Source organism: Akkermansia muciniphila, assembly GCF_018709685.1.
Taxonomy (GTDB): domain Bacteria; phylum Verrucomicrobiota; class Verrucomicrobiia; order Verrucomicrobiales; family Akkermansiaceae; genus Akkermansia; species Akkermansia muciniphila_E.
In genome coordinates this window covers 57,672-173,014 of sequence record NZ_JABDHQ010000004.1, presented here as the reverse complement: position 1 = coordinate 173,014, position 115,343 = coordinate 57,672, and the positions used below count along the sequence as shown (strand labels likewise).

The following is a 115,343-nucleotide window of genomic DNA, read 5'->3' as shown; positions in this document are numbered from 1 at the left end:
TGGAATTCTTGAGAAGACACGCTTTTTGCTTTCACTGGCCGCTGATTGCGGTCATCAATACAACCCACATAGCCAACCCAACCTATATATCTTATCATGGCAGACAGAACCAATACAGATCCCGTCCGAATGGAGAAAATCGTGAGCCTCTGCAAAAGGCGGGGCTTCATCTTCCAGGCAGCTGAAATCTATGGCGGGCTGAATGGTTGCTGGGACTACGGTCCCATGGGTGTGGAACTCAAGCGCAACCTCAAGGAATACTGGTGGCGCAAAAACGTGCAGGAACGCGACGACATGGTGGGCATGGACGGCTCCATTCTGACGCATAACTCCGTGCTGGTGGCCTCCGGCCACGTGGGCGGCTTCTCCGACCCGATGTGCGACTGCCTGCTGACCAAGGAACGCCTGCGCGCGGACCAGATTCCGGCACAGAGCGGCATGGGCTTCTTCTACACCGGAGCCACCAGGAAAGACGGCTCCTGGAGCGTGGAAAAGGAATACTCCGTCCTGGTGGACTCTGAAAAACAGGCGGACAAGGCACGAAAAACGGCAGCCCAGTACTATGCCCAGCTGGCCGGCAAGGACGTCTCCCACAAGGAAATGGAGCTTCAAGGCGAACGCATGGAACCCATCACGGACTCCACCATGTACAACCCCGCCAACGGTTCCCTGGTGACGGAAGCCCGTGAATTCAACCTCATGTTCAAGACGACCATTGGGGCCACCTCTGATGAAAACGATCCCAATGCCACCGGCTGGCTGCGTCCGGAAACGGCCCAGTCCATCTTCTGCCAGTACAAGAACATTCTGGACAGCTCCCGTGTGAAGCTCCCCTTCGGGATTGCCCAGATCGGCAAATCCTTCCGCAACGAAATCAATCCGCGCAACTTCACCTTCCGTTCCCGCGAATTCGAACAAATGGAAATCGAATACTTCTGCCGTCCGGAAGACGGCCTGCGCCTGGTGGATGAATGGCTGGAACACCGCCTCAGCTTCTATGATGAAGTGGGCGTGCCGCGCGAACACATTCATCTGCTGGATGTGCCGGATGGTGAACGCGCCTTCTACTCCAAGAAAACCTACGACCTGGAATATGAATTCCCGTTCGGCATTCAGGAACTGGAAGGCATTGCCTACCGCACGGACTATGACTTGAGCTGCCACCAGAAAGGCTCCGGCCGTCCGCTGGAATACTTTGACGAAGAAACGCGGGAGAAATTCATTCCCCACGTGGTGGAACCCTCCGCCGGGTGTGACCGCACCATTCTGGCCATCATCTGTGAAGCCTTTGATGAAGAAGAACTGGTGGATGACAAGGGCAAGAAAGACATACGTACCGTGCTCCGCTTTGTCCCCCGGATGGCTCCCATCAAGGCCGCCATCTTCCCGCTGCTCAAGAAAAACGAGGAACAGGTGCGCATCGCCCGGGAAATTGAAAAAACGCTCCAGCCGTGGATGCCCGTCTTCTATGATGAAACGGGAGCCGTCGGCCGCCGCTACCGACGCCAGGATGAAGTGGGTACCCCCTTCTGCATCACGGTGGACTTTGAAACCCTCGGAGAAAACGATGCCTCCCTCAAGGACACGGTGACCATCCGCCACCGCGACTCCATGGAGCAGGAACGCGTTGCCATCAAGGACCTGCTTCACTGGCTCATTGCCCGCGTGCGTTAATGGCGCCTTTGACGGCCGCTGATGCCGCAAAACACTTCAGGGCCGCTCCGTGTTGAATGGAGCGGCCTTTTGTTTTCGGAATGACTGTGATGGAAAAAAGTTGCTGGACGATAGGCCACGGACCATCTAGCATCAAAAACAGGTTGGTTAACCAGAGGTGAATCAGCGATTCCAACATGAATTGCTGAACCGATGATCTGCTTGCGCCAACCTCAAGCTCACAGGAATTTCCCGGTAGATCGGCGATTCCTGTAAGTCATTGAAACCAGTAGATTGACATTCCCTTCAATAAGATAGAAGGCGTAAGGATTATGTATCTTGAAAGAGGTTGGCGCAAAGAGCCGTTTGTACCACTAACTTTCAACGCATATTCCTTTCCGCCGTCGCACCCTCACAGGTGCGTGGATTGAAACTACGCAAGCACCTTATCCAGAGGGAGAGAGGGCAGTCGCACCCTCACAGGTGCGTGGATTGAAACTATTTTTAGGATGCCCCATAAGGGGCTATAGGATGTCGCACCCTCACAGGTGCGTGGATTGAAACATATGAGTTAATTCTAATTTTTAGATTTAGGGGGGTCGCACCCTCACAGGTGCGTGGATTGAAACTTTAACTAATTGGTTTTTGGAGACACGGACTCCGGTCGCACCCTCACAGGTGCGTGGATTGAAACTTCCACATTCGGGAAAGCGTCCGGCCATGGTGAAGTCGCACCCTCACAGGTGCGTGGATTGAAACCATGCAGCGGCGCAGGGTAATGGCCAGGTCTTCCGTCGCACCCTCACAGGTGCGTGGATTGAAACCGGCCTTGCGGGCGGTCGTGGCGCCGGAACGCAGTCGCACCCTCACAGGTGCGTGGATTGAAACCATCCTTCAAAATCCCATTTAATTTCAACGTGTTGTCGCACCCTCACAGGTGCGTGGATTGAAACTGGATCAACCTTGCCGCCCTTCTGTCCCTGCTCCTGTCGCACCCTCACAGGTGCGTGGATTGAAACGGAACGTCTCTTGATGGGCGTTGCCCGCCAGCGTGTCGCACCCTCACAGGTGCGTGGATTGAAACCATTTTCAGCCTGGCTTCATCCTGGCGCACCTTGTCGCACCCTCACAGGTGCGTGGATTGAAACTCAAGATCGTCAATGCAGGTCTTAATGTCATCCGGTCGCACCCTCACAGGTGCGTGGATTGAAACCGGAAACGTCCGCTGCTGGGTGTACGGCGAGCTGGTCGCACCCTCACAGGTGCGTGGATTGAAACGGTCACTGCGTAAGACGTGGTGAATTTCATCGAGTCGCACCCTCACAGGTGCGTGGATTGAAACGTCCCGAAAGGTATCATCCTGGCAAGCCTAGTCTAGTCGCACCCTCACAGGTGCGTGGATTGAAACTGGCTCCTGATCGTCATCCGCGTCAGGCAAGGATGGTCGCACCCTCACAGGTGCGTGGATTGAAACCCGTTACACGATGGGCAAGAAAGAATTCATCCAAAGTCGCACCCTCACAGGTGCGTGGATTGAAACAATGCAATCAAGGCAGAATACGTCTTGCGCCTGTGTCGCACCCTCACAGGTGCGTGGATTGAAACCCCCCTGGTGGAGCAATACGGAGGGACCATCCGGGTCGCACCCTCACAGGTGCGTGGATTGAAACCTTTTGCCGCCCTTTACAGCCGGGCAAACTGGAGGTCGCACCCTCACAGGTGCGTGGATTGAAACCTTTCTTCAAGAAAAAAAGAACACTTTGTGAACCGTCGCACCCTCACAGGTGCGTGGATTGAAACCAATGCGTTGGGTTTACAGTTGAAATAGGCGTCGTCGCACCCTCACAGGTGCGTGGATTGAAACAATCCATGTATTGTGTTTGGAATAATCTTCATCAGTCGCACCCTCACAGGTGCGTGGATTGAAACGCTTTTTCAATCGCCTCGGCCTGGTCGGGCGTGAGTCGCACCCTCACAGGTGCGTGGATTGAAACCCGTCGTGAAATTCCCTTGCCACCGTCGCCCTGGGTCGCACCCTCACAGGTGCGTGGATTGAAACGCCAGTGCGGGCATCCCTTTAATTTTTTGCGGGCGTCGCACCCTCACAGGTGCGTGGATTGAAACATCAGCCATTTGGCCTGTTCCGCCATGACGGCGTGTCGCACCCTCACAGGTGCGTGGATTGAAACCAATAGTGCGCCCAATCTTCCACCCCGTTTTGGGTCGCACCCTCACGGGTGCGTGGATTAAACACGATATGCGTCAAGGGGTATACGTTTTAGATGGTTGTCACACCTGTATGGAGATATAGGTGCGACCATCAAATACCAGCCCTCTTAAATGGCATAGCATTAAATAGGGGGTGCCAAGGTGAGAATGGTTTGGGGGCGACTTTCTTGAAGTAATAAAGAAAAATAATAGTCGGGCTTAAATATTTAAAAAGGTAATCTGTGACACAAATGAAACTTCTAGAACCAGGAAGAATTCGTTATAGGAACATGGCAACGGTATGTTAAGTTTCCGTTGTATTTTGCATCAAGAGGGATAGATGAGATGATTAGAAAGTGCTTGAAGTCGGAACAGGAAACGATTTATGAAATTATCAATGATTCAGCCGTGGCTTATAAAGACAGGATTCCTGCCGACAGATGGAAGGAACCTTACATGCCCATGGATGAATTAAAGGAACAGATCAGAGATGGTGTGGAGTTTTACTGTTATGAAGATAAGGGGCTCCTTCTTGGTGTCATGGGCATTCAGGACCGGGAAGATGTTAAACTGATACGTCACGCCTATGTCAGGACATGCGCCAGGCGGCGTGGAATTGGAGTTCAGCTTCTTAACTATTTACGAAAAGATCAGGAGAAACCTGTTTTAATAGGAACGTGGGCGGATGCGACCTGGGCGATCGACTTCTACCAGAAAAACGGGTTTCATTTGGTAGGGCCTGAAGAACGGAAGCTGCTGTTAAAGAAGTATTGGACGGTTCCGGAAAGACAGATTGAAACATCCGTGGTACTTGCAGATGGAAAATATTGCCGAGAATAAATAACGTGGCTCCACGGTGAGTGACTGCTAGCACTAAGAGGCACTTAAATTCTGGACGTTTCAGTTTTTTCTTTTGCTTACTATAAGAACAAATAAAGTCCAGGCCCATTTCCTTATGAAGATGGGCCTGGACAAGATGTTAAAAACCATCAATTTCTTCCGGAGTCAATCCTGGAAGATTTTCCATCTTATAGGTGCCGTCAGCATGAACAATAAGGCTTCGGTGTACCTTGGCGGAAGAATATTGGCCTGCGGGGCAGGAATGTTGCCACCAGATTACCTTCTTTACTTCCATGCTGCCTTCAGGACGGGCGGAAGAGGCATCCCCTTCAAACATGAACGGGAGGGCATTTTTTAAGATTTCTGCATCTTCGTCACTGAATCCTGTAAGGGAAGCAAGCTGAGGAGAAATGGCTCCATAGAAAACATAGACTCCATGATCCACTCGGTGTTTCATGCCCATGGTATCGGATGCTTTTTTTGTGCCATCGCCTTCTCCGCTGACACTTTTGGTAATTTGGGTACTGGTGATTTCAACAGGTTCTACGCTGAAAGCTGCCTGGACGGTGACAGGACCACGAATACCGATGGAAACGCCGTCATTCTTTTTTTCACCCGTACCTTTATATGCAAACAGTTGTCCAAAGGCACGCACATCAAACCACGTCCGGCAAGCCAGATTTGTTTGTTCCTCCCTGGATTTCTTCCCTTCCAGAAGAATGGAAGCCCTGTCTTTTAATGTCTTGCAGGTATCTATCTTGTGATCGTCCGATTGTACAAATATAGGAACCCCGGAATCAAGGAGCCTGTTACGGATTTTACGTTTCAAACAGACATCGGAAAGTTCCCCGTTGCCATCAAGAGTGGTTCGGGGGCGGTTGCCATTTAACGGATCTCCGTTAGGATTCGCATTTTTTACGGTGAAGATAACCGCAAAGTCTATCTTATGTTGTAATGACATGGTTTTTATTCTTTAGGTTGGGAATTTTCTTCTTCTTTTGAGGAAGATGTTTTATTGAACATGTCCGATTTTTGGCAGTAATATCCCAAGAGGAATTCTCCTGAAACCTTACTGTCATTGATGAAATCGGTTTGATCAAAGAGGTCATGAATACTTGCTAATTCTTTATCGTAGTAATTTTTCCATCCTGGTTTATTTTTTGTTAATATTTGAATATAAGGATCAAGTGCTTTGCGCAAAGTTTGCCACGTTGAATGTGGGTGGGAGCTGAAGCGCTGCATCAGTTTTTCCGCATTGGTGGGGCGTTCCGTATCGGAGGAGGCTTTCTGGGCGGCTTTTTCCAGCAATTCCGCTACAGCAAGCAGCCTTCCGTATAAATATCCCCGCTCTGTAATGGTTCTATCCAGACTCATGGTGTAATGGTGTTGTTTTTGGGTTGAGTTAAATTGGTATCTAAATAAGGCGCATGCAGTATTGACGGCAAGATTCCAATCCCGATTCTCTAGCCCGCTTCTGTTGCAGGCCTTGTGGATGCAGGCATCTACCAGATCAGGGGGAACAGGTCGTCTCTTAATAATGCAGGGAAGTAGACGAACCACTGTCTGCTTGCGCAATTTTTCGTCCACGGATTTTCCATAGGCCACTTCCGCAATGGTTCTGGGAGAAGGGGCACCGGCGTACCGCAATTTGTTTTTTTCACTCCACTGCCACCACACACATTTAGTATGCCAATGCTCAATGTTATTCCAATATTCAACGGAGTCCATCTCGTTGAAGAAGGTGATGGACAAACGACCGGGAGTGGCTGAATCCAGGCCCATGATGAAAACTTTGCTGATGTTGGCTACTTCTTCTTTATAACCTGAGATTTTAGTTCTAAGCTTTCGTCCCACTTCTTCGGCCGTGTATTGGATGGTTTCAGGTTCTTCGTCCGGATCCATCTCCAGCAATTCTCTGGTGTCAGACCATGGACCTGGCATGAAAAGGCTTCTGGATGACCAAGCTACGATTGCCTGGGAGTCATCTCTCCACCCCTGGTTGGAAATAAGCCATCTCAAGGCACTGTGGGCTTTCTGGGAGACTTCACGGCTTACCCCGCACACCTCCTTCGAGTCATCAAATTTTCCTCTGAACGTGAACCCGGAAGAATCATTGGAGGAGATGATTTTGGCGCCGTCTCCAGCATTTCTGATACGGGCCGGGTGCTGTGTTGCCAAATTAGTGGTCTCACCCGTCACATAGCACAAGCCTGTGTTTTGACCCCGTGATTCTTGAAATCGGATCCAGGAGTTCCACATTTCCTTGTTTTTCCATACGTCCGGAACAAGATTACCAGGAATTTCTACTCTCCATCTTACAAGGATAGCGTCTATGCCGACCACTCCGAGGGCTGCATAAATTGCCGGTGTATCATTCTTTTCGCCCGTCCATTTTTTCATTAAGAAGGAGTTTTCATTGACGGGCAGAATTTTTGATTCAACAAGATCTTCCAAAAGGGTACCTTTTAATACGTACGCAAAGATGGCAGAAAGCGTGGCATTGGAAGGATCAAAGTCTTTCCAGCACTCCAACTGGTTTAGATATTCTTTGTACCCGCTTTTGCTGTTGTTCGTCCATCTGGTAAAATCTCCCGCTACATATTGCAGTTTATCGCAAAGAGGGTGGGGACACAGGCCGCTGGTTCTTCCTCCGGATTTTTCAGTAACGGGAATGATTGTTTGCTGGCTCCCCGTGGGGACGATTTCTGCTCGTCTGAAATTGCCGTAACCATCCAGTACGACTGTTATCTGGGCATTTTGGCTACCATGATAAAGCGGGAATAGCGGTGTGATCGTCCGTTTTTTTAAATCTCTCTCTTCCGAAGAGTTCTTCCCCACCTGTTGCGCGTTGTCTTCGTACGTCCTATATAAAGCTTCCATCCAGTTCATTGTTTACCTCGCTTTCTATTCTTCCAAAGAGGAGTCTTTTGTTCCGCATGAGCGTGGAGGATTAGCCTTCATCTTGCGGACAGCCCTCGTTATATTACACTCTTCTGGACGGATGAATTTTACAATCCCATTCTTCATGACGGGTTTCCAGAAGCGCACCCCCAATTCGTCTCTTCCCGTCTCATCCGGATAATCAAATCCATGGAACATAACGCCGAAGGCGAGTTCCGGAGTGTCATCATAGGCTCCGGGTGTGTTTCCAAAGCGGCACGGTTCCACATAAGCCTGGCATTCACGTGCGCCCAGGCAGATGTCGCGTCTGCCTCCCTTTTCCAGAGTGCGGCGGATGATGGCGGCATGTTTTCCTTCAATGCGGTCCGCCATCATGTCCTTGCGAAGCAAATTCCATTCGAAATGAGCTCGTACCTGATAAGCAACATCTATCAAATAAGTGTATACTGACAGTTCAGCACCGCTTTCATGATACTTGATCAGTTTCATGTTTTTTGCGAACGTCCGAATGGGATTCATGATGCGCACTTCATCAATGACCCAATTAATGGTGGGCTTCCAATAAATAGATTTGGTTACTCCCTTTAAAGCTTCATAAGTAGGGATGTGGTAAGAGTATTTTTCACCGCCCATGCGGGTGAGGGGATCAGTGAATAGGGCCAATTTCCCTGATACCATGTATTCTATGTTATTTCCCATGATAAAATAAATTAAGAGATAAGAGCGCCTGGATTTTTAGCATAGGGTTCTTTTCCGGACCATGAAAATCCAGTTTTTTCATCATAATGAATTTCTGAAAGCATATAGACAGGATAATCCGTGGGTAGTAACACAAGTACTCCGTCTGCAAGCATGGAATGAACTTCCTGCTCGGAATAGTTTAATGAGAGCGTGTACTTCATGGCGTCCCTGAGCAATTTTCGGACGTCTCTCCATTCTTCTTGCGAATGAGGGTGCGCCAGCTCTATCAATTTTTCTATAATCTGAGCCCCCTCGCCCTTATTCACAATGACTGGAGTGGATAAGCCTTCGATGACTCTATAAGCTTCTGCCGCTTTTTGGAATGACTGATGCAGAAGCATGTCGGAGCTGTCAGACTGAATCCGCTGCGCCTCCATTTTTATGGCTTCATTCGTAGAAAGCAGGTCCATCATGGTGTAACTGTCGGCCTCCAACGGGTAAGCCAACTTGTTCCGTTGCTCAGAATAATAATGTCGGTAAAAAGAATCCAAGGCGTTTTCTTCCATCAGTAAATCGGCATTTCCGTGCACGTCGCTGAAAATTTGGTGTAAAAGTGATTTGCCAATGCTGATTTCTTCCAATTTGTCTGTATGCTCCAGTTTTTGGGAAGGAAAGACGACGAACATGTTTCCCTCGTCCAGCCGGGCATTTCTGTTGCAGCGGCCACCGGCCTGGACAAGAGAGTCCAGGCCTGCTGCACTACGAATGACTACATCAAAGTCCACATCCACCCCAGCTTCAATTAATTGCGTACTGAAGCACAAGATAGGTCTTCCAGTCTTTTTAGCTGTTTCAAGAGAGTGTTTGTCTATTTTATGTTGGATGATGCCTGAGCGATCCTCCGGGATCATGTTTGTGCTTAAATGGCAGGTTTGTACATCCTCCACATCGCCACAGGCCTCATACAGATTGCGGGCAAAGGATTTCGTATTAACTATCATTAAGGTATTGTTACCCATCCGCGCTTGTTTTAATGCAAAATCAGTAAACTCCTGAAGTTTCCATTGTTTGGATTCTTCAATCATATTCAGAGCAATCCGGCGGTTGGAATGAAACAGTTCAAAATATTTCTGATAGTCGGGAATGATATGAGGATCTGGATTCAGCCTTAAATTCCAAACCTTATCCTCCAATCGGCTCCATATGGGCTGCGTAGCCGTGCATAAAACAAGACTGCATCCCATGACTTCATCCATGAAATTTAATGCGGATGTCAACAAGTAGGTGGATTTTAAAGGGAGAGCCTGAACTTCGTCGAAAATAATTACTGAACGGGCCAAGCTGTTCATACGGCGCACGTAATGGCTCCCTTTGGAAAACAGCGTCTGCAAAAACTGTACCGCCGTTGTCAGAATAATGGGAGGATTCCAGGAGCATTCGGCTTGGTGGCGCTTTTCCTCCTCCTGATAGAGTTCGCTTCCGGATAATTCATTTTTGGGATCAACGAGGACATTGGAATGATGAACCAGGATGAGATCTCCAAATTCCTCCCCCAATGCGTCACGGATGATAGCCGCATTCTGGTCAATGATAGAGGTGTAGGGAATAACATAGATCAACCGGTCCAGATGATGCTTCTGTGCGTGGGCCAACGCAAACCGCAGACTGGCCAGAGTTTTCCCGGCTCCTGTGGGGAGAGTCATTAAAAACTTGCCTTGAGGGCGACCTGCTGCGTTGAAACTGCGTTGAGATATTTCTGTACGCAAATCATCAATCATTCCATGTGAGGTAAAGCCTGCCAGATAACTGTCCAGATTAGCCAGCATCTTGTCCCATGGAGGTGTGGGTACGGCTTCAACCGGCTCTCCGCCCGCACTGGAATGGTCGGCATCCACAAGGGAACTCAACAAAAACCGGCACAAGAGACCATATCGGTATTTTATTTCCTTGCCAGACAGTTTTTTCTCACCATTTCTGAGGAGGGCATCAAGGGAACGCCATTCTTCTCTTAAGGCCGGATCCGAAAGCATTGCCTGTATCCGGGCTTTTTCCTCTTCAGGCATGTTCTTCCAGGCTTCTTTATAGTGGGATTTCTCGACGTTTTTAGTAATGCGGGCTTTGAAGGAATTGGTACCGTCCGTTTTTAGATTATCAATCAGGCATCCTTCATGGTGGGAAAGACAGCAAAGGGCTATTATTTGAACCCAATATTTTTCAAATGCTTCCATTGGGTGGGGAGCATTCATGAAATAACGCCACAGATGTTGTGCTCCTGCCGTAGAGTGATCGACGGAGCCTCGAGGTCCAGGGTCTTTTCCGGAGACAATAGCCTCCATATATTCATAAAAGGCATCACTCCATTTCCCAAAGTCGTGAAGCGCCCCGATGAGCGCCGCCGTCCTGGCCAATCCTATTTTTGCCGCGTTAAGAGAGGCGCCTACAATACACTCATGCGTGTGCTGTTCAATTGTCTGTCCAGGCCGTGCTAACATGTTTTATTCTTCCTTCCCAGTTCCAGTACCGGAGAGCCAGAGTAGTCTTTTCCGTGGGATTTACAAGATATGAATTGATTAATTTAGTATTTTATTTAGGGTTCCATTCTGAACAGAATTTCCAAGATGTCTTCGACTCTCTTCTCCATACCCTTGGCGGCATTGCAGCATTACCTGTACTGTCCCAGGCAGTGCGCTCTGATTCATCTGGAATGCGCATGGGAGGAGAACCAGTTCACGGCAGAGGGAAATGTATTTCATGAACGGGCTGATTCCGGGATGACGGAAACCCGCGGATTGAAAAAAGTGCTGCGCTCCCTTCATGTTTCTTCCGCACAGTGGGGTATTCACGGGATTGCGGATGTGGTGGAAGCCGTTTATGCTGAAAAGGGCGGTGAGGCAGTGTTCATGACTCCCGTGGAATACAAGGTGGGGAAGCCCAAGCCGCATCGTGCAGATGAAGTGCAGGTGTGCGCCCAGGCACTATGCCTGGAAGAGATGTTCAAGGTGGAAATTCCTTCCGGCTTTTTATTTTACGGAAAGACCCAGAGAAGGCTTGAAGTGGTATTTGACCAGGAATTGCGTTCCCTGACAGCCCAGGTTATCTGTAGTGCCAGGGAAGTGCTGACGGGCATTGTTACGCCATTGCCCCATTATTCCAAGGGCTGCAAGTCCTGTTCCCTGGTCAATGATTGCCTGCCTTCCATGTGCCGGGAGCACAGGCAGGCCCTGAGGGCCCGGGTGGATGATGTGTTTGAGGACAGCCTTGGTGCAAGTGAAGCTGATGATTTATGAAGAAGCATTTAAATACCTTGTTTGTTACACTGGAGGGATGCTGGCTGTCCAAGGACGGCGATACCGTAAAAGTGAATTCTGAAGGGGCCTGCCTGCTCCGGGTTCCCCTTCATAATCTGGAGGGCATCGTAACGCTGGGGTGGGATATAGGAGTTTCCCCGCATTTGATGGGGGCCTGCGCTGAACGCGGCGTCACTCTTTCCTTCTGTAATCCTTACGGAAAGTTCCTGGCCGGCGTGCAAGGCTTCATGAAGGGAAATATCCTGCTGCGCCGGGAGCAGTACCGCTGGGCTGATGATGAGACAAGGTGGGTGGGCGTGGCACGGGAAATGATTGCGGCTAAGATTGCGAACTGCCGCAGCCTGCTTTTAAGGGCGCAGAGAACGTACGGGAAGGATTTGTCAGAGGCGGTAAACCGTCTGGCGGCCTTTTGCCGCATGGCTCGCGGCTGTGAATCCGGCGACATCCTGCGGGGGATTGAAGGCTCTGCGGCAGAAACATATTTTTCCTGCCTCTCCCATTGCCAGAGGACGGAAGATCCGGAACTGGTGTTTGAAGGCCGCAACAGGCGCCCTCCCAGGGATTGTTTTAATGCCCTGCTGTCTTTTCTGTACAGTTTGTTGTGCCATGATGCCCGGTCCGCTCTTGAAAGCTCCGGCATTGATGCCTCCGCCGGCTTTTTGCACCGTGACCGCCCGGGGCGTCCCGGTATGGCCCTCGACCTGATGGAGGAATTCCGGGCACCCCTGGCCGATCGACTGGCCCTTACGCTGATTAACCGCAGGCAGATCACCGCAGATGATTTTGACAAGGAAGAGTCCGGTGCCTTTTTCCTGAAGGAAGACTCCCGTAAGAAAGTGTTGAACGCCTGGCAGGAACGGAAGAAGACCGTTCTGGTGCATCCTTTCCTTCAAGAAAAGACCACACTGGGATTGCTGGTTCATATTCAAGCTCTTTTAATGGCGCGCCACCTGCGTGGTGATTTGGATTGTTATCCTCCCTTTATCAGTAAGTAACCATGTACATTCTCATTACTTATGATGTCTCCACGGAGGATAAGGCAGGGCAGCGCCGCTTGCGCCAGGTTGCCCGCGCCTGTGAAAATATCGGACAGAGGGTGCAGAATTCCGTATTTGAATGTGAACTGTCTCCGGCCCAATTGGTTGACATCAGGAGCAAGCTGCTTAAAATTATTGATCACGAAAGCGACAGCCTGAGGATTTATCACATGGGTTCCAATTGGCATCATAAGATAGAACAATTGGGAAAGGAAAAAAGCTATGACATTTCCGGCCCCCTGATTATTTAAAGACTGTTGAACACGGCCTTTGCGCCAACCCCAAGCTCACACAAATTCCCCGGGAGGTCGGCGATAGATGTAATGCATTGGGAATTGAAGATTGACAGATGATCACCCCGAGAGGAGGCCGTGCAATGACGGTCTTCTCCGGGAGGTTGGCGCAAAGTATCGTTTGCACTGTTGAATAACAGTGCATATGATCATACGCGGTCGCACTCCACACGGAGTGCGTGGATTGAAACTACGCAAGCACCTTATCCAGAGGGAGAGAGGGCAGTCGCACTCCACACGGAGTGCGTGGATTGAAACAACTATTGAGGCTATTTTTTAGCCAGTACGACATGTCGCACTCCACACGGAGTGCGTGGATTGAAACCGCCCAGTCGGCGCCGTCTTCGGACGATTCGACGGTCGCACTCCACACGGAGTGCGTGGATTGAAACGGATTGCAGGCTTCCGCCGCAGGGCTGGATGCCGGTCGCACTCCACACGGAGTGCGTGGATTGAAACTGACGGTAACGTCAGGCTCAACTATTAAAGAAGAGTCGCACTCCACACGGAGTGCGTGGATTGAAACAAGGGAGGCAGCGGCGTGGCGCACGTGCTGCGCAGTCGCACTCCACACGGAGTGCGTGGATTGAAACACGGGCCGTAAGCAACAACCCTATCCGCCTTATGGTCGCACTCCACACGGAGTGCGTGGATTGAAACCGGTGGAAACGACCGCCACGGGCGGGGTGACTTGTCGCACTCCACACGGAGTGCGTGGATTGAAACCTGGCGGCCAACTCGTCAAATACGCGGATGAACGTCGCACTCCACACGGAGTGCGTGGATTGAAACCTGGTTCCGTTGCTTGGTTTCAATCTCTTTGCGGGTCGCACTCCACACGGAGTGCGTGGATTGAAACAGGAAAGCCCCCTCAACTATCACAGCCGGGCAAAGTCGCACTCCACACGGAGTGCGTGGATTGAAACCGCTTCCGGGTCGGTTTCTTTTTCCCTTGCCGGGTCGCACTCCACACGGAGTGCGTGGATTGAAACCGCCTTGGCCAGCGTCCTGAATACTTCCATCTGGTCGCACTCCACACGGAGTGCGTGGATTGAAACTAGCTGTGTCATGCTATTGAGCTGGTTTGGGGCGGTCGCACTCCACACGGAGTGCGTGGATTGAAACCCGCTTCTTGCGGCTCATTATCCGTTTCCGGCGGGTCGCACTCCACACGGAGTGCGTGGATTGAAACTGGAAAGTAAGCCATACAGTGGCGGCCATAAAAAGTCGCACTCCACACGGAGTGCGTGGATTGAAACAAATCAGGGTCCCACGGCATGCCGCAAACACGGCGTCGCACTCCACACGGAGTGCGTGGATTGAAACAGCGTATGGGGCACACTGTTTGCGTGCACATTTAGTCGCACTCCACACGGAGTGCGTGGATTGAAACCACACGTCCAATGCTCCAAGATTCATGAAACTTTGGTCGCACTCCACACGGAGTGCGTGGATTGAAACCCGTGTCTGGTTTAAGGGCAACGCCCTGTATAGCGTCGCACTCCACACGGAGTGCGTGGATTGAAACCAACGCGTTATAACTTTTTTGAAAAAAATCTTGGTCGCACTCCACACGGAGTGCGTGGATTGAAACCCCCTGCCTGCCCTAGAGATTCTATACAAATACCGTCGCACTCCACACGGAGTGCGTGGATTGAAACCCGCAACCGCCTTCAGCCGTTTCTGAAGGCGAATGTCGCACTCCACACGGAGTGCGTGGATTGAAACCCGGTGGCAATATCCAGGCAGCCCAGCTGCAAGGGTCGCACTCCACACGGAGTGCGTGGATTGAAACCGCCGTGGAAACGGCACCTGTGGATATTGTGTGCGTCGCACTCCACACGGAGTGCGTGGATTGAAACCATCTTGGTATTGTCCTATATCGAGGGGAGACATAGGTCGCACTCCACACGGAGTGCGTGGATTGAAACGTTGCGGAAAATTCGGAAGGTAATAAATCCTTTTGTCGCACTCCACACGGAGTGCGTGGATTGAAACCGTAATGGCTTCAAGCTTGTACTTATTGCTTTGCGTCGCACTCCACACGGAGTGCGTGGATTGAAACTTTGTTGGTATTCAACCAGTTCTTCATGGTCATCGTCGCACTCCACACGGAGTGCGTGGATTGAAACCGCGGCGGCCTGCATCCAGAGTTCCCAGTCCGCGTCGCACTCCACACGGAGTGCGACTCTGCTGTCTGACAATGAAAAAGCTCTCCAGGCCTGTTTGGTCTGGAGAGCTTTTTTGTAGTGACGTATCATTAAAACTTCAGGAAGGAGTATGATTGTCCAGGTTGAGTTCTGCGGGCGGGATAGCCTGGAGCAGGGCCAGAATGGGGTCCTGCGTTCCGGCTCCCGTTTCCTGCCGGCGTTTGAATTCCTCTTCTTCCTGCTGGAGGGTGGCCAGCTTGGTGTCTTCCACCAGGGCCTTGAATTTGTCTGCCTGGGAGTATTCGCCGTCTTTATCCCGGAAGACCCGGGCGAGCCAGCGGCGTTTTTCTTCCGTACTGAGCAGGGAGTCTTTCATGTGCCGGGGAGGGTATTTTTGTCCAGCAGGTTTCCGGCCAGCTGCTTGCCTTCCTCCGTGGGGCGGTACACGTAAGGGCGGCAGTCTCCGAACCGGTTGACGTATCCCTGTGCGATGAGGTCCTGCAGGATGTTGGTGACGGTATTAGGGTGCAGGCGGGTGGCTTCCGTGATGGTGCTGTGGCGCCTGTATCCGGCAATAATGGCCAGAATGACCTGAGCGCTGCTGAGGCGGAAGTCCATCCTGCGGACGTTGGTGGCGAATATCTGTATGAAGTCCAGTGCTTTCATCAGCGTGTATTCACAAGTTATCGTTACGTTGTTCCCGTGTTATTCTCCTGTTATTCACATTCCTCCGGGCAGGTGGGAGATTTGATTTTCCTCAGCAGGTCCAGCAGGGGGTGGGAGTCGTTGGAAAAGGATTGCACGGCGTTGACGGTGGCTGCCTGCGGAAGAATGATTTTATGGAATTCCTGGTGAAGGTTCTGGCGCAGGCTCTGGTTTCCCGTCATGGGCATGGCCAGTTTCTCCGCCAGGCGCGTAGCCAGGGCGTCCATGAAGAGGGGATCAAATTGGTTTGCGTCTTCAATGTCCGCAATGTAGCTCATGGGCAGCGGAGCGCGTGAGGCATGGATGCGGCGCCCTTGCATTTTCCATTCCGTACATTCCACATCCAGGACGCGCAGGCAGTCCGCAGGCAGCGTGAACTGGTAGGGGGTCAGGGAGTTGGGAGCCTGGGCGGAGACGGAGTCCAGCATGGTTTGCGTGGTGGCGAAGGTCCAGCGCGCCATGCAGAGGGTTTCCCTCCGGGCCGGGTGGTAGTGAAGAACGCAGAGACGGGATGCCGTGGATTCATTGGCAATCAGCGCATCCAGCGGCGCTTCCCCGATCTTGGAGAGCGCGGCGTTGCAAATATCCAGCGCGGAGGGGGTATCCGGCTGAAGTAAGGATTCATGAGTCATAACGCCACATGTTTGCCGGATTTGGCCGGGTAATGCATCTTGTTTGGGAGCTCCCTCTTTTATGCCACCGGTGGCATGTATGCGGACGTTTTTTCCCCAGGTGCATTTTCCGGCAATTGGTCTATTTGATAGACGCATGCACCGGTCCGGGAGTTTCCGGGCAGGTGAAGAGCGTGCCCTTTTCCTTTACGGTGAGAAGGCGCCTGAACCGCATGGCTTATCCGTGCGGCAGGCGTCCGGACCTCCACGGAGCCATTTATTCCGGCAAACGGAACGGGCCATCAATAAAACCATGCATAGAAAGAAAAAAAGATTATGGGATTCATGAAACCATCCACACCGCCCACTCCCGCGCCGGAGCAGACCATTCCAGTGAAGGCGGAGAGTGTGGGGGAGGAAACAGGAGAGGATTACCAGGCACGGGAGCGCCAGAGGCAGGGGATGATTTCCACCATTCTGGCACGCCGCCATTCTTCCGCCGGGCAGGAGGAGGCCAATCCCCGCACCCTGCTTAGGAAAACCCTGGGATAGCCGCCGCCATGGAAGAGAGAGTTGCGGAGTTGAATTCCGTGTACAAGTCCCTGGCCGCCCAGCGCGCTCCCTGGGAGACGTGGTGGGACCGTTTGAGGGATTACGTGCTGCCGCGGCGCCTGAACCGGGAAGGGGATGTTTCCCTGCCCAGTAGGGACGCCATGGACCGCATGACGGATACCACTGCCGTGGAGGCTTGCCAGAAGCTGGCAAGCGGCCATATGTCCTACATCACGCCCAGCCATGACGTGTGGTTCAAGTGGTCCGCTCCGGATGACCGGGGCGGGGATGAAGCGGAGGCCTGGTATAACCAGTGCTCGGAGATTGCCTTGAAGGAGCTGTCCGTTTCCAATTTCTATACGGAGATCCATGAGTGTTTTCTGGACCGGGTGGCTTTGGGAACGGGAAGCCTGTTTACTGGGAATTCGTCAGACGGCAGGCTGCTGTTTACAAATATTCCGTGCGGGCAGTTCGCCTGCGCGGAGAATGCGGAAGGCCGGGTGGATACCTACGTGCGGGAGTTTACCTATACCGCCCACCAGGCACGTTCCATGTTCGGCCTGAAGGCGCTGGGCCCCCGTGCGCGGGAGGCGCTGGAACGCGGAGGCAATCCATACGCCACGTCCTTGAGGTTCCTGCATGTGGTTCGTCCGCGCGCCCGGCGCAGCCGCCGCAGGGAACAGGCCGCCCACATGCCGTTTGAGAGCGTGTACCTGTCCCTGGATGACCAGGTGATCGTGGAGGAAGGGGGATACATGGAGTTTCCGTACCTGGTGACCCGGTTTTTGAAGTGGGGCAGCGGGCCGTACGGCCTTGCGCCCGGCAGGCTGGTGTTTCCCGCCATCCAGCAGGTGCAGTTTCTGAACCGTATTCTGGACACCCTGGGTGAGGTTGCCGCCTTCCCCCGCATTCTGGAGCTGGCTAACCAGATCGGGGAGGTGGACCTGAGGGCCGGCGGCAGAACCGTCATCACGCCGGAGGCCGCTTCCCTCCACCTTCCGCGGGAGTGGGCCACGCAGGGCAGGTACGACGTAGGGATGGACCGCCTGGCGCAGAAGCAGGACGCCATCCGGCGCGCCTATTACCTGCCCATGCTGGAGCTCTGGAGCGGCCACCGCGGCAGCATGACCGCCACGGAGGTGATGGCCCGGGAGAACGAACGCGTTCTGATGTTTTCCCCGTCTTTCACGCTGTTTGTGAGTGACCTGTATTCCACCATGACGCGCATTTTCTCCCTGCTGTTCCGCATGGGCAAGTTCCCCAGGCCTCCCCGCGCCGTTCTGCGGGAGGGGAGGGACGGGGCCATTGCCGTCGGAGAACCCAGGGTGGTGTACCAGTCAAAGATTGCGCTGGTGCTCAGGCGCTTGCAGAGCGAGGGGATGGACCGCAGCCTTCAGCGCCTGAATATGATGATGCAGGCCGCGCCGGACCTGGCGGACCATGTGGACTGGGACCATTGTTTCCGCCTGTCCACCCGTGTGGACGGCGCCCCGGAGAGCATGCTGAGGCCATGGGCTGACGTCCAGGCCATGCGGAAGGAGCGTGCGGACCGCCAGCAGGAGGCCGCGCAAGCCCCGGCGGAAGAGGACCCGTACGCTTCCCTCAATCCTTTACTTGACCAGTTAACAGCAATTCAGGAATGAACCAGGATACGACATTGCAGCAGGAGGCTTCCCTCAGGGAGGCCCGTCTTAGAAGGCGCCAGCTTCTCCGGGTGTTTGACACCCCGGACGGGCGGGAGGCGCTGACCTTTCTGGAGGCTCGCTTCCAGACTGATTTGCCCGTTTTTCAAGGCAGTCCCGGGAGCTACGACCCCCTGGACGCCATGAGGCGGGATGCTTACAGGGAGATATTCCTGTACATTCGCCGCCAGCTTCAACTAGCCATTAAAGAATCCACAGCAGAAGAAAAAAATGATTGATTCCATTGATAACCATACGGCCGCCCCCTCCAGGGAGGCGGATTTTTCCGGGGGAGTTTCTCCGGAGGCGGAAATTTTAACCGGGGCTCCCGCGCCGTCCGAACCTCTTCCCGGCCTTCTGGGGGAGGACGGAGGTTTTGTTCCGGACTGGTACGCCCGTTTTGATGAGCTGAAGGGGATGGAGAAGTCCCTTTCCAAGTTTAAGACGCCGGAGGCCCTGGCCAAGAGTTACGCGGAGCTGGAGCGCATGCGGCATTATCCCGGTGTGGAGAATGAGGAGCAGATGGAGCGGTTCCGGCGGATGGCCGGGCTTCCGGAGTCAGAGGAGGAGTACCGCCTGGAGCGACCGGAATCCATGCCGGAAAGCGAGTGGAACGCCGGACTGGCGGAACGCATGGCCCGCACGGCCTACCGTTACGGCGTGCCTCCGGAAGCCATGAATGCCCTTCAGGAGACAATGTCCCAGGCGTATCAGGAAGCCAGGGAACAGATGGCGGATTCCCGGCTGGAGATGGAAACCCGGGCGGAAGAGTCCCTGCAGCAGGAATGGGGCGCCAATTATGAGCGCAACATGGGCCGGGCTACCGCCGCTCTCCAGCGGCTTGCGTCAGAGACGGGCGTGGATGCGGACGCCCTGCTTGATCATCCGGAGCTCGGTTCCAATCCGGACGTGATCCGGCTGCTGTTCCAAGCCTCCCGCCTGCTGGATGAAGCGCCCCTTCATCATTCGGGGAATGATACGCCTTCTCCTGCGGAGGAGGCCATGCGCATGGAGTCAGACCCTTCCCACCCGCTTTATGATGCGTATATGAACGTGAACCATCCCAACCACAGATATGCCAATGAATTGTATGACCGCCTGACGTCCCGGTAAACCGTGGATTATCTGGCGGCCCTGGCCAACAGCAAGCCCGGCGGAGGGATTTCCTCCGCCGGGCTCTTAATGGTCATTATTTCATCAGGGAAGGAGGGTCAAGGGCTGCGGCCTTCATCTGCCTTCACACTATTAGCGTCCTGAGGGTGGGGTTGTGTTCAAAAAAAGATGGGAAAAGATTTTTGCCTTTCCTGCCGCAGGCGCTGCAAATGCCATGTTTCCCGGCTTCTTTTTCTCTATCCGGGTGTGCGGAGCACCCTCCGCAAACAGGCTTTTTCTTCCAGGCCGTGCCGACGGAGATGCAGGAGAAAAGTTGGAAGTCCTGGGGTGCCGGAATAAAAAATCCCGTCCGGGAAGGGACGGGATTTTAAAAAAGTGGTACGCGGTATAGGATTTGAACCTACGACCTCCACCATGTCAAGGTGTTGCTCTACCACTGAGCTAACCGCGCGTTTGGAAGTGCGGGCGGATTATTACCCGATTGGGGTGGAAAGAGCAATACTTTTTTTAGGAGAGCGTCCATTTCGGGAGGAAATCCGTCCTCTCCCGTATGGGAAAGACGCTGATTTGTCTTCCTATGCTGCCATTTCCTGTTAATTTGCAGGGAACCATTCCCAAATCTAATGAACAGACATTCAATTTTTGCATTATGCGCCGTGCTCGGATTCAGCGTTTCCGGAGTTTCCATGGCCCAGGGCCTCTCGCCTGACAAGGAAGCCGCCGCAAAAGCGGCCAAGGCCGCCAAGGTGAAGTTCAAGTGGGGCAAGAGCATGAAAAGCGCCCAGAAGCAGTCGGAGGAGACGGGCCTTCCCATTGTTCTTCTTTTCACGGGAACGTCCTGGTGCGGTTACTGCATTAAGCTGGAGAAGGAAATTCTTTCCAAGAAGGAGTTCAAGCAAGGCATGGATGGCGTAGCCATCGGCGTCAAGTTTGAGTTCGGCAGTCCAGATTTCAGCAAATCCAAGGAAGCGAAGGAGTACGGCATTCGCGGCGTTCCCGCCATGGTGGTGGTAGACGCCCAAGGGAAGGAGCTGGGCCGCACGGGCTATGTTCCCGGCCGGTCTCCTGTCCAATACGTTGAGTTTTTCAAGAAGTACGCTCCCAAGCCGGCGGAGGCCAGGTAGGGTGCTTGCTCCCAACCGGGATTCTGGCAGGAGCTGTGGTGTTAAAGCCGCAGCTCCTGCCGTATTTTAGAGGAAAGGAGGGAAATTTTCATGAAACTTTTTTTCATCATGAAAGCTTAAAAAAATCCGTAGGAAAATTATGACAAAAGCATATTGAATGAAGAATTTGTTTATCCGGTCCTACTGGTATGCCTGAATTTACAAATGCATTTAGCGGACTGAAGGAAGACCGGATGCTCACCCATGACGAATTGGTGAGGGCCATCCGTTTCATGATCGCAGCGGAATATGAATCCATCCAGCTTTATACCCAGCTTGCCGCCTCCATTGACCATAAACTGGCCCAGGAAGTTCTTTGGGATATTTCCGATGAAGAGAAGGAACACGCGGGAGAATTCCTCCGTCTTCTCCAAGTTCTGGCCCCGGATGAACAGGGCTTCTACGACGAAGGAATGGGTGAAACCAATGAAAAAATTGACAAGCTGAAAGCGTCCTGCCCGGACGGCAAATGCGGCAATTCCCCTGCCCATTGACGGATTTCCCATCCGCCGCTGTCAAACGCCCGCTTTTTCCTTCAGGGAGAAGTCGGGCGTTTTCTCTTGCCGTATGGGGCGCCCCGTTTTGTCTCTCTCATTTCACATCCGTAGTGGAAGGCACGCCGGAGAGGGGGGCGGAAAATTGCTAGTTCCCCCGCCTCAAAACATGACGGGAAGCGGCATCGCCGCTATTAGACCATTTTCTATGGAAAAAGTTCAAAGAATGTCGCAAAAAATGTATGACAAAAACATTTTGAATACATTAGTGGTGATTTGAGTCATACCTGCATGCCTGAATTTACAAATGCATTTAGCGGACTGAAGGAAGACCGGATGCTCACCCATGACGAATTGGTGAGGGCCATCCGGTTTATGATCGCAGCGGAGTATGAGGCCATCCAGCTCTATACCCAGCTTGCCGAATCCATCGACAACAAACTGGCTCAGGAAGTTCTTTTGGATATTTCCAATGAAGAAAAGGAACACGCGGGAGAATTTCTCCGTCTCCTTCAGGTACTGGCCCCGGATGAACAGGGCTTTTACGACGAAGGAATGGGTGAAACCAATGAAAAAATTGACAAGCTGAAAGCGTCCTGCAAGGACGGTTCATGCAGTTCCCATTGACGGAACTTTCCGTCTGCTTGAAATGCCCGGTTTTCCTGCGTGGGGAGACCGGGCATTTCAATGCTGTGCCTTTGCTTCCAGAGCGGCCGCCTGCCGGGCGCAGAAGGCAATGCAGCGTTCGCAGGGGCGTGAGGCGTAATAGGCCGCGGTCCGTTCGCCGGGGCGCGCCGTTTCCGCAGCCAGCCGTTCCGGAGACAGGCCCAGCAGCTCCCGGCAGTAAAGCGTGCCGAATTCCTGTTTGAAGGAGGCCGCCAGGGATTGCACCAGGGAAAAGATTTTTTCCTTTTCTCCGGTTTCCGGAGAACTGTTTCCGTACAGGCTTCCCGCCAGCATGCTCAGTCCGCAAAAAGCTCCGCACACCTCCCGCATGCGGCCTATGCCAGCTCCAAGCGGGGAGGAAAGCTTCAGGGCCGTTTCTTCCGTCAGGCCGCAGACGTCCGCAAAGGCGGCAAAGACGGACTGGGAACAGTTGTACCCCTGGTGGAAATAGTCCAGCGCCCTGGCTGCCCGGTCTTCCTTGGAAGCGCTCATGGAAAAAACATGGGGGTTACTGCTCCTTTTCAGCAGCGGCTTCTGCGGCGGCATCCTGCGGCTTCTTGCGGTCCGTCAGCCGCAGCATGATGATGTAGCAGACGGCCAGCACCAGCACGGCCAGAATGAGGGGAAGGCTTTCGCTCTTGACGGTGAGGATCAGTTCATCCGGGGATTTGAGCAGTTCCGGATGCCGTTCTCCAATGCGGTGGCCGTACCAGGCGAGCACCGTGCACCAGGCAAACGCTCCCAGCACCGTGACCAGGGAGAAGACGCCGAATCCCATGCGGACAATCCCCGCGGGAATGGAGATCAGGTGGCGGATAACGGGCAGCAGGCGGGCGAAGAAAACGCCGGAGACCTCGTAACGCTGGAGAAAGACTTCCGCTTTTTCCACCTTTTGGGGGGGCATGAAAAAGAATTTGCCCCAGCGCATGATAACCGGGCGCCCCACGATGCGGGCAACCGCGTATGTAATGGCGGACCCCAGCCAGGAACCGAACGTCCCCGCAATCACCACCCCCCAGAAGCTCATGCCCGCCCCGTCCTGGGCGGAAAGGATGGCCGCGGGCGGAATGACTACCTCACTGGGGACGGGAAAGATGGAGCTTTCCATGGCCATCAGGACGATGACGCCCACGTAACCCCAGTCCTGCACCCAGGACATCCAAAGCGAGACCAATTCATGCATACGGCGCGTATCTTGCATTAAAATCCTTGAAAGGAAAGTCTTTTATTGCGCCGCTGAAACGGGGCTGGTAAGATAAAAAGGCATACGGCGCGCGCCGCAGCGGAGAGTGATGAAGCTTTATATTATAGCAGGAGAGAAGAGCGGGGATATTCACGGAGCCCTGCTGTTGAAGAATCTGCTGCGCCTGATGCCCGGAATGGACGTTCAGGGGCTGGGCGGCCGCGGCATGCATGCGCTGTGCCCCGGCGTGGAGGACTGGGCGGATGAAGCCGCCGTCATCGGCGTGGTGGAGGTACTCAAGAAGTACGGATGGTTCAGGAGGCGTTTTCTCTCCATTCTGGAGCGTATACGGCAGGACCAGCCGGACTGCCTCATCCTGATTGACTACCCGGGATTCAACCTGCGCCTGGCGGAAAAAGTCCGCAAGTGCTGCCCCCGTACCAAAATCGTTTATTTTATCTCCCCGCAGGTGTGGGCCTGGCACCGCGGGCGCATTCCCAAGATGGTGCGCATGCTGGACCTGATGATGTGCATTTTCCCCTTTGAGGCTCCCTTGTTCCAGGAAGCCGGGCTGAGAACGGAGTTCGTGGGGCATCCCCTGGTGGATGAGATTGCCTCCATCCGTAAGGAGGGCGTCCGGCAGCCGTCCCTGATCGGGCTCTTTCCAGGCAGCCGGAACAGGGAGATTGACAGGCATTTTCCGGTGTTCATAGAGGTAGTGCGCCGTCTTTCCCGGGAACGGCCGGAGCTGTCCTTTGAAACTGCCGCCTCCACGGAGGCGCTTGCAGAAAGAATGCACGGCATGGCGCAAAACGCCGGCATGCGGCCGGAACTCTTCCACATTACGGTGGGTGGCTATCATGAACTGATGGACCGCGCCGCCGTGGGCGTGGTGGCTTCCGGCACCGCCACGATGGAGGCCGCCTTGCACCGCCTCCCGTACATGCTGGTGTACAAGGTTCCGCTGCTCACGTACTGGATGGCCCGCATGCTCATTAAAATACGCTTTATCGGCATGGTGAACATTCTGGCGCAGAAGCCCGTGGTAAAGGAGCTGGTCCAGTTTGACTTTACGCCGGAGAAGGTGATTCAGGAAATAGAACGCCTGCTGGTTCCGGAAAACAGGGACGCCCTGCTGGCGGAAATGAAAGACGCCTCCGACAAGCTGGGGCAGGGGGGCGCTGCGGAACATGCGGCGCAGGCCGTGTGCCATCTGTTGGAGGAGTAAGCGGCAAGGCTTTTTCCCCGGATATTGGTTCCGGGAGAACCGGGAGTGCCTGTTTGATTGGGCGCGGTTTCTGTGCTTCTGCCTTGGCCGTGGCGTTTCCTTGAGAATCAAGGCCTCCGGAAGAATGAAAAAGCGCCGGGCGAACCCGGCGCTTCATGGTGTGTTTTACGTTGAAAGCAGGCAGGCTCAGACCACTCCCTGGTCGATCATGGAATCCGCCACCTTCACGAAGCCGGCAATGTTGGCGCCGGTGACGTAGTTGGTGAAGGATTTGTCGGAGGAGTACTCCCTGGCATGGGCCAGGGCGTTCGCGTGGATGTTGGCCATGATGCTCTTCAGCTTGTGGTCCACTTCCTCGCGCGTCCAGGAGAGGCGCTGGCTGTTCTGGGACATTTCCAGGCCGGAGGTAGCCACGCCGCCGGCATTGGCGGCCTTGGCGGGACCGTACAGGATCTTGGCGGCCAGGTAGGTTTCAATGCCTTCCAGGTCCGTGGGCATGTTGGCGCCTTCCGCCACCAGCGTACAGCCGTTCTTGATCAGGGTGCGGGCGTCTTCTCCGTTGATTTCATTCTGCGTGGCGGAGGGGAAGGCGCAGTCGCACGGGACGCTCCAGGGACGCTGGCCTTCAAAGTACTGCGCCTTCGGGAACTCCTTAACGTATTCCGCAATGCGGCCGCGGCGCTTGTTCTTGAGTTCCATGACCCAGGCCAGTTTTTCCGGGGAAATGCCGTCCGGATCGTAAATGAAGCCGTTGGAGTCGGACATCGTGACGGGCTTCGCGCCCAGTTCATTCAGTTTTTCCACGGTGTACTGGGCCACGTTGCCGGAGCCGGACACCAGGCAAATCTTGCCCTGCAAGTCGTCATTGCGGGTGGCGAGCATGTTCTGGGCAAAGTACACGCAGCCGTAGCCGGTAGCTTCCGGGCGGATGAGGGAGCCGCCCCAGTTCAGGCTCTTGCCGGTGAGAACGCCGGTGAATTCATTGCGGATTCTCTTGTACTGGCCGAACAGATAGCCGATTTCGCGGCCGCCCACGCCAATGTCCCCGGCGGGAACGTCCGTATTGGCGCCAATGTGGCGCTGAAGCTCCGTCATGAAGCTCTGGCAGAAGCGCATCACTTCATTGTCGCTCTTGCCCTTGGGGTCGAAGTCGGAGCCGCCCTTGCCGCCGCCCATGGGAAGGGTGGTGAGGGAGTTCTTGAAAACCTGTTCAAAACCCAGGAACTTCAGAATGCCGAGGTTCACGCTGGGGTGGAAGCGGAGGCCGCCCTTGTACGGCCCGATGGCGCTGTTGAATTCCACACGGTACCCGCGATTCACCTGAACCTTGCCCTGGTCGTCGATCCACGGCACGCGGAACAGGATGGTCCTTTCCGGTTCCACGATCCGTTCCAGAATCGCGTGGTCTTCATACTTGGAATTCGCGGCCAGAACCGGCTCAATCGTGTTGAGCACTTCCTGAACGGCCTGGATGAATTCTTTTTCGTGGCTGTTCCTGGCTTTCACCAAGTCGAGCACGCGCTGGGAATATGTCTGTGCCATCTTCTCTGTTGTTATATTTGGGTTGACGCTTCACGCGCGGTTGTTCGCACGCGCCTTCCGTTTATCATTCCGCGGCGCAGACTGGCAATCATTTTTTTCCCGGGAAAGCATCAGGGGTCAGCAGGAAAATGGAAAATATCTTTCCGTGTTGTAATTTGTAAACTGACCCTATCGCCGCCTGGCTCTTGCCCGCGCAGCGCGTTCCGGGCGGCGGAAGCCGGCGGCTTTACCCGGCCATCCGGACTCTTTTTTCCCGGAGGCGGATTTTGAATCCGGTGTCAATAAAGAATAAATGAAAAAGAAAAAGTTATCGTAAAACGCCGCTGCGCCACAGGCGGAATTGCTCCGCAATGAATGGACGGGGTATTTTTTATAAGCAGGCGGTTTTCTGCTCTTTGCGTAATCGTCCGGATTCAAAATCCTTAAACTGGCCTTCATTGTCAGAATAGTCAAAAACCATGAAGAAAACATTATTCCTGCTTATTGCCGGAGGGGCTTTTTCCATTGCCCAGGCGGCTTCTGTTTTTGTGGATGTGTACAGGGATGGGGAAGGAAGGGACGGCATGAACCAATACACTTCCAACGCTGCGGCTGTTCTCCCCCTGGTGGACGCCTCCGGCAGCGAGACTCCCTATACTCTTAAAATCGTTAAAAGCGCCGGAAACTTCTTCAACACGACGCTTGCCACCATGGCTCCCGGGGAGGACGACCCTGCCTATTACGCTTATTACCAGAACAAGGCGGCGATGACGGACCTGGTTAATACCCTCGGTTCTTTTGATTACGGCGCGCTGGCCTCCTATATGGCTCCCGGGGCCGGAGGTTCCACTACATCCTCCATTCAATTGGGAGGGCTGACCGTGGGAGATACGGTAACGCTGTATATGTTCATTTCCAGTACTGCCTCTGCTCCGGGGGCTACTGCCGTGACCGGGGGTACCGGCTCCTTCGAATACGCCGCGGCGGACGGGAGCGGATTTTCATCCACTCCTTCCTTCGCCAACGGCAAGCTGACCCTGGTCAAGTGGACGGGAGAGGCCACGGCGGATACCCTGGATTTCCGCATCGGAGGGCAGAAGGCCGGGGTTGCGGCCATGGCGTTTTCAGTCGTTCCGGAACCGGCTGTGGCCTCCATGGGATTGCTTGGACTGGCCGTTATGATGGTGCGCCGTTGCAGGGCGTAATCCCGTTCACCCCGGCGTTCTTTTCCTTGTTACGGAACCATCCCCGGAGGCGGCATGATCCCCGCTCTCCGGGTTTTTCTGCGTGACGGGCAGGGAAAAGCTTCTTTCGGGCGCACCCGCAGGGAAAAATCAGGCGGTCAGGCGTTCGATCCATGCCCGCGTTTTCAAGTCCCCCTCCGCCATCTTCTTGGCCCGGTGGAGCAGGGTTCCCATGGATTTGGGGATGCCCATGTGCAGGCGGTTGCTGATCCAGGCGTACGGAACCAGCGTGCTTTGCCGGACGGCCAGGGCAATAATGAGCTTGGACGGGTGGCTGTAGGGCGTGACAAGCAAATCCTCCTCTGACAGGCCGAACGCCTTCAGGCCGTTTTTCACGATGATTTCCGCCTGGTATTCCCCTATTTCCGAGGCGCGCGCCCCCGTAGTGACGGGCTTCCTGCGCGCCAGCCGGGGCAGTTCCCCCACCAGTCTGGCGCGGAAAGCGCTGGAGCCGTAGCACCAGCCCCGCTGCACGGTGCCGGGGCCCACGTGCCCCGCGGGGAGCAGGGAGCGTTCATCCATGCGTTCCGCCTCAAAGCGGCCCATCAGATGGTTGAGGTACTTCTGGCGCCCGTCATCCGTATCGTCACAGCCAAAGCACACCAGGCCGCGCTCCGGGTGAATCCACTTGGGCCTTTTCGCGGGGGCTGCCAGCCATGCCGGGAGGCTGGTCCACTTGCAGCCGGAAAGGAACGTGTGGCGGCGCGCCAGGCCGGACCGCGCCGGATTCAGGTGAATGTAGTCGATAATGGTGGAAAAATAATGGGCGTTCTCCGCTTCCACCACCATGGCGTGGTACCTGCCCGCAAACAGGTGGCCGCGCATGCGGTGGCGTGCGTTAAAGCGCTGCGTGTAGGCGGTCTGGAGCCATTTCATGCCGTCCACTAGATTGGCGCGGGCCGTCTGGAAAAGAATATGGTAGTGATTGGCCATCAGAGCATAGGCGTACACGGTCCAGCCGCTTCTGCGGGCCGCCTCATAAAAAGTGCGCAGAAAGATTTCCCGGTCCTCGTCATCCAGATAAATGGCGTCTCCGCGGTTGCCTTCGCTCTGCACGTGATAGACCGCTCCGGGGTACTCTATTCTCAGCGTACGGCTCATAATGCCGGAAGCGTACCGGATGGGGGTAAAAATGCAAGTTTGTTGTTATTTTTAACCTGACCCCTATCGTAAAAAAAGAGGATGGAAAAATTGCGTTTTTAAGCTGCTCCGTGTTTCCGGGAAGGGAGGGCCTGCCTCCGCCTGGCGCCGGACGGGATACCGCCGGAGGGGCGTACAGTGCTCCCCGCAAGTTTTCCGGAACGGGGACGTGGCCTGGAAAAACGCCGTTCCTATTGCAGTTTCTCCCGCCGCATGATCTCGGAGAGCACCAGGTAAAGGTCCGTCTTGTTGACGACGCCCAGGAGGAGGTCGTTGTTCGGGTTCACCAGCGCCAGGGATTCCGCGCAGTGGGGGCGGGAGAAGATGCCCAGGGCTTCCGGAAGGTGCATGTCCGCGGGCAGGGTGGGCATGTCGCTGCGCAGCACGTCCATGGCCAGGACGGCCTGGGCCAGCTCCTTGTTGCGGGCGAAGGCCGCCACGTCCTCCGCCACTACGCTGCCCAGGTACTTGCCCGCGGGGGAGGTGACAAAGATGGGCTGGGCCGGGTTTTTAATGAGCATGGAGGCGATGGTTCCGAATTTGTCCAAGGGGTGGACCACGGGCGGGTCCTTGCGGGCCACGTCCTGAAGCTGCACCTGGGCCAGGGGCTTGTCAAAGGTGCTTCTGGGGCCGAAAGCCAGGGAGTCATGGTACATGGACTGGGCCTTCGTCAGCCGCGCCATGCCGTAGGAGACCAGAACGCCGATAATCAGGGGGAACATCATGTGCCCGGCCATGGTGAATTCCACCACCAGCACCAGGGAGGTGATGGGGGCGTTGGCCGCCGTGGTGAAGAAGGCGGCCATGCCCACCAGGGAATAGGCGATGGCATGGTCCCCCGGCACGCCGAGCTGGGTGAGCGCCGTACTGAACAGAAAGCCGCACACGCTGCCGATGGTGAGGCTGGGCGTCAGCGCGCCCCCCACCGTACCTACGCCAAAGACGATGGCGACGGTGAATATTTTCAGGAACAGCAGGATGCCCGCCCGCGTGGCGTCAAATTCATAATGAATGAGGGAGGTGATGATGTTTTTGCCGTTGCCCACGATTTCCGGGTAGAAAATGGCAATGACGCCCACCAGCATTCCTGCGGCCATCAGGCGCACGGGCAGCCACTGGCGTTTCCCGTTCAGGTACTGGCGGGATTTTTTAAGGATCAGGAGCCAGAAACTGGCTACCAGGGAGGCCAGCGCGCCCAGCAGGACGCACCAGAGCACATGCTGGTTGCCCGTCAGGGAAACTTCCTGCTGGAGCTGGTAGATGGGGGCCGGTTCATGGAACAGGCCCATCGTAAAGTATCCCGCGCAGCTCGCCACCAGCAGGGGGGCCAGAAAGTCAATGGTCAGCGCGCCCAGCACGATTTCACTGATGAACAGGCCGCCGGCCAGGGGCGTATGGAAGGCGGAGGACATGCCGGAGGCCGCGGCGCAGGCTACAACCAGGCGCAGGCGCGGCGCGGAGAGGTGGAAGAAGCGCCCCAGGGCGGACCCCACTACGGCGGCGGCCTGCACCAGCGGGCCTTCACGGCCGATGGAGGCGCCGGAGCCTACGGAGAAAACGGCGGACAGGGAGCGCAGCAGGCTGGGCTTGGGGGGGACGTAGCCATTGCCCAGGGCCACGGCTTCCATGTATTCCGTGGCCTTGGCCGGGACAAAGCGGTGCGTGAAGAGAAGGGTAAGGCCGGCCAGCAGGCCGCCCGCCGCCGGGACGAAGATGCACCACGCCCAGTCCTCACGGGCCATTTCCTGAAAGACCTGGATCTGCTTGTAGCTGGTGCGGCCCGTCAGGAGGTCCTGCACCAGCTCCACTCCCCATTCAAAGACAAGGGCCGTCAGCGCGCCCAGCGCGCCTACGACGACGGCCCAGATGAAGATGACCTGCTTGTCCCCCAGCTTGACTTTTTCACGCAGGCTCAGCGCCATGCGGAGCCATGACCAGGAGATGTGCGTTTTTGCCGCAGGCTCGTTCTTCTTGTCCGTCATTGCAGGGCGTGTTGAAGGGACGCCAGCAGGCTGGCTTCATCTCCCGTCCATTCCCCGTTGGGGCCCAGAGGAGCGTTTTTATGCCACCGCAGCAGCTTCTGCATGGTGGTCAGGTAGCCGGTCACCATGGCGGTGGGAACGCCCAGCATGACGATGAGATGGGCGTGGCGGGCGTCGTCCGGCCAGAGGATGCCTTCCGGGCTGAGGCCCACGGTAACCTGCATGGAATCCAGGGCGCTGGTGCGTCCGTGGGGGACAGCCAGCCCGTGGTCCAGGTAGGTGGTTTGCGTTTCCTCGCGCAGGAGGACGGCATTCTTGATATGCCTTAGCTGGCGTTCGTCAAGGACTTCCGCCATGGAATCCGTCAAGGTTTCCAGAGCCTGTTCCTGAGTGGTTGAGGGCTGGAACGTGCGTACGTGAATTTGAAGATTGTCTGCCACCGGATCTGCTAAAGGCTTTTGACTTTTAATTCTATGAAGGGAACCCTGATTATCAAGGAAATTCTGGTCTGCGGACGGGGAAGGGCGCTTTCCCGGAGAATTGGGGGCGGGGAAAATGGGGGAGGCCCTTTCAGGCGTGGCCGTTTTGCCCCAAGCGTGGTGCAACGGCCTCTTTTTAGGCTTTCTCTTCCGCGGGAATGAAGCTACCCTGCCGCCATGATGCAGGATTCAGAGGTCATCAAACTCGTCAAACCCGTTCCGTCCGACCGCCTGGCCACCCAGGTGCTGGTGATGTGGTATAATACGGTGCGCCCCAGGTGGAAGAAGCCCTTGGACTTATCCATTACCGCCTTCTTCGTGCTGATGACGCTGTACTCCTTTTCCCTGCGTCCGCTGCCCATCTTTGCGTGGCTCTCCCTTGCCGGGGCGCTGATGGCGATCATCCTGTCCTGGTTCTACGTTCCCTTTCTGGCGAAGGCCGCTCTGGCCGCCAACAAGAAGGTGCCCATGTACCACCAGGAGAAGGATTACGTTTTTCATGAGGATTACCTGACCTTTTCCAGCAAGGGCGTTGAGCCCATGAACATTCCCTATGACCGCTTCACCACCCTGTGCAGGACGCGCCACGCCCTGCTGTTCCTGTTTGGAAAAAAGCTGGTGCTGTGGCTGCCGATTCAGCTCATGAGCAAGGAAGAGCTGGCAAGCATCCTGAGCAGGTTCCGGAACCACGGCGTGGAAGTGCGGGATATTTCCTGAGGCGGCAAGCCGTTCATGGCTGTTCCGGAACAGTCGCAAATTTGCCGTTTCCGCGCCTTTTTTATTGAGCGCGGGGTCAAAACGGGTAGGGTATTTCCATGTCACGTTACCATGGAGAACAGGTTCTGGTGGTGCCCCGCGCCGCCTTTGAGGAGGCGGGGTATTTCCAGGGCCACCGGGAAGGCGGAGAAAAGTATCTGAATGCATTCATGAAGCCGGGAGTGTCCTCCTTCATGGACCGGGAAGCGGCGGAAAACGACCCTTCCCACAAGCAGATCATCGCCTACGCCATTTTCTGCCACCAGGGCCGCATTCTGCATTACACGCGCGGCGGCTCCGGCGGGGAGGCCCGCCTGCATGACAAGGGCTCCATCGGCATCGGCGGCCATATCAACCCGGTGGACCGCCAGTCCGGCCATGACGACGTTTCAACCTACCTGGCCGGAGTGGAGCGTGAAATCCGGGAGGAACTGGTCATTGACGGCGGCTGCACCCAGCGGGTGCTCGGCGTGATCAATGACGATTCCAATGATGTGGGCGCCGTGCATCTGGGAATCGTCCACCTGTTTGAGCTGGATACGGACCAGGTGCGCGCGAATGAAGCCGCTCTGGCCAATCTCCGCTTTGTGGCTCCGGAGGAATTGTCCGGGAACCTGTTTGACAAGCTGGAAACCTGGTCCCAGCTTGCGCTGGAATTGTTTAAAAACCGGGAATCCTGAGGGTTCCCGCCTCATGGAGAGCCGGAGAGGGCGGCAATGCCCCCCTCCCATGCCGGCCATGGCTGTCAACAGGAAGCCCCCGCAGGCGTTGTGCCGCGGAGGCTTCCCTCGTCCATCAGGGCCTGAAGAAAACAAAGGGCCCGTTAATGGAACATTTTTCTGCGCCGCCGCCACAGCAGGGCGGCCAGCCCGGCCAAACCCAGGGAGGCGCTGCCCGGTTCCGGAACCTGGGCGAAAACCATGGCGGAATTGGCCTGGGGGTCCGTGGACATGGCCGCATCATGCAGAACGCCGTTATTCAGGAATTTGATGTTGTCCAGACTGGTGGGAATTTCCGTCAGGGAAAGCGCATAATTGCTGGCGCCCGTGATGTCCACGATGACCATGTCCGCGGTAAGCCCCTGAAGCGTGAAGGAGGCATGTTCCCCCAGAATGAGCGTGGTCAGGCCGGAAACCCCGTTCAGGACCAGGCCGCTTCCGGCCTCAATGGTCACGGTGAGAGCTCCGCCCAGGGAATCCAGCGCGGTATTGGCATGGTTGACCACGGAAACATGCGTGAAATCCGTCAGGGATGCCCGGAAATGGTCCACAGTCACGTGGTCCAGCACCAGGGTTCTGGTGCCGCTCACATTCGTTCCGCCGCTGATGGTGCCGGCATACTTGTCAAAACCGTACGCGGTGGTGCCGGAAGAAAGGTCCTGGATGCGCACGACGGAGTTCCCCGTAACCGTGCCGCCGGAGCCGCCTCCGGAGATGCTTCCCCAGGCGTTCCCGTTGTGGAGCGTGGCGGAATTCCCGGACACGGTGACGGACGTATTCCCCTGCACGCTCCCGCCGGAACCCCCGGCGTAAATGTTCCCCCTGACCGTGCCGCCTGTAACGCGCACATTGCTTCCCTGCAGGATGGCGCCTCCCTTGCCCGCGCCGTAAACGGAGCCGCTGATGATGCCGCCCGTAACGGTGGCGTTGGATCCGCCGGAAATGGAGCCTGTCAGGCCGCCGCCCATCACGTCCCCGTTGACGGTTCCTCCGTTCATGTAAACGCTGGCGGCTCCGCCAATGGTTGTGGCGGCGTTTTTGGCATTGGCATAGATACCGCCCATGATCTGGCTGGAGAAGGTGCCGGAGTTAACCACAATATCCACATTTCCCTTGATGTCCGCGGCATAGGAGCCCACCACGGAGGAGGCATTCGCACTGGTGAAGGTGCCGAAGGCGGCGTTTTCCGCGGAGAATTCCAGATAGACATTTCCCGTGACGCCGGCGCTGTTCACGGCGCCGAAGACGGTGCTCCCGCCCGTGGCGGCGTCCGTGAAGCGCAGGCCGGCGTTTCCGTTAAGCGTGCCGGAGGCTCCATGGGCTGCGTACCAGGAGGAAGCCTGTCCCTCGTTGGCGACAGTCAGCCGGACGTCTCCCGTATAATTGCCGCTGTTGGCATAAATATACGTGGCGTTTCCGGAGGCGATCGTGACGCCCACGGAGTTTCCGGCGGTACCGGCGGAGGAATCCGCCGCGGCGCGCGCATTGAAGGTGCCGGAACAGTTCTGGTTGGAGGCGGTGTGGGTGAAACCCGTTTCCGGCCAGGTAATATTGCCTTCCGGAGCGCCTCCGGCGCCGCTGTTGTCCGCTCCGGCGGAGATGAAGGCGTTTTCCTCATTGGCCAGGCCGGAGGAAGAGGGAGCATAGGACCCCGTCCCGTCCATGGACAGGTCCTTCAGGATGGCGCTGCCGCTGCCGTCATACCGGATGGTGACGCCGTTGCAGCCGGAACCGGAGGTGACGGAAAGCGCCTCCCCGATCAGCATGTCACCCAGCCAGACATAATAGCCGCCTTTCAGCCCTTCCAGTTCATTGCCCGTGACGTACGCCAGGCGCAGGTTGTCCGTATTGGCGGACATGTCCAGGGAATACAGGATGGCATCCCCCCATTTGATATAAGCCTCATTAATGTTGAGCGTGCCGTAAAAGGAGCCGTTCCCCAGGCTTACGCTGAACTGGTCCGTGGTGTTCCAGCCGTTTGCCTCACCGTCGCCCAGAACCAGATTGAAATCAAAGGTAAAGCCGTTTTTCAGGCTGGTCCCCTCCGTCCATGTCCGGGAAATGGAGCTTGTTCCCGCCTGGCCCAGGCTGATGCCTTCCGCGCCCACGGCAACGTTGGAGAGGGAAAACCCCGCATTCGCCAGATCCTGCACTCCGGACCATGCGGGCATTCCTCCGCCCTGGTGGAAATTGACGGCCATTTCCCCGGCGTCACGGCGCAGTTGTCCGGCGGAGCGGCCCGCATAGCCCAGGGCTTTGGCGATGTTGCCCGCCATGAGCAGGTCTCCCTGGGCGTTGGGATGGAGTCCGTCTGCCGCGGGATTGTTGAACATGGACTGCACGCCGTAGAACGGCGTGGAGGAGGCCACGTCAATGAGGCCCCTGTTGACGTCAACAACCGTGACGCCCGGTTTGGACTGCCCCCAGGATTTCAGGGAGGCGTTGTAAGTCTCCACCGCCTGGTGGGTGGCGTCCGAATTGCCGTTGGAATGCTGGGTCCAGCAGGGAATGGTGAGAACGATGACATTCGCATCGCTGTTGGCGGCGTGCATGGTGTCCACGATGGCGTCCATGTCTCCCAGAAGATCCCGGGTAACGGTGTCAATGCGGTCGCCCAGGGTGGCATTGTTCCCGTCAGACAGAAGATCGTTGGTGCCGATCATCAGGAAAAAAGTATCCGGAGTATCCGTTCCCGTGAAAGTCTGCCCCTGGTAGGCTGCACCGTTTGCCTTGGTATCTGAAAGTCCCAGCCAGTTGGAGATGTTGGAGCCGTCAAACCTGCTCCCGTTTTTCCTGCCGGATATTTCCCAGGCCCTTGCGCTTGCCTGGGAAGAATGTTCGTTATTGAAGGACTGCCCTCCATAGGACGTTCCGGGCGTAACCCCTCCGGAATAATTTCCGGTTTTCACGCCTTCCGCGTTGCAGGAAATGCCGTTGTCCGCAAATATCTTGTGAAGGGCCCAGCGGTAGGAGCCGCCGTTCATGCCGTGGGTGATGGAATCCCCCACATACATGACGTTTCCCAGGTCCGTTCCGGCAGGGGCGCCGGTGGCGGAGGGGATGGCCGCCAGCAGGAAGGCGAGCAGGGAGAGGGGGAGCCTGGTTTTCATGAAGGCAAATAAAGAATAGTAAACGAGTGTTTGAAAAAGGGTAAATGAAAACGGCCATCCCTGAATGGAGCGGGATGGCCGTGCCGGGGAAAAAGGCTAGGCCCTGCGGCGGCGGATCATCAGCATGCCCAGGCCCAGGATACCGAGAGAGGCGGCAGCCGGTTCCGGAACGGCGCTCAGGGCGTATTCCTTCATCTGGTCTTCCGTCAACGCCCCCAGGTACAGGTCAAAGTTGTCCAGAGTGTATTCCCCCGTGACGCTGTCCGGGGCGCTCCAGGTGCTTCCGGAAGCGTCCTTGGCGGAGAAATTGATCTGGTTCATGGAGACGCTGCCGAATTTGACGCCGGAGCCGCTGAGGGAGGCAAGGGTGGCCAGCGTGGAGGTATCATTGCCCAGCATGGCGGAAATGGTGACATTCCCGTCATTGTAAGTATAGAACAGGGTAAGGGGCTGGTCAGGGGAATAACCGGAAAGCGTCTGCGTTTTCCAGGGGGAGGAAGCAGCAGTCCCCCCATTGTAGTTAAAGCCTCCCGCGCACAGGGTGAGGTCTCCGGAGTCTGTGAGCCGAAAGCCTATTCCTTCCAGATTCTTGTAATTGGAGGTGGTGTTATAGGTAAACAGCAGGCCTGTATCCGTTCCCGGAGTGACGGACAGGTTGGAAACAGTCAGCGCCATCGTCCACGGGGTGGCGCCGCTGCCGGTATGCACGGGCACCGTGGCGGGAGAGGAAACATTCAGCGTATCTCCATTGCTTCCGTCATAGATGGTGTAATCCTTTGAATAAACTGGATCCAGGTCATTGATGGAAGCGCCGAAGGACAGACTGCCTCCCAGCACGGCGAGCAGGAGGGACAGGTATTTGGTCTTCATATTGATTGCTGTAGCAAGGTTAGGGAAATATTCTCGCGCAAGAGAACGTCCGTTTTTTTATCGGATTCCTAATCCGTTTGTACCTCCACCCCGTACAAGCATGGATAAAGGCCAGAGAATCATGCTGAAAGGGATGGTGATGAAAAGACCAGTTCCTTGAAATCCTGATGAAAATCAATATTTTATGATAAACAATGCATTCAACGTTAATATTTTTAATTGTTGGCGGATTAGGAATCCGGCAGGACGTTGAAAATCAGTCGTAAAAGCAGGAGCAGCATCGGCTTGTTGGTAATGATGGAATAGAAAAACCAGAGATTATTAATTCCTGAAAAACACAGCGGAATTTTCTACCGGCATGTTGATGGTGAACGAATTTGATTTGAACCATTCCCAAATTGCTTCCGCTCTCCGGAACCCGGGCATAAAAGGGAAGCCGGGAGAGATTCCATGCCTTCCGGATCATGAGGCGGCGCAGGTAAGAGGATAACCCGTTGAGCTTTCCGTTCCAGCCTCATGAATCCCTTCCGCCGGCACAGGGAAAGCGTGCAGGGAGGGGGGGCGGATTGAAGGTCTTCCGTTTTCCGCTGCACGGAAAGCAAATTCCCCGGCAAGTTGTACTTGCCGGGGAATGAAAAAAACACTCAAGGAAACTCCCGATTTGAAGGGAGCCGTGTTTTTTATCGCTTGGGCGGGCCGTCCATGATAGCCTTGTGGCTCATGTTCCAGCCGCCGCCCAGGGCCGTGTACAGGGAAACCAGCGTGCTGGCGTGCTGATAGTAGTACTGGGAAAGCTGAATCTGTGCGGGATACAGGTTCTGCTGGGCGTACAGCACTTCAATGTAGTTGGAAAGGCCCGTGCGGTAGCGTTCAAAGGAGAGCGTCACGGCCGTATGGTAGGCTTCCACGGCTTCGGACTGGGTGGACGTGATTACGCGGAGCTTGGCCCGCTGGATCAGCGTGCTGGAGACTTCCGCCAGGGCGTTCAGCACCGTCTGTTCATAGTCGTTGCTGGCTGCCAGGAATTCGGCCTTGGCCGCTTTCTCGGAGGCCGTCAGCTTGCCCGCCTGGAAGAGAGGGCCGGTCAGGTTGGCTCCCAGGCCCCAGCCGCCGCGGCGTCCCTGCACGTGGCTCAGGTCGGCGGAGGCGAGGCCGCCCGCCGCCGTCAGGGAGATGGTCGGGAAGTAGTTGGCAATGGCTACGCCCACTTCCGCATTGGCCGCACGCAACTGGTATTCCTTCTGGCGCACGTCCGGCCTTCTGGACAGGATGTAGGCGGGAATGCCGGCGGGAACCTGGATGTTATAGGCAATGTCCCGAAGGCTGCCGGAACGGCGGATATGGCCGGGAGTACGCCCGGCCAGCACGGAAACGGTGTTTTCCAGATTGGCGATCTGGGCTTGGATGGCGGGAATCTGGGCCTGGGAGGAGGAGAGCGCCGCCTTGGCGGAGGCCACCTGGAGCCTGTCTCCCACCTGGCCTTCAAGCTGTTCGTCAAACAGCCGGAGGGATTCGGAATAGGACTCCACGGATTTTTGCACGATGGCAAGCTGCTCGTCCAATTGGAGAAGCTGGAGGTAGGAATCCGCCACCTGGCGGAGCAGGGAGAGCATGAGCGCGCGCTGGCCTTCTTCGGAAGCCAGGTAATCCGCACGGGCCGCTTCCGTCATCCGGCGCGTCCTGCCCCAGATGTCCAGTTCCCAGGAGATGCCGCCGTCAATCGTGCCGGGCGTCAGGGTATTGCCGCCGGTCTGGATGATGTTGCCGTTGGTGTAGTTGGCCCCCTTGCTCAGGGTGCCGGAATAATCAGCCCACGGGAAGAGCGGGGCTTCCGTGATGGTGATGTACTGGCGGGCCTTTTCCACACGGGCCATGGTGGCCTTCAGGTCGCGGTTATTATTGTAGGTATCTGTCAGGAGGTCCTGAAGGTCCTTATTCTTGAAGACTTTCCACCAGGGCAGGTCCGCAATGGACTCCGTAGCCGCGGGGGCTCCTCTGAACGCCGTGGGCATGGGCATGTCCACCGGCTTGAAGTCGGGGCCCATCATGCAGGAGGAAGCCGTGATGGCCGTCCCCAGCAGAATGGCGCGCGTGATGTATTGATTCGGTCGCATAATGGCGTTTTGTCTGTTTTTAAATGGTTTCAGGGCTGTTTTATCCTTTCAGGGATTCGTGGGCCTCATGGAACAGGTGCTTGCGGGCAATGATTTCATCCGGATCCTCCGTTTCCACGGTCTTCCGGGCGATGCGGACGCGGAAGAGTTTCATGATGAAGTAGAAGGAACAGGGAATCAGGAACACGCCCACGACCGTCGCCATCGTCATCCCGGCAATCACCACAATCCCGATGATATTGCGGGAGTAGGCGCCGGAGCCGGAGGCCAGAGCCAGCGGAACGCACCCCAGGATGAAGGCGAAGGAGGTCATCAGGATGGGACGCAGGCGGATTCTTGCCGCGGAAAGCGTGGCTTCCATCAGCGTCTTGCCGCGTTCCATTTCAATGACGGCGAATTCTACGATCAGAATGGCGTTTTTAGCCGCCAGGCCGATGAGCATCACCAGGCCGATCTGCGCGTACAGGTTCAGTTCATAACCGAACCAGTACAGGCCCAGGAACGCCCCCAGCGCCGCAATGGGCACCGTCATGAAGATGCTGAGCGGCAGGGACCACCGTTCATACAGGGCAGCCAGGATCAGGAAGACGAAGATGGAGGAGAGCATGAAGATCTGCACGATGCCGATGCCGTTCTGAATCTTCTGTTCCTGATAGCTCATGTCCGCATAGCTGTAGCCCATGTCTGTGGGCATGCTGGCTTCAAAGGTCTGTTCCAGCGCCTCCATAGCCTGGGAGTTGGAGTAGCCCTGGGCCGGGGTGACCATCAGCTTGGAGGAATTGTACAGGTTCTGGCGCAGCAGGAATTCCGGCCCCTTGATGTCCGTGATCTTCACGAGGGTGGAGAGGGGGACGGAGCTGCCCGAGTCGTTCTTCACATAGAAGTTCTTGAGCATGTCCGTTCCGGTGCGGTCGCTGCCCTGCGCCTGGATGTACACCTGCCATTGCTGGCCGTACAGGGTGATGTAGTTGATGAACAGGGAGCCCATGTAGGCCTGGAGCAGGTTGTTGGCTTCACTGATGCTGACGCCCAGCGTGGCGCACTTTTCTTCATCCAGCCGCACGTCCTTCTGTTCCACGGCGAAGGACATCACGCTGCGCACGCCGCCGTTTTTCTGCGGGTCGAAGATCGGGAGCTTGCTTGCTTCCTTGACAAAGATGTCCGTCTGTTCAGCCAGGTATTCCGTGCCCTTGCCGTCGCGGTCTTCCAGCATGAAGGTGACGCCGTTGGCGGAACCCACCCCTGCGATGGCCGGGGGCTGGAAGCACATGGTGATGCCTTCGGAAACCTTGGTGCTCAGCAGCCCGTTGAGCTGGGCGGTGACCGCCTTGGCGCTCTGGTCCGGATTGGGGCGTTCCTCCCATGGCTTGAGCATGACGAAGAAGAAGGCGTTGTTCGTGCTCTGCACCCCGGTCAGCAGGCTGAACCCGGAGATGGCGATCACGTCTTTCACGTTCGGATTCTGGCGGATGAGGTCGGAGACCTTGTCCGAGGCGGCCGTCGTCAACTGCAGGGAGCGGGCTTCCGGCATGATGAGGGCCGCGAACAGGTAGCCCTGGTCTTCGTCCGGCAGGAAGCCGTTGGGGATTTGCTTGGCTACGGGCAGGATGGCGTACGCGATCAGGGCCAGGAGCGGAATGGAGATGATGAGCTTGCGGGTCAGGAAGTGGCACACCTTGGTGTACCCGCTGGCCGTGGCGTCATAACCGCGGTTGAAAATGCGGTAGAAGAATTTCAGCGGGCCTCTCTTGTTTGGGTCCTTGGGCTTCAGCAGGATGGCGGAGAGGGCCGGGGAAAGCGTCAGCGCGTTGAACGCGGAGATCAGCATGGAAATGGCAATGGTGACGGCGAACTGCTGGAACAGCGTGCCCGTAATGCCCGGCAGGAGCAGGGAGGGGAGGAACACCGCCGCCAGCACCAGGGCAATGGCGATGACGGGGCCGGACACTTCCTCCATGGCGGCGAAGGCCGCCTGGCGTGGAGTCAGCCCGCGTTCCATGTGGGATTCCACGGCTTCCACCACCACAATGGCGTCATCCACCACCAGGCCGATGGCCAGCACCATGCCCATCAGACAGATGGTGTTCAGGGTGAAGCCCAGAAGCGGGAACAGCGCAAAGGTGGCGATGATGGAGACCGGCACGGCAATGGCCGGAATCAGCGTGGCGCGCCAGCCCTGGAGGAAGACGAATACCACCAGCACCACCAGCAGCAGGGCTTCCACCAGCGTGTGCTCGATTTCCTCAATGGAAGCGCGCACGGCCAGCGTGGTGTCCAGCGTCAGGTTGTATTCCATCCCGGCGGGGAAGCTGCGGGCGCGGTCTTCAAAAAGCCTGACCAGGGCGTCCACCGTATTGATGGCGTTGGAGCCGGGGGCGGCGTACACGGCGATGGCGCCGGAATCCCTGCCGTTGTACTTACTGGATACGTTGTAGGTCTGGGAACCCAGTTCCACCTTGGCGATGTCTTTCAGGTAAAGGAGCTTGTTCCCGTCCGCGCGGATGATGATGTTTCCGAATTCTTCCGCCGTCTGGAGGCGCCCCTTGGTCTGGATGCTGTACGTGAATTCCGTTCCGGGAGGGGCCGGCTCCGCGCCGATCTGGCCGCCGGGAATCACGGTGTTCTGCGCCCGGATGGCGGACTGGACTTCTCCCACGGAGATGTTCTGCGCGGCCATCTTCGTGGTGTCCAGCCAGATGCGCATGGCGTAGCGTCCTGCGCCGAACACCTGCACGTCACCCACGCCGGGAACGCGTTTCACGGGGTCCACCAGGCTCACGTACGCGTAGTTGCTCAGGAAGATGGCGTTCAGGCTGTCGTCCGGAGAAAACAGGTTGATCACGGCCAGCGGGCTGCCGGTGGACTGGGTGATGGTGATGCCCATCTGGGACACTTCCGCGGGAATCTGCGCGGTGGCCTGCCCGTAGCGCATGTAGGCCAGCGTCTGGTCCATGTTGGGGTCCGTGCCCACTTCAAAGACGATGCTCAGGGAGCAGATGCCGTTGTTGGCATTGGTGGAGGTCATGTAGTCCATCCCGATGACGCCGGAAATGGACTGTTCAATGGGGGAAGCCACGGAATTGGCCACCGTCTCCGCATTGGCGCCCGGATAGGTCGCCTGCATCTTGATGGTGGGCGGAACGATGTTCGGGTACTGCTCCACGGGGAGCCCCATCAGGGCCAGGCCGCCGAGCAGGATCATCACGATCGAGATGACGATGGCGATGGTCGGGTGTTTGATGAAGAAGCTGGACATGGTGTTAAATCATGAAAGTGCGCGGGAAAGGCGGGGAAGGGGTACGGGACTTCCCCGGAAAGGGGTGGTTATTTGGCGGCCGGCTGGGCTTCGTCATGCTTCATGCCTTCAGGCGTCTTGGCCTTCTCAAAGGACTGGGCGCCCACGGAAGGAAGAACGGGCTGGGAAACCACGGGCTTGTAGGGCAGGGGCTTCACGGGCTCCTGTCCCTGGACCTTGGCCGCCTGCATGATTCCTTCCACCACGATGGGGCTGTCCTTCGTGAAGGTGGAGTGCGGCATGGGAACGATGTTGACCACCTGCATGCCGTCGACGACGGGGCCGAGGTTCACCACCTGCATGTGGGGGATGTTCTTGTCATCCAGGTAAATGATGAACTTGGCGCTCTGGGCGGCCAGGATGGCGCGCGGGGGCACCAGCGTGGCGTTTTCCAGCGTCTTCACCGTGGCGCGGACGCGGACGAACATGCCGGGCCGCAGCGTCAGGTTCGGGTTGGGGATGTGGCCCACGATGTTGATCGTGCCGGTCTGGGCGTCCACATTTCTGTCAATGGCTACGGGCTCGCCCTGCATGGGGAATTCCGTCCCGTTGGCCAGGATCACGTCAAACTTGAGGTGCTTCTGCTTGGTCAGGTTGCTGTCCATGGAGTTCAGGAAATCCTGTTCACTCACGGAGAAGTCCACGCGGATGGGGTCAATGGCGGAAATGGTGGTCAGCGGGTTGGGGCTGGAGGGCGTCAGCAGGTTGCCGATGGAAGGGGTAGCCAGGCCCGCCAGGCCGGAAATGGGGGCCGTGATGGTGGTGAATTTAAGATTGATTTTCGCTTCATCCACCTGGGCCTTTGCCGTGGCTATGGCGGCTTCCGTCTCCTGGACCTGCTGCAGGGCGTCGTCCAGCTGCTTGCGGCTGACGGAACCGGTCTTCACCAGCGGCGTGTAGCGGTCCACGTCCAGCTTGTACTTCTTCAGCGTGGCTTCATATTGTTCCAGGCGCCCCTGGGCCTGGTCCAGCGTTGCCTGGAACGGGCGGGGGTCAATCTGGAAAAGTACCTGGCCTTTCTTGACGTAGGCGCCGTCCTTGTAATCCTTGGAAAGAAGGTATCCGGTCACCTGGGAGCGGATTTCAGCATCTTCCGTGCCGCGCAGGGTACCCACCCATTCCTGCCTGATGGGAACATCCTTGGTCACCAGCTTGGTTACCTGCACTTCGGGAACGAGCGACGGCATCTGGCCTGCGGCGTCCTTTTTTCCTTCACAGGACGTTAAAATCATCACCGGAGAGCACAGGAGCAGGGTTGTGGCGGCAATCGTCAAAGGCTTGTTGTACATAAATGAAATGCGGTTGGTTGCAACTGGTGCCGGAAGATGCGGCAGAGCAGGCGAATTTTGCTTCTTTTTCTCATAAAGTCAACGCAAAGATGTGTTCTGCTATTCGTGAAATATCCGTAACATGTGCATATTGAACGGATAATTTAATTGAACAAATGTATAATATGTTGACTGCGGAATGTGCCTGCCGCGGCAGCCGCTTTCCGGGCGTCTGCACGCCTGCGGTCAGGAGGACAGCCGCCTTTTGCGGAGCATGGCGTCCATGGACGGTTTCCTGCCCATGAACTCGGTGAACTGCTGCATGGGCGGGACCGTATATCCTTTCTCCAGAATGGCTTTCCGGAATTTTCCTGCGGTCTCCCGGTCCGGTCCTCCCGCGCGTTCAAAGGCTTCAAAAATGTCCTTGTCCAGCACTTCCGCCCAGCGGTACGCAAAGTAAAAGGAGGCATAGCCCGCGGGAGAGGAAAACAAATGACGGGCCGTGCGCAGCTTGCCGGTACGTTTGAAATCCTTGAAATAATCCATATCTCCGGCTACGGCGGCGTCCACGCCGTCAAGGGGGCCGGCGGCGAAGCGTTCCGGCTCCAGATGCACGGCCAGGTCCGTTTTAGCGTACAGGAGCTGTCCCGCCAGGGTGATGGCGGGCGTGTTGCCGCGGGAAGCATCCAGGGCGCGCAACATATCCTCCGGAATGGGGAGCCCCGTTTTCTCATGGCGCGCGAAGCTTTTCAGCACGTCCGGATGCCAGCACCAGTTTTCCATGAACTGGGAGGGGACTTCCACAAAATCCCTCGGCACGCTGGTGCCGGCCAGGGAGGGGATGGAAACCCTGGTGAACATCAGGTGGAGCAAATGGCCGAATTCATGGAACAAAATCCTGGCTTCCTGATGGGAAAGAAGCGGTGCGGCGTCTCCCGCAGGCGGCTGGATATTGAGGCAGACCATGCCCAGTCGGGGCTTGCCCGGGTTCTCCCGCGTGGCCGGGCTCCCCGTATCCAGGGCGTTCATCCATGCTCCGGCCCTTTTGCTGCTGCGGGAAAAAAGGTCCAGGTAAAAAGACCCCAGGCGGTTGCCCTTTTCATCATCTATGGTGAAGAAACGGACGTCCGGATTCCAGAGCTCCACGGCTCCGGCGCCCTTCCCGGCGGGAACCTCCGCCACCCGGATGCCGTACAACTGTTCTGCCAGGGAAAACAGGCCTTTCATGACACGGGGGAGGGGGAAGTAACGGCGCAGTTCTTCCGGGTCCAGCCGGAACTGCTCCTTTGCCTGAAGACTGGCGTAATACGCCACGTCCCAGGGATTCAGGCGGGCGTTTTCCTGTTCCGTAAGACGGGCCTTCAGGCGGCGCAGGGTTTCCATTTCACGGAAAAAGGGGGCTTTTACCTTGTCCAGCAGCTCATTCACGAACTTCATGGCGTTCTCTCCGTTCCCCGCCATGCTCTCCCGCAGGGCGTAAGCCGGATACGTTCCATACCCGCACAAATGCGCCTTTTCAGCGCGCAGGGCAAGAATATCGCGGATGACCGGCTCCGTGTCACAGGCCCCCGTGGCGACGGTCTGGAAATGCTCCCACAGCTCCTTCCGGCATTCCTCACAGCTCGCCTTCTCCATCACGCGGGCCGCGGCCGCGGAATCCAGGGTAAAGGTCCAGCCCGGGCCGGAGTGGCCGGGATTCCGTTTTTTGAACTCATCCTGCGCCTGTTGAAGAGCTGTCCGGTCTATCCCTTCCAGCAGGGAGGCGTCCTGCACCGTCCATGACCACGCTTTCCGCGCATCCATGTACAGGTTGTTGAAACGCTGGGTAGCGAGGGCAAGTTCCCGGTCAATGGCTTCAAGCCGGGCGCGCCGGTCCGGGGGAAGGTCTGCCCCGTTGTCCCGGAAGCTTTGCATGGTGAGCTCCATGTACCGTTTCTGTTCAAGGTCCAGGTTAGCCGTCCGCAGCCGGGATTCCGCGGTTTTCAGGACGTTCCACAGGGCCTGGTTCTTGGTGATGGAGGAAAGGAAGGCGGAGACGCGGGGAGCGGCGGAATCCATGGCCTTGCGGAGTTCCGCGCTGTCGCACAGGCTTTTCAGGACGTAAGCCTTGCGCATGCCTTCCAGCAGGGGGGCATTGCTGTCTTCCAGCGCCCGGAAGGTATTATCATAAGTCATCTCTTCCGGCTGGAGGCGGCTGATCCGGTCCACGGCGGCTTGCGTGAGGCGCATGGCTTCCCGGATATCCGGTTCCAGGCGGTCGGGCGTCAGAAGGCTCCAGCGGATGGGGCGGGAATTGTCCAGAAAAGGATGGCCGGAGGAAGACGCCGGAAAGGGCAGGGAACAGGAAAGAAAAAGAATCAGGGGGAAAAAATAATGCCGCAGAGACCGCATGGGGGTATCCTAACGGAAGCGCCGCACTCCTTCAAGCTTCATGCTTTTCGTGTCTGCATCAGGGAAAAAACCGGGCCCCGGTCTTGAATGGAACCGTATTTGCATGTATGAACAAAGGCGATGTCCACCAAAATCTTTCTCTACGACACCACGCTGCGCGACGGCGCACAGAGTGAAGACGTCAATCTGAGCGCGACGGACAAGGTCCGCATTGCCCGGCAGCTGGATTATCTGGGTATGGACTACATTGAGGGGGGGTGGCCCGGCGCCAACCCGGTGGAGACGGAATTTTTCAAGGCCATGAAGGACGTGGAACTCAGGAACGCGAAGCTGGCCGCCTTCGGCAGCACGCACCATCCCGCCCACACTCCGGAGACGGACCCCACGCTGAACGCCCTGGTTTCCAGCGGCGCCCGGGTGGCCGCCATCTTCGGCAAATCCTGCCCCCGCCATGTGGAAGTGGCGCTGGGCATCTCCCGGGAGCGGAATCTGGAAATCATCGGCAATTCCATCTCCTACCTTAAAAAGAATCTGGAAGAAGCCTTTTTTGATGCGGAGCACTTTTTTGACGGTTTTAAGCGAGACCCGGAATACGCCCTGGCCGTGCTCCGCGCCGCCCATGAGCACGGGGCGGACTGCCTGGTCCTGTGTGATACCAACGGAGGCGCCATGCCGGAGGAAATCGGCGCCATCATCCGGACGGTCCGTGAACGCCTGCCGCAGGCCTCCCTGGGCATCCACGCCCACAATGACTGTGAACTGGCTGTCGCCAACAGCCTGGCCGCCGTCAGAAACGGGGCCATTCAGGTGCAGGGGACTGTGAACGGCATCGGGGAGCGCTGCGGAAACGCCAACCTGTGCTCCGTCATTCCCAACCTTCAGGTGAAGATGGAAGGCTTTTCCTGCCTCAGCGACGCCTCGCTGACGCGGCTCAAATCCACCGCCGCGTTCGTTTCGGAAGTCTCCAACCTGGCTCCCTTCCGCCGGCAGCCCTTTGTGGGGAACGCCGCCTTCGCCCACAAGGGGGGCGTGCACGTGAGCGCCATCATGAAGGACGCCGCCCTGTACGAGCACATTGACCCCTCCCTCGTGGGGAACGCTCAGCGCGTGCTGATGACGGAGCAGGGTGGCAAAAGCAACATCCTTTCCCTGTCCCGCACCCTGGGATTTGAGCTGGAAAAGGGAGACCCTGTTCTGGACGTGCTTTCCGCCGCCGTGAAAAAGAACGCCGCGCTGGGGTACGACTATGTGGCCGCTCCGGCCAGCGCGGAACTGCTCTTCCTGCGGCACATGCCGGACAGCGCCCTGAAGCCGTACTTCAACATCCTGCGCACCGTGGTTCTTACCTCCCGCCATGAAATGGACCCGGACATGATGGTGGAAGCCTCCCTCAAGCTGGACGTCCACGGCAACGTGGAACATACCGCCGCCGGCGGCTTCGGCCCCGTGCATGCGCTGGACCGCGCCTTGCGCCGCGCCCTGACGCGCTGGTACCCGGAACTGGAGCAAATGCACCTGATCGACTACAAGGTGCGCGTGCTCTCCCCCACCCGGACGAACATTCCGGACGCGGCGGAAGAAAACGGTACCGGCTCCAATGTCCGCGTTCTCATTGAATCCTCGGACGGCGTCGCTACCTGGACTACGGTGGGCGTCTCCTACAACATCATTGAGGCCAGCCTGGAAGCCCTGGCGGACGCCGTCACGTACAAGCTCTACAAGACGGAGCAGGCCAGATGGCGCGCGGAATGCTGATGGACGGCGCGTCCTCCAGGGAGCTGAAAGCCGTTTTGATATTGGTGCTTGGATAAATTCTTTGAAAGATTTTCCGTATTAAGGAGGCTGTCTCTTTTCCATAAACGAGGTAAGAATTTCTCCCATGGAAAAGAGTGAAAAGGTTATTAGAAAGAAGTAATTACATTGTTTTCTATTGTTTCCGTTATGGAAGATAATATGTTATTTCTAGACATATAGTTACATCTTCTTATCCAATAAATATCATAGAAAGAATCAAATGAAAGCGATGAACAGCCTCCTGCACTGGCGCGTTTAGGTACTCAACCGGCCGAATACTTCACCAACATCAGCCGAGGATGCAGGGAATTGAGGATTCATTCATTCAGTTCTATGAATGCCATAAACGGCCTTAAGAGTTGGAAAGACCTGCCCTCCATGCATAAGACATCCTCAAACAACATCGCTCTAAGCTAACCAAGCCTTCTGGAGTGGTTGCTCCATACTTGCAAAAGAATACTGTCATATTGAACAGCTCTTGAAACTGGATAAACATATATAAGGTTTACTAACCTGTCGTTCATTTTAAGGTTCTTTATCTGCTTAGATATATTCTTATTCGCCATAAAACTATTTCAGAATTATTTACTTTAATCTTGCTCCGACCAACATTCTTCTGTAGCTGTCATTCAAATACCATCGGCAGAAAAGAAAAACGACGTTACAAGATTATTCTATATAATTCCGAACTATTTTAACGTAGTTTTTTCATCAACATTTTAAATACGCCCTTCACAGCCAGGTAAATATAAAAAATAAATGTATGAATAAACCCCCATGAGCATCCATAGTCCAAAATTAAAGGAATTCCCGCGATGTCATTAAGACTTTTATAAGCCGGCAGGGAAAATGCTATGCAGATGCTCACACCTCCTACCAGAGGAATCCATGATGCATTAGTCTTTCTTAAGATATATCTTTTGATAAAAATAATCCAATTATAAATGATAACTAAAGTCCCTATGAGAATTAGAAACCAAAATAATGATTGATATATTATATTGTAAATCATAGTTAACATTAGTTTTTTGGAGGGGTGTAAATTCTTTGTTTAGCAGGAAGAAGCCGTTTGAAGAATCCATCAAGTCCTTTACCAGTAGGACATGAAAGAGAGCTTTTAGGAACCACATAGCTTCTTACGTTCCATACAGGTGCAAATAGATTTTTCAAACCTGGCTGCCATTTTCCGGACCACATATAATTCCATACGGTTGGAGTGCCTTCCATTACCCATGAATTTGGGGTTAGATCCGATCCCCATCGTGAGACTGTTGTCACTTCAATCTCAGTAGATTCAACTAATACTTTTGGGCAACATTTTGTCGCCGGCGTAGTAAAAGCCTTAGCTCCTAAAGCTACTTCTGCACCAGCAGCAATGCTATTTGCCGCTTCCGTTGGAACTCCTACAGATTCAGCGCCTTGAACTATGGCTTTATAAGTCATTGTCGAATCAAATTCGCCGGTAATAATCACACGAATACCTGTACTTGCCACATCACTCCCATGGACAAACAGAACTACTCCTCCAGCTGTTGTTACAGGTTCGGGGGTAAAAATGCCAATTGCTCCTGCAGTTGCTTCAAATCCTCCTCCAACTACTTGTAATACCCCTGTTGCTCTATTGACCACCTTGTATTCTCTGTCTATTTTTTTAACTTTTTCAACAGTCAGTGTTGCTGTACGCTTAGTTCCCTGCCATACTAAATTGGCATTGTGTTTGGTGCCATCTATCCACCACTGTAAATCACGGCCAAGATAATCTTGGTTTTTAATTCCATTATTTTTAACAAAAACAAACAAATTTTCACCTGCTTCTTCTGTAAGTGGATCACGGCTAATCCATCTTCCATCGAGTGGGTTGAGATGGCGGTAATTATAATAAATTAGACCCATTTCTTCGTCCATATACTCACAAGAGAAACGGAATTTATTATTTTGAGCTATTTTCCCATGAGCTGTCAGAGTGTCTCCAAAGGGTGCATACTCATAGCGGCCTCTTCTCTCTGCATCATCTCCAAAGATAGAAGTGACATTCTTGAGCACATCATGCATGAAGTAGAGATGCTCGTCTTGTTTTGCTGCATTCTTCCATTGCGTCATCAATATGCGCGTGGCTGTTGGTTCGGTGGGATCCCACAGATAGCTCTTTTCCAACATGGGCTGGGAGTGCATTAGACCCAGCTGGGCTATTTGCAGGTAGTCACGGTATAGGTAATAAAGGTGGCTGACGGTACTTCCGTTGATAGTCACTTTTTTGCTGAAACGACGTCCCATATAGTCATAATCGCAGGCAATAATGGTACGTCCATCTTTACTGGTAAACCGGACAGGACGATCATGGGCGTCGTAAGAAACATTCCAGATTCCCGTTGAAGTTTTGATCGTGATCTGATTGCCGTCGGCATCATAGACGGGGTCAAAAAATTGTTGTTCCGGAGTGGAGGAGGAAGAGTTGAGAGGGGAGTTAATGATGTTTGTGTATTGATTAAGAGGATTGACTCTGTAGGAGATTTCTTTTTGCAGTTCACGGGCAGTTTTACGGTTGCCGATGTTGTCGTAGGAGTATATAAAGCTTCCTCCTCTGCTGGTACGGTCTTTGACCAGCTCGCTGCGGTCATTGTAGGTAAAATCTCGAATTGTTGCCAGTAAGTCTTTATCCCAAGAGTCCTGTCGTTGGGTGGGGCGCATCAGACCATCATAGTTGTACTCATGGAAGGCCGCTAATTCACCATCTGCTCCCTTCTTGTAACCGATGGCGGTCACGAGATTTAGTTCGGGATGATAGGTGTTTTGGCGGACCATGCCGTTGGGGTAAGTAAGATGGTTAAGAAAGCCGCTGGTTGGATCATACTGCCACGTGAAAGGAGACTCCAGGCCTTCCAGATTCATCCCGATGATGGCACCTTTGGAGTCATAGTCAAGATGGGAGTACTGGATGGTTTGGGTTCCGAGCATCAGGCGATAGCCTTCCGAACGTCCCATGGCATCGTATTCTTCCTGGAGGCAGCTCTCTACTGTCCCAAAGGAAGTCTCTTGGGTCATGCGGCCGTAATTGTCATAAGAAAGTTCCTTTAATCCAGAGGCGTCCCGGATGGAGGTTATTTGTCCCAGGTGGTTATAAGTAAACTCCCATCCAGCAGTAGCATCATTATGATAGACGGAGACGAGTTCCCCGGTGAGAGGAGCATAGGCGTAGGTGGTAACGACCCCTCTCGCCTTGGTCAGCGTCTCTAGACGGTTGAGGCCGTCGTAGGTTTTGGAGATACAGGACCCGTCGGCATAGGTCTTGTTCAATTCCAACCCCGTAGCTTCGTCATAGAGCCAGGTGGTGGTATCCCCGTCGGTACGGCCGGAAGGATCGGTGGTAATGTCGCCTTCGTCTACTCGGAAGGTAGTCAACGTTACCATATGATCGGCTTCGTCGTAAGTGAAACAGGCCGGCTGGATGGCAGTGCCGTACGCGGCAGTTTTTCTGCCGCGTACGTCGTAGGAATAGCAGGCAGTACCTCCCCGGGCATCGGTGATGCGGGCCACGGCATCGCAGCAAGGCTGGTACCTGGTGGCCGTCAGATTGCCGGCTGCGTCCGTACTTTTGACGGGACGTCCGGCAAGGTCGGTTTCAATCGTCGTGATATTGCCTCTGGAGTCGGTCTGTTTTAGAATCATGCCCGCGGAAGTGTAGGACCGGTTCTGTGAAGAATGAATGCCTGCGTGGCTGGTTTGACTAACGGTGAATCCGTCAATGATGCGAGTTTCGGCTACTACACTGGAAGTGGGTATGCTGCTAAATTGTGTGCGTTGGGTAGCAGTAGTGTATTCCGTCCAGTGGATGCTCCGTTGTCCGTAGATATCCGTCGCGATCGTTTTCTCTTCCAAAATGGGACTTAGCTGCGAAACCATATTTTCTATGTGTTGAATAAGGGGCAGTCCTTGTTCATTGTGATTAGTAGATGTCTCTATTTGATAAATACCGTCTTCGCCAGCTCGATAGTATGTGATACTTTTCGAGATTTGATTTTTAGTAGGATCATCTGGATAAAGCTCGTCTAGAAGAGTGGCCTGCTTCAAAGGGATTCCAAGCTCACTGTAAGTAATAACGGTGGGCGCCATATTATCTATTTGGATACGTGTAAGCTGTCTTTTGTCATTATAAGTATTCTTAGTAGCGATGAATTTCCCAAGACTATTTGGTTGTTCTTTCCGTATAGGTTGGTTGAAACCATTAGTTAAAGAGCGGGAGAGAATTACCCCTTTGGATAGGGTGGTGGTCAGGATACCTTCCCCGGTTAGTTCCAGTCGGGTCTCCGTTTCGCGCTGGCCGGTTCCTCCTTGCCAGAGAATAGTGCCATCGTAGTGCTTTCTGGTAATCAAAGTGGCTCCGGAAGGAGTAATCACAGTAGTAGTGAGCCGATCCTCACTATAATGGGTCCGTGTCACACGTCCCAATATGTCTGTAGAAGAAACGACCGTTCCATGATCGTCATACTCTGTCCTTTCCACTGTAGTCATGGGCCCCACGTCGCGGCGCGTGGCAATCGTCCTTCCCGCCGCATCATAGCTGTAGGAAGTAATTGTTTCTGGAGTGGTCTCAGTAGCTGAGCGGATGGTCTCCACCAGCTGCTTGGCTGAATTGTAGCCGTAGCTGGTTGTGATGCCGTCTTCGTCGGTTTCCCTCAACGGCCCGCAGCACATCCATTCCGTCGTGCTGCTTCTGCCGTTGCCTTTGGTGGCCTTGATCAAGTTGAGTTCCGCATCATATTCGTAGTCTTCCGATGAGACCAGAGACCATTCTTTCCCGGTATGAACATACTGTTCGTTTCTGGTGGCCGTACCGTTTTCAGCGATGTATTGCACATTTCTAGTACTTTGTCCCGGAATGATGCTTCCATTGGCCTGAATGGTAGTTGTTAATTTGTGGATGGCCCGGTAGTCCGTAGTGGCTTCATAACTGTAGACGGTCTGCACGCCAGCGATACCCTGAAGAAGTTTCTTTCTCCCCCGGGCATAGGGGTATTCGGCTTCTTCCCCATAAGTCTCCTCCACGCGCGTATGGACCTGGTCGGAGCCCAAAGCGGTTTCTCTCACCGTAGTGCGGTTGACTTGCGGTGTATCTTCATACGTGTAGGTGCGCTTAAGAAGCTCCGTTTCTTCCCCGTTTTCGGCAATGACCACTTCGGTTTCCGTGGCGGGTCTGAAGTCGTTAAAGCGCAGGTCGGCATATGTCGTGCGAGTTCCCTTTTCACCTCCTCCCGCCCAAGGAGTAGCTTCCAGCGTCACCCGCCCCTGCTCGTCATACTCATAGCGCGTATAACCGCCGTCGGGCTTAAGTTCCAGAGACACCCGGAACTGGTCGTTGTAGGTGTAAAGCGTTGTTTGTTGGCTGGGGGTATTATAGCCTTCCGTCCGGCTCAAGGTCAGCCAGCCTCCCTCGGTATTCTTCTTGACCGTCCGGGTACAGGAAGAAGGAGTTTTCTCATTGATCCTGCGTTTATTCTCAATCATTTCCCACTTCCCGTCAGGCAGTAAGTTTCTTTCTATCGTATGTATGAGTCGCTCGTCACCCTCGCCTTGAATGATGGTTACATGGCTGCCCTCTACTCTCCGCTCCGTATGGAAGATAGGCATGCCTTCCCTCTGCTCGGCGATGTGCATCACGTTGACTCCATTTTCTACACTCGTCTGATACCTGATCGTTTTATAAGGAGTTCCAGTTCCAATAAAGCTACCGGATATCTTCTGTACCTGATCTGGAGTATACCATTGAAGGATAAGTCGGTCGTCTTCCGGTACGGCTTGAAGAAGGCCCTCGTACTGGGACCAGATGCTTTGCACGGCTCCGGTGGCTGGATGGCGGTTGACCTGGAGTTTTTGAGCATAGTCCTCCGCCGTGGTTTCTACGCCGCAAGAAGAGATTAAAGAGACGACCTTTCCGGTGGCGGCCGAGAAACGCAGGATGCGTCCGTTGCTCTGGACCATGTCCAGATAGGTAGGTTCCCCCTCGGTACAGGGGGATTTGTCTTCGTTAAGCAGCCGGACTCTGTAATTAAGCTTGCGGGAATTTCCGGAAACGGGAGCCTCTGCACTGCCTCCAACCACCTGGAAGGAGATGGAACTGCCCGTGGGCCGTTTAACGGAGATCTGTCCGGTTGCGGAATTGCAGGAGGCGGTCCACTCCAGGGGATGCTTGTAGCGAATCCCAATACAACCCTTAGATAGGGAGCGGAAGCTGAAGGAGGCAAAAAAGTTGGTGTTGCCGCCTCCCGAACCTTCCCCGTCCACCTCGAGCATGCCCTGGCAATCATCGGCTTCATCAGGATTGCCGCCGAAGGGATGGCTACCGGCAGAATTTGCTCCTCCATTCTTGTCGCAACTGGTTTGATCAGTTTCTTCGTCACATTCACAGGAACAGGGGCATGGACATCCCTCCTCTTCCGGGGCACTGGAAGAGGAGGAAAGAGAACTGGAACTGCTGGAGGAAGAGGAACTGGAGCTCGAAGAACTCGATGAACTTGACGAGGACCAGGAAGAACTGCTTGACGAGGAGGAGCTGGAGCTGCTTGAGGAACTCGAAGAAGAAGAACTCGAACTGCTGGAGGACGACGAACTGGAAGAAGAACTGCTGGAACTGCTCGAGGAAGAGCTGGAAGACGGAGCGCTGCTGGAGGAAGTTGGTGTCTCAGGCACCAAGGAACTGCTGTGGAAACTGGAAGACGACCAGCTGCTGGAGGAAGATGAGGAAGAACTGGAGCTGCTGGATAGAGATGAACTGGAAGAAGAATCCGGAAGCTCGGGAACCCAAGAACTCTGCTGGGAGCTGGAAGACGAGCTGCTGGAGGAGGAGGAGCTGGAGGAGGAGGAGCTGGAGGAGGAGGAGCTGGAGGAGGAGGAGCTGGAGGAGGAGGAGCTGGAGGAGGAGGAGCTGGAGGAGGAGGAGCTGGAGGAGCTGGAGGAGGAGGAGCTGGAACTGCTGGAAGAAGAACTGGAGCTGCTGCTTGACTTGGGGTCAAACTCAAAGGAATCTCCTCCCCCTGCCGAGGAACTGCTAGACGAGTTCCCTTCCTCTTCTTCCTGGTACAGGTTGACCAGCGTCAGCACCGTCTCTCCCTGCTTGCCGGGAGGCATCGTCTCCTCTGAAAGGTAATAGTCCAGGTCGGGCTCTCCTTGCTTGTCGCTTACCAGGGCAATGCAGAACTCGGCTTCCGACCCCAAGGAAGGCTGGTATTGATGGACGATGTGGCACCAGTAATAACCCTGTTCGAAATGAAGCTGGCGGCAGAGAGGGGTGGAAGAGCCGGCCTCCGTGGCAAGTTCCAGCTCCTTGGCGGGGATGGAAAGGGAAATGGAGGAGCGGGCGTGAAGGTGGAGAAAACAGGTGGCGGGAGCCATGACCTTGAGGTATCCGAACCATTCGTGGCGGGTGGGGGAGGAAGCGGTCCGTTTGGGGACGAGGACGGGAGCGGAGAGGCCGTTGACCAGGAAGTTGCCCTGGGGCTGTCCGTTGGGGTACATGGGAATGAAGGGGTAGACGGTGTCCATGGCACCGATATTGAAAGTGTTGTTCATGGTAATGAAATGATGTTTGTTCAATGGTTGCCCCTACCATGAAACAAAAACTACCAGTGTAAACACGCCGCGAACGTTATCTCTAAATATTAAAGTTTATGGGGGAAAATTTGACTCTTTTTCAATCACTTCCGATCGAAATTTGGATATTTGAAAAGAGGTATAAATGAGGAAACATGGTGAATAAAAGAGGGAGATAAAAATTTGTTGAAAGAGAAAACCCGGGATTTCATGGCAATAAATCATTGACCCGCCAGCGGGGAAGCTCTATCCTGAAAGCCTCATTTAACCGGAGGAAGATTACAGCCGTGGAGGACGATATTATTTGCACAGAAAAAATCATTGCGGAACGCAAGACGTTCTTTCTTGATCTCAAACAGAATGCGCGCGGCAAAGTGGTGCGTATTACGGAAAAGGTGAGTTCCAACCGGGACCGGATCATGGTTCCCGCGGAAATTCTGGATGATTTCATCGCCGCTCTCCAGGATATCCGGGAAACGCTGAAACAGCAGGGGGAATAAATCCCCCTGTCTTTTTTCTTCTTTTTAACGCTGGCGGGGCTGTGGTTGTCCCGCTTTTTCGCGGTATCCGGATGGCTGGGAATCCGGCAGGCAAAAAGTCGTATTGTCTGAATTAGGCGTTGTCAAAAATAAAAAAGGGAGTATTTTTGCTTCCCGGTTTTGCCGTCCCCCTATCTCTGTATTCCGGCGCATGCTGCGTTCCGGAGGCACGGGGGCGGAATGTTTATGGCAACCACTAGTATTTCAGACACATGACGACACAACAGGAATTGACTCCGGAGCTGATACGGGCCGCGCTGACCACGGTTAAATTCCCGGGTTTCAGCCGCGACATCGTATCCTTCGGGCTGGTGAAGAAGATCGACATTGACGCTGAAAACAACGTCACGATTAATTTGGTGATTGAGAGCAAGAATGCGGATATCCCACGTTACATTTTTGAAGGCGTCCACGGCGTAATGAAGCATCTGCCCGGCGTAAAGCATTGTGACGTCAATATTGAACACAAAGCTCCGGAAGCTAAAAAGGGAGTCAATGACGACCCCTCCACCTGGAAATCCTCCGTTCCCGGCGCCAGGCACGTGATCGCCGTTGCCTCCGGCAAGGGCGGGGTGGGCAAATCCACCGTTTCCGCCAACCTGGCGGTGGCCCTGAGCAAGCTGGGCTATTCCGTGGGCCTGGTGGACCTGGATATTTACGGCCCCTCCATGTCCCTGATGTTCGGCACCAAGGAACGGCCCGGAGCCAATGAGAATGACGAGTTCCTGCCCGTCACGGCGCATGGCGTGAAACTGCTCTCCATGGGGCTGCTGATCAATGAGGCTGATCCCGTGGCCGTGCGCGGCCCTCTGGCTACCCGCTACGTGCAGCAGTTCCTGCGCAATGTGGAGTGGGGCGGCGTTGATTTTCTGATTCTGGACCTGCCTCCCGGTACGGGGGACATTCAGCTGACCATTGTGCAGACGGCCGAACTGGACGGCGTGGTGGTGGTGACCACTCCGCAGGAGGTCGCGCTGATTGACGCCCGCAAGGCCATCGGCCTCTTTGAACGGGTGAAGACCCCCATTCTGGGTGTGATTGAAAACATGAGTTATTTCCAGTGCCCCTCCGACGGCAAGATTTACCACATCTTTGGCGAAGGCGGGGGCGAACGGGAGGCGGCCAAGCTGGGCGTGCCCCTGCTCGGCAAGATTCCGCTGGATATTTCCACCCGCGCCGGGGGGGACGAAGGCCGTCCCGTGGCCCTGGAAGACCCTGAAAAGAACCCGGTTTCCGCCGCGTTCCTCCAGGTGGCTGAACAATGCGCCCGCGTGGTGCTTGACCGCTGAATGCCCGGACGGGGCAGGAGGCCCCGGTCCGGTTGACACCCTTAACCTTAAGCCGGGTTGGAGCCTGCCGCTCCGGTCCGGCTTGTTTGCCGGAATATTACGGCTCCTTGAAGGAGGAACGCATGGAAGGAAAGAAAGAAATGAATAAGACGTGGAATTTGAAGGAGATGAAGAAACTGATACCGCTGGCCCTTCCGGTGCTGGTGGTCAACCTCTCCATTGTGGGCATGGGGGCGGTGGACGCCATTGTGGCCGGGCGCGCCGGCGTGACGGACATGGCCGCCGTGGCGCTGGGGTCTTCCGTGTACCTGCCTGTGGCGCTGTTCGCCTGCGGCGTGCTGATGATCATCGGCCCCGTGATTGCCAACATGCGGGGGAAAAGCCATGAAAGCCGCGTCGGCTACATGACCAACCACGGCCTGTGGCTGGCGCTGATGCTCAGCCTGGTTTCCATGCCGGTCATTTATGTGCTGAGAAACGTGTTCGGCTGGATTTCCGATGACGTCGCCATGTGCCAGATGGCTTCCGCCTACATGTTCGCCATCATGTGGGGGCTTCCCGCCAACCTGGGATTCGTGGCCCTCAAGAGCCTGAATGAAGGCTCCAACATGACCCGGCCCGCCATGTACGTGGGGCTGTGCGGCCTGCTGCTCAACATTCCGCTGAACTACATCTTCGTCTTCGGCCTGTACGGTTTTCCCCGCATGGGCGGCGCGGGGTGCGGCGCGGCCACGGCAGTCATCTTCTACATTGAATTCCTGCTGATGTTCCTGCTGGTTTACCTTAATCCCAAGCACAGGCCGTACCGCAGGCACATCGTTTCCTGGCGGCGCCCCACGCCTTCCGTCATCACTCACCTGATGCGGCTCGGCGTGCCGATCGGCGTTTCCCAGTTGTGCGAGGTGATGCTCTTCTGCGCGGCCGCGCTGGTGCTGGCCCCCCTGGGAGAAACGCAGGTGGCGAGCCACCAGATCGCCGGGAATGTGGGCGGCCTGGTCTTCATGCTACCGCTCTCCGTAGGGCTGGCGGCCTCCATCCGCGTGGCGTACCACCACGGCAGGAAGGACCTGGCGGGCACCAAATCCGCCGTCCTGTCCTCTTATGTGCTGGTGCTCACCATCTGCCTGTGCACGTTTGGCGGCATCACCCTGTTCCGGGAGCAGATCGTTCACCTGTACAATGACTCGGAACTGATTGTCAGCACGGCTTCCGTCCTGCTGATTCTGGCCGCCGCCTACCAGCTTCCGGACTGCCTGCAAGTACTCTCCGTCGGGGTGCTTAGAGGGTTCCGGGACACGGCTTCCATCACCATTATCACTTTCTTCTCCTACTGGATTGTCGGCTTCCCGGTGTGCTACATCCTGGCCCGTACGGACTGGATTGTCCCGGCCATGGGCGCGCGCGGCATCTGGACGGGATTCATCATCGGCTTGTCCGTGGCGGCGGTGCTTCTGCTCTGGCGCGTAAGGCGCACTACCCGGCGGGAATTCGCCCTGATGAGGCAGGAAGGGGAATAGCCCGGGAAGGAAAACAGTGTTCCATCAGGAAGGGGTAATTCCCTTCCTGATTCTGTTTTTCAGCAGGTCTGCAACTTCTCCTGGTTGCGGTACGTCATTAATAATGAATTTCCTGCGCCTGCTGTATCCCAGAATGAGATGGCCTGTGCCATCCCTGTTCAATTTCTGGTGCACGTATTTCAATTTATGGATGGGATAGGTCCGCACTGTTTCCGTGATGAACAGCGTATTGGGCTTGATGATGGTGATCAGCCGCCGGTTTGTCACGGCATAGAGGCTGTTCCTTCTGCGCGGACGTTCCAGCCACGGGGCCGCCAGAAAGTTAATTAAGAAAATCAGGAGGACATAGGAGACGGGAAGTGATGCCAGGAGCAGAAACAGGAACGCCAGGCCTGAGTATGACCATACCCATCTTATTCCCGTAATGAACACGGCCAGCAGCATGCAGCCTTGCAGCAGCCGTTTTACGACGGTCCAGGTCCAGAGGCGTTCTTCCGGATGTGCCGTCCACAAGATTTCCTCTCCCGGCTGAAGCTTGCCGGACAGAATTTTTTCCGGGGAACGGATGGGGCGGGGAGGGCGGCTCACGGCAGGATTGTATACAGGAAAGGGGAGAAGTCGTCAAACAGACTGTTAGTCAAGGCATTGATTCATTCGTGGAAGGAACTGCCGGAGGAGAATCGTGGAAAGGAGTGATTTCCATTTTTTGAAGGTTGAAGGCCGGGAAACGGGGAGAACGTGAAAGGTTGCGCAGCGTTGGGGGGATGAAGAATATTCTCCGGGGATGTTCGGCAAAGAAATTTCCGTAGATTGGAACGTTTTTAGTAACAATATTTTGCCTCACATCTGGTCTTTTTCCGTCGTTTTCCCTTGTGGAGAAAAACAGTTCTTTTATACTGAACGGAATCCGTACCGTTTAAGATTTTTGTATGTCGTTAATTATTAAATCAGAACAGGAATGCCGCTGGGACATCGCCTCCCTGGGTGAAGTAATGTTGAGACTGGACCCCGGCGAAGGGCGCATCCATACCACCCGTTCCTTCCGCGTGTGCGAGGGCGGAGGAGAATACAACGTGGCCCGCGGGCTGAGGCGCTGCTTCAGGATGCGCGGGGCCATCGTCACCGCCATTTGCGACAATCCGGTGGGGCGTTTGCTGGAAGACTGCATGCTCCAGGGCGGCCTGGACCTGGATTACGTAGCCTGGAAGCCGTTTGACGGCATTGGCCGCGACTGCCGCGTGGGCTTGAATTTTACGGAGCGCGGCTATGGCGTGCGCGCCGCCGTGGGCTGTTCCGACCGAGGCCTGAGCGCCGCCTGCCAGATGAAGCCCGGAGAGGTGGACTGGGACGCCCTGTTCGGCAGGCACGGCGTGCGCTGGTTCCATACCGGCGGAATTTACGCGGGCCTTTCGGAGACGACCAGCGCCGTGGTGCTGGAAGCCGTGCAGGCCGCCCGCAGGCACGGGACCGTCGTTTCCTACGACTTGAATTACCGTCCCTCCCTGTGGAAGAGCATCGGGGGGCAGGCCCGCGCGCAGGAGGTGAACCGGGCCATCGCGCCCTTTGTGGACGTGATGATCGGCAATGAGGAGGACTTCCAGGCTTCCCTGGGGCTCTCCATTGAAGGGAGCACGGAGGATTTTTCCCATATTGACCAGAACTCCTACCGGCAGATGATCCGCCGCGCCGTGAAGGAGTTCGGCTTCAAGGCCGCGGCCACCACGCTGCGCGTGGCCCGTACGGCTACGCTGAACGACTGGGCGGCCATGCTGTATTACGACGGCGAATTTTATGATTCCATCTCCTTCCCGAATCTGGAAATCCTGGACCGCGTGGGCGGCGGGGATTCCTTTGCCTCCGGCCTGATTTACGGGCTGATGTCCGGCAAGGGCCCGCAATACGCCGTGAACTGCGGCTGCGCCCACGGCGCACTGGCCATGACCACTCCGGGGGATACCTCCACGGCCACGCTTGCGGAAGTGGAAAAAGTGATGAAGGGCGGAACCGCCCGCGTGGACCGTTAACCCTTCAATTCTTCCTGACATGATTGAAAGCTGGAGATGGTATGGTCCAAGCGACCCGGTGACGTTGAGGGACATCCGCCAGGCCGGAGCCGCGGGCATCGTGACGGCCCTGCATGAAGTGAAGTGCGGGGAACTCTGGACGCGGGAGGCGGTGGCCGAACGCGCGCGGATGGTTGAAGAGGACGGGATGAAATGGGTGGTGGCGGAAAGCATCGCGGTCCATGAAGACATCAAGACGCGTTCCGGGAACTGGAAGCATTACCTGGAGGTTTACAAGCAGAGTCTCCGCAACCTGGCCTCGGAAGGCGTGAAGGTGGTGTGCTACAATTTCATGCCCGTGCTGGACTGGACGCGTTCCGACCTGGCTTTTCCGCTGGAGGACGGCAGCAGCGTGCTGAAGTATGATGCCGTCCGCGTGGCCGCCTTTGACCTGTTTATTCTGGAAAGAGCAGGGGCAGAGGACGATTATCCGCCGGAAACGGCGGCGCGCGCCCGTGAACTTTTCCAGTCCATGGACGGGGACGCCCGCAAGGCGCTGGCGGATTCCATCCTGCTGGGGCTCCCCGGCACGGTGGACGACCTGACGCCGGAGCAGTTCCGGGAAATGCTCCAACGCTACGAAGGCATTGACGATGCTCAATTGCGCCGGAACCTGTACCTCTTTTTAAATGAAATCATGCCCGTCTGCGAAGAAACGGGCATCCGCATGGCCATCCACCCGGACGATCCGCCGCGGCCTATCTTCGGCCTTCCCCGCATCATGAGTGATGAGGAGGACATGCGCCGGCTGGTGCGGGAGGTTCCCTCCATGCATTCCGGCTTCACGCTCTGCACCGGTTCTCTGGGTGGCCTGTACTCCAACGCGCCGCACCTGCTGATGGAGGAGTTTGCGGACAGGGTGTATTTTGCCCATTTCCGCAATACGGTATTTGACGCGGACCATGAAAGCTTCCGGGAATCCGGTTCCCACCTTTGCGGCCATACGGACATGGCCTATGCCATGCAGTGCCTGCTGGACGAGGAAGCCCGGCGCAAGGCCGCGGGATGGCCGGAGTGGCGCATTCCGGTGCGCCCGGACCACGGCAAGCTGATGGACATTGACTTGGAGAAGCATTGCTACGCCGGGTATTCCTACGGTGGCCGCATGATCGGCCTGGCGGAACTGCGCGGCCTGGCGATGGGGCTTCAATCCTTCCGCCCCCTGGCGGGAAAAACCGCCGTTGTGACGGGAGCCGCAGGCGTGCTTTGTTCCGTGATGGCCCGGGACCTGCTGAAGGCCGGGGCCAGTGTGGCGCTTCTGGGCCGTACCCGTTCCAAGCTGGAAGAGCTCCAGCGGAAGCTGGCGGGGGAAGGGCTGGGCCGCACGCTGGTGCTGGCCGCGGACGTGCTGGACAAGGCCGCTCTGGAACAGGCCTGCTCCCGTGTGAAAGAAGCGTGGGGAAGGCTGGACATTCTGGTGAACGGCGCGGGCGGCAACGATCCGCGCGGAACCAGCCCGGCGGAGCAGTGCACGCCGGACACCCCGGCGGACCAAGGCTTCTTCGGCATGGACATGGAGGGCTTTGAATACGTGAACCGCCTCAACATGATCGGCACCATTCTGCCTTCCCAGGTCTTCGGGGAACTGCTGGCCGCTTCCGGCGGGTGCATCGTCAACATCTCCTCCATGGCCGCCTTCCAGCCTCTGACCAAGGTAGGCGCGTACGGGGCCGCCAAGGCCGCAGTGGACAACTTCACCAAGTGGCTCGCCACGCACCTGGCCCCGCTGGGCGTCCGCGTGAACGCGATTGCGCCCGGCTTTTTCATCACGGAGCAGAACCGCTTCCTGATGATGGAGAAGGACGGCGCAACCCCCACGGCGCGCGGGAAAAAGGTGCTGGCCAAGACGCCCATGCACCGTTTCGGTGAGCCGGAAGACCTCTGCGGCGCGCTCCGCTTCCTGGTCTCTCCCTCCGCCTCCTTCGTAACGGGAGTCATCATTCCCGTGGACGGGGGCTTTCTGGCCTATTCCGGAGTATAACCGCCAACGCTTGCCGCCATGTTTATCAACGACGATTTCCTGCTGGACACCCCCCAGGCGAAGACGCTTTTCCATGAGTACGCGGAGGGGCAGCCGATCATTGACTACCATTCCCACCTGGACCCCGCCGCCATTGCGGACAACCGCCAGTTCTCCAACATCGCCCAGCTCTGGCTGGATGGGGACCATTACAAATGGCGCGCCATGAGGACGAACGGGATTCCGGAACGCCTCTGTTCCGGAGACGCTCCGGACCGGGAGAAGTATGACGCCTGGGCGGCTACGGTGCCACGCCTGCTGCGCAATCCCCTGTACCACTGGACGCATCTGGAACTGCGCCGCCCGTTCGGCATTTCCGGCATCCTGTTCAGTCCGGAGACGGCGGACGAGGTGTGGGAAAAGACCTCCTCCATGCTTCAGTCCGGAAAAATGGGCGCGCTGGACATCCTGAAAAGGATGAACGTGGAAACCGTCTGCACCACGGACGATCCTTGCGACGACCTCTCCGCCCACCACAGGCATGCTGCTTCCGGGGATTCCGTCAAGTTGCTTCCCACCTTCCGCCCGGACAAGGCGCGCGCCGTTCATCAGGGCAGCGCATGGCGGGAATGGGTGGGCCGCCTGGAACAGGCCTCCGGCATGGAAATACATGATTTGGCCGGTTTCCGGAAGGCGCTCGCCTCCAGGCATGACTTTTTTGCGCAGCACGGCTGCAAGCTTTCGGACCACTCCCTGGAAGCGTTTGACGGGGAAAGCCTGTCCGGGGAAGAAGCCTCGGCCCTGTTCGCCTCCGCCCTTCAGGGCGGTGACATCGCCTCCGGGGATGCCGCCCGTTTCTCCAATTACCTGATGGACTTCTTCGCGGAGCTGGATTCCGGTAAAAACTGGGTGCGCCAGCTTCATGTGGGCGCGCTCAGGAACCCGAACGGAGCTGCCCTGCGGGACCTGGGGCCGGATACGGGTTTTGACGCTATTGCGGATTTCACCTACATCTCCCCGCTCGCGCGCCTGCTGGACCGTTCCGCTCAAAAGGGAACCCTGCCGCGCACCATCCTGTACAACCTCAATCCGCGGGACAACGCCGCCCTGGCCGTGCTCTGCGGCAGTTTCCAGGACGGCGTCACGGCCGGAAAAATGCAGTACGGAGCCGCCTGGTGGTTCCTGGACCAGATGGACGGCATGACCCGCCATCTGGAAACCCTCAGCCAGCTCGGGATGCTCTCCCGCTTCGTGGGCATGCTGACGGACAGCCGCAGCCTGTTGAGCTACACGCGGCATGAATACTTCCGCCGCATCCTGTGCCGCATCCTTGGGCGTGACATGGCCCGGGGCCTGGTTCCGGACGATATGGAGATGATAGGCTCCATGGCGGCGGACATCGCCTACCGCAACGCCAAACAATATTTCAACTTTTAAACCATGAAGACACTGCTGGAAAAATTATCCGCCATCAAGCTTGTCCCCGTCGTCGTCATCCATGACGCGGACAAGGCCGTACCCCTTGCCAAAGCCTTGCTGGACAACGGCTGCGGCTGCATGGAAATCACGTTCAGAACGCCCGCCGCCGCGGAAGCCATCGCCCGCATTTCCCGGGAAGTTCCCGGAATGCTGGTGGGTGCGGGAACCCTCCTGACGCCGGAACAGGCGGAGGCCGCCCGCCGCGCCGGAGCCTCGTTCGGCGTGGCTCCCGGCTTTGATCCGCAGGTGGTGAAAGCCGCCGCGGAGCTGGATTTCCTGTTTGTCCCGGGCGTCTCCACCGCCTCGGAAATGAGCCAGGCCCTTTCCCTGGGCTGCCTGTTCCAGAAGTTTTTCCCGGCGGAAGCCGCGGGCGGCGTCAGGATGCTTAAATCCCTGCTGGCCGCGTTCCGCCATACGGGCGTGCGCATCATGCCCACGGGGGGCATCAACGCGGGCAACATCGGCTCCTGGCTGGAAATCCCGGAAGTGGCCGCCTGCGGCGGTTCCTGGATTTGCGAGTCTCCCCTCATTGAGGCCGGGGACTGGGAGGAAATAGGCAGGCGCACGCGGGAAGCCCTGAAGGCCTTGCAGACCAGCGCCATCTAACCACCAACTGCGTTTACCTATGCTCCAGGAACAACCCAGGCAGGACTCCTTCCGGTGGATGATTCTCTTCATGCTCTTTGCGGCGACGACAATCAACTACCTGGACCGACAGATTCTCTCCATCCTGAAACCCATTCTGGATCATGAACTGGGCTGGACGGACACCCAGTACGGCATGATCATGTCCATCTTCCAGGCTTCCTATGCGGTGGGCCTGACCATGTTCGGGTGGATTATCGATAAATACGGCGCGCGGATGGGCTTTGCCATTTCCATCATCTGGTGGAGCGTGGGCGCGCTTTCCCATGCCTTTGCCGTAGGCGTCAAATCCATGGGCCTCAGCCGCGTTATCCTGGGCCTGGGGGAAGGCGGCAACTTCCCGGCAAGCATCAAGACGGTGACCAACTGGTTCTCCTCCGGGGAACGCGTGTTCGCCACCACCCTGTTCAATTCCGGCGCGAACGTGGGGGCGCTGGTGGCTCCGGCCACCATCCCGTTCATTGCCGCCGCTTGGGGCTGGCAGTCCGCCTTCATTGCCGCCGGCGTGCTCGGCTTTATCTGGGTGATATTCTGGCTCCGGATGCCTAAAAATCCGCGCGTGAAGCTGGCGGAGGAATCCGCCGCCCTGGCGCAGGCGGAAAAGGAGGAAGCCAGGGCCTCCATCCCGTGGAGGAAATTGCTGGCTTACAGGCAGTCCTGGAGCCTCATCCTCGTGCGCTTCCTGACGGACCCCATCTGGTGGTTCTTCCTCTTCTGGCTGCCGGATTTCTTCAGCAAGCACTTTGGCTATGACATCAAGGAATCCGCCCTGCCGCTGATTGTCATTTACGCCCTGGTGACCGTACTGAGCATTCTGGGGGGCACCCTGACCAAATTCCTGGCAAACCGCGGATGGAGCCTGAACAAGGTCCGGAAAATCTCCATGCTCATCTTTGCCTGCTGCGTGGTTCCCGTGATCTTCGTCCAGTACTTTGACATGTGGACCATCGTGGCCGTATTGGGGCTGGCGGGGGGCGCGCACCAGGCGTGGTCCGCCAGCGTGTACACGCTGGGTTCCGACATGTTCCCGAAGTCGGACGTGGCGTCCATCACCGGCCTTTCCGGCATGGCGGGGCAGATCGGCAGCGTGCTGTTCCAGACGGCGGTGGGCCTGACCCTGTCCTGGTTCGCCGCGCAGGGCAATGCCTCCCATGGGTACGACATCATCTTCATGGTCTGCGGAAGCGCCTACCTGGCGGCATTCGTCATCTTCAGCCTGATCATCCCCAACATCAAGATGGTGGCTCCCGGAGAAAGGTGACCTTCCGGGGAAGTCCCCTTTCCACGGGATGGATACGGCGTCCCGGAAAGTGAACATGCCCGGAGGCATGGCGGAGCGTGAATCCGGGGCCTTCCGGAGATGTAATGACGGCGTGCGGGAAATGAATCCCCACGCCATCATTATTGAATTATGTCTATTACAGTTACCACGCCGGAAGTCCGGAACGTTGAATTCAAGGACCAGCGGGGGCCGACCTGCGGCCTTTACGCCCTCTCCTTTGTCCTGGAATATCTTTATGGTATGAAAATCCCCGCCACGGCAGACGGGGACAAGACCACGGAATCCCTGAGAAGCAGATTCAAAAAGGACGGGAAAACCGTTATTGGAGAATTATATGAAGCTACTCCGGCCATGGCGGATTATATCAAGACTCTGGAAGCCGCCAAAATCAAGTGCCAGTCTGTTCCATGTGACGTCACCGCCATCATTGAAACGCTGAATGGCGGAGGCCTCTGCATGGTACCTTTCTGCGTGGATGCCGCCGGCAACCCCGACAATTCGGGAATTCACGCTCATTGGTGTGTTTTACAGACCATTCCTGATGCGACTAAACCCGATGAAGCAGTCGCCCTTCATTGGGGGGACACGGTAAGAAAATTTTCCATGACTGCTCTGAAGAATAGCAACAACGCCATCAAGGATTTGGAAGAACAATACTGGGGTAAAATCCCTGCCGGCTCCTATTCCATTTCCATTGAAGGACTCGATTATGTCCAGTGCAACACGGATGCAGATACTTCCGTCAAATGTGAGCGCCTTCTTTCATTCCCGATCAAGCCGGGCTCCATCAAACAGATTCCGGCAACGGCTCTCAGCCAGACGCTGGCCGGAAAGATGCTGGTTTTTGAGAAATGACCGGAACCGTGCGATATAAGTCGTTTTTCAGGAATCCGTAAACAGAAAACGGGCGGTCCCTTTCATGTAGGGGACCGCCCGCAAGTGGTTTTATCCGGATGTTCCGGAGATTTTTAGCCGACGCGTTCCACCTTTACGGAGTGGGCCTGGCCGTTGATGACGATGGTCAGGTCACGGGAGCCGGAGGGGCCGCTTACCTGGGCGGTGATGCCGTTGTCAATGACGGTCATGGACGGCGCAGTTGCGGGTACCGGGGCGGGAGCGGTGTTCACCTGCACGGGAGCTTCTTCCTTCGGTTCTGGCTTCTTGTAGAAGTCTTCCACCTGCTGCGGGAACATGGCGTAAATCACGCAGTGTTCGTCGTCCGTGGGGAGCCCCTTTTCCGCAAGCTTCTTGCGCAGGTCTTCCATGCCTGGCTTGATCAGGTCCGCCGGGCGGCAGGTGATCGGTTCCTTGCCCATCTTTTCCGCGCAGAGCTTCTGCACTTCCGGGTCTACCGGGGCCGGGGTACGGCCGTAGTAGCCCAGGGCGATGTCCGCCGCCTGGGGAGTGATGTTCTTCCAGCGGCCAAACTTGACGTTCAGCATGGACTGCACGCCCACAATCTGGGAGGTGGGAGTGACCAGCGGAATCCAGCCCAGGGCCTTGCGGACCACGGGGATTTCCGCGAACACTTCTTCAAACTTGTCTTCCATGCCCTGTTCCTTGAGCTGGGTGCGGAAGTTGGAGAGCATGCCGCCGGGCACCTGGTAGCGCAGCGTGTCGGAGTCCACCACCTCGTTGCGGTGGGAGGTGAACTTGCCCAGGCTTTCATAGACGGGCTTGAGCATTTCGGAAACTTCAATCAGCTTGTCCGTGTCGTAATCCGGCTTGCGGGGATTGCCGTTCAGCAGGGCGAGCATGCGCAGGCAGTCCGGCTGGCCCGTGCCGTTGGCGAAGGGGGAGATGGAAACGTCGCAGGCATCCACCCCGGCGTCAATGGCGCTGAGGTAAGTGGAGGCGCCGAGGCCCGCGGTGTCATGCGTGTGAATCCAGACGGGGATGTTCAGGTCCTTCTTCAGGGCGCTCACCAGTTCATGGGTGACATACGGGGGAATGAGGCCGGCCATGTCCTTGATGACGATGGCGTCCGCCCCCATGTCCGCCAGTTCGCGGCCCATGTCCACGAAGCTCTGCGTGGTGTGCACGGGGGAGGTGGTGTAGCAGATGGTGCCGTGGGCCTGGGCTCCGGCCTTCTTGGCGGCGCGGATGGAGGTTTCCATGTTGCGCGGATCGTTCACGCAGTCGAAAATGCGGAAGATGTTCATGCCGTGCTTGGCGCTCATGGCCACGAAGGCTTCCACCACGTCGTCCGCGTAGTTGGTGTAGCCCACGATGTTCTGGCCGCGCAGGAGCATCATGTGCGGCGTCTTGGGGGCGGCCTTCTTCAGGGCGTCCAGGCGGTCAAAGGGCCACTCCTTCAGGAAGCGCAGTCCGGCGTCAATAGTGGCGCCGCCCCAGGTTTCCAGGGCGCTGAAGCCCATGGAGTCCAGAATGGGGGCGATGGGCAGCATGTCTTCCGTCTTCATGCGGGTAGCTGCCAGGGATTGGTGCCCGTCGCGCAGAACGGTGCAATTGAATGTAACAGGATTCATTATTTAGTTAACTATTGTTAAAAATTGAAGAGGTGGCTTCTTGAGATTGATTTTCTCACAGCCTCCCTTTCAGGTCAAGCGTACAACAGCGGATTCGCCGGAAGAACTACTGGACCGGAGCCATGAGCCGCGCCAGGTTGCAGAGCATCTTGAAGCCCAGGGATTTGTTGTTGTAATCCTCCAGGGATTCTCTTTTAGAGGAGGAAAAATCCTTCTCCAGCATGGCTTTCACCTCTGCGCAGGCGGAGGGGGAATGGAGGACGGCCGTGATTTCAAAATTCAGGGCCAGGGAACGGTTGTCCAGGTTGGCGGTGCCCACGGTGGCTATGTCGTCGTCCATCAGGATCACCTTCTGGTGCAGGAACCCCTTCTGATAGGCCCAGACCTGGATGCCGTACGTATCCAGGTCCCGCAGGAAGGTGAAGGAGGAGAGCTTCACCAGGATGTGGTCCGCCCGCTCCGGGCGCAGGATGCGCACGTCCACATTCCGCAGGGCCGCGGCCTGGAGGGCGGCCATGACCCCTTCGTCCGGAACGAAATAGGGGGTGGAGATCCAGAGCCTTTCCCGGGCTCTGTTCGCCAGGGCGATGATCGCGGTCTTCCAGGCGGGAATGACGTCTGCGGGGCCGGAGGGCAGGATGAGCACGGTTTCATCCTCCCGCTGGGGAGTGATCTCCCAGCAGAGGCGGGGAAGGGAGGAGGGGCCGCATTTCAGCATGGCCCAGTTCCAGTCTTCCAGAAAGCTGATCTGCGTCTGCTGGACGGAAGGCCCCTCAAGCTGGACAAACGTGTCCCGCCAGTAGCCCAGAGCCCCCTTGCCCAGGTATTCCCTGCCGATGTTCATGCCGCCGATGAAGGCGGTGGAGCCGTCCACCACCACCAGCTTGCGGTGGTTGCGGAAGTTCAGCCGCAGGATGTTGCTCAGGAAATGGCGTTTCCCGTTGAAAGGCTCAATGTTCACTCCTGCCCTGCGCAGGGCGGAAATGTAGCCGGGGGGGAGTTTGTGGGAGCCTATTTCATCATACAGCATGTAGATGCGGATGCCGGCCCTGGCGCGTTCAATCAGCAGGTCTTTCAGGTTCTGCCCTACGGAATCATTCTTGATGATGAAGAATTCAATCAGAATGTAATGCTCCGCCTTTAGAATGGCGTCGTAAATGCGCGGGAAGGCGTGGTCCGCGTCAATCAGCAGGCGGCAGGAGTTGCCGCGGCAGACGGGCAGGCGCACGATGTTGGAAATCGTGTGCATGATCTTTCCCGCCGTATCGGAAGCATGGACGGCATACGGAGCCATGCAGTTCGTGATTTTGTCCGTCAGTTCCCCCCATGTGGATTCGGGGTCCGTCTGTTTCCGCCGCGTTTCCACATATCCGCTGAACCTCCGGCGTCCCAGGATCAGGTAAAAGGGAACCGCTATGTACGGAAAGGCCAGCAGGGAAATCAACCACGCGATGGTTCCCTGCGGCGTGCGCGTGTGGAGCAGGGCCGGAATGAGGCAGAAGGCGCCAGCAATGTGGCAGAGGGCGGCAAATCCCAAATATGGCTCTTCAGGGATGATCATGGAACGGAAACCGGAAAAAATAGGGAAGGAGGAAACAGTGAAAAGGCTGGCTTTTGAGGCTGGAGATGATACTAAAGTGGCGCATGCTCGTATTATCACGGGTCCAGGAATTAGAAAAGCGTAATTTAAGGGGATGAAGCAGTATTTGGCACTTTTGGAGGATGTTCTGACCAATGGGGTGGGGCGGGAAGACCGCACCGGAACGGGCACCATCGGCGTGTTCGGGCGGCAGAGCAGGTATGACCTGCGCGACGGATTCCCGTGCCTGACCACCAAGAAGCTCCACCTGCGCTCCATCATTTACGAATTGCTCTGGTTCCTGAAAGGGGAGACCAACATCAAGTTCCTGAAAGACAACGGCGTTACCATCTGGGATGAATGGGCTGACGAGAACGGGGAACTGGGGCCCGTATACGGCGCACAATGGCGCTGCTGGCCGGGGAACGACGGCAAGCCCATTGACCAGATTGCCAGGCTGGTTGACGGCCTTAAGAACAATCCGTGGTCCCGGCGCCACATCGTCAGCGCGTGGAACGTGGCCCTGGTGGATGACATGGCGCTCCCTCCGTGTCATTCCCTGTTCCAGTTTTGCGTGATTCCCGCCCAGCCGGGGGAAGGGAAGCACGGGCTTTCTCTCCAGCTTTACCAGCGCAGCGCGGACCTCTTCCTGGGGGTGCCGTTCAACATAGCCTCCTACGCTTTGCTTTTGCTCATGGTGGCGCAGGTATGCGGGTATGAGGCGCGGGAATTCATCCATACCTTCGGGGACCTGCACCTGTACCGGAACCATCTGGACCAGGCGCGGGAACAGCTCTCCCGCACGCCGCGCCCCCTGCCGGTCATGAAACTCAACCCGGAGGTAAAAACCATTGACGGGTTCCGGTATGAAGATTTTGAACTCGTGGGGTACGATCCCCTGCCGCACATCAAGGCGCCCATTTCCGTTTAACCTTCCATCCTTTCATTCATCATGTCCCAGCCCGTCACCTACACAGGAGTGGTCGCCATGGCTCCCGGCCGCGGCATCGGCTACCGGGGAACTTTGCCCTGGCACCTGCCGGACGATCTCAAGACCTTCAAGCGCATCACGACGGGCCATCCCGTGCTGATGGGCCGCAAGACCTATGAGAGCATCGGCAGGCCCCTCCCCGGCAGGCAGAACATCGTGCTGACCCGTGACCCGGCCTGGACGGCGGAAGGGGTGCAGGTGATCCATTCCGTGGAGGAACTGGAACGTCTGGAACTGATGGACCCGGAGGTGATGGTCATCGGCGGGGCGGAAATCTTTTCCCTGATGCTACCGTTCATGTCCCGCATGTGGGTTTCCAAAGTGAAGGAGGAATATCCGGCGGATACCTTCCTTCCTCCGTTTGAGGACAAGCTGAAGCATGCCTCCCTGAAGGAACGGTTTGAAGGCTTTGACCTGTATTTGTACGAATAGGAGGGAAGCCGCCTGCTTTTCCGCGTTCTCTGGGGGACGGTCATTAAGGCATATAAAAGGACGGAGCGGCAGAGCCGCCCCGTCCGTGGTGAGGGAATCTTCCTCTTACGTTATTGCGCCTTTCCGGTGAACAGGGCCTTTACCCATTCACGGTAGCGCTGGAACATGGCGTACAGCGCCGGAATGAACAGGATGCCCACCAGCGTGGCGAGAATCATGCCGTAGAAGGTGGAGATGCCGATGGCCTTGCGGCTGGCCGCGCCCGCTCCGGAGGCAATGACCATGGGGAACACCCCGATGATGAAGGAAATGGCCGTCATCATCACGGCGCGGAAACGCTGCCGGGCCCCTTCCAGGGCCGCCTCCCGGATAGGCACGCCGCGCTCCCGCTCCATCTTGGAGAACTCCACCATCAGGATGGCGTTCTTCCCGGCCAGGCCCACCAGCATCACCAGCCCCAGCTGGGCGTAAATGCTCAGGGGCGTGTTGCAGATGATAAGGCCGAGCAGGGCGCCCAGCAGGGCCACGGAGACGGAGACGATGACGGAGATGGGCACCGTCCAGCTCTCATACTGCGCCACCAGGAACAGGTAGCCGAAGAGCAGGGCCATGCCCATCAGCAGGACGATCTTGCCGTCATTCTGGCGTTCCTGGTAGCTCATGTCCGTCCAGGTGATGGAATAATTCTCCGGCAGCGGGAGGGCCTCAATCTGGTTCATCAGCTCGCCGCTGCTGACGCCGGGCCTGGCCTGGGCGGTCACTTCCGCGGACATGAGCTGGTTGAAGCGGGATATCTGCCGCGGTCCGACCATGTAGGACAGGGTGGCTACGGAACTGATCGGCACCATCTGGCCCTGGTCGTTCTGGATGTAGGTGTTCATGATGTCGTTGATGCTGGTGCGGTCTTCCGCCGCGGACTGCATCTTCACCTTGAATGTGTAGCCGATCAGGTTGAAATCATTAATGTACATGGAGGCCAGCTTGCTCTGAAGCGTCGTGAAAATGCGGTTCACGGGCACGTGCATGCTCTGCGCTTTTTCACGGTCAATGTTCAGGAAAAGCTGGGGCGTGTTCGCCTCATACGCGCTGCGGGCGAACATGGTGCCGGGGAGCTTGTTGATCTTGTCCAGCAGGTCGTTCGTCACGCGTTCCAGGTCCTTGGGCGTTTCCTCCCCGCTGGCCTGGAGCATGAAGGAGACGCCGCCCGTCAGGCCCAGTCCCATGATGGCGGGAGGGCTGAACACGGTGGCCTTGGCCGCCGGAATCTCGTCACACAGGATGGAGGCCTTCTGCATGATGGAATCCAGGGAAAGCTCTGGAGTCTTGCGTTTGTCCCAGGGGTCAAGCTGGGCGATGCACATGCCCAGGTTTTCCCCGTTGCCGCCCATGAAGCTGAACCCGGAAGTGGAGGAAACCTGGCGCACGCCGGGAATGCTCATGAGCTTCTGTTCCGCGCTGCGCATGGCCTGTTCCGTGCGGCCCAGCGTGGCGCCCGGCGCCAGCTGGATGTCGCAGAAGACGGTGCCCTTGTCTTCCGGGGGGAGGAAGGACTTGGGAACGGTCTCAAACAGCTTCCAGTTGCCGACCAGGACGGCGGCCAGCAGAATCAGCGTGAGCCAGGCGCGGCGCACCATGATGCCGGCGCATTTGATGTAGCTCTTGCGCGCCCATTCCAGCGTGGCGTTGAAGGGGCGGAAGGGGCTGAACCTGCTCTGCTTCTTCTTTTTCTTCTTCAGCAGCAGCACGCACAGGGCGGGGCTGAGCGTCAGGGAATTGATGGCGGAAAGGCACAGGGCCACGCACATGGTCACGGAGAACTGCATGTAAATGTTCCCCACCATGCCGCCGAAGAAGGCGATGGGCACGTAAATGGCCACCGTCACCAGCGTGGTGGCGATGATGGCCCCCGTGATCTGGTGCATGCTCTTCTTGGTGGCTTCCTCCGGAGACAGGTCCTCCGTCTCCAGAATGCGCATGGTATTCTCCACCACGATGATGCCGTCGTCCACCAGGGAGCCGATCACCAGAATCAGGCCGAACATGGTCAGCACGTTGATGGAAAAGCCCAGCGGCAGCAGGATGGCGAAGGTGCCGATCAGGGAGACGGGAATGGCGAGCGCCGGAATAAGGGTGGCGCGCCAGTCCTGGAGGAACACGTACGTGATGCCCACCACCAGGATCAGGGCGATGATGAGCGTTTCCACGATTTCCGCCATGGTGGCGGAGATGTACTGCGTGGGGTCGTAGCTGACGACGTAGCTCACGCCGTCCGGGAAGCGTTCCTGCAACTTCACCAAGGTATCCTTCACGCCGTTCATGGCTTCCAGCGCATTGGCGTCGTCCAGGCGGTATACGGCCATGTTCACGGAATCCTCCCCGTTGTTGCGGCTGCTGCCCGTGTAGGTTTCCGCTCCCAGCTCAATGCGGGCGATGTCGTCCAGCCGGGTGACGTGGCCGTCCTGCCCGGTGCGGACGATGATCTTGCTGAACTCCTCCACGGTTTGAAGCCGCCCGGTGACGTTCACCTTGTACTGGATGAAATTGTTTTCCCCTTCCGAGCCGATGGACCCGGCGGCGGCCTGCACGTTCTGCGCCTTGATGGCGTTGGACACGTCCTCCGGCGTAATGTTCAGGGCGGACATGCGCAGGGCGTCCAGCCAGATACGCATGCTGTAATTCTTTTCCGGCATCAGGTTGACGGCGGAGATGCCCGGCACGCGGGCGATCTCATCCTTCACCCTGGACTTGACGAAGTTGTTCAGCTCCAGGGAGCTCATGCTGGTGGACCGGAAGGCGAAGAACCCCAGAATGTCCGAGGAGCGCTTCCGTATCTTGATGCCCTGGTCCGTTACCTCCTTGGGCAGCTTGTACTCCACCCGCTTCAAGGCGTTCTGGACGTTCACCATGTTGATGTCCGAGTCCGTGCCGCTCTTGAACGTCAGGGAAAGGGAATAACCGCCGGTGTTGTCAGACTTGGAGGAGAAATAAAGCAGGTTCTCCAGCCCGTTGAGTTCTTCCTCAATGGGGGAGGCCAGCGTCTCCATCACCACCTGGGCGCTCGCACCCGTGTAGGTGGCCTGCACGTTGATGCTGGTGGGGGCGATTTCCGGATACTCCGCAATGGGCAGCTGCTTCAGGCAGATGCCGCCCGCCAGAATCATCAGGATGGCGATGACGATGGCGAATTTGGGGCGTTTGATAAACAGGTCCGCAATCATGGAAGAATCAGTTTTGAGCGGAATACACCGGATTCACCTTGGCGCCGGGGCGCACCTTGTGCATGCCGTCGATGATGATGACTTCCCCCTCCTTCACGCCGGAGCTGAAGCACTGTTCATTATTGACCGTGTTGCCCAGCGTGACGTCGCGGCGTTCCACTACGCCCTGGTCATTCACCACGTAAACGTAGCTCTTGTAGGCGTCGTGCATCACGGAGGAAATGTTGGCCGCCGGGAAGCGGTCCACATTCTTCTTGGAAAGATTCACCGTGACCACGCCGCCGGGCGTCAGCACGTCTTCCGGATTGGGGAACTTGGCCCAGACGTTCAGGGTGTCCGTAGTCGGCTGGACGGTATTGTCCGTCATGAAAACGGTGCCCGGCTGGTCGTACGCCTTGCCGTTGGCAAGGTTGACGGAGACGAGGGCCTCCTTCTTCATCTTCTCCTGGGTGCCGAACAGGGAAAGGAAATCGCGTTCGCTGATGGGGAACTTCACGTACACCTCGTCAATGCCCGTGATGGTCACCAGGGAACCGGAGGTGGGCGTGATGTAGTTGCCCGTGGAAAAAGTGACGCGGCCCGTGCGGCCCGTGATGGGAGCCGTGAGCTTGGTGTAATTAAGGTCGTCCTTCGCTACCGTGATGGCGGCGTCTGCGGACTGGATCTCCGCTTCCAGGGCGTGCATGGTGCTCTTGGCGTTTTCCACCGTATCCATGGAAACGGACTTGGAGGCCAGCAGCTTGTTATAGCGTTCAAAGCTGTTCCTGGCGTAAAGCAGCTTGGCTTCCAGCTGGGCCTTCTTGGCTACCGCCTCCTCCACGGCCGCCTTGTAGCGTGTGTCTTCTATCTCGAAAAGCAGGTCTCCCTTCTTCACCACCTTGCCTTCCCGGAAACGGGTGGCGACGATGTTGCCGGAAACGCGGGGTTGTACGGTCACCCGGTCAATGGACTCCACCTGGCCGATGTACTTTTTGTTCACCGCGCTGTCGATGGCGGTCGCTTTCTCGACAAGTACGGTGCTCGGCTTGGCAACTTTTCCCGGAGCGCCCTGGGAGTAACCCGGCGTCAGGAGGGAGAAAAGCAGGCCGGAGGCGGCCAGCAGGCGGAGGGGAACCTTCCGTTCATGCGTGTATTTTTTCATATGGCGTTATTGATGGTAAACGTGATTGTAAAGGGTATTCAGCGTGCGGCAGAAATTTTCCCTGTCCTCTTCCGTCAGGATGCTGAACAGGGACTCCAGCCGTTTCTTCATGCCGTTGCGGAGCTGGTGGAACTTGGATTCTCCTTCCTCGGAAAGGCGGATGCACAGGGAGCGCCTATCCCGCGGATTCTCCTTGCGGTCAAACAGGCCTTTCTTCACCATGCTGTCCACCAGCAGGGAGGTGGAAGGGACGCTCATGCGGAGATGGTGGGCCAGCGTTTTCAGGGGAATGCCTTCATGGCGGTCCGTCATCAGCCGGTTCAGGGCTCCCAGGGCTTCCATCTGGCGGACGGAAAGCCCCATGATCTTCTGGTAGTGGTTCTGGTCCACTTCATTCAAATTATCCCTTTTGAACTGATAGAGAATGGTTTCAAATTTATGAACGGAAGTGGTGATATCCACGGCAGGTTGAAGCATGCGGCTGTTATGTCAAAACTTGTTAACTGTTGTCAAACTAAAACAAATAATGTTGAGGGTTTGTTACTGTTTTTTAATAATCGGGAAAATGAAAGCTCCTATTCCATTACCATACAAACCGCCGGCAGTTGCGAAAGTTGCAAAAAAAGTCTTTTTCTCTTGTCACTGGAGATAAAGGCATGTATAAGCATCCCCGTCCTCGCCGCAAGGCACAGACAGCATCCAAGGTCAGGGAGCGGTAGCTCAGTTCGGTTAGAGCGCCAGCCTGTCACGCTGGAGGTCGCGGGTTCGAGCCCCGTCCGCTTCGCCACCTTGTTCAAGAGAATAGCCGCCTCCGGGCGGCTTTTTTGTGCCCGGGGCTATCCCGTTCACCGGAATTTGTCCGTTCCTCCATTTTTTCCCAGAGCGCGTCCGTCTGGGAGTGAAGGCCTTCCCGATCTTCACATGAAAAACAATCCACGGCATGTAGAGGACATGTTTACTCTCTCATTACGGTCAGGAATTTGTAAGGGGCAAGGAGTCCTTGCTCCCGGCAGCACGGCCATCAGGAATCACGGGGAGGGGACAATACCCCGCGGTTTGAACAAAAGGCATCCAGATGGGAGCGGAGGTTTGATTTGTGCCTCTTTCAGATTCACTCACCCCGCGGGCTTCAAGCTTTGCTTTCCGTCCAACCGGGCGTGCCCGGTTTCCCGGTCTTCGCGTGAAATGCTCCTTTCTTTTCCTTTCGGAAAAATCACTCCTTCCCGCGGAGCAGGGGACCATGCTTGATTTCACAAGTCCCTTCCTGCATGATGCCCGCATGATTTTGGAACTGCACTCCCCGCTGGACATGCACCTTCACCTGAGGGACGGCGACATGCTGAAACTGGTCGCCCCCCTGAGTTCCGCCTCCTTTGCCGGGGCGGTCATCATGCCCAACCTGGTTCCCCCCGTGGCGGACGCGGATGCGGTGCAGGCCTACCGCCGGCGTGTGGTAGACGCGTGCGGAGGCGACGCCTTCCAGCCGTACATGACGGCCTTCTTCCGCTCCTACACGGAAGGGGAGCTGGCCCGGCTCAGGGAACTGGTCTTCGGCATCAAGCTGTACCCGGCGGGAGCCACCACGAACAGTGATGGAGGCGTGAAGGCCATGAAGGATGCGGAAGCCACCATGTCCATCATGCAGGAAATGGGCATTCCGCTGCTGGTGCACGGTGAAAGCCACGGATTCGTGATGGACCGGGAAGCCGAATTCCTGGACGTTTACCGGGACCTAGCCGCGCGCTTCCCCAGGCTGACCATCTGCATGGAGCACATCACCACCGCGTCCGCCGTGCAGTTGCTGGATGAATTTGAAAACCTGACGGCCACGGTAACCCTCCAGCACCTGCTCATCACGCTGGACGATGTGGCCGGGGGCATGCTCCGCCCCCATCTCTTCTGCAAGCCCATCGCCAAAAGGCCGGAAGACCGGGAAGCCCTGCTGAAAGCGGCTCTCTCCGGGCACCCGCGCCTCATGTTCGGCAGTGACTCCGCCCCCCATCCCATCCATGCCAAGGAAGCGTGCGGCTGCGCCGCCGGCGTGTTCACCGCCCCCATTGCTTTGCCGCAACTGGCGGCCCTCTTTGAAAAGCATGATGCCCTGGACAAGCTTCAGGGGTTCGTTTCCGGCCATGCCTGCGCCGTGTACGGACTGACGCCGCCCGCCAAAACGGTGCGCCTGCAACGGAAGGAAATGCTGGTGCCGGACGCCTATGAAGGGCACGGCCAGAAAGTGGTGCCGATGGATGCCGGAGACGTCATTCCCTGGAGCCTGATGTAACGGGCTCTTCCGGCGGAAGATGACAGAACGCATTTTCAGGAAACCGTCTTTATACTGGATATTCCGGACGATCCGGCTACAATCCCTGCTCATGGATCGGATTCGCGTTTATACGGGTGGAGTAGCTTCCTGTAATGGTTATCTCTTCAAGACGAAGGATAACACTTACGTGGCGGTGGACGCTCCGTCCGGCTTCGCGGACTGGATATACTCCAAGAAACCCGATATCATCATTACGGATCTGCTCATCACCCACCAGCACTTTGACCATGTGGAGGACGCCTGCCGCATGCGCCAGATCTTCGGCTGCCGCATTCATGCCGGACAGCCTTACAGTGAAGACCTGACGCTGGAAAAAATGGCGCGGGACGCATGGGGGCTTCCCCTCAACGTTCAGCCGTTTGTGGTGGATGAAGTGCTTACGCAGAACATTCACACGGCGGACTGGGGCGGCCTGCTGTGGCATCTGCACCAGGTGCCGGGGCATTCTCCGGACAGCATCGTTTACGACCTCCCGGATGAAGGAATCATGTTCGCGGGGGACGTCATCTTTGCCGGTTCCATCGGGCGCACGGACCTTCCGGGCGGAAACCTGCGGCTGCTGAAGCAGGGCATTGAAACAAAAGTGCTCAACCAGCCCGCCACCACCAGGATTTTCCCGGGGCACGGCCCGTACACCACCGTGAAGAATGAACTGCTGACCAATCCGTTCATCTCCTGACCACGGCTTCTGCGCCCGTTGCGCGGTGGCCGTGCTTTATTTTTAGCAAGCATACAAGATCAATGTTATTTTCAGAATTAGGTTTATCGGAACCCGTCTTGAAGGCGGTGGAGAAATGCGGTTATGAACATCCCACCCCCATTCAGGAGCAGGCCATCCCCATCATTCTGGAAGGCCGGGACCTCATTGGGGCCTCCCAGACGGGAACGGGAAAAACCGCAGCCTTTGCGCTCCCCCTGCTGACCAAGCTGAAGCCCATGGGCCAGCCCCAGATTCTGGTGCTGGAACCTACCCGCGAACTGGCGGACCAGGTGGCGGAAGCCTTTGCCGAATACGGTGAATACACCGGCCTGAAAGTGGCCCTGCTGTACGGCGGCGTGGGCTACGGCAAGCAGACGGAAGACCTGAAAAACGGGGCGGACATTGTGGTGGCTACCCCCGGGCGCCTGGTGGACCACTTCTACCGCGGCACCATGCGCTTCGGAGAAGTCAAGGCCCTGGTGCTGGATGAAGTGGACCGCATGCTGGACATGGGCTTCCTCCCCATTGTCCGTAAAATCATCAACCTCTGCCCGTGGGAGGGCAGGCAGACCCTCTTCTTCTCCGCCACCATGCCTCCGGTCATCGCCGGATTTGCCAAATGGTGCCTCACGGACCCGGCGGAAGTGGCCATCGCACGCCGGGAAGTGGCCGCCACCATCAACCACGCCATTTATCCGGTGGCCCTGGACCAGCGGGACGAACTGCTGCTGGGCCTTCTCAAGGGAACGGACTTCCATTCCGTCATGATCTTCACCCGCACCCGCAAGGAAGCGGACTCCGTATGCGGCATGCTGAAAACCAACGGCTACCGCGGGGAAGTGGCTGTCATGCACTCCGACATTCCCCAGAAGGAACGCATGGAAGCCCTCAAAGGCTTCAAGGGCGGCAAATATGACATTCTGGTGGCTACGGATGTGGCGGCGCGCGGCATTGACATCAGCGGCGTGACCCATGTCATCAACTACCGTGTTCCGGAAAATGCGGAAGACTACGTGCACCGCATCGGCCGTACCGGCCGCGCCGAAGCCACGGGGGACGCCTTCACCATCATGACGGCGGATGAAGTGGACTTCGCCACGGCTGTGGAAAACTTCATCGGGAAGCCCATTGAACGCAAAAAGCTGGACGGCTTCGACTACACGTACACCGCCCTTCTGGAAGACGAGCCCGTCAAATCCGTCCGCAAAGTCAAGCACGCGAGCCCCAAACGCCGCAGACGCTAAAGGGAGGGCGGACAAGGTCCTCTCTGCGGGAACGACAATCATCCCATGCGCATCCTTGCCATAGACCCGGCCATCCGCAACACGGGTTATGCCGTGGTGGAGGGCGACCATCGCCGGGCATGCGCGCTGGACTACGGCACGCTCTCCATTCCCCGCAGCGTGTCGCAATCAGGTTGCCTGCTCGCCATCAAACAGCATCTGGGCAACCTCATTGACAAATGGGAGCCGGATGAAATGGCGGTGGAACGCATCATCTACGTCCAGTCCCACCAGACGGCCATCACCATGGGAGCGGCCAAGGCGGCCGTGGTCATTGCCGCGGCGGAAGCCGGACTGCGCATCATGGAATACTCCCCTAAAAGCGTGAAACTCTCCGTCGTAGGGAGGGGGGCCGCTCAAAAAGCACAGGTCGCCTTCATGGTGCGGGCTTTGCTGGAACTCCGGGAAACGCCGGAATCCGATGCTGCGGATGCCCTGGCAATCGGCCTAACCCACCTCTACTCTGCGGACCCCTTGAAGGCCCACATGATTGAGAGAAAATACATTTAGCAGTGATGAGTGATTAGATTTCAATTCGCGGACCGCAAGTCCGAATTTTTTCACTAAACTCTCATCTCTACTCTCTCATCACTGATTCAACCCCTCAGGGCTTGAACGTCCTCCCTTTCCCGTCCTGCCACGCCTTAAGCAGGGAAGCGTACATCTTGTTGAGCTGTTCCAGGGAAGACACGCGGAACTCGACGGTATTCGTATTCGGGTAAGCTTTCGCGACGGTGGTATCCGGATCAATGCTTCCTCCCGTCGCCCTGTTGACGGCGCCGGAACCGAGCTCCTTCGCCCGGTCAGTCACATTCTTGATGGCATTGATTCCGGAATTCTGTCCCAGCGTCTCCAGGTAATAAAACTTGGTGGGCGTATTCCCCAAGGTAATCAACGTCACTTCATACACCATGCAAGCGTTGTCCAGAATATACTTGTGCTGGGCCACCGCTACAATCCGGCTGAGATGCACCACAAACTGCCCCTCCGGAAAGTTGCCGATCCAGAACTGGCTCTGGTTGTAATCATCCGTAGATTGAGTAGGAGCCCCCGTCTTGGACTGGGCAGAAAGGGGAGCAGTTGCGCAAACGCACAGTGCTAAAACGGGAAGGAAAAATCGCTTCATGACTCCTATTTAATATCAAGCATAACCCTATGTGAAGGAAAATTCGTGGGGATACTCGGGATCAGGCGGATTTGTCTCTATCACACAATCTTGAAAGTAGTAATTCTTTTTAGCAATTTCTTTCTTTCTTTTTCGTGAACTCTCAAGTAATATTAATTTATGGACCTTTTATTTTAAATTATGCTTTTATAATATGTTAACATGGGAATTGGCAATACGGCATGCTCTTCAAGTATTAGGAGGACATGCTTATTTAAAAGATATTTACCAAATGATTAATGATTTGGGTGAAAGAGAATGCAAGGAATCGAGTATTAGAAGGACGTTAGAACAATATTCAAGTGATTCTGAAGCATATATAAAAACTAACCCTGATTATTTTTATAGTGTTGATGGAATTGGGTCAGGACATTGGGGATTGAGAAACTTCGTTTATTCAAAAGATTCTATTGATTTAACCCAAAATGATGCTGATTTTTCAGAGGGGAAACCTAAATTAGTTCAGCATGTTATTCGAGAACGTAATCAGATTCTTGTAAACAAGGCTAAACTTTTTTTTAAACAGAAACATGGTCGTCTTTTTTGTGAAATCTGTGGTTTCGATTTTGAAAAAATGTATGGGAATTTGGGTAAAAATTTTATAGAAGCACATCATATTAAACCTGTATCTGAATTACAGGAAGGAGATACAACGAAAATTGAAGATATTGTGATGTTATGTTCAAACTGTCATAGTATGGTGCATAAGAAAAGGCCGTGGCTTAAAAAAGAAGATTTTACATCAATTATTCGATTGCAATAATTTAAAATTCTATTTATTTCCTTCTTTTTCCAGATGCTAACCGAGTTAGATTTTTATTATAAAATCGATCAAGTTTCATTAAGATGAGAGGGAATATTATTCCGTTCTTACAAAGCGGAATTTTTGGTCCTGAAGTAGAAAATATTGTTGATTGAGACAAATGGAAAGCTGATTCCTCCGTAAAGGAAACTATTATGGAAAAAGCTAATTGGATTTTAAAAAAAAGAGAATGTCATTATGTTAACGTACCCTTTTTTCAAAATTAGGATTAAACAATATAGAAAGAACATTCTTTAATGAATTTTTTGAGTAAAATTATCTCACAATAGTCAAAGTGATGTGCTTAAAAAGCAATAGTAGAATAGAGGTAACGATTGGAGTATATTTTAATAAAGCTACAATCATGATTAGCTAACGCCAAAATGGGGATGAGCTTGTTTCATGTTGTATTGAAACATACGCTGAAGAAACAGCTTTTCCCGAGTGCCGGGAAAAGCGGTTTCATTAGAATAACAATGGAAGGTCAGGGTTCTATGATGTTGAAGTTCCCATTGAACTTGTCCATGCATCCGATCAGCTCTTGGAACTTGTCCGCATTGCCTTCGATCTTGATCATGCCTTTGTCCAGAGCGTCCTTCAAGGGCACGGCCTGCATGGCAACGAGGGTGAAGTTGAGCTTGTCTCCGGTGATTACTGCGTCAGGATGCTCCATCGGTTTTCCTTCGCGGTACATCAATACTTCGTCTTCAATCCAGAAGCCGTATGGTTTTCCGTTTTGATCTATCCAGTTAAACGCCAGCTTCTTCCCTTTGGATTTCTCGCTGTTCATGCTGATGCCCATGTAGTCAAACAGCATTTCCGGCGTCAGGTTGGACAGAATGTCCGTCGATACCAGGTCCAGGGGATTTTTAAGCAGTCCATTTCTCAGTTCGTAGGCTCCCACGAGAAATTCATTGCGCCAGGGCCCCGATTCAGCCTGGTAGCCAAGCTGTTCAAGAGCGTCCGCCGCCAGATTTCTTGCTTTGCTGTTTTGTGGATCGGCAAAAACCACGTGCTTTAACACCTCGGCCGTCCAGCGGTAGTCTCCCTTGTCAAAGGCCTTTTGGGCGTTGTCTATCATCTTGTCGGCTCCTCCAGCCAGTTCCACATAGCGCCTGGCCGCTTCCACGGGCGGCAGGGCATACAGGTTTGCCGGGTTGCCGTCATACCAGCCCATGTACCGTTGATAAATGGCTTTGGCATTGTGGTTCAGCGTGCCGTAATAGCCCCGGAAGTACCATTGCTTGTCTATTTCCGGCGGCAGCTTGATCATTTCCGCAATTTCCACAGGCGTGTATCCTTTGTTAATCAGGTTCAACGTCTGGTCGTGCATGTATTTGTAGCCGTTGCGTTCCTTCGCCAGGAACTGGTTGATGTTTTCTTTTCCCCATCTGGGCCAGTGGTGCTGCGCAAACAAAACCTCCGTTTTGTCTCCGTAACGCTGAATGGCTTCATCAAGCGCCTTCCACCAGTTGCTTGCGTCCCGCACCTTGGCTCCTCTCAGAGTGTAAAGGTTATGCATGGTATGGGTAGCGTCCTCTGCGCTGCAAAGCGCCTTGAATTGAGGGAGGTACATCAGCATTTCAGAGGGAGCTTCCGTCCCGGGAGCCATCATGAATTCCATTTCCACTCCGTCTATGGTGCGTGTTTCACCTGTTTTGGTGATGGTATCAGTGGGCGGAATGACTGTAACGGTTCCGCTGGAGCTGGCGGTTCCCAGGCCGGAGCCTACGGTACCCTCCGGCCCTTTATTAAAGGGCGCCGCATACATGTACGTAGAGCGCCTCCCCATGGCGTTGCCCGCATAAACGTTTTCGGAAACGGCTTCTTTCAGGAATCCTTCCGGCGCCAGTATCTGCGTTTTACCGGATTTGACGTCCTGCTCGGAGGCCACTCCCTTGACTCCTCCAAAGTGATCCACATGGGAGTGCGAATATACCACTGCCTTGACCGGGCGTTTTCCTGCCTTCGGCTGCTCCACTTCCTGATAGTAGAGGTCAAGTCCCGCTTTTGCGGTTTCTTTTGAAATGAGGGGATCAATGATAATGAGGCCTTCCTTCCCTTCAATAATAGTCATGTTCGAAAGATCGAACCCGCGAATCTGATATACGCCGTCCATGACCTTGAACAGCCCGCTTTTGGCATTTAGCTGGGAGACGCGCCATAAACTCGGGTTCACCGTGTCAGGGGCCGGTTTATCCTTGGTAAAGTCAAAGGAAGAGATGTCAAAGACCGTCCTCCCTTCCTTGTTTTTAATTTCCGGATCCTTGAGGGTTGCTATAAATCCCTTTTCCGCATTCTGAAAGTCCTGTTGGTCATGTTCATCCAGGCCATGAGTGCGGAGAAAGTTCTTGTTGTATTCAATAGTGTGGCTTGTCGCCTTTTTGGGCTCCTCTGCGCCATGGGCGCCCGGACCTCCCCATACAAGCATTGCCAGCAATATGGACGGAAAATAATTCATTGTTGTTTTCATGATCGGATTTTGTTAACGGGACGTGAAAAGTAAAAAAGCGGCGAGTCAGCCGATTCACACTTTGTGAGAGCAATAGACTTGATGCCAAAGAGCAGTGTTCGGAAAATGGCAGTATGTTACTATTTGACTACCAGAGTTTTCCGGGTGGATAACAGGAAATGCCACCATTCACGGGGCAGTTTTTGTTTTATCCTCCTGACGGGTCGGGATTTACACCCGGAGCCATTCGGAGGAGAGAATAAAGTGTCTGCATTCGTGGCTTTTTACATCCCTGCATGCAAATTGATGGAGGAACATGGCTGGAAATGCCGGGGAAGTTGTGCTAGGTAAGAAGCCATGGAAAGATTGTATCGTCCCAATGTGGCGGGGTTGATGGTCCGGAAGGACGGAAAACTGCTGGTTTGTGAACGGTCCAGGCAGAAAGGGGCCTGGCAGTTTCCGCAGGGGGGAATTGATCCGGGGGAAACTGCCTTGGAGGCCGTAAAGCGGGAAGTACGGGAGGAGGTGGGGTTTCTGCCGTCCCAGTATGATATTGCAGAGTCCCGGGGAGGGTATCGTTACGATTATCCGCCGGAGGTGCTGGATTACGTTCGGGAGAAGCGGCAGCAGCCTTTTGTGGGACAGGAACAGGAGTATTTCCTGTGCCGGATGCATGCGGACACTCCGGAGCCCAGCCTGGACCACCGCGAATTTTGCGCTTACAGGTGGATAGCTCCCGCCGAGTTCAAGCTGGAGTGGCTGCCGGAGTTCAAGAAGGAGGTGTACGCCAGGGTGCTGGCGGATTTCTTCAATGTCCGGGCACAGGATAGGTGAAGTGGCTCAACAGGTCGTGCGCGGCGGAGACGGGGTCCATCTTGTCTCCCGCCACCATGTTTTCCAGCACGGGCATGCGTGACGCCACGGCAGGATGTTGTTCAAAGGCGGTGAGCAGGGCCTCATGCACCAGGGCCTGAACCCATGAGAGGGACTGGTTCCGGCGGCGGTTGTACCAGAATCCGGATTCCTTCATGCTGTCCCGGAAGCGGAAGAGCGTTTCTTCAATGGTATCCAGTCCACGCCCTTCCAGGGAGGAGCAGGTGAGGACGGAGGGCGTCCAGCCGGGGGTGGGGCTTTGCAGGTAGTGGAGCACCATTTTCAGTTCCTGGCAGTGGGCGGCTGCCCGCTGGCGGTTGTCGCCGTCATCCTTGGTGACCACCAGGATGTCCGCCAGCTCCATAATGCCGCGCTTGATGCCTTGCAGGTCGTCTCCGGCCCCGGTGATGAGCAGGAGCATGAAGATGTCCACCATGGAGCGCACCGTGGTTTCCGACTGGCCGACGCCGACGGTTTCAATGAGGATGATGTCAAAGCCCGCGGCCTCGCACGCGATCATGGTTTCACGCGTCTTCCGGGCTACGCCGCCCAGGGAGCCGCCGGAGGGGGAAGGGCGGATGAAGGCGTTTTCCTCCCCGGAGAGTTCCTCCATGCGGGTTTTGTCCCCCATGATGGAGCCACGGGAGACGGAAGAGGACGGGTCAATGGCCAGCACGGCCACCTTGAAGCCTTTTTTGCACAGGTAGGTGCCGAAGGCTTCAATGAAGGAGGATTTGCCCGCGCCCGGAACGCCCGTGATGCCGATGCGGACGGCTTTGCCGGAGTGGGGCAGCAGTTTGGAGATGAGCTGCCGGGACGCTTCCTGGTCCCGGGCGGCATTGCTTTCTATCAGGGTGATGGCCCTCCCCAGCAGGGCGCGGTTTCCGGCCAGGACTCCCTGGGCCAGTTCTTCTACGGAGGGGCGGTGCGGACGTATAAATTTAGTGCTGCTCATGAATAGAGAATGCGGATTATTTGAAAGGGGGTTCGTTTTCCTTCGTGCGCTCCATGTCGTAGTTGAAGCGTTTGAGGATGAACTGGCGGTGGTCCTCCAGCTTGCGCTGGAAGTTTTCCCAGGACCGCACGTTCATCGGTGACCAGCCCGCTTCCGCAATGGCGCAGGCGCGCGGGTAGGTGCGGTAAAGCAGGTGGTTCAGGGTGGGGAGCTGCTCCGCCCACATGGTGGCCTGAACGCCGATGACGTGGTCCACTTCCTTTTCCGGCCTGCCGTAGGCGGGGTCAAGCTTGTAGCTTTGTTCCAGCGTGGTGGTGGGCATCCAGCCCCGGTTGTCCTGGCCGGGAATCTGCGGATAGTCCAGGTAGCAGTGCTCCCCGGCGGCGATGATGAGGGGAAGGCCCTGCTTTTTCGTTTCCGTAATGGTGGAGGGGGTCAGGCCCATGCGCCAGGTGAAGACGGTGTCTCCCTTGCGGTAGATGTTGGCCTGCGCCCACGGCTTTTCATACCATAGCTGCACGCGTTTGCCCCTGGCGGCCAGCATGGAGGCCATTTTCGCTTCAAATTCCTTCAGTTCCTCGTGGACGTCCTTCATTCCCTTCTGCTGGCGGTATTTGACGCTGAGGGGGCATTTTTCCCAGGTTTTTTCGAGAGGGGCTTCATCGCCGCCCAGGTGGACGATGGGGGAGGGGAAGATGTCCTTGAGCTCGTCAAAGACGGCGGCGTAGAATTTCCAGATTTCCGGTTTATGGGGGCACACCAGGTACAGGGTAACCCCTCCCGTGGTGCGGACCTTGGTGTCCGGGTCCGGGAAGCAGAAGAATTCCGGATACGCGGCGGCCAGCGCCTGGTTGTGTCCCGGCATGTCTATTTCGGGAATCACTTCAATGCCGCGCGCCGCGCAGTACGCCACCAGATCTTTCAGCTCCTGCTTGGTGTACATCCCTTCGTGGGGAGTGCCGTTGCCGAAGCTTTCCGCCCGCTTGGAGGAGATACTTTTCAGTTTGGGGTAGCCGGGCACGGGCAGGCGCCAGCCCTGGTCATCCGTCAGGTGGAGCTGGAGCTTGTTGAATTTGTAGTAAGCCATCAGGTCCACGAATTTCTTCAGGTCCTTGATGGGAATGAAGTGGCGGGCCGGGTCCACCATCAGGCCGCGCCACGGGTAGCGGGGCTTGTCCCTGATGACGCCGCAGGGGATGCCCTCCGGGTGTGCGGCAAGCTGGTCCCGGAGCTGCTGGAGCGTGACGAGTCCGTAAATCCGGCCCTCCCTGCCGCCGGAAGAGAGGTGCGCGCCCTGCGGGGTGACGGTGAGCTGGTAGGCGTCCCTGCCCAGGGAGGGGGCGGCTTTGTCGGAAAGGATCTTGAGCGTCTTGGCCGTTCCCTGGGCGAGGTCGGTTCCGGCGGGTTCCGGAATCACGCTGTAAGCCGCCTGCCGGGCGGCTGCCAGGTGTACGGAGAGCGCCGCGCAGGCCAGAATGTTGAGCAGTTTAAGCATCGGGGGCGTCTTTTTCGAAAAATAGCTTATCATGGCAAGGTTCATGTGGTAAGGAAAAATAGCGGAATTACTTTTTGTTTTCCCAGGGGAAGGAAGGTTCGTTTTCCTTCGTGCGCTCCAGATCGTAGTTGAAGCGTTTGAGGACAAAGACGCCGTGGTCCTTCACCTTCCGCTGGAAGTTTTCCCAGGAGCGGGCCTCCATCGGCGACCAGCCCGCTTCCGCAAGGGCCATCGCGCGCGGGTAAGTGCGGTAAAGGATGTGGTTCAGGCTGGGGAGGTGTTCCCCCCATATCGCCCCGTGCACGCCCTGGATGTGGTCCGCTTCCCGTCCGGTTTTGCCGAAGGCGGGGTCAAGTTCATAGCTTTTTTCCAGCGTGGTTGTCCTCATCCAGCCCCAGTTGTACTGGCCCTGCAACTGCGGGAAGTCCAGGTAGCAGTATTCATTGGAGGCCATGACCAGCTTCAGCCCGGCCTGTTTCGTCTTTTCCACGGCGTTGCGCGCCTGGTCCGCCCTCCATGCATACACCGTTTCCCCGGGGTGGTAGATGCCGGCGTTGCCTTCATACCAGAATTGCGGCGTCTGTCCGTTTTTGGCGAGAAGGGAGGTCATTTTGGCAAAGAAGGCCTTCATTTGTTCCTGCTCGTCCTTCAGGCCTGCCTTGGCGCGGGCTTCCCGGCACAGGGGGCATTTTTTCCAGAGTTCCGTGGGGGCTTCGTCACCGCCCAGATGAACGGTGTTGGACGGGAAGATGTCCTTGACCTCCTTGAAGACGGCGGCATAGAATTTCCAGACTTCCGGCTTTTGCGGACAGACCAGCTCCTTGGTGTTGCCGGCGATGGTCCGCACTTTCATGTCTTTCTGGGGGAAGCAGAACAATTCAGGGTAGGCGGCGTGCAGGGCCTGGTTGTGTCCCGGCACGTCTATTTCAGGAAAGACTTCAATGCCCCGCGCCGCGCAGTACGCAACCAGGTCTTTCAGCTCCTGCTTGGTGTACATCCCTTCGTGGGGCGTGCCGTCTCCAAAGCTTTCCGCCCGCTTGGAGGCAATGCTCTGCAACTTGGGGTAGCCGGGAACGGGCAGCCGCCAGCCCTGGTTGTCTGTCAGGTGCACGTGCAGCTTGTTGAATTTATAGTAGGCCATCAGGTCCACGAATTTCTTCAGGTCCTTCATGGGGATGAAGTGGCGGGCCGGGTCCACCATCAGGCCGCGCCACGGGTAGCGGGGCTTGTCCCTGATGATGCCGCAGGGGATGCCCTCCGGGTGTGCGGCAAGCTGGTCCCGGAGCTGCTGGAGCGTGACGAGTCCGTAAATCCGGCCCTCCCTGCCGCCGGAAGAGAGGTGCGCGCCCTGCGGGGTGACGGTGAGCTGGTAGGCGTCCCTGCCCAGGGAGGGGGCGGCTTTGTCGGAAAGGAGCTTGAGCGTCTTGGCCGTTCCCTGGGTGAGGTCGGTTCTGGCGGGTTCCGGGATGATGCTGTATTTGTCCGCAGCCGCCGCAAGGGAGGGAGCCAGAAGTATTCCGGCCAATAGGGAAAAGAGCCTTGTCATGGTTTAATATAACGCCATTACGGGTGAAAATCTGTCAAGAAATATCGCCTCTTTCCGTTCATGCCGGGCCGCATTTCCGGTTTTCCGGGAATTACCGATGAAAAGAACGCGGTTTTAACGTCCCGGAATGAATGATTTTTTTCCCGTGCGGCCGCATGGTTTAAAAACCATGAGTAAAGTTAATATCATCAATGGAGTTCTTCTGGCATCCCGGAATGAATTGACCGGGCACACCGGGAATGCAACGGAGCATATTACACAGGAAGAACGTGAACGATGGAATGCCGGGCCGGGGCGGGGCGGCCCGTCCGGGGAGCTGGAGGAAGGTAAAGTTCAAGCCGTCGTTGACAAAAGACTGTATGATGCAGGCGTCGTGATTAAACGCGTTTCTCCAGAGACTGTGGAAATTCCGGCTGAGGGCGGCAGGGTGGAATTTGCCATTGATACCAACATTCCCTTATCCGGCCGCAGGCTCGTGCGGGAAGGCTCTGATCCCGCAGGCGCCTGTATTCCTCCCCATGCCGCTCTGGTTGAAGAAAAGCCGGACCGCCTTGTTTTTTATGTGGAGTCCAATCCCTCCATTAAACGGATTGGGCTTAATTTTGAACTCTATGCCTGTGAGCCGGAAGCGGAGCAGTACTTCAGCCTGGGCAAAGTCACCTGGCATCAGCACGGGAAGGAGGCCAATGGCTCCATCACCCCGTCTGTGATCAACGTACCTGCGGAAGGCGGAGAGTGCGAGCTGGAGGTCAAGTGTGACCATGAGTGGCATCTATTAACGGGCGCCATGCCGGGATTTACGGTTACTCCCGCCAGCGGGCTGCCGGGTACTACTAAGGTGCATCTTGCCGCCTCCGGGACGGGGGAGGATTCCTTGCTGCGGCTCATCGTAACTGATGGACAGGATGCCATTTGCGCGTTTATTGCAACTATTGCCGGAGTCTGATACAAGCCCTCCAACCGTGCTCCCGCCAGGGGCAGGAGAAGAAAAAATCCCGCCTCCTTGGAGACGGGATTTTTATTAAAATGGTAGCCCTATGAGGACTCGAACCCCAAAATACGGAACCAGAATCCGCTGTGTTACCGATTACACTATAGGGCTATGTAACGGGCACCTTTCCGGTGCGGGCGAATTAAAGCGGAAGCGGCCATTCTTTGCAAGTTTTTTTTCACTCAAATGTGTGGTTGGGCGGAAAAAATAATGCGGAAGGAAAAGGATTCGTGCGCCTTTTCCACCGGGTCAGTCGGTCAGGGTCCGGAAGTAGGCTTCCACATGTTCCCTGGTGATCTGCTGGTGTTCCGCTTCGCCGTGCCTGCCCTGCGCCTGATGCCAGGGAGAGTCCGGCGCGGTGTTGATGCGGCTAAGCTGCTGGGCCGTGTATTTGCCGTACACGTTCCAGATGTGTTCCAGGAAGGGGATGACGTCCGTTTCCTCATCCAGGGGAGGCTGGCGGCGGCTGGGATGTTCAATGGCGGAGTAGGGCGGCTGGTCCCTGTATTCGTGATAAATGGAGGGGAGCACGGGGCCTGATGCCCATGCCTCCGCCCTTTCATTGATCAGGAAGCCGCCGTTCCGGTGCAGGTGCCACCAGTCCGCCAGAATCACCAGGTGGTTCAGTTTGACGGGCGTGAGCAGGCGTCCTTTTGCATTTGACTGCTGAATGAACCAGTTGCAGAGTTTTTGAGTGGTAGTGTGGTTTGCCATATTGAAATGGGTTGCCTTTAATTATAAAGGGGCGGGGGTATTTCACAATACTAAACGGATTTCATGTTCCGCGGTATGGAGAAGGACTGAACCGGAAGGGTGAAAAGACGGAAATTTCAGGTCTGTTGATTTGAAGCAAGGAAAAAGAAGAAATATTCTGTGTCATACAAAAAGAAGAGGCGTCCCCAATCTTCTTGTAAATGGAATGTAAAGTTGTTTGTTGAAAACAAAGAGTGTTTTGGAACTCTAACAAAATAAAGAATAATTAAAATTTTTAAGAATGTGCTTCCTTTTTAAATTCCGGGAGGAGCTTTTAAAATACATTTTGAATACCTGTGTTTTTTGTGATTTGAATTATTCAAACCTCAAGCTCGTTCTGCCATGCATCTGCATTATTTATATCATTCCAGCCTGTTGGGGGCGGCTTGCCTCCTTACTCCCGCCTATGGCGGCCTGATGTCTGACTCCTTTGATGTTCAGACCTACCGCGATTTTGCGGAAAACCGGGGCATCTTTGGCATTAATGCCAAGGACATAGCCATCTATGACAAGGAGGGCAATTATGTGGGTACCATCCCCAAAATGATGAATTTTGACGGGTTGGCGGATGCCCATGCCGGGGAAGCCGCCCTGGTGGGCGGTCCCGGCTTCATTGCCACCGTATCGCATGATTACAATAACCAGACCATCACATTCACCAAGCGCTTCGGCGCTACGCAGGGGACGCCGTTTTATGACGCCTACCGCAGCGTAGTGATCAAGAACGCCTGGGGAAACCAGACGAATTACACGTATGATTACCGCGTGCAGCGTCTGAGCAAGATCGTGACGGAGGCGGAATACGCCCCCTACCTAACGGACCCGGAATACCTGGATAATATGCAGGGGCGGCTGGTGCTGCGGGCCGGGTCCGGAACCCAGGCTATTGCCACGGGCAACGGCAAACAGGACACGGTCAGCGGAGGCTATTCCTATTTGACCGGGGGGACCCTGGTTTTTGAGGGCCAGGCCAGCGTTCCGGGAACGGGAGAGCCGGACCCGGAGAATGCCAAGACTTACCCGGCATACCGGTTCTGGTACAATTTCAAGAAGCCTTCGGAATCCAATCCGTTGCCTATCGGCGTCCTGGCCGGGGACAGCGGAAGCCCCAGCTATGTATTCAATGAGAACTCCGGCAAATGGGAATGGGTGGGGGCCGGCCAATCCCAGGGTGGCAGCGGTTACGGAGAGTTCAGCCAGATGCGTTCGGGCAACCAGTGGGCCAGCGATTACGTGGACAGCTTCAACCGCACCATCAGCGTTGCGGCGAGCGGGGACGTGCTCTGGAACGTGACGGACGCAGACGGAAACGGAACGTTCGTGCAGGGAGGCGTGACTATGGATTACATCGGTTTGGCATCCGGAGTGCGGGGGGATACCTCCACACAGGGAACGCGGGCCACGGACGCGCAGATAGGCGCGTGTTCCAACCTGATTTTTGACGGCTCCGGCGGCACGATCGTGCTCCAGGGGTCCGTGGATACCGGAGCGGGTTCCCTGACGTTCAACCGTGATTACGTGCTGAGCGACGGGGGCGATTCTTCCCGGCGCCTGAATACGGCGGGTTTTGTGGTCAATAAGGGAGCCACGGTCACCACGCTGCTGACCGGAACCTCCGGGGACGAGTGGAGGAAGATCGGGGAGGGAACCCTGGTGGTCAGCGGCCACGGGAACAACGCGGCGGACATCAACGTGGGGGGAAGCGGCCTGGTGGTTCTGGACCGTGACGGCTATGCCGCGCATAACGTAAAATTGAACGGCGGCGGAGTGACGGTGCGCCTGGCGGGAGAAAACCAGTTGTCCGGGGAGTTCATCTTCGGCCACCGGGGCGGCGTGGTGGACATGTACGGCCATGACTTGACGTTGAACGCCATCACCCACCTGGATTCCGGGGCCTTTTTTGCCAATTACCTTGGCGGTTCCAACGTAACGCTCACCTTTACCGGTTCCGGAGAACAGAAGTTCCTGGGGTCCCTGCTGGATGGAGGCTCCCTGAAGAACGGATTGCTGAATGTGGTGTATGCTCCCGGCGCGGGAGAGGGTTCCGTGTGGAACCTGTCCGGAGCCATCCTCAACTCCGGAACCTGGACGGTGCAGGGAGGGGAAGTGAAGGTGGCGGGAGTGCACACCCTGCACGCGGGCGGTTATGTGGATGAGAACGACTGGCAGACGGCCAGCTTTGCCACCGGAACAGTGAAGGTGAACAGCGGGGCCCGGTTTACTACCGGCGGACATTCCCTGGTAGTTTCCGCCGTGCAGGTGGATGACGGGGGCACGTATGGCGTGCTGGCCGGGGGGAGCCACAGCGGGGACGTCGTGTTGTCCGGCCCGGCATCCATGCTGCGTGCTGAAGTGGATTCCGGTTCCGCAACGGAATCCGGCGTGATTTCAGGCGCCGGTTCCCTCGTGAAAACCGGGGAAGGAACCCTGCTTTTGAAAAACGGAAAGAACAGTTTTTCCGGAACTGCCAGGGTAGAAGGCGGGATGGTGCGCGCTTCTTCCGCCGGAGCCCTCGGGCAGGCCGTCTGGACGCTGGATGCCGCCGGAGCCATGTCCGTGGAGGGCACCGGTTTTTCCGCTATTGCCGGAAAGCTGGACCAGGCGTCCTCCGGCACGTTCGTTCTGCTGGAAGACCATGCGTCAATTTCCGGGCTGGACGGGTTCAGGAACTTGTCCATCGGCGCGCTGGGAGAGGTGAATTTGGGAACGCACGGAACCACGGAACTTTTATCCGGCTGGACCGCGGACGGCGGCTGGGCCCTGGGAGGCGGCGGCGGAGCGCTGACGGTCAATTTGAAACTCAGCGGTTCCGGCACCTTGTCCATCGGCAACGGTTCCAATACGGGTACCGTGGTGCTCGCCAACGCGCATAACAGTGATTCGGAAGGGGGAGCCGCCTTCTCCGGAGCCATTGAGCTGAATGAGGGAGTCCATCTCATTTATACGGACGTGCGCTCCCTCGGCCTGGAAAACAAGAATGTGCTTGTCAAATACGGAGCCTCGTTTGCCCTTGGTGTGGAAGCGGATGCCGCCCTGGCACACGTGTCCAACGCTTCCGGCGGCGTGCTGCTGCTGTCCGGCGACCGTACGGCGGATTTGGATATGGCGGGCATGGGGCTAAATTCCGCTTATATCGGCGCGGACGGGCAGGCTGTCCTGTCCGGCTCCGTAACGGCCGGAACGCAGGGATACCTGTTCGGCGGTGGTGGAACGCTGACCGTTGCCTCTTCCCTGGGCGGGGCTCATGCCCTGACGGTGGATACGCAGGGAATGGGAACGTCCGGCGGCGTCATCCTGGCCGCGGACAATACCTATTCCGGTGAAACGCGCATCCTGTCCGGAGCTTCCCTGACGGTTGGCAACGGGGGGACAGCCGGCACCCTGGGAGCGGGAGCCGTTGCCAATGACGGTGCGCTGGCGTTCAACAGGACGGACAAAGTGACGGCGGGGAATGCCATTTCCGGAACGGGGTCGCTGATTCAGAAAGGCTCCGGGGAACTGGTGCTGACGGGGAACAACTCCTATACGGGCACTACTACGATTGCCGCGGGAACGCTCACTGTGGGCAACGGCGGGACCAGCGGTTCCCTGGGAACCGGGGCCGTGGTCAACAACGGCGTCCTTGCCTTCAACCGCTCGGACGCCGTGGCCTTTAATACGACCATGTCCGGAACGGGCTCCCTGGTGAAGAACGGCTCCGGCACGCTCACCATCCAGAAGATGCTTTCCTATACGGGAGGAACCACCGTGAATGAAGGCATGCTTGTGCTGGGCTACGGCGGAGCCAACGGAATGATCCGCGGTGACCTTGCCATCCGGGAGGGAGCGCAGGTGACGCTGAAAGGCGGCGACAGCTTCGGTTACTCCGGAGGAAACGCTTCCGTGAAAAACGTGAACATCACTGGAGGCACCCTGTACTTTGGAGATAATGGCAACCAGACGTTCCAGAATACGGTGTTCAACCTGACGGGCGCTGTAGTGGATGGCGTCACGGGAGGCCGCATGGATATCTGGACGAAGGCTGTGGTTAACGTGAAGGCCGCGAACAAGGCCTCGGAAATCAGGCACGTCAACGTGCAGTTGCGGGACGCCAACCCGACGGTGTTCATGGTGGAACGCGGCACCGGGGCAACGGACCTGAACGTATCCTCCAACATCGTCAACTCCTCCGGGGTGAAGGGTTCCTTCATCAAGAAAGGGGCTGGAATCATGGTGCTTTCCGGCAGAAATACCTATTCCGGAGGGACCACGGTCAACTGGGGGACGCTGGTAGCGGCTTCCAACCAGGCTCTGGGAACTGGCGCGGCGGCCGTCAACTCCGGCGCGCGCCTGGCGCTTGGGGGCATGGGAACGGACCTGGCTTCCGTTTCTCTTGGAAATGATATTCTGGTGAAGAGCGGCGGCATCCTTTCCGGTTCCGCCACCCTGTCCGGGAACACTACCCTGAATGCCGGGTCCGTACTGGAGTTCACCCTGTCCATGGGCGGTTCCGCGGGTAATGAACTGGCGTACAACAGCCTGATGCTCCAGTCCGGAGTCTTCCAGATTGACGCGGGGGCCAAGCTGAAGCTGGCGGCGGTGTCCCTGGATTATTCCACGGACTTCTGGGGGACCTCCCATATCCTGAACCTGATAGAAGGCGGCGCAAACTCCAGCCTGGCGGGAACGTTCACGCTGGATCTGTCCGGCGCCGGGAATTACGGCTCCTATGGTTCATGGACCCTCCAGAGCGATGAGGATTCCAAGACCGTGAACATGGTCTGGACGCCCAATGCCGAGGCCGCGGTGGTCCATACGGAAACCGCCGCACTACTGGCGGTTCCGTCTCCTGAGCCGGTTCCGGAACCCTCCTCCGCACTGCTGGTGCTGGCGGGCCTGGGAACATGTATTTTCCGCCGCCGTGTGCGGCGTGCCTGATGAAGAGCCTGCCGCACTTCCTGATGACCTTCCGGATATTCTTAAAAACGGTCCCGGTCCGGAGGGCGGGAAGTGCGGCATCTTTTCCTGTTTCCTCATCCAATCGTACTTCACTTTAAATCCATCATGAATGTCCACTATTATTCCGGGCTGCTGGGTGCGGCCTGCCTCCTTACTCCCTCCTATGGCGGCCTCATGGCTGATTCCATTGATCTCCAGACCTACCGTGATTTCGCGGAAAACCGGGGCATTTTCGACGTCAATGCCAGGAACGTAACCATTTACGACAAGAATGGCGATTATGTGGGAACCATCTCCAAAATGATGAATTTTGACGGAGTGGCGGACGCTCATCATGGAGAAGCGGCGCTGGTGGGCGGTCCCGGCTTCATTGCCACCGTGGCGCATGATTATGACAACCAGACCATCACGTTCACCAAACGCTTCGGCGCTACGCAGGGGACGCCGTTTTATGACGAATACCGGAGCGTAGTGCTGAAGAATGGGTGGGGGGACCAGAAGGATTCCACGTATGACTACCGGGTGCAGCGTCTGAGCAAGATCGTGACGGAGGCGGAATACGCCCCCTACCTGACGGACCCGGAATACCTGGACAATATGAAGGGACGCCTGGCGGTGCGGGCCGGAGCGGGAATGCAGGCGGTTGCCACCGGGGAGGGAAGGCAGGAGATAGTAGGGGGCGCCTATAGCTACCTGACCGGAGGAACGGTAGTTTTTGAGAACCAGGCCAGCGTTCCGGGAACGGGAGAACCGGACCCGGAGAATGCCAAGACTTACCCGGCCTACCGGTTCGGGTACAATTTCGGGAAACCTTCGGAATCCAGCCCCCTGCCGTCCGGCTCTCAGTCCGGGGACAGCGGCAGTCCCTGCTATGTATTCAATGAAAATTCCGGTCAATGGGAATGGGTGGGCGCCACGCAGTCCCATGGCGGCGGCGGTTACGGCACGTACAGCCAGATGCGTTCCGGCAACCAGTGGGCCAGCGATTACGTGGACAGCTTCAACCGCACCATCAGCGTTGCGACGAGCGGGGATGTGCTCTGGAACGTGACGGATGCCAATGGCAACGGTACCTTTGTGCAGGGAGACATCACTACGGATTATATCGGGCTGGCTTCCGGAGTGCGGGGGGATACCTCCACGCAGGGGAAGCGGGCTACGGATGCGCAGATAGGCGCGTGTTCCAACCTGATTTTTGACGGCTCCGGAGGTACGATCGTGCTTCAGGGTTCTGTGGATACCGGGGCGGGTTCTTTAACCTTCAACCGTGATTACGTGTTGAACGACGGGGGCGATTCTTCCCGGCGCCTGAACACGGCTGGTTTTGTAGTCAATAAGGGAGCTACAGTCACCACCTTGCTGACCGGAGCTTCCGGGGACGAGTGGCGGAAGATCGGGGAGGGAACCCTGGTGGTTAGCGGCCACGGGAACAATGTGGCGGACATCAACGTGGGGGGAGGCGGCCTGGTGGTTCTGGACCGTGACGGCTATGCGGCGCATAACGTTAAATTGAACGGCGGAGGGGCCCTGGTGCGCCTGGCGGGGGAAAACCAGTTGTCCGGGGAGTTCATCTTCGGCCATCGCGGGGGTACCGTTGACCTGTATGGGCATAACCTGTCCCTGTCCGCCATCACGCATCTGGATTCCGGAGCCTGCTTCGGCAATTTCCGCGCCAATACCGCCGTGACATTCACTTTTACGGGGAGCGGGGCGCAGGACTACCTTGGAGGTTTCATGGACAGCGGGTCCATGCGGAACGGCCAGCTTCATGTGGTGTACGCGCCCGGCACGGGGGAAGGGGCCGTCTGGAACCTGTCCGGCGCCATTATTAATTCCGGAACGTGGACAGTGCAGGGAGGTGAGGTGAAAGTAGCCGGGGTGCATACCCTGCACGCGGGCGGCTATGTGGATGAGAACGACTGGCAGACGGCCGTCTTTTCCACCGGGGTGGTGAATGTGGAGAGCGGAGCGCGATTCACCACCGGAGGGCATGCGGAAGTTGCTTCTTCCGTCATTGTGGCAAACGGCGGGACGTACGGCATCCTCTCCGGCGGCAGCCACAGAGGGGATATTACGCTGTCCGGTCCCGGCTCCATGATGCGGGCGGAGGTGGATAGCGGCACGGCCGTAGAATCCGGAAAAATATCCGGCAGCGGTTCTCTGATTAAGTCCGGGGACGGTGTCCTGCTTCTGAAAAACGGGAATAATGATTTTTCCGGAACCGCCCGCGTGGAAGGCGGCCTGGTGCATGCTTCTTCCGCGGGGTCGCTTGGAAAAACTGTCTGGACGCTGGATGCGGGAGGCGCCGTGGCCGTGGACGGATCTGATTTTTCCTCCATTGCCGGAAAGCTGAACCAGGCTTCCTCCGGCACGTTCGCGCTGCTGGAAGACCGGGCGGCAATTTCAGGCCTGGACGGATTCAGGAACTTGTCCCTCGGTGCGGTGGGAGAAGTGAATTTGGGAACGCACGGAACCACGGAACTTTTATCCGGCTGGACCGCGGACGGCGGCTGGGCCCTGGGAGGCGGCGGAGGAACGCTGACGGTCAATTTGAAACTCAGCGGTTCCGGCACTTTGTCCATCGGCAACGGTTCCAATACGGGTACCGTGGTGCTCGCCAACGCGCATAACAGTGATGCGGAAGGGGGAGCCGCCTTCTCCGGAGCCATTGAACTGAATGGGGGAGTCCGCCTTGCTTATACGGATATACGTTCCTTCGGGACTGAAACCGGAAATCTCCTGGTCAAATACGGAACGTCCTTCATTTTGGGAACGGAAGCGGACGCGGCGCTGGCGCATGTATCCCGCGCTTCCAGTGGCGTGCTTCTGCTGACGGGAAATCATGCGGAGAACCTGGACCTGGGCGGCATGGGATTAAATTCCGTTTACATCGGAGCGGACGGGGAGGCTGTCCTGTCCGGCTCGGTAACGGCCGGAACGCAGGGATATTTATTCGGCGGCAACGGCACGTTGACCGTTGCCTCCTCCCTGGCAGGCAATCATTCTCTGACGGTGGATGCGCAGGGGACGGGGTCCTTCGGCGGCGTCATCCTGGCCGCGGACAATACTTATTCCGGTGAAACGCGCATCCTGTCCGGAGCTTCCCTGACGGTTGGCAATGGAGGAACGTCCGGCGCCCTGGGAACGGGAGCCGTTGCCAATGACGGCACGCTGGCATTCAACAGGACGGACCGTGTGACGGCGGAAAACGCCATTTCCGGAACGGGGGCGTTGATCCAGAATGGAAGCGGCAATCTGGTGCTGACGGGGAACAACTCCTATACGGGCACTACTACGATTGCCGCGGGAACGCTCACCGTGGGGGACGGCGGTACCAGCGGTTCCCTGGGGACCGGGGCCGTGGTCAACAACGGCGTCCTTGTCTTCAACCGTTCTGATGCCTTTGCCGTGAACATCAATGTATCCGGCAGCGGAGCTCTCGTGAAAAACGGTTCCGGCACGCTCACCATCCAGAAGCGCCTCTCCTATACGGGGGGAACTACGGTTAATGAAGGAACGCTGGTCCTGGGCGCCGGGGGCGCCAATGGCATCATCCGCGGCACCCTGGCTATTCGGGAGGGAGCGCAGGTGACGCTGAAAGGGGGAGACAGCTTTGGTTACTCCGGAGGGAATGCTTCCGTCCGGGAAGTGGATATTACGGGAGGAACTCTCTATTTTGGGGACAAAGTCAACCAGACCTTCCAGAATACGATGTTCATTCTGACGGGAGCCACGGTGGACGGCGTTTCCGGGGGCCGCATGGATATGTGGACGAGTGCCTCCGTCTATGTAAATGCCTCCGGCAAGGCCTCTGAAATCAACAACGTAAACGTCCAGTTGCGGAGCGCCAGTCCCACTGTGTTCACGGTAGAGCGTGGAACGGCGGCATCTGATTTGAATGTCTCTTCCAACATCGTCAACTCCGGCAATGTGAAGGGCTCTTTCCGCAAGGAAGGAGCCGGCATCATGGTTCTTTCCGGCAGAAATACCTATTCGGGAGGTACGTATATTGACGGAGGAACGCTGGTCGCGGCTTCCAGCCAGGCTCTCGGGACGGGACGCACGACGGTCAATTCCAGCGGCGTCCTCCTTCTGGGCGGCCTGGGTGCGGATGCCGCTCCAGTCAGCCTGGGGAACAATATTCTGGTGAAGGATGGAGGCATCCTCTCCGGTTCCGCCACCCTGTCCGGTAACACGACCATGGAATCCGGGTCCATCTTTGAACTGACGTTTTCCATGGGCGGTTCCGCCGGGGATGAGCTGGCATGCAACAGCCTGATGCTCCAGTCCGGCATTTTCCAGATTGACGCGGGAGCCATGCTGAAGCTGGCGGGAGTGTCCATCGACTATTCCGCGGATTTCTGGGGGACTTCCCGCATCCTGAACTTCATTGAGGGCGGGGCGAATGCGGCGCTGACGGGCAATTTCACATTGGATATGTCTGCGGCGGGGGATTACGCCTCTTACGGGCAGTGGAGCCTCCAGAAGAGTGAGGATTCCAAGAATATGAGCATGGTATGGACGCCGAATGCGGCGCCGGAAGCTTCAATGACAGCAGCGTTAACGGCAACGGCGCCTGTTCCCGTCCCGGAACCGTCCGCCGCCATGCTGATGCTCGTGGTCTTCGGGGCGTTTGCGGTTCGCCGCTCCGTCCCTCGTAAATAACCGGGCCTGTCAAGATGCCGCACTTCCGGATGCCGTCCAATAAGGCCGTGAAAACGGTCCGTAGGCAGGAAAAGGGGGGCGGTGACTTGATGTGATGATTTACATGCATTCCAAAGAACATTTTTAAAGCATAAAAGAGTATTAACCTTTAAAATTTAATCCATGTTATGAATTTACATTATTCCTGTCCCTTCGGATTGTTGGGAGCGGCCTGCTTTCTCTCTCCCGTTTATGGCGGCCTGATGGCTGATTCCATTGACCTCCAGACCTACCGTGATTTCGCGGAAAACCGGGGTGTTTTCGACGTCAATGCCAGGGACGTAACCATCTACGACAAGAATGGCGATTATGTGGGAACCATCCCCAAAATGATGAATTTTGACGGAGTGGCGGACGCCCATCTTGGGGAGGCCGCTCTGGTGGGCGGTCCCGGCTTCATTGCTACCGTGGCCCATGATTACGATAACCAAGCCATCATCACGTTTACCAAGCGCTTCGGAGCTGCACAAGGAACTCCTTTTTACGATTCCTACCGGAGCGTGGTTTTAAAAAATGCGTGGGGAAATAAGCAGAATTACACCTATGATTACCGGGTGCAGCGTCTGAGCAAGATCGTGACGGAGGCGGAATATGCCCCCTACCTGACGGACCCGGAATACCTGGACAATATGAAGGGCCGTCTGACGGTGCGGGCCGGAGCGGGAATACAGACGGTTGCAACCGGAGAGGGAAAGCAGCAAACTGTGGGAAGTCCCTATAATTACTTGACTGGAGGGACGGTGGTTTTTGAGAGCCAGACCAGAGTTCCGGGAACGGGAGAGCCGGACCCGGAAAATGCCAAGACCTATCCGGCCTACCAGTTCGGGTACAAATTTAGGAAGCCTTCGGAATCCAGCCCCCTGCCTACCGGTTCGCAACCTGGGGATAGCGGCAGTCCCTGCTATATATTCAATGAGAACTCCGGCAAATGGGAATGGGTGGGCGCCACGCAATCCCATGGCGGCGGCGGTTATGGTATGTCCAGCTATATGCGTTCCGGCAACCAGTGGGCCAGCGATTACGTGGACAGCTTCAACCGCACCATCAGCGTTGCGGCGAGCGGGGACGTCCTGTGGAACGTGACGGATGCGGACGGCAACGGAACGTTCGTGCAGGAAGGCGTGACTACAGATTACATCGGGCTGGCTTCCGGAGTGCGGGGGGATACCTCCACACAGGGAACGCGGGCCACGGACGCGCAGATAGGCGCGTGTTCCAACCTGATTTTTGACGGTTCCGGAGGCACGATCGTGCTCCAGGGCTCTGTGGATACTGGGGCGGGTTCTTTAACCTTCAACCGTGATTACGTGCTGAACGACGGGGGCGATTCTTCCCGTCGCCTGAATACGGCGGGCTTCGTCGTGAACAAAGGCGCCACGGTCACCACGTTGCTGACCGGAACCTCCGGGGACGAGTGGAGGAAGATCGGGGAGGGAACCCTGGTGGTCAGCGGCCACGGGAACAACGCAGCGGACATCAACGTGGGGGGAAGCGGCCTTGTGGTTCTGGATCGTGACGGCTACGCCGCGCATAACGTAAAATTGAACGGCGGCGGAGTGACGGTGCGCCTGGCGGGAGAAAACCAGTTGTCCGGGGAGTTCATTTTCGGCCACCGGGGCGGCGTGGTAGACCAGTACGGGCACAACCTGTCCCTGTCCGCCATCACGCATCTGGATTCCGGAGCCTGCTTCGGCAATTTCCGCGCCAATACTGCCGTGGCGTTTACATTCACCGGCTCCGGAGAACAGAATTACCTGGGGTCTTTTTTGGATGGAGGCTCCCTGAAGAACGGATTGCTGAATGTGGTGTATGCTCCCGGCGCGGGAGAAGGTTCCGTGTGGAACCTGTCCGGAGCCATTCTCAACTCCGGAACCTGGACGGTGCAGGAAGGGGAAGTGAAGGTGGCGGGAGTGCACACCCTGCACGCGGGCGGTTATGTGGATGAGAACGACTGGCAGACGGCCAGCTTTGCCACCGGAATGGTGAATGTGGAGAGCGGAGCGCGATTCACGGCGGGGGGCCATGCGGAGGTGGCTTCTTCCATCCGCGTGGCGGACGGCGGGACGTACGGCATCCTCTCCGGAGGCAGTCACAGCGGGAATGTGGTTTTATCCGGCTCCGGAGCCGTCATGAGGGCGGAGGTGGATTCCGGTTCCGCAACGGAATCCGGCGTGATTTCAGGCGTCGGCTCCCTCGTGAAAACCGGGGAGGGAACGCTGGTGCTGACCGGGGCCAATTCCTATTCCGGAGGAACCGTCATTGATGCGGGGACGCTCGCCGTGGGGGATGGGGAAAAGGGCGGTTCTCTGGGGGCCGGGCCGATAGTCAACAATGGAATTCTTGCGTTCAACCTTCCCGGTTCATCTCTCCTCAATTTGGAGATATCCGGTACGGGGGCTCTCGTGAAAAACGGTTCCGGCATGCTCACCATGCAGAAATACCAGACTTACACGGGAGGAACTACGGTTAATGAAGGAACGCTGATGCTTGTTTCAGGAGGGGAGAAAGGCATCATCCGCGGGGAGTTGGCCATCAACCGGGGCGGAACGGTCTTCCTCCGGGGGATCGACAGTCTCGGCAATTCAGGAAATGAAACCTGCGTCAGCAAGGTGGAAATCAACGGTGGAACCCTGTTCGTGAATGATACGAGGAACCAGGCATTCAGGAAGATGACGGTTACTCTGGCGGGAGGAACGGTGGATGGCGTGGCGAAGGGGAGCATGGACGTCTGGACGGACACCGTTTTTCAGGTGAAGGCGGCGGACAGGGCTTCGGAAGTCAGGACGGTGAATGTGAAGCTGAGGGGAGGCGCCCCCACGGTCTTTGCGGTGGAGCGCGGCACGGCGGAAGCGGATTTGAAGGTATCCTCCAACATCGTCAATAACTCCGGGGCAAAAGGTTCTGTTGCCAAGACGGGAGAGGGGATCATGGTTTTATCCGGAAAGAATACCTATTCCGGAGGAACGTCCGTCAATGGGGGAACGCTGGCAGCGGCCTCCAGCCAGGCTCTCGGGACGGGACTGGCTACGGTCAATTCCGGCGGCTGCCTTCTTCTGGGCGGCCTGGGTACGGATGCCGCCCCAGTCAGCCTGGGGAATAATATTCTGGTGAAGGATGGAGGCATCCTCTCAGGTTCCGCCACCCTGTCCGGCAATGTGACGCTGGAATCCGGAGCTATCTTTGAACTGACGTTTTCCATGGGCGGTTCCGCCGGGAATGAGCTGGCATGCAACAGCCTGATGCTCCAGTCCGGAGTTTTCCAGATTGACGCAGGGGCCATGTTGAAGCTGGCGGGGGTGTCCATCGACTATTCCTCTGATTTCTGGGGGACTTCCCGCATTCTGAACTTCATTGAGGGCGGGGCGGACGCAACGCTGACGGGCAATTTCACACTGGATACGTCCGCGGCGGGGGATTACGCCTCTTACGGGCAGTGGAGCCTCCAGAAGAGTGAGGATTCCAAGGATATGAGCATGGTATGGACGCCGAATGCGGTGCCGGAAGCTTCAATGACAGCGGCGTTAACGGCAACGGCGCCTGTTCCCGTCCCGGAACCTTCCTCCTGCATGCTGTTGATGGCGGCGCTGGGAATGGTGTTCCTGCGCCGTCCCGCTCCGCGGAATGAATAAAAAGGGCCTGTGAATTCAGCGCGCCGCATTCCGGAAGGAGTGCGGCGCGTTGCTGTTCCTCCCGGTTATGGGAAGAAGGCGTAAGGGGTTAAAGAGACAGGATGCGCGCTCTCCGGGCAATTTCTTCCGGAGAAAGGGTGTACAGGCTGTCCAGCAGGGAGACGGCAAAAGACCCCGGAACGGGGCTTTGTTCAAAGGCCATTTCCCCCGCTATGCCCATTAATACGGCGGTGGATACGGCCGCCTGAAGCGGGGAGGGGGAGACGGCGGCGCAGGCGGCGGCCAGCGCCCCCATGGAACAGCCCACGCCCGTGACGCGGGACATCATGGCATGGCCGTTTTCCGTGGCAATGACCTGGCGGCCGTCCGTGGAATAGTCCGTGCGGCCCGTGACGAGGACAGCCGCCCCCGTGTGCAGGGCCAGTTCTCTGGCCGCTTGCAGGGCGTCCGCGCTGGAGCTGGTGCTTTCCGGCCCTTTCGTGACGGCGGAATAGCCGGCCAGGGCCATGATTTCAGAGGCGTTCCCGCGGATGATGCGGGGAGTCTGTTCTTTCAATTGCTCTGCCAGGCGCGTGCGCAGGGAGAGAGCGCCCACGGCCACCGGGTCCAGGACCCAGGGGATGTTCAGCCGGTTGGCTTCCTGCACCGCCGTCTGCATGACGGCGCCTTGTCCGCGCGTGACGGTGCCCAGGTTGACCAGCAGGGCGGCAGTTCCGCCACGGAGCATTTCCACCGTTTCCTCCGCGTCATTAAGCATGGCGGGAACGGCTCCCGCGGCCAGCAGCAGGTTGGCGGTCAGGGGCTGTACCACGGAGTTGGTCAGAGAGAGGACCAGCGGGGCCGTTTCCCTGATCTTTTCCAGATCGGAGGAGACGGCGCTGACAAGATCGGTTGATGAAGGCATGGAGCTGGAAGGAGTGCTTGTTGTTTCCGTATTTCCGGAAGTGCGCCAATCAGGCCAGCGTCCGTGCGGCGGCTTCCGGGTCTTCCACTCCGCAAATGGCGGAGACCACGGCAATTCCCGCGGCGGTTCCCGTGGCGCGCACCTGCCGGGCGCGTTCCGCATCCAGTCCGCCGATGGCTACGACGGGCAGGGGAGACTGTGACGCCAGCGCGGCGAAGCCATCCACGCCCAGTACGGGCGGGGCGTTCAGCTTGGAGATGGTGGGGAATACGGGCCCCATGCCCAGGTAGTCCACCAGGGAGGCGTCCACCGCGCGGAGCTGGTCCGCGTTGGAGACGGAGAGCCCCAGAATCCTGTCCGGGCCGATCATGGCCCGGACGGACGGCACCGGCAGGTCCCGCTGGCCGATGTGGACGCCGTCCGCGTCCAGCGCCAGCGCCAGGTCAACGCGGTTGTTGACGATGAAGGGAACGCCGCGGGACGCCAGGAAGTCCCGGATGGGCAGGGCTTCCCGGTAGCAGGTGCCCGCGTCCGGATTGGTGGAGCGGTATTGCACAATGGTGACGCCGCCGTCCACCGCCCTTTGGACGGTTTCCAGAAGGCTGTGGCGGCATTTGGCCGCTTCATCAGTGACCAGGTAGAGATGGAGGTTGAATTCTTTCATGGTAACGGAATGGGAGGGATCAGTCTGTGAACAGGGGGGTGGAGAGGTAACGGTCCCCCGTGTCCGGCAGCAGGACCACAATGGTCTTGCCCGCGTTTTCCGGGCGTTCCGCCAGCTTCGTGGCGGCCCAGAGCGCCGCTCCGGAGGAAATGCCCGTCAGCACGCCGTCCGTGCGCGCCAGCTCCTTGCCGGTGGCAAAGGCGTCTTCATTCGTGACGGTGATGACTTCATCATACACGGAGGTGTCCAGCGTATCCGGCACGAAGCCCGCGCCGATGCCCTGGATTTTGTGGGGGCCGGCGGTTCCCTGGGTCAGCACGGGGGAAGCGGACGGCTCCACGGCCACGATCCGGATTTCCGGATTGCGGGATTTGAGGTACTTGCCCACGCCCGTGATTGTGCCTCCGGTGCCGATGCCCGCCACGAAGATGTCCACCTTGCCGTCCGTGTCGTTCCAGATTTCCGGTCCGGTGGTGCGGAAATGGACTTCCGGGTTGGCCGGGTTGACAAACTGGCCGGGGATGAAGCTGCCGGGCAGTTCTGCGGCCAGTTCCTCCGCCTTGGCGATGGCGCCTTTCATGCCCAGCGCGCCGTCCGTCAGCACCAGTTCCGCGCCATAGGCCTTCAGCAGGTTGCGGCGTTCCACGCTCATCGTTTCCGGCATGGTCAGGATGATGCGGTACCCGCGGGAGGCGGCTACCGCCGCCAGGCCGATGCCCGTGTTCCCGCTGGTGGGCTCAATGATGACGGAATCCGGCTTCAGGGCTCCGGAAGCTTCCGCGGCGTCAATCATGGCCCGGGCAATGCGGTCTTTCACGCTGCCGGCGGGATTGAAGTATTCCAGCTTGGCCAGAATAGTGGCGTTCAGGCCGTTTTTGCGTTCGTAATTGACCAGTTCAAGCAGCGGAGTGCCGCCGATCAGTTCCGTAATGTTGCCGTAAATTTTCATGACTTTTAAAAATAAGAGCGTTGTTGCCGTTAAAGTGTTAGAGAATGGAGCGGAACCCGTGTTCCAGATCCTCAAGGATGTCGTCAATATGTTCCGTGCCGATGGAAAGCCGCACCGTGGAGGGCGTGATGCCGGCTCCCCTAAGCTCCTCTTCCGTCATCTGGGAGTGGGTGGTGGAGGCCGGATGGATCACCAGGGACTTCACGTCCGCCACGTTCGCGAGCAGGGAAAATAATTCCAGGCTTTCGCAGAACTGGCGAGCTTTTTCCGCGCCGCCCTTGATTTCCACGGTGAAGATGGAGCCGCCGCCGTTCGGGTAGTATTTCCGGTAAAGTTCGTGGTTTGGATGGTCCGGGAGGGAGGGGTGGTTCACTTTCTCCACCTGGGGATGCGCGGCCAGGTAATCCACCACGCGCAGGGCGTTCTGTACATGGCGTTCCACTCGCAGGGAGAGGGTTTCCAGTCCCTGGAGCAGCAGGAAGGAGTTGAACGGGCTGATGGTGGCTCCCGTATCCCGCAGCAGGGTGATGCGGATTTTCGTGATGTAGGCCGCAGGGCCGCAGATGTCCGCCAGCACGGCGCCGTGGCAGTTCGGGTTGGGCTGGGTGATGCCCGGGAATTTATCGTTCTGCGTCCAGTCGAACTTGCCGCCGTCCACAATCACGCCGCCCATGGCCGTACCATGGCCGCCGATGAATTTGGTGGCGGAATGCACCACCACGTCCGCGCCGTGTTCCAGCGGGCGGAACAGGAAGGGGGAGGCGAAGGTGTTGTCCACAAGGAGCGGGATTCCGTGGGCGTGCGCCACTTCCGCCAGAGCCTCAATGTCCGCGACGTTGGAATTCGGGTTGTCTAGGCTCTCCACATACAGGAGCTTGGTGTTTTCCCGGATGGCCCTGGCAAAGTTGTCCGGGTCGCTGCCGTCCACGAAGGTGGTTTCAATGCCGGATTCGGCAAGCGTATGGGCAAACAGGTTGTAGGTGCCTCCGTACACGTTGGCGGCGGAAACGATGTGGTCCCCGGCGCGCGCGATGTTCTGGACGGCGTAAGTGACGGCGGCCGCTCCGGTGGCTACGGCCAGCGCGCCTATGCCCCCTTCCAGGGCGGCGATGCGCTTTTCAAGCACGTCTGCCGTGGGGTTCATCAGGCGGTTGTAGATGTTTCCCGGTTCCGCCAGGGCAAAACGGGCTGCCGCCTGTTCGGAATCCTTGAAGACATAGGAAGCGGTGGCGTAAATAGGCACGGCACGGGCATCCGTGGCCGGGTCCGGATTTTCCTGGCCCACGTGGATTTGGCGCGTTTCAAAACGATAATTCTTATTCATATTTTCTATATTCCTATCGGGAAAGTAGGGAATAGATAGTTAAAGGAAGGGAAGATGTCAAGCGCCGGGTAGGGAAAGTGGGACATGCGGCTGAAACCGGGTGAGTTGAAAAAGCGTTCCGGCCCGCCGGGCGCCGGTTAAATGCCTGCGCCGTAATCGCAGCCTATCTCCTTCTGCTGTTCCATCAGGTCTTCCAGCGTGACGCGGTGAAGGTAATTCTCAATGACCTGCTGGAGCCCCCGCCAGAAGGGCAGTGTGGCGCAGCCTGCCGCACGCGGGCACGGGCTTTCCGGAGCCGCCGTGCAGGAGATGGGGAGAAGGGAGCCTTCCGTCAGTTTCAGGATATCTTCCGTGGTGTATTCCCGCGGATGCCGGGACAGGCGGTAGCCGCCGGACTTGCCCCGGAAGCTCTGGACGAAGCCCGCTTTCAGCAGGATGGCGATAATTTGTTCCAGATACCGCACGGTGATGTCCTGCCTGGCGGAAATCTCCTTCAGGGAGACGTAGCCGTCGTCGCGGTGCCGGGCGAGGTCGATCATCAGGCGCAGTGCGTAACGTCCTCTGGTGGAAACCTTCATCATACGGGCTAACTAAACGATATTTCAGGCTGCGCGTCAATCGGGAATGAAGGCACCGCGCGGAATAAACGGACAGCGTGAACCGCTTCTCCGCCAGGCGCCTCAGCAGCTGTAGTGGCGCGGCACGCGGGGGCCTATTCCGGTGAAGATTTCCCAGGAAATGGTGCCGGCCTTTTCCGCCAGTTCCGTCACGGGAATGTTCGGTCCCATGATTTCCACGGCCATGCCCGGTTCCGGATGGGGAACGCCGCTTACGTCCACCATGATCTGGTCCATCGTCACGCGCCCCAGCAGCGGGCAGGAGACGCCGTCCACCATTACGCGGGCGCCCTTGTGGGCCAGGGAACGCAGGTAGCCGTCCGCATAGCCTATGCCCACGGTAGCCACCTGGGTGGGATGATCCGTTACAAAGGTGCCTCCGTAGGAAATGCCGTGCCCCTCCGGCAGCGTGCGCGCCACCGTCAGGCGGGAGAACAGGGCCATGGCCGGCTTCAACTGCGCGGCCCATGGGGAGGGAATGGGGGAAAAGCCGTACAGCACCAGGCCGGGACGGCACAGGTTGTTGGAGGGAATCTCATAATCCAGGGAAGCGGCGCTGTTGGCCAGGTGGCAGTACTTCAGGGGCAGTTTTTCCCGGATGCGGGCGGCCATCCGTTCAAAGCGGGCGATCTGCTTCAGCGTCAGCGCCCGGTCCTCATCCGCGCAGGGCAGGTGCGCGCCCAGCCCTTCCATGTACAGGCTGTCCAGCTCCCCCAGGCGGGAGAGCAGTTCCTCAAGCTGGTCCGGCAGGAAGCCGCCGCGGCCCATGCCCGTATCCACGGAAATATGGATGGGGAGCGTCTTTCCGTACAGCCTTGCCAGGGAATTGTAATGCACGGCCTCCTCCATGGTAGAGATGAAGGAGCGCCAGCCGTTCAGCACGATTTCCTCCCGTTCCTCCGGAAAGGAGGGGCCCAGGATGTAGGGCCTGGTACGGCACCCCGCCTGGCTGATGCGCCGCGCCTCCCCCACATTGGCCACTCCAAAGAAGGTGATGCCTTCCGAATCCAGCGCGCGGCAGACCTGTTCCAGCCCGTGGCCGTAGGCCCCGGCCTTTACTACGGGCATGTAAAACTCGCCTTTGGCCGCCTGCTTGACGACGTTCAGGTTATGGCGGATGGCCCCGAGGTCGATTTCGGCCCAGGCGCGGGGGGGGCTGGTAACTGGCATGGTGGAGAAAGGCGGAGAGGTTGGAAAAGGAGAGGGACGGCATGCGGTCCCGGTACGGAGGGATTGTCCGCCTTTGCCCGTGCAATGCCAGACGGATTTTTGTCAGTCTTGCGGCAAAAAGAGGGGATGGCCGCGGAAGGCGTGCGGACATCGTCCGGCATCCGGGTCATTCCGGTTTTTGCGCTACGGCGCCGGGACTGGCAGCGGAAGGCTCCTGCCCTGGAGGGGAAGATGCGTGCGGGGCGTCCCGCAGGGTTTTCAGCAGGGCCGCCATGGTGTCTATGTCCTCGTCCGTCATGGAGGACAGGCCGTCCAGCTTCTTCTTGATGGCTTCAATCTCCTCCTCCCTGTACGGCAGCGGTTCTCCTGCATGGGGATGCAGGAAGAAGGAGGTGATGGTGCTGGTGAGCGTCCCCACAAAGCCGATGCCCGTGAGCATCAGGAACACGGCCAGGAACTTTCCGGGGGTGGTGACCGGGTAGGTGTCCCCGTAGCCCACGGTGGTGGCCGTGACGAAGGACCACCAGATGCCGTTGGGCAGGCTCATTCCCTCCGCCAGGTGGATGCCCACGGCGCCCAGCAGGATGATGACCAGGGCGGCGATGCAGATATACTTGAACCCGTTCGTGTTGAAAAAACGCCTGATGCGCGTGGTGAACCTCATGGCGTAGGAGAACAGGTCCAGATACCTGGCGAGCCGCAGGATTTCCCCAAGCGAGGCGAACCGGAACAGCCGGAACAGGACGTCAAAGGGGATGATGGCCAGCAGGTCCCACACGTGCTCCTTCATGAAGGTCCATTTGTGCGGGCTGAAGGAGAAACGGACGGCGTAGTCCAGAACGAAAATCCAGTAAATCACCCGGTCCGCCGTGACTTCCCATTCGGCGGCCTCGGAAGTCAGGTCAATGGCGGCCAGCGTTACGGCCACCAGGGCCAGCAGGCACATGCCGGACTGGTAGGCCAGTTTCAGGAAGAGGAAATGCCGGGGCGTGCGGTGGAATGCGTTCATGACGGGGGAGGTAAAAGGAAAAGCCGCCCCCGGCAGGGAGCGGCTTTTAAAAGGAGGCCGTTTTTCTGCCGGAGCCTACTTCAGCAGAAGCTGCTCCATCAGGGCCTGGGAGGACTGGGCCAGCACGGCGGGATCATCCAGCATGCCGGCGCGGAGCAGGGCGGTGTTCGCGATCTGGTCCGCCACCATCTGGGCCAGTTCCGGATTTTCCGTCCTCAGGGCGGAGAGTTTTTTCACCAGCGGGTTGGAGGGGTTCAGTTCCAGCTGGGGATGGCTTTCAGGAATTTCCTGCCCCATGGCTTTCATGTACGCCCTCATTTCCGGGCCCATGTCATTGCCGGTCTGGAGGGCCACGGCGGGACCGCTGACCAGGCGCTTGCCCAGCGTCACCTTGGAGAATTTTTCCGGATATAGTTCCTTCATCCATTCTTCCAGGGCGGTGGCCTCTTCCTGGGGAAGGGCGTCCTTCCGTTCTTCCTCCAGTTCCGGAAGTTCCACGTCCGCGCGGTCAATCATCGTGACGGGCTTGCCGTCCACGCTGGACAGGGAATCCAGCACGAACTCGTCCCCGTGGTCCGTGAAAAAGGCCACCTCATATCCGCGGGCCTTGAAGGCTTCCAGATACGGGCTGTTCTCCAGATGGGAGCGGGAGGGTCCGGTGAGCGCGTAAATGGCGGTCTGCCCTTCCTTCATGCGGGTGATGTATTCCTCAAAGGAGGTCGTTTCCCCCGCATCCGTAGCGGTGGACTCAAACCGGAGCAGCTTGCCCAGGGATTCCTTGTTCGGCCAGGAGGTGACCACCCCTTCCTTCAGGTAGCGGGAAAACTGGCCGTAGAATTCCTTGTACGTCTCCTTCTCGTCTTTGGCAAGTTTGTCCAGGTGTTTGATGAAGCGCTTGGTGATGATATCGCTGATCTTGCGCACCAGGGAATTGTCCTGGAGCATTTCACGGGAAATGTTCAGGGGAAGGTCCTCGCTGTCCACCACGCCGTTCAGGAAGCGCAGCCATTCCGGCAGCAGGCCTTCCGGCTTGGCGTCAATCAGCACGCGCTTGCAGTACAGGGAAACGTTGGCGTCCACGCGGCCGAAGCCGAACATCTCCGGATTCCTTCTGGGGATGAAGAGCAGGGCATTCAGCACAATGGGGGCGTCCGCGCTGAAATGCATGTAGGACATGGGCTTTTCATCCGTGTGGGAAATGAACTGGTAGAACTCGTCATATTCCTCCGGCTTTACATCGGACTTGGACTTGGACCAGATGGCCTGGACGGTGTTGATGTGCTCCCCGTTGAAATTGATCGGAAAGCCCACGAAGTTGGAATAACGGCGCAGAAGTTCCTTCACGCGGTATTCCTGGGAGAACTCCTCATATTCATCCTTCAGGTGGATGACGATGCGGGTGCCGCGGTCCAGCGGTTCGTCCAGCGTTTCAATGCTGTAGCCTTCCCTCCCGTTGGAGGTCCAGCGCAGGGAGGGCGCCTCTGGTTCATGGGAATGGGTGAAAACCTCCACCTGGTCCGCCACCATGAAGGAGCTGTAGAACCCCACGCCGAACTGGCCGATCAGGTCCGCGCCGCCTTCCTGCTTCTGCTTGAGGGCCTCCATGAATTTCTTGGTGCCGGAATGGGCGATGGTCCCCAGGTTTTCCACCAGGTCCGCCTCCGTCATGCCGATCCCGGTATCCGCGATGGTGATGGTCTTGTTCTCCTTGTCCGTGGCGATGGTGATTTCCAGGGGCTTGTCCGGCTGGTAGATGTTGGAATCCGTCAGTTGTTTCAAGCGCAGCTTCTCCAAGGCGTCGGAAGCGTTGGAAACGAGTTCCCGGACGAAGATTTCACGGTCGCTGTAAAGGGCGTTGATGACAATGTCCAGCAACTGCCGGACTTCCGCCTGAAATGGATGTGTTTCTGTATTCATGTGGAAAAATGTGTTGCGGGTGCCATTATAGGGACCTCGTCAAGGGGATGGACAGTTTTTAAGCGGTGGCAGGAATACCCCATGTCACAAAAACGGTCTTTTTCCGGCCATGTTCACGCCGGAGGATTTTTCCTTGAAACAATTCTGGAAACTAATCAGTATAGTTTTATAAACATGATCCTTTCACCCTTTTTGAAAAAGGGGGCCCTTTTACTGGCCCTCTGCGGCATGCTGGGCGGCGGCGTGCTTTCCGCCCAGGAAACCGGGCCCGTTCCGATTACGGAAGCGGGCCTGAAGGCGCTGGATTCCAACGTCTTCACCAATGACTTCATGCTGGCGCTGAAGCCCAATGTCACGCGTGACCGCATTGCCAAAATCAAGGATCCCTTCGTGCGCGGGCTCGCGCAGCAGATGGCGGATAAAAAATATGACCGCAAGGCACGCGCCATCACGGCGGAACCGTATGAACCGGTGAAGGACCTGGCGGACCGCCTGCGCACCAGCCAGTACAGCAAGTTTGAAAACCCCACCGGCATCTTTTTTGAGGAAGGGGAGGACGTACTGCTGATAATGGGAGACCCCAAGGGCGAAAAGCTGAACCTGGTCATCCATAACTTCGGGCGCGACGGGGGGCGCAGCTCCTATCCCCTGAAGGAGGGAATCAATATCATCAAGGCGAAGAACAAGGGACTGGGCTACATTGAATACTTCACGCCCAACTACAAAAAGGCACCCAAGGTGCACCTGTCCATTCCGTCCGGCAAGGTGAACGGCGTGTTCGTGGGCAGCGTGAGCAAGAACAGCGACTGGAAGAAGATGCTGGAAAATTCCCCCACGGAAGTCGTGGACATCGTGGGCAGCCGCGTCCATCTGGTGTACCCGGTGGAGGAACTCAAAAAATTCTGCCCGGACAAGGGAGAGGAACTCATCGCCCTGTACGACAAGATTATCGGCATGGAACAGCAGATCATGGGGCTGTACAAGTACAAGATGCTGCCCAAAAACCGGATGTTCGGCCGCGTGATCTGGAACGGCTTCATGCACGCGGACGGCACGGGCGCCGCCTTCCACAACGGCACCATGGGGGAAGTGGGCAACCCGGACAAGATTCCCGGCAGCGCCTGGGGCATTGCCCATGAATTCGGCCATGTGAACCAGGTGCGCCCCGCCATGAAATGGGTGTCCACCGGGGAAGTGACCAACAACATTTACTCCGCCTACGTGAATTACATGCTGAACCCCGGCAGCATGCGCCTGGAGCATGAACGCATCAACGGCGGGGATGGAAACATGATCGGCGGCCGCTTCAACGCCTACCTGAACAACGGCGTCCTGAAGGGGGAGAACTGGCTCATCCAGGCCGGCCCGGACAAGCGTTCCGGCGGGGACAACCGCCCCATGGTGCATGACCACTTTGTCAAGCTGGCTCCGCTGTGGCAGCTTGAGCTGTATTTCAAGGTAGCCGGGAAGGGCAACCCGGACTTTTATCCGGACATTTTCTACAAGGCCATCAAGATGGATACCAAGGGCAAGAAGGATGGAGAGCTTCAGCTCGCTTTCATGAAGAACGCCTGTGACGTCTCCAGGCAGGACCTGACGGACTTCTTCCAGAAAACCGGTATGCTCAAGCCCATTGACCAGGAGCTGGACGACTATACCTGCGCCCGCATGACCATCACGGAATCCGACTGCAAGAACCTGGTTGCCTACGCCAGGAAATACAAGAAGCCGGAAAGCCCCGTCATTTACTACATTTCCGTCAACAGCGTGGAAGCATATAAAAACCGCCTTCCCGTCCGGGGCGCTTACAACCAGGGCATCACGGAAAAGGGCGACCGGCGCATCATCTCCCATGACGTGTGGAAAAACGCCGCCGTCTTTGAAACCTACAAGGACAAGGAAATGGTCCGCATCACCATGGTGGGAACGGATTCCAAGGATAATTCCTCCACCACGGTTCCCTATCCGGAGGGCTCCACGCGGATTGAAGCCGTTTCCTGGGATGGCAAGCGTACGCTGGCATACGGCAAGCGTCCCGCCAAATAACAACTTAAGAGGTTAGCGTGTTCGGGCGCCGCCGTTCTCCGGAACGGCGGCGCTTTTTCATGGGAGGCTTCTCAGGCCGCGCGGCATGCTCCGCTCCGGTGTATTTTTCATGGCCGCGCTGCTTGGGAACAAGGGGTTGATTCATCCGTCTTTCAGGCTTCTTCACCACCGGGTTTCAAGTTGCGCTTTCCGTCCTCCCCCGCCAGGTGGTTTCCCGGCCCTTGTAAAGAATAGTCCCTCCGCTTCCCTGGGTTGGATTCAGCAATGAAGCCCCCAGGGTGGGTTAACCGCAGAGAGGCGCGAATCAACCTTCCGCTCCCGGCCGGGACGGTACGTGGTCAAGACACCGTGTATTCCCGGTTCACCGTAAAATTGTGCACGGCGGCTTGAAGGATGATCTTTTCAGCATGTGCCTCTTTCCGGAAGAATCGGCCCGGCTTATCATTGCCGGAGGGAATCTTTACTGCGTAAAAAACCGCCCCTGCTTTCGGCAGGGGCGGTGAGGGACGAGATTATGGGCGGAAAGAACTGTTATTTGTTGCAGCAGCAGGATTCCCCGGTCCTGGCCCGGCCAAGGCGCGCTTTCAGGATGCGCTTGAAGTCCGTGCCCAGCAGGATGACGCCTCCGGCCATCGTGGCAATGTCCTTGATGACCAGGCGGCCCGCTCCGGACAGGTAGGGGAAGCCGTGGTTGGGGCCTCCCAGGTCAGGCACCCACGTCTCCGGCGTGGTAATCAGGAAGGACAGGGTGCCTGCGGTCATGATGATGAGCAGG

Annotated in this window: 85 protein-coding genes, 3 tRNA genes, 1 pseudogene and 2 CRISPR repeat arrays (2 of these 91 cut by a window edge); of the genes and pseudogenes, 44 read left to right on the top strand and 45 right to left on the bottom strand. The window is 57.1% G+C overall.

Annotation, left to right across the window (positions count from 1 at the left end; all coding sequences use genetic code 11):
* The 3 genes from HHJ06_RS04350 to HHJ06_RS04340 all read left to right on the top strand — a co-directional run.
* Positions 1-12, top strand: partial view of a YdcF family protein gene (locus HHJ06_RS04350; RefSeq protein WP_215427933.1) — the 3' end only. The gene continues 651 nt to the left of window position 1, outside the view; 12 of the gene's 663 nt are visible here — the last part of the coding sequence; the start codon falls outside the window, past its left edge; the stop codon is at positions 10-12.
* 84 nt (positions 13-96) lie between these two features.
* A complete protein-coding gene (locus HHJ06_RS04345) occupies positions 97-1,674 on the top strand; it encodes a glycine--tRNA ligase (RefSeq protein WP_215427931.1) in 1,578 nt (525 codons plus the stop codon).
* A gap of 382 nt (positions 1,675-2,056) precedes the next feature.
* Positions 2,057-3,906: a CRISPR direct-repeat array (repeat unit 31 nt; unit sequence GTCGCACCCTCACAGGTGCGTGGATTGAAAC).
* Positions 3,907-4,206: 300 nt separating this feature from the next.
* Positions 4,207-4,701, top strand: coding sequence for a GNAT family N-acetyltransferase (locus tag HHJ06_RS04340; protein WP_343206597.1), 495 nt, complete (start codon positions 4,207-4,209; stop codon positions 4,699-4,701).
* Between the two features lie 139 nt (positions 4,702-4,840).
* Here the strand turns inward: HHJ06_RS04340 and cas7c are convergent, their stop codons facing one another.
* Genes cas7c through cas3 form a run of 4 tightly spaced genes read right to left on the bottom strand, consistent with a single transcriptional unit; the run spans position 4,841 to position 10,775 of the window.
* Complete coding sequence (cas7c, locus tag HHJ06_RS04335; RefSeq protein WP_215427927.1) at positions 4,841-5,662, bottom strand: type I-C CRISPR-associated protein Cas7/Csd2; 822 nt, start codon at positions 5,660-5,662, stop codon at positions 4,841-4,843.
* Positions 5,663-5,667: 5 nt separating this feature from the next.
* On the bottom strand, positions 5,668-7,590 hold the full coding sequence (gene cas8c, locus HHJ06_RS04330) for a type I-C CRISPR-associated protein Cas8c/Csd1 (RefSeq protein ID WP_215427925.1): 1,923 nt from the start codon (positions 7,588-7,590) through the stop codon (positions 5,668-5,670).
* A gap of 15 nt (positions 7,591-7,605) precedes the next feature.
* Positions 7,606-8,301 carry a type I-C CRISPR-associated protein Cas5c gene (cas5c, locus tag HHJ06_RS04325; RefSeq protein WP_215427923.1) on the bottom strand — a complete coding sequence of 232 codons (696 nt, stop codon included), beginning with the start codon at positions 8,299-8,301 and terminating at the stop codon, positions 7,606-7,608.
* Between the two features lie 11 nt (positions 8,302-8,312).
* Entirely contained in the window at positions 8,313-10,775 is a 2,463-nt protein-coding gene (cas3, locus tag HHJ06_RS04320) for a CRISPR-associated helicase Cas3' (RefSeq protein WP_215427921.1), read from the bottom strand.
* A 126-nt stretch (positions 10,776-10,901) separates the two neighbouring features.
* On the opposite strand from cas3, the gene cas4 reads away from it, so the two are divergent.
* The 3 genes from cas4 to cas2 are packed head-to-tail and all read left to right on the top strand — an operon-like array spanning position 10,902 to position 12,879.
* Positions 10,902-11,570: a CRISPR-associated protein Cas4 gene (cas4, locus tag HHJ06_RS04315; protein WP_215427919.1), complete on the top strand. Its 669-nt coding sequence runs from the start codon at positions 10,902-10,904 to the stop codon at positions 11,568-11,570.
* A complete protein-coding gene (gene cas1c, locus HHJ06_RS04310) occupies positions 11,567-12,586 on the top strand; it encodes a type I-C CRISPR-associated endonuclease Cas1c (protein ID WP_215427917.1) in 1,020 nt (339 codons plus the stop codon). The genes cas4 and cas1c overlap by 4 nt, the downstream gene beginning before the upstream one ends.
* A gap of 2 nt (positions 12,587-12,588) precedes the next feature.
* Positions 12,589-12,879 carry a CRISPR-associated endonuclease Cas2 gene (cas2, locus tag HHJ06_RS04305; protein ID WP_215427915.1) on the top strand — a complete coding sequence of 97 codons (291 nt, stop codon included), beginning with the start codon at positions 12,589-12,591 and terminating at the stop codon, positions 12,877-12,879.
* 200 nt (positions 12,880-13,079) lie between these two features.
* Positions 13,080-15,053: a CRISPR direct-repeat array (repeat unit 33 nt; unit sequence GTCGCACTCCACACGGAGTGCGTGGATTGAAAC).
* Positions 15,054-15,189: 136 nt separating this feature from the next.
* On the opposite strand, the gene HHJ06_RS04300 is transcribed toward cas2, so the two are convergent.
* Genes HHJ06_RS04300 through HHJ06_RS04290 form a run of 3 tightly spaced genes read right to left on the bottom strand, consistent with a single transcriptional unit; the run spans position 15,190 to position 16,408 of the window.
* On the bottom strand, positions 15,190-15,447 hold the full coding sequence (locus tag HHJ06_RS04300) for a hypothetical protein (protein ID WP_215427914.1): 258 nt from the start codon (positions 15,445-15,447) through the stop codon (positions 15,190-15,192).
* The gene (locus tag HHJ06_RS04295) at positions 15,444-15,737 is read right to left on the bottom strand and encodes a MarR family winged helix-turn-helix transcriptional regulator (protein ID WP_215427912.1); all 294 of its coding nucleotides are present in this window, start codon (positions 15,735-15,737) and stop codon (positions 15,444-15,446) included. The genes HHJ06_RS04300 and HHJ06_RS04295 overlap by 4 nt, the downstream gene beginning before the upstream one ends.
* A 50-nt stretch (positions 15,738-15,787) precedes the next feature.
* Positions 15,788-16,408, bottom strand: a complete 621-nt coding sequence (locus tag HHJ06_RS04290) for a hypothetical protein (RefSeq protein WP_215427910.1) — start codon at positions 16,406-16,408, stop codon at positions 15,788-15,790.
* A gap of 324 nt (positions 16,409-16,732) precedes the next feature.
* On the opposite strand from HHJ06_RS04290, the gene HHJ06_RS04285 reads away from it, so the two are divergent.
* Genes HHJ06_RS04285 through HHJ06_RS04270 form a run of 4 tightly spaced genes read left to right on the top strand, consistent with a single transcriptional unit; the run spans position 16,733 to position 19,734 of the window.
* The gene (locus HHJ06_RS04285; protein WP_215427908.1) at positions 16,733-16,939 is read left to right on the top strand and encodes a hypothetical protein; all 207 of its coding nucleotides are present in this window, start codon (positions 16,733-16,735) and stop codon (positions 16,937-16,939) included.
* An 8-nt stretch (positions 16,940-16,947) separates the two neighbouring features.
* Positions 16,948-18,582 carry a portal protein gene (locus HHJ06_RS04280; protein WP_215427906.1) on the top strand — a complete coding sequence of 545 codons (1,635 nt, stop codon included), beginning with the start codon at positions 16,948-16,950 and terminating at the stop codon, positions 18,580-18,582.
* Complete coding sequence (locus HHJ06_RS04275) at positions 18,579-18,860, top strand: hypothetical protein (protein WP_215427904.1); 282 nt, start codon at positions 18,579-18,581, stop codon at positions 18,858-18,860. The genes HHJ06_RS04280 and HHJ06_RS04275 overlap by 4 nt, the downstream gene beginning before the upstream one ends.
* Positions 18,853-19,734 (top strand): hypothetical protein, encoded by an 882-nt coding sequence (locus tag HHJ06_RS04270; RefSeq protein ID WP_215427902.1) that lies wholly within the window; start codon positions 18,853-18,855, stop codon positions 19,732-19,734. Before HHJ06_RS04275 ends, HHJ06_RS04270 begins: the two co-directional genes overlap by 8 nt.
* A 376-nt stretch (positions 19,735-20,110) precedes the next feature.
* On the opposite strand, the gene HHJ06_RS04265 is transcribed toward HHJ06_RS04270, so the two are convergent.
* A tRNA-Val gene (locus tag HHJ06_RS04265) sits at positions 20,111-20,185 on the bottom strand.
* Between the two features lie 172 nt (positions 20,186-20,357).
* Between HHJ06_RS04265 and HHJ06_RS04260 the strand changes: the two genes are divergently transcribed.
* The 3 genes from HHJ06_RS04260 to HHJ06_RS04250 all read left to right on the top strand — a co-directional run bounded on the left by HHJ06_RS04260 (position 20,358) and on the right by HHJ06_RS04250 (position 22,018).
* Entirely contained in the window at positions 20,358-20,858 is a 501-nt protein-coding gene (locus tag HHJ06_RS04260; RefSeq protein ID WP_215427900.1) for a thioredoxin family protein, read from the top strand.
* A 188-nt stretch (positions 20,859-21,046) separates the two neighbouring features.
* Positions 21,047-21,391, top strand: coding sequence for a ferritin family protein (locus HHJ06_RS04255; RefSeq protein ID WP_215427898.1), 345 nt, complete (start codon positions 21,047-21,049; stop codon positions 21,389-21,391).
* A gap of 291 nt (positions 21,392-21,682) precedes the next feature.
* Positions 21,683-22,018, top strand: a complete 336-nt coding sequence (locus HHJ06_RS04250) for a ferritin family protein (protein WP_215427896.1) — start codon at positions 21,683-21,685, stop codon at positions 22,016-22,018.
* Positions 22,019-22,075: 57 nt separating this feature from the next.
* On the opposite strand, the gene HHJ06_RS04245 is transcribed toward HHJ06_RS04250, so the two are convergent.
* Entirely contained in the window at positions 22,076-22,549 is a 474-nt protein-coding gene (locus HHJ06_RS04245; RefSeq protein ID WP_215427894.1) for a C-GCAxxG-C-C family protein, read from the bottom strand.
* A gap of 16 nt (positions 22,550-22,565) precedes the next feature.
* Positions 22,566-23,216, bottom strand: a complete 651-nt coding sequence (locus tag HHJ06_RS04240; RefSeq protein ID WP_215427891.1) for a DedA family protein — start codon at positions 23,214-23,216, stop codon at positions 22,566-22,568.
* Positions 23,217-23,349: 133 nt separating this feature from the next.
* Between HHJ06_RS04240 and lpxB the strand changes: the two genes are divergently transcribed.
* Positions 23,350-24,468 carry a lipid-A-disaccharide synthase gene (lpxB, locus tag HHJ06_RS04235; RefSeq protein WP_215427889.1) on the top strand — a complete coding sequence of 373 codons (1,119 nt, stop codon included), beginning with the start codon at positions 23,350-23,352 and terminating at the stop codon, positions 24,466-24,468.
* Between the two features lie 186 nt (positions 24,469-24,654).
* On the opposite strand, the gene gdhA is transcribed toward lpxB, so the two are convergent.
* Positions 24,655-26,010 (bottom strand): NADP-specific glutamate dehydrogenase, encoded by a 1,356-nt coding sequence (gene gdhA, locus HHJ06_RS04230; protein ID WP_215427888.1) that lies wholly within the window; start codon positions 26,008-26,010, stop codon positions 24,655-24,657.
* A gap of 168 nt (positions 26,011-26,178) precedes the next feature.
* On the bottom strand, positions 26,179-26,481 hold the full coding sequence (locus tag HHJ06_RS04225; protein ID WP_215427886.1) for a hypothetical protein: 303 nt from the start codon (positions 26,479-26,481) through the stop codon (positions 26,179-26,181).
* On the opposite strand from HHJ06_RS04225, the gene HHJ06_RS04220 reads away from it, so the two are divergent.
* On the top strand, positions 26,469-27,194 hold the full coding sequence (locus tag HHJ06_RS04220; RefSeq protein ID WP_215427884.1) for a hypothetical protein: 726 nt from the start codon (positions 26,469-26,471) through the stop codon (positions 27,192-27,194). The genes HHJ06_RS04225 and HHJ06_RS04220 overlap by 13 nt on opposite strands.
* 129 nt (positions 27,195-27,323) lie before the next feature.
* Here the strand turns inward: HHJ06_RS04220 and HHJ06_RS04215 are convergent, their stop codons facing one another.
* From HHJ06_RS04215 to HHJ06_RS11840, 3 genes are all read right to left on the bottom strand, one after another.
* Complete coding sequence (locus tag HHJ06_RS04215; RefSeq protein ID WP_215427882.1) at positions 27,324-28,334, bottom strand: transposase; 1,011 nt, start codon at positions 28,332-28,334, stop codon at positions 27,324-27,326.
* 230 nt (positions 28,335-28,564) lie between these two features.
* Positions 28,565-30,355 carry a chloride channel protein gene (locus tag HHJ06_RS04210; RefSeq protein ID WP_215427880.1) on the bottom strand — a complete coding sequence of 597 codons (1,791 nt, stop codon included), beginning with the start codon at positions 30,353-30,355 and terminating at the stop codon, positions 28,565-28,567.
* Positions 30,352-30,795: a PTS sugar transporter subunit IIA gene (locus HHJ06_RS11840; RefSeq protein WP_215427878.1), complete on the bottom strand. Its 444-nt coding sequence runs from the start codon at positions 30,793-30,795 to the stop codon at positions 30,352-30,354. Before HHJ06_RS11840 ends, HHJ06_RS04210 begins: the two co-directional genes overlap by 4 nt.
* A 216-nt stretch (positions 30,796-31,011) precedes the next feature.
* Here HHJ06_RS11840 and HHJ06_RS04200 point away from each other — a divergent pair, with 216 nt between their 5' ends.
* Positions 31,012-31,551, top strand: a complete 540-nt coding sequence (locus HHJ06_RS04200; protein ID WP_215427876.1) for a hypothetical protein — start codon at positions 31,012-31,014, stop codon at positions 31,549-31,551.
* Positions 31,552-31,649: 98 nt separating this feature from the next.
* The gene (locus HHJ06_RS04195) at positions 31,650-32,270 is read left to right on the top strand and encodes a hypothetical protein (RefSeq protein WP_215427874.1); all 621 of its coding nucleotides are present in this window, start codon (positions 31,650-31,652) and stop codon (positions 32,268-32,270) included.
* A gap of 143 nt (positions 32,271-32,413) precedes the next feature.
* Here HHJ06_RS04195 and HHJ06_RS04190 read toward each other — a convergent pair whose 3' ends face one another.
* The 6 genes from HHJ06_RS04190 to HHJ06_RS04165 all read right to left on the bottom strand — a co-directional run bounded on the left by HHJ06_RS04190 (position 32,414) and on the right by HHJ06_RS04165 (position 45,357).
* Positions 32,414-35,419: a GDSL-type esterase/lipase family protein gene (locus tag HHJ06_RS04190; RefSeq protein WP_215428014.1), complete on the bottom strand. Its 3,006-nt coding sequence runs from the start codon at positions 35,417-35,419 to the stop codon at positions 32,414-32,416.
* A 96-nt stretch (positions 35,420-35,515) separates the two neighbouring features.
* Positions 35,516-36,289, bottom strand: coding sequence for a hypothetical protein (locus HHJ06_RS04185; protein WP_215427872.1), 774 nt, complete (start codon positions 36,287-36,289; stop codon positions 35,516-35,518).
* Positions 36,290-36,969: 680 nt separating this feature from the next.
* The gene (locus tag HHJ06_RS04180; protein WP_215427870.1) at positions 36,970-38,403 is read right to left on the bottom strand and encodes an efflux transporter outer membrane subunit; all 1,434 of its coding nucleotides are present in this window, start codon (positions 38,401-38,403) and stop codon (positions 36,970-36,972) included.
* A gap of 40 nt (positions 38,404-38,443) precedes the next feature.
* The gene (locus tag HHJ06_RS04175) at positions 38,444-41,659 is read right to left on the bottom strand and encodes an efflux RND transporter permease subunit (protein ID WP_215427868.1); all 3,216 of its coding nucleotides are present in this window, start codon (positions 41,657-41,659) and stop codon (positions 38,444-38,446) included.
* Between the two features lie 68 nt (positions 41,660-41,727).
* Entirely contained in the window at positions 41,728-42,987 is a 1,260-nt protein-coding gene (locus tag HHJ06_RS04170) for an efflux RND transporter periplasmic adaptor subunit (protein WP_215427866.1), read from the bottom strand.
* A gap of 225 nt (positions 42,988-43,212) precedes the next feature.
* A complete protein-coding gene (locus tag HHJ06_RS04165; RefSeq protein WP_215427864.1) occupies positions 43,213-45,357 on the bottom strand; it encodes a M3 family metallopeptidase in 2,145 nt (714 codons plus the stop codon).
* A gap of 120 nt (positions 45,358-45,477) precedes the next feature.
* Between HHJ06_RS04165 and cimA the strand changes: the two genes are divergently transcribed.
* On the top strand, positions 45,478-47,112 hold the full coding sequence (gene cimA, locus HHJ06_RS04160; protein WP_215427862.1) for a citramalate synthase: 1,635 nt from the start codon (positions 45,478-45,480) through the stop codon (positions 47,110-47,112).
* A gap of 1,059 nt (positions 47,113-48,171) precedes the next feature.
* On the opposite strand, the gene HHJ06_RS04155 is transcribed toward cimA, so the two are convergent.
* Positions 48,172-53,439: an RHS repeat domain-containing protein gene (locus HHJ06_RS04155; RefSeq protein WP_251841408.1), complete on the bottom strand. Its 5,268-nt coding sequence runs from the start codon at positions 53,437-53,439 to the stop codon at positions 48,172-48,174.
* 125 nt (positions 53,440-53,564) lie between these two features.
* On the opposite strand from HHJ06_RS04155, the gene HHJ06_RS04150 reads away from it, so the two are divergent.
* The 5 genes from HHJ06_RS04150 to HHJ06_RS04130 all read left to right on the top strand — a co-directional run bounded on the left by HHJ06_RS04150 (position 53,565) and on the right by HHJ06_RS04130 (position 58,080).
* On the top strand, positions 53,565-54,197 hold the full coding sequence (locus tag HHJ06_RS04150; RefSeq protein ID WP_215428018.1) for a hypothetical protein: 633 nt from the start codon (positions 53,565-53,567) through the stop codon (positions 54,195-54,197).
* A gap of 178 nt (positions 54,198-54,375) precedes the next feature.
* The gene (locus HHJ06_RS04145) at positions 54,376-54,756 is read left to right on the top strand and encodes a hypothetical protein (protein WP_215427858.1); all 381 of its coding nucleotides are present in this window, start codon (positions 54,376-54,378) and stop codon (positions 54,754-54,756) included.
* A gap of 266 nt (positions 54,757-55,022) precedes the next feature.
* Positions 55,023-55,235, top strand: coding sequence for a DNA/RNA-binding protein (locus HHJ06_RS04140; protein ID WP_012421062.1), 213 nt, complete (start codon positions 55,023-55,025; stop codon positions 55,233-55,235).
* Between the two features lie 251 nt (positions 55,236-55,486).
* Complete coding sequence (locus HHJ06_RS04135) at positions 55,487-56,563, top strand: P-loop NTPase (protein ID WP_215427856.1); 1,077 nt, start codon at positions 55,487-55,489, stop codon at positions 56,561-56,563.
* Between the two features lie 167 nt (positions 56,564-56,730).
* Entirely contained in the window at positions 56,731-58,080 is a 1,350-nt protein-coding gene (locus tag HHJ06_RS04130) for an MATE family efflux transporter (protein WP_215427854.1), read from the top strand.
* Between the two features lie 24 nt (positions 58,081-58,104).
* Here HHJ06_RS04130 and HHJ06_RS04125 read toward each other — a convergent pair whose 3' ends face one another.
* Positions 58,105-58,668 (bottom strand): hypothetical protein, encoded by a 564-nt coding sequence (locus HHJ06_RS04125; protein WP_215427852.1) that lies wholly within the window; start codon positions 58,666-58,668, stop codon positions 58,105-58,107.
* A gap of 341 nt (positions 58,669-59,009) precedes the next feature.
* Between HHJ06_RS04125 and HHJ06_RS04120 the strand changes: the two genes are divergently transcribed.
* The 7 genes and pseudogenes from HHJ06_RS04120 to HHJ06_RS04095 all read left to right on the top strand — a co-directional run bounded on the left by HHJ06_RS04120 (position 59,010) and on the right by HHJ06_RS04095 (position 66,364).
* Complete coding sequence (locus tag HHJ06_RS04120) at positions 59,010-60,104, top strand: sugar kinase (protein ID WP_215427850.1); 1,095 nt, start codon at positions 59,010-59,012, stop codon at positions 60,102-60,104.
* 19 nt (positions 60,105-60,123) lie between these two features.
* A pseudogene (gene uxuA / locus HHJ06_RS11915) lies at positions 60,124-61,293 on the top strand (mannonate dehydratase); the annotation flags it as partial.
* Positions 61,282-62,124 (top strand): SDR family oxidoreductase, encoded by an 843-nt coding sequence (locus HHJ06_RS11910; protein WP_343206600.1) that lies wholly within the window; start codon positions 61,282-61,284, stop codon positions 62,122-62,124. The pseudogene uxuA and the gene HHJ06_RS11910, both read left to right, overlap by 12 nt.
* Before the next feature lie 18 nt (positions 62,125-62,142).
* Complete coding sequence (uxaC, locus tag HHJ06_RS04110; RefSeq protein WP_215427847.1) at positions 62,143-63,540, top strand: glucuronate isomerase; 1,398 nt, start codon at positions 62,143-62,145, stop codon at positions 63,538-63,540.
* Between the two features lie 3 nt (positions 63,541-63,543).
* Entirely contained in the window at positions 63,544-64,188 is a 645-nt protein-coding gene (eda, locus tag HHJ06_RS04105) for a bifunctional 4-hydroxy-2-oxoglutarate aldolase/2-dehydro-3-deoxy-phosphogluconate aldolase (RefSeq protein WP_215427845.1), read from the top strand.
* A gap of 19 nt (positions 64,189-64,207) precedes the next feature.
* Entirely contained in the window at positions 64,208-65,488 is a 1,281-nt protein-coding gene (locus HHJ06_RS04100) for an MFS transporter (protein WP_215427843.1), read from the top strand.
* Positions 65,489-65,638: 150 nt separating this feature from the next.
* The gene (locus HHJ06_RS04095) at positions 65,639-66,364 is read left to right on the top strand and encodes a hypothetical protein (protein ID WP_215427841.1); all 726 of its coding nucleotides are present in this window, start codon (positions 65,639-65,641) and stop codon (positions 66,362-66,364) included.
* 113 nt (positions 66,365-66,477) lie between these two features.
* On the opposite strand, the gene HHJ06_RS04090 is transcribed toward HHJ06_RS04095, so the two are convergent.
* Together HHJ06_RS04090 and cls are read right to left on the bottom strand one after the other, a co-directional pair.
* On the bottom strand, positions 66,478-67,998 hold the full coding sequence (locus tag HHJ06_RS04090; RefSeq protein ID WP_215427839.1) for a pyruvate carboxylase subunit B: 1,521 nt from the start codon (positions 67,996-67,998) through the stop codon (positions 66,478-66,480).
* 106 nt (positions 67,999-68,104) lie between these two features.
* On the bottom strand, positions 68,105-69,559 hold the full coding sequence (cls, locus tag HHJ06_RS04085; RefSeq protein ID WP_215427837.1) for a cardiolipin synthase: 1,455 nt from the start codon (positions 69,557-69,559) through the stop codon (positions 68,105-68,107).
* A gap of 133 nt (positions 69,560-69,692) precedes the next feature.
* On the opposite strand from cls, the gene HHJ06_RS04080 reads away from it, so the two are divergent.
* Complete coding sequence (locus HHJ06_RS04080; protein ID WP_215427835.1) at positions 69,693-70,508, top strand: thymidylate synthase; 816 nt, start codon at positions 69,693-69,695, stop codon at positions 70,506-70,508.
* 21 nt (positions 70,509-70,529) lie between these two features.
* A complete protein-coding gene (locus HHJ06_RS04075) occupies positions 70,530-71,000 on the top strand; it encodes a dihydrofolate reductase (protein WP_215427833.1) in 471 nt (156 codons plus the stop codon).
* A 110-nt stretch (positions 71,001-71,110) separates the two neighbouring features.
* Here the strand turns inward: HHJ06_RS04075 and HHJ06_RS04070 are convergent, their stop codons facing one another.
* The 3 genes from HHJ06_RS04070 to HHJ06_RS04060 are packed head-to-tail and all read right to left on the bottom strand — an operon-like array spanning position 71,111 to position 75,836.
* A complete protein-coding gene (locus tag HHJ06_RS04070) occupies positions 71,111-74,218 on the bottom strand; it encodes an efflux RND transporter permease subunit (protein ID WP_215427832.1) in 3,108 nt (1,035 codons plus the stop codon).
* Between the two features lie 7 nt (positions 74,219-74,225).
* Positions 74,226-75,359: an efflux RND transporter periplasmic adaptor subunit gene (locus tag HHJ06_RS04065; protein ID WP_215427830.1), complete on the bottom strand. Its 1,134-nt coding sequence runs from the start codon at positions 75,357-75,359 to the stop codon at positions 74,226-74,228.
* A 6-nt stretch (positions 75,360-75,365) separates the two neighbouring features.
* A complete protein-coding gene (locus HHJ06_RS04060; protein ID WP_215427828.1) occupies positions 75,366-75,836 on the bottom strand; it encodes a MarR family winged helix-turn-helix transcriptional regulator in 471 nt (156 codons plus the stop codon).
* A gap of 232 nt (positions 75,837-76,068) precedes the next feature.
* Here HHJ06_RS04060 and HHJ06_RS04055 point away from each other — a divergent pair.
* The 5 genes from HHJ06_RS04055 (at position 76,069) to ruvC (ending at position 80,175) form a co-directional block, all read left to right on the top strand.
* Positions 76,069-76,146, top strand: a tRNA-Asp gene (locus tag HHJ06_RS04055).
* 492 nt (positions 76,147-76,638) lie between these two features.
* Complete coding sequence (pyrC, locus tag HHJ06_RS04050; protein ID WP_215428011.1) at positions 76,639-77,640, top strand: dihydroorotase; 1,002 nt, start codon at positions 76,639-76,641, stop codon at positions 77,638-77,640.
* 91 nt (positions 77,641-77,731) lie between these two features.
* Positions 77,732-78,361, top strand: a complete 630-nt coding sequence (locus HHJ06_RS04045; RefSeq protein ID WP_180972535.1) for an MBL fold metallo-hydrolase — start codon at positions 77,732-77,734, stop codon at positions 78,359-78,361.
* 62 nt (positions 78,362-78,423) lie between these two features.
* A complete protein-coding gene (locus HHJ06_RS04040; RefSeq protein WP_215427826.1) occupies positions 78,424-79,626 on the top strand; it encodes a DEAD/DEAH box helicase in 1,203 nt (400 codons plus the stop codon).
* 45 nt (positions 79,627-79,671) lie between these two features.
* Positions 79,672-80,175, top strand: coding sequence for a crossover junction endodeoxyribonuclease RuvC (gene ruvC, locus HHJ06_RS04035; protein WP_215427824.1), 504 nt, complete (start codon positions 79,672-79,674; stop codon positions 80,173-80,175).
* A gap of 94 nt (positions 80,176-80,269) precedes the next feature.
* On the opposite strand, the gene HHJ06_RS04030 is transcribed toward ruvC, so the two are convergent.
* On the bottom strand, positions 80,270-80,791 hold the full coding sequence (locus tag HHJ06_RS04030; RefSeq protein ID WP_215427822.1) for a hypothetical protein: 522 nt from the start codon (positions 80,789-80,791) through the stop codon (positions 80,270-80,272).
* Positions 80,792-80,984: 193 nt separating this feature from the next.
* Between HHJ06_RS04030 and HHJ06_RS04025 the strand changes: the two genes are divergently transcribed.
* A complete protein-coding gene (locus HHJ06_RS04025) occupies positions 80,985-81,593 on the top strand; it encodes an HNH endonuclease (protein WP_215427820.1) in 609 nt (202 codons plus the stop codon).
* A 523-nt stretch (positions 81,594-82,116) separates the two neighbouring features.
* On the opposite strand, the gene HHJ06_RS04020 is transcribed toward HHJ06_RS04025, so the two are convergent.
* A complete protein-coding gene (locus HHJ06_RS04020; protein WP_343206595.1) occupies positions 82,117-84,063 on the bottom strand; it encodes an alkyl/aryl-sulfatase in 1,947 nt (648 codons plus the stop codon).
* 378 nt (positions 84,064-84,441) lie between these two features.
* Here HHJ06_RS04020 and HHJ06_RS04015 point away from each other — a divergent pair, with 378 nt between their 5' ends.
* Positions 84,442-84,918 (top strand): NUDIX domain-containing protein, encoded by a 477-nt coding sequence (locus HHJ06_RS04015; protein ID WP_215427816.1) that lies wholly within the window; start codon positions 84,442-84,444, stop codon positions 84,916-84,918.
* Here the strand turns inward: HHJ06_RS04015 and meaB are convergent.
* Genes meaB through HHJ06_RS04000 form a run of 3 tightly spaced genes read right to left on the bottom strand, consistent with a single transcriptional unit; the run spans position 84,893 to position 88,953 of the window.
* A complete protein-coding gene (gene meaB, locus HHJ06_RS04010) occupies positions 84,893-85,912 on the bottom strand; it encodes a methylmalonyl Co-A mutase-associated GTPase MeaB (protein WP_215427814.1) in 1,020 nt (339 codons plus the stop codon). The two genes, HHJ06_RS04015 and meaB, sit on opposite strands and share 26 nt — an antisense overlap.
* Positions 85,913-85,928: 16 nt before the next feature.
* Positions 85,929-87,452, bottom strand: a complete 1,524-nt coding sequence (locus HHJ06_RS04005; protein WP_251841405.1) for a beta-N-acetylhexosaminidase — start codon at positions 87,450-87,452, stop codon at positions 85,929-85,931.
* Positions 87,453-87,474: 22 nt separating this feature from the next.
* Positions 87,475-88,953 carry a beta-N-acetylhexosaminidase gene (locus tag HHJ06_RS04000; RefSeq protein WP_215427812.1) on the bottom strand — a complete coding sequence of 493 codons (1,479 nt, stop codon included), beginning with the start codon at positions 88,951-88,953 and terminating at the stop codon, positions 87,475-87,477.
* 169 nt (positions 88,954-89,122) lie between these two features.
* Between HHJ06_RS04000 and HHJ06_RS03995 the strand changes: the two genes are divergently transcribed.
* Positions 89,123-89,899: a hypothetical protein gene (locus HHJ06_RS03995; protein ID WP_215427810.1), complete on the top strand. Its 777-nt coding sequence runs from the start codon at positions 89,123-89,125 to the stop codon at positions 89,897-89,899.
* 81 nt (positions 89,900-89,980) lie between these two features.
* On the opposite strand, the gene HHJ06_RS03990 is transcribed toward HHJ06_RS03995, so the two are convergent.
* Together HHJ06_RS03990 and HHJ06_RS03985 are read right to left on the bottom strand one after the other, a co-directional pair.
* A tRNA-Gln gene (locus HHJ06_RS03990) sits at positions 89,981-90,055 on the bottom strand.
* Positions 90,056-90,193: 138 nt separating this feature from the next.
* Complete coding sequence (locus HHJ06_RS03985) at positions 90,194-90,658, bottom strand: Panacea domain-containing protein (protein WP_215427808.1); 465 nt, start codon at positions 90,656-90,658, stop codon at positions 90,194-90,196.
* A 456-nt stretch (positions 90,659-91,114) separates the two neighbouring features.
* On the opposite strand from HHJ06_RS03985, the gene HHJ06_RS03980 reads away from it, so the two are divergent.
* The 3 genes from HHJ06_RS03980 to HHJ06_RS03970 all read left to right on the top strand — a co-directional run bounded on the left by HHJ06_RS03980 (position 91,115) and on the right by HHJ06_RS03970 (position 103,968).
* Positions 91,115-95,614 carry a S6 family peptidase gene (locus HHJ06_RS03980; RefSeq protein WP_215427806.1) on the top strand — a complete coding sequence of 1,500 codons (4,500 nt, stop codon included), beginning with the start codon at positions 91,115-91,117 and terminating at the stop codon, positions 95,612-95,614.
* Between the two features lie 126 nt (positions 95,615-95,740).
* A complete protein-coding gene (locus HHJ06_RS03975; protein WP_215427804.1) occupies positions 95,741-100,300 on the top strand; it encodes a S6 family peptidase in 4,560 nt (1,519 codons plus the stop codon).
* A gap of 167 nt (positions 100,301-100,467) precedes the next feature.
* A complete protein-coding gene (locus HHJ06_RS03970) occupies positions 100,468-103,968 on the top strand; it encodes a S6 family peptidase (protein ID WP_215427802.1) in 3,501 nt (1,166 codons plus the stop codon).
* Between the two features lie 88 nt (positions 103,969-104,056).
* Here the strand turns inward: HHJ06_RS03970 and thiM are convergent, their stop codons facing one another.
* The 8 genes from thiM to htpG all read right to left on the bottom strand — a co-directional run bounded on the left by thiM (position 104,057) and on the right by htpG (position 112,522).
* Complete coding sequence (gene thiM, locus HHJ06_RS03965; RefSeq protein ID WP_215427800.1) at positions 104,057-104,872, bottom strand: hydroxyethylthiazole kinase; 816 nt, start codon at positions 104,870-104,872, stop codon at positions 104,057-104,059.
* A 49-nt stretch (positions 104,873-104,921) separates the two neighbouring features.
* A complete protein-coding gene (gene thiE / locus HHJ06_RS03960; RefSeq protein WP_215427798.1) occupies positions 104,922-105,536 on the bottom strand; it encodes a thiamine phosphate synthase in 615 nt (204 codons plus the stop codon).
* Between the two features lie 19 nt (positions 105,537-105,555).
* Positions 105,556-106,485, bottom strand: coding sequence for a cysteine synthase A (cysK, locus tag HHJ06_RS03955; protein WP_215427796.1), 930 nt, complete (start codon positions 106,483-106,485; stop codon positions 105,556-105,558).
* Between the two features lie 37 nt (positions 106,486-106,522).
* Positions 106,523-107,809 (bottom strand): O-acetylhomoserine aminocarboxypropyltransferase/cysteine synthase family protein, encoded by a 1,287-nt coding sequence (locus tag HHJ06_RS03950; protein ID WP_215427794.1) that lies wholly within the window; start codon positions 107,807-107,809, stop codon positions 106,523-106,525.
* A gap of 137 nt (positions 107,810-107,946) precedes the next feature.
* On the bottom strand, positions 107,947-108,387 hold the full coding sequence (locus HHJ06_RS03945; protein WP_343206599.1) for an RrF2 family transcriptional regulator: 441 nt from the start codon (positions 108,385-108,387) through the stop codon (positions 107,947-107,949).
* 102 nt (positions 108,388-108,489) lie between these two features.
* Positions 108,490-109,596 (bottom strand): alanine racemase, encoded by a 1,107-nt coding sequence (gene alr, locus HHJ06_RS03940; protein WP_215427790.1) that lies wholly within the window; start codon positions 109,594-109,596, stop codon positions 108,490-108,492.
* A 166-nt stretch (positions 109,597-109,762) separates the two neighbouring features.
* Positions 109,763-110,605 (bottom strand): potassium channel family protein, encoded by an 843-nt coding sequence (locus tag HHJ06_RS03935; RefSeq protein WP_215427788.1) that lies wholly within the window; start codon positions 110,603-110,605, stop codon positions 109,763-109,765.
* Positions 110,606-110,680: 75 nt separating this feature from the next.
* Complete coding sequence (htpG, locus tag HHJ06_RS03930; protein WP_215427786.1) at positions 110,681-112,522, bottom strand: molecular chaperone HtpG; 1,842 nt, start codon at positions 112,520-112,522, stop codon at positions 110,681-110,683.
* A 174-nt stretch (positions 112,523-112,696) separates the two neighbouring features.
* Between htpG and HHJ06_RS03925 the strand changes: the two genes are divergently transcribed.
* Positions 112,697-114,568 carry a M60 family metallopeptidase gene (locus tag HHJ06_RS03925; RefSeq protein ID WP_215427785.1) on the top strand — a complete coding sequence of 624 codons (1,872 nt, stop codon included), beginning with the start codon at positions 112,697-112,699 and terminating at the stop codon, positions 114,566-114,568.
* A gap of 4 nt (positions 114,569-114,572) precedes the next feature.
* Here HHJ06_RS03925 and HHJ06_RS03920 read toward each other — a convergent pair whose 3' ends face one another.
* A complete protein-coding gene (locus tag HHJ06_RS03920; RefSeq protein ID WP_215427783.1) occupies positions 114,573-114,713 on the bottom strand; it encodes a hypothetical protein in 141 nt (46 codons plus the stop codon).
* A 386-nt stretch (positions 114,714-115,099) separates the two neighbouring features.
* Positions 115,100-115,343, bottom strand: partial view of a DUF417 family protein gene (locus HHJ06_RS03915; protein ID WP_215427781.1) — the end only. Its footprint extends 380 nt past the window's final position; only the last 244 of its 624 coding nucleotides appear in the window; its start codon lies beyond the right edge, outside the window; it ends in the stop codon at positions 115,100-115,102.

What these genes read in the sequence shown, in the direction of transcription:
- HHJ06_RS04345 (WP_215427931.1), top strand. Translation starts at nt 97, where the DNA reads ATGGCAGACAGAACCAATACAGATCCCGTCCGAATGGAGAAAATCGTG.
- HHJ06_RS04340 (WP_343206597.1), top strand. Translation starts at nt 4,207, where the DNA reads ATGATTAGAAAGTGCTTGAAGTCGGAACAGGAAACGATTTATGAAATT.
- cas7c (WP_215427927.1), bottom strand. Translation starts at nt 5,662, where the DNA reads ATGTCATTACAACATAAGATAGACTTTGCGGTTATCTTCACCGTAAAA.
- cas8c (WP_215427925.1), bottom strand. Translation starts at nt 7,590, where the DNA reads ATGAACTGGATGGAAGCTTTATATAGGACGTACGAAGACAACGCGCAA.
- cas5c (WP_215427923.1), bottom strand. Translation starts at nt 8,301, where the DNA reads ATGGGAAATAACATAGAATACATGGTATCAGGGAAATTGGCCCTATTC.
- cas3 (WP_215427921.1), bottom strand. Translation starts at nt 10,775, where the DNA reads ATGTTAGCACGGCCTGGACAGACAATTGAACAGCACACGCATGAGTGT.
- cas4 (WP_215427919.1), top strand. Translation starts at nt 10,902, where the DNA reads ATGTCTTCGACTCTCTTCTCCATACCCTTGGCGGCATTGCAGCATTAC.
- cas1c (WP_215427917.1), top strand. Translation starts at nt 11,567, where the DNA reads ATGAAGAAGCATTTAAATACCTTGTTTGTTACACTGGAGGGATGCTGG.
- cas2 (WP_215427915.1), top strand. Translation starts at nt 12,589, where the DNA reads ATGTACATTCTCATTACTTATGATGTCTCCACGGAGGATAAGGCAGGG.
- HHJ06_RS04300 (WP_215427914.1), bottom strand. Translation starts at nt 15,447, where the DNA reads ATGAAAGACTCCCTGCTCAGTACGGAAGAAAAACGCCGCTGGCTCGCC.
- HHJ06_RS04295 (WP_215427912.1), bottom strand. Translation starts at nt 15,737, where the DNA reads ATGAAAGCACTGGACTTCATACAGATATTCGCCACCAACGTCCGCAGG.
- HHJ06_RS04290 (WP_215427910.1), bottom strand. Translation starts at nt 16,408, where the DNA reads ATGACTCATGAATCCTTACTTCAGCCGGATACCCCCTCCGCGCTGGAT.
- HHJ06_RS04285 (WP_215427908.1), top strand. Translation starts at nt 16,733, where the DNA reads ATGAAACCATCCACACCGCCCACTCCCGCGCCGGAGCAGACCATTCCA.
- HHJ06_RS04280 (WP_215427906.1), top strand. Translation starts at nt 16,948, where the DNA reads ATGGAAGAGAGAGTTGCGGAGTTGAATTCCGTGTACAAGTCCCTGGCC.
- HHJ06_RS04275 (WP_215427904.1), top strand. Translation starts at nt 18,579, where the DNA reads ATGAACCAGGATACGACATTGCAGCAGGAGGCTTCCCTCAGGGAGGCC.
- HHJ06_RS04270 (WP_215427902.1), top strand. Translation starts at nt 18,853, where the DNA reads ATGATTGATTCCATTGATAACCATACGGCCGCCCCCTCCAGGGAGGCG.
- HHJ06_RS04260 (WP_215427900.1), top strand. Translation starts at nt 20,358, where the DNA reads ATGAACAGACATTCAATTTTTGCATTATGCGCCGTGCTCGGATTCAGC.
- HHJ06_RS04255 (WP_215427898.1), top strand. Translation starts at nt 21,047, where the DNA reads ATGCCTGAATTTACAAATGCATTTAGCGGACTGAAGGAAGACCGGATG.
- HHJ06_RS04250 (WP_215427896.1), top strand. Translation starts at nt 21,683, where the DNA reads ATGCCTGAATTTACAAATGCATTTAGCGGACTGAAGGAAGACCGGATG.
- HHJ06_RS04245 (WP_215427894.1), bottom strand. Translation starts at nt 22,549, where the DNA reads ATGAGCGCTTCCAAGGAAGACCGGGCAGCCAGGGCGCTGGACTATTTC.
- HHJ06_RS04240 (WP_215427891.1), bottom strand. Translation starts at nt 23,216, where the DNA reads ATGTCCTGGGTGCAGGACTGGGGTTACGTGGGCGTCATCGTCCTGATG.
- lpxB (WP_215427889.1), top strand. Translation starts at nt 23,350, where the DNA reads ATGAAGCTTTATATTATAGCAGGAGAGAAGAGCGGGGATATTCACGGA.
- gdhA (WP_215427888.1), bottom strand. Translation starts at nt 26,010, where the DNA reads ATGGCACAGACATATTCCCAGCGCGTGCTCGACTTGGTGAAAGCCAGG.
- HHJ06_RS04220 (WP_215427884.1), top strand. Translation starts at nt 26,469, where the DNA reads ATGAAGAAAACATTATTCCTGCTTATTGCCGGAGGGGCTTTTTCCATT.
- HHJ06_RS04225 (WP_215427886.1), bottom strand. Translation starts at nt 26,481, where the DNA reads ATGTTTTCTTCATGGTTTTTGACTATTCTGACAATGAAGGCCAGTTTA.
- HHJ06_RS04215 (WP_215427882.1), bottom strand. Translation starts at nt 28,334, where the DNA reads ATGAGCCGTACGCTGAGAATAGAGTACCCCGGAGCGGTCTATCACGTG.
- HHJ06_RS04210 (WP_215427880.1), bottom strand. Translation starts at nt 30,355, where the DNA reads ATGACGGACAAGAAGAACGAGCCTGCGGCAAAAACGCACATCTCCTGG.
- HHJ06_RS04200 (WP_215427876.1), top strand. Translation starts at nt 31,012, where the DNA reads ATGATGCAGGATTCAGAGGTCATCAAACTCGTCAAACCCGTTCCGTCC.
- HHJ06_RS04195 (WP_215427874.1), top strand. Translation starts at nt 31,650, where the DNA reads ATGTCACGTTACCATGGAGAACAGGTTCTGGTGGTGCCCCGCGCCGCC.
- HHJ06_RS04190 (WP_215428014.1), bottom strand. Translation starts at nt 35,419, where the DNA reads ATGAAAACCAGGCTCCCCCTCTCCCTGCTCGCCTTCCTGCTGGCGGCC.
- HHJ06_RS04185 (WP_215427872.1), bottom strand. Translation starts at nt 36,289, where the DNA reads ATGAAGACCAAATACCTGTCCCTCCTGCTCGCCGTGCTGGGAGGCAGT.
- HHJ06_RS04180 (WP_215427870.1), bottom strand. Translation starts at nt 38,403, where the DNA reads ATGCGACCGAATCAATACATCACGCGCGCCATTCTGCTGGGGACGGCC.
- HHJ06_RS04175 (WP_215427868.1), bottom strand. Translation starts at nt 41,659, where the DNA reads ATGTCCAGCTTCTTCATCAAACACCCGACCATCGCCATCGTCATCTCG.
- HHJ06_RS04170 (WP_215427866.1), bottom strand. Translation starts at nt 42,987, where the DNA reads ATGTACAACAAGCCTTTGACGATTGCCGCCACAACCCTGCTCCTGTGC.
- HHJ06_RS04165 (WP_215427864.1), bottom strand. Translation starts at nt 45,357, where the DNA reads ATGCGGTCTCTGCGGCATTATTTTTTCCCCCTGATTCTTTTTCTTTCC.
- cimA (WP_215427862.1), top strand. Translation starts at nt 45,478, where the DNA reads ATGTCCACCAAAATCTTTCTCTACGACACCACGCTGCGCGACGGCGCA.
- HHJ06_RS04155 (WP_251841408.1), bottom strand. Translation starts at nt 53,439, where the DNA reads ATGCTCGAGGTGGACGGGGAAGGTTCGGGAGGCGGCAACACCAACTTT.
- HHJ06_RS04150 (WP_215428018.1), top strand. Translation starts at nt 53,565, where the DNA reads ATGGACATCCCTCCTCTTCCGGGGCACTGGAAGAGGAGGAAAGAGAAC.
- HHJ06_RS04145 (WP_215427858.1), top strand. Translation starts at nt 54,376, where the DNA reads ATGGACGATGTGGCACCAGTAATAACCCTGTTCGAAATGAAGCTGGCG.
- HHJ06_RS04135 (WP_215427856.1), top strand. Translation starts at nt 55,487, where the DNA reads ATGACGACACAACAGGAATTGACTCCGGAGCTGATACGGGCCGCGCTG.
- HHJ06_RS04130 (WP_215427854.1), top strand. Translation starts at nt 56,731, where the DNA reads ATGAAGAAACTGATACCGCTGGCCCTTCCGGTGCTGGTGGTCAACCTC.
- HHJ06_RS04120 (WP_215427850.1), top strand. Translation starts at nt 59,010, where the DNA reads ATGTCGTTAATTATTAAATCAGAACAGGAATGCCGCTGGGACATCGCC.
- HHJ06_RS11910 (WP_343206600.1), top strand. Translation starts at nt 61,282, where the DNA reads ATGGGGCTTCAATCCTTCCGCCCCCTGGCGGGAAAAACCGCCGTTGTG.
- uxaC (WP_215427847.1), top strand. Translation starts at nt 62,143, where the DNA reads ATGTTTATCAACGACGATTTCCTGCTGGACACCCCCCAGGCGAAGACG.
- eda (WP_215427845.1), top strand. Translation starts at nt 63,544, where the DNA reads ATGAAGACACTGCTGGAAAAATTATCCGCCATCAAGCTTGTCCCCGTC.
- HHJ06_RS04100 (WP_215427843.1), top strand. Translation starts at nt 64,208, where the DNA reads ATGCTCCAGGAACAACCCAGGCAGGACTCCTTCCGGTGGATGATTCTC.
- HHJ06_RS04095 (WP_215427841.1), top strand. Translation starts at nt 65,639, where the DNA reads ATGTCTATTACAGTTACCACGCCGGAAGTCCGGAACGTTGAATTCAAG.
- HHJ06_RS04090 (WP_215427839.1), bottom strand. Translation starts at nt 67,998, where the DNA reads ATGAATCCTGTTACATTCAATTGCACCGTTCTGCGCGACGGGCACCAA.
- cls (WP_215427837.1), bottom strand. Translation starts at nt 69,559, where the DNA reads ATGATCATCCCTGAAGAGCCATATTTGGGATTTGCCGCCCTCTGCCAC.
- HHJ06_RS04080 (WP_215427835.1), top strand. Translation starts at nt 69,693, where the DNA reads ATGAAGCAGTATTTGGCACTTTTGGAGGATGTTCTGACCAATGGGGTG.
- HHJ06_RS04075 (WP_215427833.1), top strand. Translation starts at nt 70,530, where the DNA reads ATGTCCCAGCCCGTCACCTACACAGGAGTGGTCGCCATGGCTCCCGGC.
- HHJ06_RS04070 (WP_215427832.1), bottom strand. Translation starts at nt 74,218, where the DNA reads ATGATTGCGGACCTGTTTATCAAACGCCCCAAATTCGCCATCGTCATC.
- HHJ06_RS04065 (WP_215427830.1), bottom strand. Translation starts at nt 75,359, where the DNA reads ATGAAAAAATACACGCATGAACGGAAGGTTCCCCTCCGCCTGCTGGCC.
- HHJ06_RS04060 (WP_215427828.1), bottom strand. Translation starts at nt 75,836, where the DNA reads ATGCTTCAACCTGCCGTGGATATCACCACTTCCGTTCATAAATTTGAA.
- pyrC (WP_215428011.1), top strand. Translation starts at nt 76,639, where the DNA reads ATGATTTTGGAACTGCACTCCCCGCTGGACATGCACCTTCACCTGAGG.
- HHJ06_RS04045 (WP_180972535.1), top strand. Translation starts at nt 77,732, where the DNA reads ATGGATCGGATTCGCGTTTATACGGGTGGAGTAGCTTCCTGTAATGGT.
- HHJ06_RS04040 (WP_215427826.1), top strand. Translation starts at nt 78,424, where the DNA reads ATGTTATTTTCAGAATTAGGTTTATCGGAACCCGTCTTGAAGGCGGTG.
- ruvC (WP_215427824.1), top strand. Translation starts at nt 79,672, where the DNA reads ATGCGCATCCTTGCCATAGACCCGGCCATCCGCAACACGGGTTATGCC.
- HHJ06_RS04030 (WP_215427822.1), bottom strand. Translation starts at nt 80,791, where the DNA reads ATGAAGCGATTTTTCCTTCCCGTTTTAGCACTGTGCGTTTGCGCAACT.
- HHJ06_RS04025 (WP_215427820.1), top strand. Translation starts at nt 80,985, where the DNA reads ATGTTAACATGGGAATTGGCAATACGGCATGCTCTTCAAGTATTAGGA.
- HHJ06_RS04020 (WP_343206595.1), bottom strand. Translation starts at nt 84,063, where the DNA reads ATGCTTGTATGGGGAGGTCCGGGCGCCCATGGCGCAGAGGAGCCCAAA.
- HHJ06_RS04015 (WP_215427816.1), top strand. Translation starts at nt 84,442, where the DNA reads ATGGAAAGATTGTATCGTCCCAATGTGGCGGGGTTGATGGTCCGGAAG.
- meaB (WP_215427814.1), bottom strand. Translation starts at nt 85,912, where the DNA reads ATGAGCAGCACTAAATTTATACGTCCGCACCGCCCCTCCGTAGAAGAA.
- HHJ06_RS04005 (WP_251841405.1), bottom strand. Translation starts at nt 87,452, where the DNA reads ATGAACCTTGCCATGATAAGCTATTTTTCGAAAAAGACGCCCCCGATG.
- HHJ06_RS04000 (WP_215427812.1), bottom strand. Translation starts at nt 88,953, where the DNA reads ATGACAAGGCTCTTTTCCCTATTGGCCGGAATACTTCTGGCTCCCTCC.
- HHJ06_RS03995 (WP_215427810.1), top strand. Translation starts at nt 89,123, where the DNA reads ATGAGTAAAGTTAATATCATCAATGGAGTTCTTCTGGCATCCCGGAAT.
- HHJ06_RS03985 (WP_215427808.1), bottom strand. Translation starts at nt 90,658, where the DNA reads ATGGCAAACCACACTACCACTCAAAAACTCTGCAACTGGTTCATTCAG.
- HHJ06_RS03980 (WP_215427806.1), top strand. Translation starts at nt 91,115, where the DNA reads ATGTCTGACTCCTTTGATGTTCAGACCTACCGCGATTTTGCGGAAAAC.
- HHJ06_RS03975 (WP_215427804.1), top strand. Translation starts at nt 95,741, where the DNA reads ATGAATGTCCACTATTATTCCGGGCTGCTGGGTGCGGCCTGCCTCCTT.
- HHJ06_RS03970 (WP_215427802.1), top strand. Translation starts at nt 100,468, where the DNA reads ATGAATTTACATTATTCCTGTCCCTTCGGATTGTTGGGAGCGGCCTGC.
- thiM (WP_215427800.1), bottom strand. Translation starts at nt 104,872, where the DNA reads ATGCCTTCATCAACCGATCTTGTCAGCGCCGTCTCCTCCGATCTGGAA.
- thiE (WP_215427798.1), bottom strand. Translation starts at nt 105,536, where the DNA reads ATGAAAGAATTCAACCTCCATCTCTACCTGGTCACTGATGAAGCGGCC.
- cysK (WP_215427796.1), bottom strand. Translation starts at nt 106,485, where the DNA reads ATGAAAATTTACGGCAACATTACGGAACTGATCGGCGGCACTCCGCTG.
- HHJ06_RS03950 (WP_215427794.1), bottom strand. Translation starts at nt 107,809, where the DNA reads ATGAATAAGAATTATCGTTTTGAAACGCGCCAAATCCACGTGGGCCAG.
- HHJ06_RS03945 (WP_343206599.1), bottom strand. Translation starts at nt 108,387, where the DNA reads ATGAAGGTTTCCACCAGAGGACGTTACGCACTGCGCCTGATGATCGAC.
- alr (WP_215427790.1), bottom strand. Translation starts at nt 109,596, where the DNA reads ATGCCAGTTACCAGCCCCCCCCGCGCCTGGGCCGAAATCGACCTCGGG.
- HHJ06_RS03935 (WP_215427788.1), bottom strand. Translation starts at nt 110,605, where the DNA reads ATGAACGCATTCCACCGCACGCCCCGGCATTTCCTCTTCCTGAAACTG.
- htpG (WP_215427786.1), bottom strand. Translation starts at nt 112,522, where the DNA reads ATGAATACAGAAACACATCCATTTCAGGCGGAAGTCCGGCAGTTGCTG.
- HHJ06_RS03925 (WP_215427785.1), top strand. Translation starts at nt 112,697, where the DNA reads ATGATCCTTTCACCCTTTTTGAAAAAGGGGGCCCTTTTACTGGCCCTC.
- HHJ06_RS03920 (WP_215427783.1), bottom strand. Translation starts at nt 114,713, where the DNA reads ATGAATCAACCCCTTGTTCCCAAGCAGCGCGGCCATGAAAAATACACC.